The organism is Pseudonocardia sp. N23, assembly GCF_002583555.1.
GTDB lineage: Bacteria > Actinomycetota > Actinomycetes > Mycobacteriales > Pseudonocardiaceae > Pseudonocardia.
Map to the genome: position 1 here is coordinate 1 of NZ_BEGX01000005.1, position 102,706 is coordinate 102,706.

The 102,706-nt window shown below is 74.0% G+C and carries 82 protein-coding genes; 35 read left to right on the forward strand and 47 right to left on the reverse strand.

From position 1 onward, the window contains the following. From TOK_RS03245 to miaB, 6 genes are all read right to left on the reverse strand, one after another. The coding region (locus TOK_RS03245) for an AAA family ATPase (RefSeq protein WP_141566249.1) at positions 1–894 on the reverse strand (894 nt) is incomplete at its 3' end. Then, positions 891–2,063 carry an exonuclease SbcCD subunit D gene (locus TOK_RS03250; RefSeq protein WP_098956278.1) on the reverse strand — a complete coding sequence of 391 codons (1,173 nt, stop codon included), beginning with the start codon at positions 2,061–2,063 and terminating at the stop codon, positions 891–893. The genes TOK_RS03245 and TOK_RS03250, both read right to left, overlap by 4 nt. A 169-nt stretch (positions 2,064–2,232) precedes the next feature. Next, positions 2,233–2,634 (reverse strand): DUF302 domain-containing protein, encoded by a 402-nt coding sequence (locus tag TOK_RS03255; protein WP_216361834.1) that lies wholly within the window; start codon positions 2,632–2,634, stop codon positions 2,233–2,235. 82 nt (positions 2,635–2,716) lie between these two features. Further along, a complete protein-coding gene (locus tag TOK_RS03260) occupies positions 2,717–4,474 on the reverse strand; it encodes an ATP-binding protein (protein WP_098956280.1) in 1,758 nt (585 codons plus the stop codon). Between the two features lie 92 nt (positions 4,475–4,566). Beyond that, positions 4,567–5,022, reverse strand: coding sequence for a hypothetical protein (locus tag TOK_RS03265; RefSeq protein WP_141566250.1), 456 nt, complete (start codon positions 5,020–5,022; stop codon positions 4,567–4,569). Between the two features lie 61 nt (positions 5,023–5,083). Continuing rightward, a complete protein-coding gene (miaB, locus tag TOK_RS03270) occupies positions 5,084–6,550 on the reverse strand; it encodes a tRNA (N6-isopentenyl adenosine(37)-C2)-methylthiotransferase MiaB (protein WP_098956282.1) in 1,467 nt (488 codons plus the stop codon). A gap of 93 nt (positions 6,551–6,643) precedes the next feature. On the opposite strand from miaB, the gene TOK_RS03275 reads away from it, so the two are divergent. Continuing rightward, positions 6,644–7,615, forward strand: a complete 972-nt coding sequence (locus tag TOK_RS03275) for a TAXI family TRAP transporter solute-binding subunit (protein ID WP_098956283.1) — start codon at positions 6,644–6,646, stop codon at positions 7,613–7,615. A gap of 40 nt (positions 7,616–7,655) precedes the next feature. Here TOK_RS03275 and TOK_RS03280 read toward each other — a convergent pair whose 3' ends face one another. Continuing rightward, entirely contained in the window at positions 7,656–9,050 is a 1,395-nt protein-coding gene (locus TOK_RS03280; RefSeq protein WP_098956284.1) for a HAMP domain-containing sensor histidine kinase, read from the reverse strand. Positions 9,051–9,057: 7 nt separating this feature from the next. After that, a complete protein-coding gene (locus TOK_RS03285; RefSeq protein ID WP_098956285.1) occupies positions 9,058–9,741 on the reverse strand; it encodes a response regulator transcription factor in 684 nt (227 codons plus the stop codon). 148 nt (positions 9,742–9,889) lie between these two features. Here TOK_RS03285 and TOK_RS03290 point away from each other — a divergent pair, with 148 nt between their 5' ends. The 4 genes from TOK_RS03290 (at position 9,890) to TOK_RS03305 (ending at position 13,188) form a co-directional block, all read left to right on the forward strand. Then, positions 9,890–10,618: an amino acid ABC transporter ATP-binding protein gene (locus TOK_RS03290; protein WP_172457390.1), complete on the forward strand. Its 729-nt coding sequence runs from the start codon at positions 9,890–9,892 to the stop codon at positions 10,616–10,618. 44 nt (positions 10,619–10,662) lie between these two features. Next, the gene (locus TOK_RS03295) at positions 10,663–11,529 is read left to right on the forward strand and encodes a glutamate ABC transporter substrate-binding protein (RefSeq protein WP_098956287.1); all 867 of its coding nucleotides are present in this window, start codon (positions 10,663–10,665) and stop codon (positions 11,527–11,529) included. Between the two features lie 91 nt (positions 11,530–11,620). Then, positions 11,621–12,298: an amino acid ABC transporter permease gene (locus tag TOK_RS03300; protein ID WP_098956288.1), complete on the forward strand. Its 678-nt coding sequence runs from the start codon at positions 11,621–11,623 to the stop codon at positions 12,296–12,298. Then, positions 12,295–13,188 (forward strand): amino acid ABC transporter permease, encoded by an 894-nt coding sequence (locus TOK_RS03305; RefSeq protein ID WP_098956289.1) that lies wholly within the window; start codon positions 12,295–12,297, stop codon positions 13,186–13,188. Before TOK_RS03300 ends, TOK_RS03305 begins: the two co-directional genes overlap by 4 nt. A gap of 67 nt (positions 13,189–13,255) precedes the next feature. Here TOK_RS03305 and TOK_RS03310 read toward each other — a convergent pair whose 3' ends face one another. Then, entirely contained in the window at positions 13,256–13,891 is a 636-nt protein-coding gene (locus TOK_RS03310; protein WP_253258151.1) for a LysE family translocator, read from the reverse strand. Between the two features lie 97 nt (positions 13,892–13,988). On the opposite strand from TOK_RS03310, the gene TOK_RS03315 reads away from it, so the two are divergent. Next, entirely contained in the window at positions 13,989–15,125 is a 1,137-nt protein-coding gene (locus TOK_RS03315) for a DUF5685 family protein (RefSeq protein WP_098956290.1), read from the forward strand. Between the two features lie 71 nt (positions 15,126–15,196). Here TOK_RS03315 and TOK_RS03320 read toward each other — a convergent pair whose 3' ends face one another. From TOK_RS03320 to TOK_RS03335, 4 genes are all read right to left on the reverse strand, one after another. Beyond that, a complete protein-coding gene (locus TOK_RS03320) occupies positions 15,197–18,232 on the reverse strand; it encodes a bifunctional [glutamine synthetase] adenylyltransferase/[glutamine synthetase]-adenylyl-L-tyrosine phosphorylase (protein ID WP_098956291.1) in 3,036 nt (1,011 codons plus the stop codon). Positions 18,233–18,248: 16 nt separating this feature from the next. Further along, complete coding sequence (locus TOK_RS03325) at positions 18,249–19,151, reverse strand: GNAT family N-acetyltransferase (RefSeq protein ID WP_098956292.1); 903 nt, start codon at positions 19,149–19,151, stop codon at positions 18,249–18,251. A 55-nt stretch (positions 19,152–19,206) separates the two neighbouring features. Continuing rightward, the gene (gene glnA / locus TOK_RS03330) at positions 19,207–20,550 is read right to left on the reverse strand and encodes a type I glutamate--ammonia ligase (RefSeq protein WP_098956342.1); all 1,344 of its coding nucleotides are present in this window, start codon (positions 20,548–20,550) and stop codon (positions 19,207–19,209) included. A 116-nt stretch (positions 20,551–20,666) separates the two neighbouring features. Continuing rightward, positions 20,667–22,262 carry an alpha/beta hydrolase gene (locus TOK_RS03335; RefSeq protein WP_098956293.1) on the reverse strand — a complete coding sequence of 532 codons (1,596 nt, stop codon included), beginning with the start codon at positions 22,260–22,262 and terminating at the stop codon, positions 20,667–20,669. Positions 22,263–22,492: 230 nt separating this feature from the next. Between TOK_RS03335 and panB the strand changes: the two genes are divergently transcribed. Next, on the forward strand, positions 22,493–23,371 hold the full coding sequence (gene panB / locus TOK_RS03340) for a 3-methyl-2-oxobutanoate hydroxymethyltransferase (RefSeq protein WP_098956294.1): 879 nt from the start codon (positions 22,493–22,495) through the stop codon (positions 23,369–23,371). A 78-nt stretch (positions 23,372–23,449) separates the two neighbouring features. Here panB and TOK_RS03345 read toward each other — a convergent pair whose 3' ends face one another. Next, positions 23,450–24,571 (reverse strand): glutamate-cysteine ligase family protein, encoded by a 1,122-nt coding sequence (locus tag TOK_RS03345; protein WP_098956295.1) that lies wholly within the window; start codon positions 24,569–24,571, stop codon positions 23,450–23,452. Positions 24,572–24,914: 343 nt separating this feature from the next. Between TOK_RS03345 and TOK_RS03350 the strand changes: the two genes are divergently transcribed. Then, a complete protein-coding gene (locus tag TOK_RS03350) occupies positions 24,915–25,514 on the forward strand; it encodes a nitroreductase (protein ID WP_098956296.1) in 600 nt (199 codons plus the stop codon). Between the two features lie 32 nt (positions 25,515–25,546). Here TOK_RS03350 and TOK_RS03355 read toward each other — a convergent pair whose 3' ends face one another. Continuing rightward, positions 25,547–26,959 carry an RNB domain-containing ribonuclease gene (locus TOK_RS03355; protein WP_098956297.1) on the reverse strand — a complete coding sequence of 471 codons (1,413 nt, stop codon included), beginning with the start codon at positions 26,957–26,959 and terminating at the stop codon, positions 25,547–25,549. Between the two features lie 453 nt (positions 26,960–27,412). On the opposite strand from TOK_RS03355, the gene TOK_RS32310 reads away from it, so the two are divergent. Continuing rightward, on the forward strand, positions 27,413–27,580 hold the full coding sequence (locus TOK_RS32310; protein WP_172457382.1) for a hypothetical protein: 168 nt from the start codon (positions 27,413–27,415) through the stop codon (positions 27,578–27,580). Between the two features lie 80 nt (positions 27,581–27,660). Then, a complete protein-coding gene (locus TOK_RS03360) occupies positions 27,661–28,308 on the forward strand; it encodes a hypothetical protein (protein WP_253258152.1) in 648 nt (215 codons plus the stop codon). 91 nt (positions 28,309–28,399) lie between these two features. Here the strand turns inward: TOK_RS03360 and TOK_RS03365 are convergent, their stop codons facing one another. The 3 genes from TOK_RS03365 to TOK_RS03375 all read right to left on the reverse strand — a co-directional run bounded on the left by TOK_RS03365 (position 28,400) and on the right by TOK_RS03375 (position 32,626). Continuing rightward, entirely contained in the window at positions 28,400–29,122 is a 723-nt protein-coding gene (locus TOK_RS03365) for a maleylpyruvate isomerase family mycothiol-dependent enzyme (RefSeq protein ID WP_098956299.1), read from the reverse strand. Continuing rightward, the gene (locus TOK_RS03370; RefSeq protein ID WP_098956300.1) at positions 29,119–29,952 is read right to left on the reverse strand and encodes a fumarylacetoacetate hydrolase family protein; all 834 of its coding nucleotides are present in this window, start codon (positions 29,950–29,952) and stop codon (positions 29,119–29,121) included. Before TOK_RS03370 ends, TOK_RS03365 begins: the two co-directional genes overlap by 4 nt. 295 nt (positions 29,953–30,247) lie before the next feature. Continuing rightward, on the reverse strand, positions 30,248–32,626 hold the full coding sequence (locus TOK_RS03375) for a xanthine dehydrogenase family protein molybdopterin-binding subunit (protein ID WP_098956301.1): 2,379 nt from the start codon (positions 32,624–32,626) through the stop codon (positions 30,248–30,250). Positions 32,627–32,846: 220 nt separating this feature from the next. Between TOK_RS03375 and TOK_RS03380 the strand changes: the two genes are divergently transcribed. Further along, positions 32,847–34,505, forward strand: coding sequence for a fumarate hydratase (locus TOK_RS03380; RefSeq protein WP_098956302.1), 1,659 nt, complete (start codon positions 32,847–32,849; stop codon positions 34,503–34,505). A gap of 272 nt (positions 34,506–34,777) precedes the next feature. On the opposite strand, the gene TOK_RS03385 is transcribed toward TOK_RS03380, so the two are convergent. Next, on the reverse strand, positions 34,778–37,492 hold the full coding sequence (locus TOK_RS03385) for a bifunctional GNAT family N-acetyltransferase/acetate--CoA ligase family protein (RefSeq protein ID WP_098956343.1): 2,715 nt from the start codon (positions 37,490–37,492) through the stop codon (positions 34,778–34,780). 55 nt (positions 37,493–37,547) lie between these two features. Beyond that, entirely contained in the window at positions 37,548–38,717 is a 1,170-nt protein-coding gene (locus TOK_RS03390) for an acetoin utilization protein AcuC (protein ID WP_098956303.1), read from the reverse strand. 138 nt (positions 38,718–38,855) lie between these two features. Here TOK_RS03390 and TOK_RS03395 point away from each other — a divergent pair, with 138 nt between their 5' ends. Together TOK_RS03395 and galE are read left to right on the forward strand one after the other, a co-directional pair. Next, positions 38,856–39,578, forward strand: coding sequence for a metal-dependent transcriptional regulator (locus TOK_RS03395; protein WP_098956304.1), 723 nt, complete (start codon positions 38,856–38,858; stop codon positions 39,576–39,578). Positions 39,579–39,803: 225 nt separating this feature from the next. Next, the gene (galE, locus tag TOK_RS03400) at positions 39,804–40,760 is read left to right on the forward strand and encodes a UDP-glucose 4-epimerase GalE (protein WP_098956305.1); all 957 of its coding nucleotides are present in this window, start codon (positions 39,804–39,806) and stop codon (positions 40,758–40,760) included. A 55-nt stretch (positions 40,761–40,815) separates the two neighbouring features. Here galE and TOK_RS03405 read toward each other — a convergent pair whose 3' ends face one another. The 5 genes from TOK_RS03405 to TOK_RS32315 all read right to left on the reverse strand — a co-directional run bounded on the left by TOK_RS03405 (position 40,816) and on the right by TOK_RS32315 (position 49,027). Further along, entirely contained in the window at positions 40,816–41,955 is a 1,140-nt protein-coding gene (locus TOK_RS03405; protein ID WP_172457384.1) for a DUF4192 domain-containing protein, read from the reverse strand. Positions 41,956–42,347: 392 nt separating this feature from the next. After that, positions 42,348–43,265: a M23 family metallopeptidase gene (locus tag TOK_RS33185; RefSeq protein ID WP_253258153.1), complete on the reverse strand. Its 918-nt coding sequence runs from the start codon at positions 43,263–43,265 to the stop codon at positions 42,348–42,350. Positions 43,266–43,648: 383 nt separating this feature from the next. Continuing rightward, positions 43,649–47,128 carry an indolepyruvate ferredoxin oxidoreductase family protein gene (locus TOK_RS03415; RefSeq protein WP_098956307.1) on the reverse strand — a complete coding sequence of 1,160 codons (3,480 nt, stop codon included), beginning with the start codon at positions 47,126–47,128 and terminating at the stop codon, positions 43,649–43,651. Positions 47,129–47,239: 111 nt separating this feature from the next. Then, the gene (locus TOK_RS03420) at positions 47,240–48,805 is read right to left on the reverse strand and encodes an acyl--CoA ligase family protein (protein WP_098956308.1); all 1,566 of its coding nucleotides are present in this window, start codon (positions 48,803–48,805) and stop codon (positions 47,240–47,242) included. Positions 48,806–48,850: 45 nt separating this feature from the next. Further along, a complete protein-coding gene (locus TOK_RS32315; protein ID WP_172457385.1) occupies positions 48,851–49,027 on the reverse strand; it encodes a hypothetical protein in 177 nt (58 codons plus the stop codon). A 34-nt stretch (positions 49,028–49,061) separates the two neighbouring features. Here TOK_RS32315 and TOK_RS03425 point away from each other — a divergent pair, with 34 nt between their 5' ends. The 3 genes from TOK_RS03425 to TOK_RS03435 all read left to right on the forward strand — a co-directional run bounded on the left by TOK_RS03425 (position 49,062) and on the right by TOK_RS03435 (position 51,648). After that, on the forward strand, positions 49,062–49,823 hold the full coding sequence (locus TOK_RS03425; RefSeq protein WP_098956309.1) for a hypothetical protein: 762 nt from the start codon (positions 49,062–49,064) through the stop codon (positions 49,821–49,823). Positions 49,824–49,853: 30 nt separating this feature from the next. Continuing rightward, positions 49,854–50,981: an MBL fold metallo-hydrolase gene (locus TOK_RS03430; protein ID WP_253258154.1), complete on the forward strand. Its 1,128-nt coding sequence runs from the start codon at positions 49,854–49,856 to the stop codon at positions 50,979–50,981. Positions 50,982–51,318: 337 nt separating this feature from the next. Further along, on the forward strand, positions 51,319–51,648 hold the full coding sequence (locus tag TOK_RS03435) for an Lsr2 family protein (RefSeq protein WP_098956310.1): 330 nt from the start codon (positions 51,319–51,321) through the stop codon (positions 51,646–51,648). 107 nt (positions 51,649–51,755) lie between these two features. On the opposite strand, the gene TOK_RS03440 is transcribed toward TOK_RS03435, so the two are convergent. Both TOK_RS03440 and TOK_RS03445 read right to left on the reverse strand, forming a co-directional pair. Continuing rightward, positions 51,756–52,511: an SDR family NAD(P)-dependent oxidoreductase gene (locus TOK_RS03440; RefSeq protein ID WP_098956311.1), complete on the reverse strand. Its 756-nt coding sequence runs from the start codon at positions 52,509–52,511 to the stop codon at positions 51,756–51,758. Between the two features lie 56 nt (positions 52,512–52,567). Then, positions 52,568–53,755, reverse strand: a complete 1,188-nt coding sequence (locus TOK_RS03445) for an MFS transporter (protein WP_098956312.1) — start codon at positions 53,753–53,755, stop codon at positions 52,568–52,570. A 51-nt stretch (positions 53,756–53,806) separates the two neighbouring features. On the opposite strand from TOK_RS03445, the gene TOK_RS03450 reads away from it, so the two are divergent. Beyond that, on the forward strand, positions 53,807–55,309 hold the full coding sequence (locus tag TOK_RS03450; RefSeq protein WP_374754848.1) for an aspartate aminotransferase family protein: 1,503 nt from the start codon (positions 53,807–53,809) through the stop codon (positions 55,307–55,309). Positions 55,310–55,404: 95 nt separating this feature from the next. Here TOK_RS03450 and TOK_RS03455 read toward each other — a convergent pair whose 3' ends face one another. From TOK_RS03455 to TOK_RS03495, 9 genes are all read right to left on the reverse strand, one after another. Next, positions 55,405–55,596 carry a hypothetical protein gene (locus TOK_RS03455; RefSeq protein WP_098956313.1) on the reverse strand — a complete coding sequence of 64 codons (192 nt, stop codon included), beginning with the start codon at positions 55,594–55,596 and terminating at the stop codon, positions 55,405–55,407. Positions 55,597–55,739: 143 nt separating this feature from the next. Continuing rightward, positions 55,740–56,699, reverse strand: coding sequence for a methionyl-tRNA formyltransferase (locus TOK_RS03460; protein ID WP_098956314.1), 960 nt, complete (start codon positions 56,697–56,699; stop codon positions 55,740–55,742). 149 nt (positions 56,700–56,848) lie between these two features. After that, positions 56,849–58,207, reverse strand: a complete 1,359-nt coding sequence (locus tag TOK_RS03465) for a lysine N(6)-hydroxylase/L-ornithine N(5)-oxygenase family protein (RefSeq protein WP_098956347.1) — start codon at positions 58,205–58,207, stop codon at positions 56,849–56,851. Positions 58,208–58,387: 180 nt separating this feature from the next. After that, positions 58,388–59,059 (reverse strand): TetR/AcrR family transcriptional regulator, encoded by a 672-nt coding sequence (locus TOK_RS03470; protein WP_253258155.1) that lies wholly within the window; start codon positions 59,057–59,059, stop codon positions 58,388–58,390. Continuing rightward, complete coding sequence (locus tag TOK_RS03475; RefSeq protein ID WP_098956315.1) at positions 59,056–60,207, reverse strand: acyl-CoA dehydrogenase family protein; 1,152 nt, start codon at positions 60,205–60,207, stop codon at positions 59,056–59,058. Before TOK_RS03475 ends, TOK_RS03470 begins: the two co-directional genes overlap by 4 nt. Before the next feature lie 23 nt (positions 60,208–60,230). Further along, the gene (locus TOK_RS03480) at positions 60,231–60,992 is read right to left on the reverse strand and encodes a 3-hydroxyacyl-CoA dehydrogenase (RefSeq protein ID WP_098956316.1); all 762 of its coding nucleotides are present in this window, start codon (positions 60,990–60,992) and stop codon (positions 60,231–60,233) included. A gap of 49 nt (positions 60,993–61,041) precedes the next feature. Continuing rightward, complete coding sequence (locus tag TOK_RS03485; RefSeq protein WP_098956317.1) at positions 61,042–62,187, reverse strand: thiolase family protein; 1,146 nt, start codon at positions 62,185–62,187, stop codon at positions 61,042–61,044. 200 nt (positions 62,188–62,387) lie between these two features. Continuing rightward, the gene (locus TOK_RS03490; RefSeq protein ID WP_172457386.1) at positions 62,388–62,888 is read right to left on the reverse strand and encodes a MarR family winged helix-turn-helix transcriptional regulator; all 501 of its coding nucleotides are present in this window, start codon (positions 62,886–62,888) and stop codon (positions 62,388–62,390) included. A gap of 8 nt (positions 62,889–62,896) precedes the next feature. After that, complete coding sequence (locus tag TOK_RS03495) at positions 62,897–65,467, reverse strand: MFS transporter (protein WP_374754849.1); 2,571 nt, start codon at positions 65,465–65,467, stop codon at positions 62,897–62,899. A 209-nt stretch (positions 65,468–65,676) separates the two neighbouring features. Here TOK_RS03495 and TOK_RS03500 point away from each other — a divergent pair, with 209 nt between their 5' ends. The 4 genes from TOK_RS03500 to TOK_RS03515 are packed head-to-tail and all read left to right on the forward strand — an operon-like array spanning position 65,677 to position 68,266. Beyond that, complete coding sequence (locus TOK_RS03500) at positions 65,677–66,300, forward strand: AIM24 family protein (protein ID WP_098956319.1); 624 nt, start codon at positions 65,677–65,679, stop codon at positions 66,298–66,300. Positions 66,301–66,302: 2 nt separating this feature from the next. Then, the gene (locus tag TOK_RS03505; protein WP_098956320.1) at positions 66,303–66,953 is read left to right on the forward strand and encodes an AIM24 family protein; all 651 of its coding nucleotides are present in this window, start codon (positions 66,303–66,305) and stop codon (positions 66,951–66,953) included. Between the two features lie 10 nt (positions 66,954–66,963). Further along, a complete protein-coding gene (locus TOK_RS03510; RefSeq protein ID WP_098956321.1) occupies positions 66,964–67,722 on the forward strand; it encodes an AIM24 family protein in 759 nt (252 codons plus the stop codon). A gap of 40 nt (positions 67,723–67,762) precedes the next feature. Then, the gene (locus tag TOK_RS03515; protein ID WP_253258157.1) at positions 67,763–68,266 is read left to right on the forward strand and encodes a hypothetical protein; all 504 of its coding nucleotides are present in this window, start codon (positions 67,763–67,765) and stop codon (positions 68,264–68,266) included. Positions 68,267–68,279: 13 nt separating this feature from the next. On the opposite strand, the gene TOK_RS03520 is transcribed toward TOK_RS03515, so the two are convergent. Beyond that, on the reverse strand, positions 68,280–70,076 hold the full coding sequence (locus TOK_RS03520) for an acyl-CoA dehydrogenase (RefSeq protein WP_098956350.1): 1,797 nt from the start codon (positions 70,074–70,076) through the stop codon (positions 68,280–68,282). Positions 70,077–70,276: 200 nt separating this feature from the next. Here TOK_RS03520 and TOK_RS03525 point away from each other — a divergent pair, with 200 nt between their 5' ends. Further along, positions 70,277–71,413: an inorganic phosphate transporter gene (locus TOK_RS03525; RefSeq protein ID WP_098956323.1), complete on the forward strand. Its 1,137-nt coding sequence runs from the start codon at positions 70,277–70,279 to the stop codon at positions 71,411–71,413. 13 nt (positions 71,414–71,426) lie between these two features. Next, positions 71,427–71,672, forward strand: a complete 246-nt coding sequence (locus TOK_RS03530) for a hypothetical protein (RefSeq protein ID WP_098956324.1) — start codon at positions 71,427–71,429, stop codon at positions 71,670–71,672. Positions 71,673–71,791: 119 nt separating this feature from the next. Here the strand turns inward: TOK_RS03530 and TOK_RS03535 are convergent, their stop codons facing one another. From TOK_RS03535 to TOK_RS03545, 3 genes are read right to left on the reverse strand one after another with little or no spacing between them, the layout of a single operon-like run. Further along, positions 71,792–75,040, reverse strand: a complete 3,249-nt coding sequence (locus tag TOK_RS03535) for a carboxyl transferase domain-containing protein (RefSeq protein ID WP_098956325.1) — start codon at positions 75,038–75,040, stop codon at positions 71,792–71,794. Further along, positions 75,037–76,248 (reverse strand): acyl-CoA dehydrogenase family protein, encoded by a 1,212-nt coding sequence (locus TOK_RS03540; RefSeq protein ID WP_098956326.1) that lies wholly within the window; start codon positions 76,246–76,248, stop codon positions 75,037–75,039. Before TOK_RS03540 ends, TOK_RS03535 begins: the two co-directional genes overlap by 4 nt. Continuing rightward, a complete protein-coding gene (locus TOK_RS03545; protein ID WP_098956327.1) occupies positions 76,241–77,437 on the reverse strand; it encodes an acyl-CoA dehydrogenase family protein in 1,197 nt (398 codons plus the stop codon). Before TOK_RS03545 ends, TOK_RS03540 begins: the two co-directional genes overlap by 8 nt. 123 nt (positions 77,438–77,560) lie before the next feature. Between TOK_RS03545 and TOK_RS03550 the strand changes: the two genes are divergently transcribed. After that, entirely contained in the window at positions 77,561–77,917 is a 357-nt protein-coding gene (locus tag TOK_RS03550) for a DUF3040 domain-containing protein (RefSeq protein WP_172457388.1), read from the forward strand. Between the two features lie 110 nt (positions 77,918–78,027). Here the strand turns inward: TOK_RS03550 and TOK_RS03555 are convergent, their stop codons facing one another. The 3 genes from TOK_RS03555 to TOK_RS03565 are packed head-to-tail and all read right to left on the reverse strand — an operon-like array spanning position 78,028 to position 79,297. After that, positions 78,028–78,585, reverse strand: a complete 558-nt coding sequence (locus TOK_RS03555; RefSeq protein ID WP_098956329.1) for a universal stress protein — start codon at positions 78,583–78,585, stop codon at positions 78,028–78,030. Next, entirely contained in the window at positions 78,582–78,851 is a 270-nt protein-coding gene (locus TOK_RS03560; RefSeq protein ID WP_098956330.1) for a hypothetical protein, read from the reverse strand. Before TOK_RS03560 ends, TOK_RS03555 begins: the two co-directional genes overlap by 4 nt. Next, positions 78,848–79,297: a MarR family winged helix-turn-helix transcriptional regulator gene (locus tag TOK_RS03565; RefSeq protein ID WP_098956331.1), complete on the reverse strand. Its 450-nt coding sequence runs from the start codon at positions 79,295–79,297 to the stop codon at positions 78,848–78,850. The genes TOK_RS03560 and TOK_RS03565 overlap by 4 nt, the downstream gene beginning before the upstream one ends. Positions 79,298–79,445: 148 nt before the next feature. On the opposite strand from TOK_RS03565, the gene TOK_RS03570 reads away from it, so the two are divergent. From TOK_RS03570 to TOK_RS03610, 9 genes are all read left to right on the forward strand, one after another. Next, the gene (locus TOK_RS03570; protein ID WP_098956351.1) at positions 79,446–79,865 is read left to right on the forward strand and encodes a DUF6319 family protein; all 420 of its coding nucleotides are present in this window, start codon (positions 79,446–79,448) and stop codon (positions 79,863–79,865) included. A gap of 8 nt (positions 79,866–79,873) precedes the next feature. Then, complete coding sequence (locus TOK_RS03575) at positions 79,874–81,376, forward strand: SDR family NAD(P)-dependent oxidoreductase (RefSeq protein ID WP_253258158.1); 1,503 nt, start codon at positions 79,874–79,876, stop codon at positions 81,374–81,376. A gap of 72 nt (positions 81,377–81,448) precedes the next feature. Continuing rightward, positions 81,449–84,823: an exodeoxyribonuclease V subunit gamma gene (recC, locus tag TOK_RS03580; protein ID WP_098956353.1), complete on the forward strand. Its 3,375-nt coding sequence runs from the start codon at positions 81,449–81,451 to the stop codon at positions 84,821–84,823. Continuing rightward, positions 84,820–88,227: a UvrD-helicase domain-containing protein gene (locus tag TOK_RS03585; RefSeq protein ID WP_098956332.1), complete on the forward strand. Its 3,408-nt coding sequence runs from the start codon at positions 84,820–84,822 to the stop codon at positions 88,225–88,227. Before recC ends, TOK_RS03585 begins: the two co-directional genes overlap by 4 nt. Further along, complete coding sequence (gene recD / locus TOK_RS03590; protein ID WP_098956333.1) at positions 88,224–90,116, forward strand: exodeoxyribonuclease V subunit alpha; 1,893 nt, start codon at positions 88,224–88,226, stop codon at positions 90,114–90,116. Before TOK_RS03585 ends, recD begins: the two co-directional genes overlap by 4 nt. A gap of 574 nt (positions 90,117–90,690) precedes the next feature. After that, entirely contained in the window at positions 90,691–90,873 is a 183-nt protein-coding gene (locus TOK_RS03595; protein ID WP_098956334.1) for a hypothetical protein, read from the forward strand. Positions 90,874–91,028: 155 nt separating this feature from the next. Then, positions 91,029–92,705, forward strand: coding sequence for an FAD-dependent oxidoreductase (locus tag TOK_RS03600; protein ID WP_098956335.1), 1,677 nt, complete (start codon positions 91,029–91,031; stop codon positions 92,703–92,705). After that, the gene (locus TOK_RS03605; protein ID WP_098956336.1) at positions 92,702–94,156 is read left to right on the forward strand and encodes an ATP-binding protein; all 1,455 of its coding nucleotides are present in this window, start codon (positions 92,702–92,704) and stop codon (positions 94,154–94,156) included. The genes TOK_RS03600 and TOK_RS03605 overlap by 4 nt, the downstream gene beginning before the upstream one ends. Beyond that, positions 94,153–94,491: a UBP-type zinc finger domain-containing protein gene (locus tag TOK_RS03610; protein ID WP_098956337.1), complete on the forward strand. Its 339-nt coding sequence runs from the start codon at positions 94,153–94,155 to the stop codon at positions 94,489–94,491. The genes TOK_RS03605 and TOK_RS03610 overlap by 4 nt, the downstream gene beginning before the upstream one ends. Before the next feature lie 107 nt (positions 94,492–94,598). Here TOK_RS03610 and TOK_RS32320 read toward each other — a convergent pair whose 3' ends face one another. Both TOK_RS32320 and TOK_RS03615 read right to left on the reverse strand, forming a co-directional pair. Next, a complete protein-coding gene (locus TOK_RS32320; RefSeq protein WP_172457389.1) occupies positions 94,599–94,751 on the reverse strand; it encodes a hypothetical protein in 153 nt (50 codons plus the stop codon). A gap of 158 nt (positions 94,752–94,909) precedes the next feature. Next, positions 94,910–96,172: a multidrug effflux MFS transporter gene (locus tag TOK_RS03615; RefSeq protein WP_253258159.1), complete on the reverse strand. Its 1,263-nt coding sequence runs from the start codon at positions 96,170–96,172 to the stop codon at positions 94,910–94,912. A 181-nt stretch (positions 96,173–96,353) separates the two neighbouring features. Here TOK_RS03615 and TOK_RS33750 point away from each other — a divergent pair, with 181 nt between their 5' ends. Together TOK_RS33750 and TOK_RS03625 are read left to right on the forward strand one after the other, a co-directional pair. Further along, positions 96,354–97,538 carry a 5-formyltetrahydrofolate cyclo-ligase gene (locus TOK_RS33750; protein WP_253258160.1) on the forward strand — a complete coding sequence of 395 codons (1,185 nt, stop codon included), beginning with the start codon at positions 96,354–96,356 and terminating at the stop codon, positions 97,536–97,538. A gap of 35 nt (positions 97,539–97,573) precedes the next feature. Continuing rightward, positions 97,574–98,083: an O-acetyl-ADP-ribose deacetylase gene (locus TOK_RS03625; RefSeq protein WP_098956338.1), complete on the forward strand. Its 510-nt coding sequence runs from the start codon at positions 97,574–97,576 to the stop codon at positions 98,081–98,083. Here the strand turns inward: TOK_RS03625 and TOK_RS03630 are convergent. Beyond that, positions 98,080–99,138 carry a Wadjet anti-phage system protein JetD domain-containing protein gene (locus TOK_RS03630; RefSeq protein ID WP_098956339.1) on the reverse strand — a complete coding sequence of 353 codons (1,059 nt, stop codon included), beginning with the start codon at positions 99,136–99,138 and terminating at the stop codon, positions 98,080–98,082. The two genes, TOK_RS03625 and TOK_RS03630, sit on opposite strands and share 4 nt — an antisense overlap. 28 nt (positions 99,139–99,166) lie before the next feature. Next, a partial coding sequence (locus TOK_RS32330; protein WP_098956340.1) for a hypothetical protein occupies positions 99,167–102,706 on the reverse strand: 3,540 nt, incomplete at its 5' end.

The following is a 102,706-nucleotide window of genomic DNA, read 5'->3' on the forward strand; positions in this document are numbered from 1 at the left end:
GGCGGCCGCCTCGGCCACCACCCGGGCCGCGGCGGCCGAGGCCTGCGCAGCGGACCGGCGGCGGGCGTCGACGTCGGCGGCGCCCGACGGGACGGTGACCCCGGCGAGGACGGCACGCTCCCGCTCGGTGGTGGCCACCGCCGTCTCGGCCGCGACGACCGCGGCGGCAGCGGCGGCGAGCCGCTCGGTCGCATCGGTGACCCGGTCGGCCAGGGCGGAGAGCGCGTCGACGCGGGCCGTCGCGGCGGCAACGGCGTCGGCGGTGGCGTCGTCGTAGGCTCCGAGCTGCCCGGCGAGGACGTCGGCCCGCTCCCCCGATGCCGCGGCCTCCCGGTTGGCCTCCCGGGCGATCGCCTCGTAGACGTCGAGGCCGAGGAGCCGGACGAGCATCTTCTGCCGGTCGGCCGGTTTGGCGTGCAGGAACTCGGCGAACGCGCCCTGGGGCAGCACGACGCACTGGCAGAACTGGTCGAACGGCAGCCCGAGCAGCCGCTCGACCTCCGGGGTGACCCCCGAGTCGGCGGCCAGGACGCGGCTGTCGCCGTCGAGCTCCCCGGGGTCGGCGAGCAGCTCGAGGCGGGCGCTGCGGACCGTCACCTTGTCCTGCGCGGAGCGGCGCAGCTCCCGGGCCGCGACGTAACGGGCGCCGCCGACGTCGAACACCAGCCGCACCACACCCCGGGCGACGTGCGGGGCCAGGCCGAGCCGGACGGCACGCCGGTCGTCCCAGCGCGGCACCGAACCGTAGAGCGCGAAGCAGAGCGCGTCGACGACCGTCGACTTGCCGGCACCCGTCGGGCCGACCAGCGCGAAGTAGTCGGCGCCCGTGAAGTCGACGACCGCGGGCTCCCGGAACGCCGCGAACCCGTCCATCTCCAGCCGGACCGGCCTCATCCCGCATCCCCCGCGTCGGCGCTGGTCACCTTGTCATGCAGCCGGGCGAACAGCGTGTCGAGCCGCGGGTCGGCGACGGCGCGGTCGCGGCAGTACTCCCCGAACAGCTCCGACGGGTTGCGGTCGGTCCCGCCACCCTCGGGCCGCGACGCGGTGACCTGCGCGGCGAACTCCGGGTCGATCCGTACCTCCAGCGCGTTCGGCAGCAGCGCCGTCACGTCCTCGCGCAGGCCGGCCCTGGCCGGTTCGCGGACGGTGACGCGCAGGTAGTCGTCGCCGACGACGTCGCGCAGCGCGGCCAGCTCGTCGACCGTGCCGGTGACGGTGCGCAGCCCTCTCCCGGACGTGATCGGGATGTCGGTGATCCGCGCCGGCGTCGTCGCCGTGGCCTCCACCAGGCATACGACGCTCGTGTTGGCCTGCTCCCCGAAGTCGACCGCCAGCGGCGAGCCCGAGTAGTGCACCGGCGCGGGCGCGGCCAGCTTCTGCCGTCGGTGCAGGTGGCCCAGTGCGACGTAGTGGGTGTCGGCCGGGAAGATCGCCGCCGGGACGGCGTACTCGAAGATCGACTGCGCCATCCGCTCACCGCCGCCGAACTCGCCGTTGAGCACCGTGAGGTGGGCGGCGACGAGGTTGACCGAGTCGGTGGCGAAACCGTCGGTGAGTGATCCGACGATGCCGCGCAGCTGCTCGTCGTAGTCGGCGTTGTGCTCGGCCGGCAGCTTCGCGACGAGCTCCGCCGCCCGTACCGCGTAACGGTGCGACAGGAACGGCAGCGCCGCGATGCTCGCCTTCTCCCCGCCGCGCGTCACCATCTCGACGACGCCGCCCTGCTCCTTCGTCCGCACCGTCCCGACCATCGTCACGCCCGCCGCGGCCGCGAACTGCCGGTAGGCGTCGAGAGTGGCGCCGTGGTCGTGGTTGCCGCCGATGACGACGACCCTCGCCCCGGTCTCCGCCAGGGCCGTCAACGCCTGCACGACGAGCTGCTGAGCGGCCGCGTTGGGTGCCGCGGTGTCGTAGAGGTCGCCCGCCACGACGACGAGGTCGACCTCGTGCTCGCGGGCCACCCCGACGATCTCGCCCAGCACCGCCCGCTGCTCGTCGAGCCGGCTGTGCCCCTTCAACGTCTTGCCGACGTGCCAGTCGGCGGTGTGCAGGATGCGCATCACCCGGAACGGTATTCGCCACCCCCGACAAGATCACCGCCGGGCGGCGCCGGACGTGCCCGGCCGCCCGGACACCGCCGGAGAGGCCCTGGCCGACCCCGCCGACGTCGACATCGGGCTGCTTCGATCATGGTCCCGGCCGGTCCCGGGTCGAGCCGGCGGGGGCGTGTCAGGAGGCAGTCGCCGCGGCGGCGAACGCCTCGAGGGCTCCGGCCAGCGTCTCGACGGCCGCGCCCAACTGCGCGAGGCCGTGGCGCGTCGCGATCCAGGTGGGATCGTTCCAGCCCAGCCACACCTGACCGTCGGCGTCCTCCCAGGCCAGGGCCTTGAGCGGGAGGTCGATGCCCGATGTCTGACGCTCCTGCATCAGCGGTGTCCCGCCCTGGGGGCGGCCGAACAGCAGCAGCGTCGTCGGGCGCAGGTCGAGTCCCGCGCCCGCGGCCGCCGCCGCGTGGTCGATGCGGGCGAGCACCGCGAGGCCTGCCTTCCCGACCGCGGCGGCGAGCCGGTCGACCGTCTCGGCGACGGGGTGCGGGGACGGCACGGCGGTGAGGCCGTCGATGTCGGTCACGTGGTCTCCAGGGTCGCGTCGACGAGCGAACGGCATTCCCCGTGACCGGGCCGCGGGACGGTGCCGTTCGTGCAGAAGGGGGTCAGAACGGGGGCGGGTCGTCGCCGCCCGGGAGGCCGGCGAAGGGGTCGCGGGGCCTGCCGCCGTTGCTCCCCGACGCCCCGGTGGTGGACGCCGTGACCGGCGAGGCGCACTCCGACTCGCGGGTCGCCCACGCCGGGAACGGGAACTCGACCGCGATCGGCACCGGGATCTCGGGCTGGGAGACGAACATCGTGCCGGGCTTGGCGAGGACGGCGCGGGCTCGCTGGGTCGGTGGCAGGAACCCGTACTCCGGACGCCCGGCCTCCGCGGGGTCGAGCCGTCCGACGATCTTGATCGACGAGTTGGAGACGATGCGCCGCTCGACCTCGCTGGCCGTCTGCTGCGCGCCGACGAGGATGATCCCGAGCGACCGGCCGCGTTCGGCGATGTCGAGCAGGACCTCCTTGATCGGGCTCGACCCCTCACGGGGGGCGTACTTGTTGAGCTCGTCGATCATCGTGAACAGCAGCCCACCGGGCCCGGCCTGCTCCTTGCGCGCGGTCTCGGCGGCGAGCACCACGCCGACGACGAAGCGCTGTGCCCGCTCGGGCAGGTTGTGCAGGTCGATCACGGTGAGCTGGCTGTGCTCCGTGGTCACCCGGCGGGCGTTCGTGTCGGCCAGGTCGCCGCGGACGATGCCGCGCAACGGCTTGAGGCTCGACCGTAACCGGCGCAGGAAGGCGTTGACGGTGCCGACCCCGGTGACGGGGCCGGCCCAGTCGCGGCGGGAGTCCTCGTCGGTGAGCCGGTCGGAGACGAACTCGACGAGGTCGTCGTAGGTGCGCAGGACCTGGCCCTCGATCATGACCGCACCCGAGTCGCCGACGGCGGAGACCTCGCGGCGCAGCCGGGCGGCGACCTGGTGGATGACCATCGTGTACTGGTTGCGCTCGTCCTCGGCGTCGGCGAAGACGTAGGGCAGGAGCTCGCGGGCGCAGAACTCGCCGAGGGTCCACCAGAACGCGGCGATGCCGTGGGTGCGGCCGACGACGTGCGGTCGGCCGGACATGTCGTCGGGCATGGGCGGGGCGAAGAAGCCCACCGAGCCGAAGGGCGCCGCGGTGAGGCCGAGGCGGGCGTAGTCGGCGCGCAGGTCGTCGTCGAGGCGGACGTTGGGCCGGTCGAGGAACAGCAGGTCCTCGCCCTTGACGCTGAACACGAGCGCCTTGGAGTTGAGCGCGCGCCGGCCGAGCGCCCCTCCGGTGAACAGCGAGTACAGCAGGAACAGCGCGAAGCTCGTCTTGGTCGCGACGCCGGAGATGCCGGAGATGGAGACGTGCCCGCCGCGGGTGCCGTCGAGGAACTCGAGGTTGACGTAGACGGGTTCGCCGTCGCGCCCGACACCGGCTGCGACCTGGTGTTCCATGCCGTCGAAGTAGAGCGCGCGGGCACGCTCGTCGCCGGTGGCGCGGCGGACGAGCTCGCCGGGGCGCGGGGGCACGTAGTACTCGGGCTCGACCCGCGTGGTCATGACCTCGGCGATCTCCTGCACCTGCGCGGGCAGGACGCCGTCGGCGATGAGGAAGACGTCGGACCCGAAGGAGGCACCCTCGTGCCGGGCCCGGACCTCGGTGACGACCCCGCTGACGACGACACGGCCGACGCCGGGGACGTCACGTTCGGTGGCGACGACGTCGTCGAGCTGGAGGTACGCGCCGGGAGCCAGCGCGACGGCGAACTCGAGCGGGGTGGAGTCCTCGGTGCCGACGACGCGGCCGACGTTCGGCTGCGCGTCGTCGCCTGACGTCGTGGCCACGGTCCTCCTCGCATGCGGGTCCGCACGACCCTATCGACGGCCCCCGACAGTCCTACGCGCCGCCGCGGACTCCGGCGTCACCGGGCGCACGTTCAGCGACGCAGCGCGATCCGCGCCCACGTCGCGGCGAGCACGACGATGGTGACCAGGGCCAGTACCAGCCCGAACTCGGGACCGAGCCCGCCCTGGGGCACCGAGATCTGACGGGACCAGACGGCCCAGACCCCGGTGATCGTCGAGATGCCGCACCCGGCCGCGCACACCCAGGCGAGCCACCAGTGCCGCAGTGCGAGCGCCAGTCCCGAGGCGGCGACGCCGAAGATCAGCGCGGCGAAGGTGAAGATGCGCGGGAGGATGCCGAAGCCGCCCTCGCCGACGAGCAGGTCCCAGCCGCGCTCGTCGCCGATCCACGGCAGCAGGAAAGCCCCGATCAGCACCAGTACCGCGACGGCGACGACCATCGCCGTGGCGCCCGGGTCGATGCGGCGTTCCACGCGGCGCGCGACGTCGCGCAGCTCGCGGTCGAGCTCGCTGAGCCCGTCGGTCATGCCCTGCTCCTCACGTCCGTTGCCCGCGTGCTCGTCGCCCGCCATCGGAAAGACCCGGCCCTCAGCCTGTGCTGCAGCCCGCGGCCGCCGGCACCGGGGCGGGTGCGCCGAAGCCGGGCAGGCCGAGGCCGGTGGGCGCGCCGCCGGGGCGGGTCCCCGCGTCGAACGCGTCGCCGGCGCGGGTGCGCCGGTGCGAGAGCAGCCCGTCGTCGGCGACGAGGTGGTGCGGGGCGCCGTAGCCGATCCGGACGGTGACGACGTCGCCCGGGCGGACCGGGCTGTCGCCGGGGGCGAAGTGCACGAGCCTGCCGTCGCGGGCGCGGCCGGACAGCCGGCGGGTCTCGGCGTCCTTGCGGCCCTCGCCGGTGGACACCAGCACCTCGACCTCGCGGCCCTCGACGGCCCGGTTCTGCTCCCAGGAGATGCGTTCCTGCAGCTCGACGAGCCGCATGTAGCGCTCCTGGACGACCTTCTTGGGCAGCTGGTCGGGCAGGGTCGCGGCCGGGGTGCCGGGGCGCTGCGAGTACTGGAAGGTGAAGGCCTGGGCGAAGCGGGCGCGCTCGACGACGTCGAGGGTCGCCTGGAAGTCGGCCTCGGTCTCGCCGGGGAAGCCGACGATGATGTCGGTGCTGATGGCGGCGTCGGGGATCGACTCGCGCACCTCGTCGAGGATCGCGAGGAACCGCGAGGACCGGTAGGAGCGGCGCATCTCGCGAAGCACCCGGTCGGAGCCCGACTGCAGCGGCATGTGCAGCTGCGGGCACACGACGGGTGTCTGCGCCATCGCGGCGATGACGTCGGAGGAGAACTCGCGCGGGTGCGGCGAGGTGAAGCGGACGCGCTCCAGGCCCTCGACCTCGCCGCAGGCACGCAACAGCTTCGAGAACGCCTCGCGGTCGCCGAACTCGACACCGTAGGCGTTGACGTTCTGGCCGAGCAGGGTCACCTCGAGCACGCCGTCGGCGGCGAGGGCGGAGACCTCGGCCAGCACGTCGCCGGGGCGGCGGTCGCGTTCCGTGCCGCGCAACGACGGCACGATGCAGAACGTGCAGGTGTTGTTGCAGCCCACCGAGATCGACACCCAGCCTGCGTAGGCCGACTCGCGCCGCGCGGGCAGCGTCGACGGGAAGACCTCGAGCGACTCCCGGATCTCGACCTCGGCGCGCTCGTTGTGCCGCGCCCGCTCCAGCAAGGTGGGCAGGGCGCCGACGTTGTGGGTGCCGAACACGACGTCGACCCAGGGCGCCTTCGCGACGATCGTGTCGCGGTCCTTCTGCGCCAGGCAGCCGCCGACGGCGATCTGCATGCCGGGGTCGGCGGCCTTGCGGGGCGCGAGGTGGCCGAGGTTGCCGTAGAGCTTGTTGTCGGCGTTCTCGCGGACGGCGCAGGTGTTGAAGACGACGATGTCGGCGGTGTCCGCGTCGTCGGCCCGGACGTACCCCGCCGACTCCAGCAGACCCGCCATCCGCTCGGAGTCGTGCACGTTCATCTGGCACCCGTAGGTGCGGATGGTGTAGCTGCGGGTCACGTCCCGAGGGTATGCCGTGGACGGGTGGCCCGGCGCACCGGTGCCGGGACGCGGGGGTCGACCACCGGTGGCGGATCGGGAGAGGATGCGCCGATGCGGCGCAGCCCGGGCACCCTCGACCGGCGGGCGTTCCTGCGTGCGGCCGTCGTGGCCGGTGTCGTGGGCGCGGGGTCGGCGTGCACGTCGGCCTACGCCGACGTCCGGCTGACGGTCGCGGCCGGTGCGACGCAAGGGGTCTACTACGCGCTGGGCGGTGCGCTGGCCGACGTGTGGCGCGACCACCTGCGACTCGGCGCCCGGCCCGAGGTGCTGGCCACCGACGGGTCTGGGCAGAACCTGGCGCTGCTCGCCCAGGGGCGGGCCGACGTCGTGTTCAGCCAGATCGACACGGCCGCGGACGCCCTCGCCGCCGCCGCGCCCGGTGATCCTCGCGCACCGCGGGCGCTGGCCCGGATCTACGACGACGCGACGCAGGTCGTCGTCCGCGCCGACTCGGCGTACCGCCGGCTCGCCGACCTGCGTGGCGCCCGGGTGTCGGTCGGTGCCGCGAACTCCGGGGTCACCCCGGTCGCGCAGCGCCTGCTGCGGTTCGCGGGTCTGGACCCCGAGCGTGATCTGCGACCGGCGACGCTGGGCCTCAACGACTCCGTCACCGCGATGCGCGACGGCGCGATCGACGCGTTCTTCTGGTCCGGCGGCGTGCCGACGGCCGGGGTGGCGTCACTGGCGGACACGGTGCCGGTGCGGCTGCTCGACCTGCACGACGTGCTCCCCCGGGTCCGCGCCGCCTACCCCGTCTATTCGACGGGCACCGTCCCCGCCCAGACCTACGGAATCCCCGACCCGGTGACGACGTTGCTGGTGCGCAACGTGCTGGTGGTGCCCGCGGAGCTGGCCGACGACGTCGCCGCGGCCCTGGTCGACGGCCTGTTCGCCGAGCAGCCGCAGCTCGCGGCGGCGAGTGCGGCGGCGCTGACGATCGACGCCCGTGCCGCGATCGGCACGCAACCGGTCCCGCTGCACCCCGGTGCCGAACGCTTCTACCGCTCGACGAAGTCACTCTGACCGACCCGTTCCCCGCTCGAACGGGGGCGGTGGGGCCGGGTCAGGACGGGGGCTCCGGTTCCGGGGTGGGCAGTCGTGCGACGACACGCAGGCCTCCCCCGGCCGGCGCCTCCAGCCGCAACGATCCGCCCGCCAGCTCCGCGGTCCGCGCGGCGATGGCCAGCCCCAGCCCGGAGCCCTCGACGTTGCTCTGGTGCGGGGCCCGCCAGAAACGGTCGGTGGCGCGGTCGAGGTCGTCGGCGGCGATGCCCGGGCCGGTGTCGCGCACCCCGATCTCCACGGACCCGTCGATCCCCAGGACGACCACATCGATCCGCCCGCCCGCCGGGGTGAACTTCACGGCGTTGTCCAGCAGGGCGTCGAGCACCGTCTCGATCCCACCGGCCGGCGCGCGGGCGGCGAGCCCCCGGGAGCCGGTGCGGCGCAACGTCAGGCCGGTGTGCTCGGCGAGCGGGCGCCAGGCCTCCAGCCGGTCGTCGACCGCGGCGTCGACGTCGACGGTCTCGCTGACCGACACCCGCTCGGCACGCGCCAGGGCGAGCAGCCCGTCGAGCACGCCGGAGAGCCGCTCGGTCTCCTCCAGCGCCGCGACGTGGTCCTCGGCGGCGGCGCCGTCGACGTGCCCGTCGAGGTTCGACAGCCGTAGCCGCAGCGCGGTGAGCGGGTTGCGCAGCTGGTGGCTCGCGTCGGCGACGAAGGCGCGCTGCGCGGACAGGGCCTGGATGACGGTGTCGGCCATCTCGTCGAACGACGTCGTCAGCCGGCGCAGCTCGGGCGGTCCGGACCCGTCGGCGACCGGGTCGGCGGGCTTGCCCGCGAGCACCGCACCTGCCACGCGGTGGGTGCCCTCGTCGAGGCGGCGCACCGGGCGCAGGATCCAGCGGACGACGGGCAGCGCCACCAGCGTCCCGACGACCAGCGCGAGCAGGAACGCCCCCGCCACGATGCCCCACACCCGCAGCTCCTGCGCCCGCAGCGCCCCCGTCGGCGAGACGGTCACCGCGACCCCGCGGACCTCCCCGTCGACGAGGACCGGCTCGGCCAGCACGACGGGCCGTTCGTCCCAGGGCAGCAGGTACGGGTAGGGCTCGGATCGGCGGTTGGCGAGCGCGAGGCGGACGCGTTCGCGGCCGTCGTCGTCGAGTGTCGCGGCGGTCGGTGACGACGTCGCGAGCAGCCGCTGCGTGCGGTCCAGCACGGCGACCTCGACGCCGTAGACCTCCTGGTAGCGGGTCAGCTCGGCGGCCAGACCGGACGCGTCGGCCTCGGTGATCGGACGCTGGGCGATCGAGGCGAAGAAGATGGTGTCGGTGAGCCGGTCGGTGAAGAGCTCCTGCTGCGCGGACCGGGTGTCGGCCAGCGCGAGCGGCACGCCGAGGCCCGCGGCGAGCAGGCCCATCAGGACCAGCACCGTGACCAGCAGCCGGCTGCGCACCCCCGGACTACTCGGCGGTCGGTGCCGGGACGCCGAGCCGGTAGCCGACGCCGCGGACTGTCTGGACGAGGTCGGCCTGCCCGAGCTTCGTGCGCAGGGTGGCGACGTGCACGTCCAGCGTCCGGTTGGCCCCCGGCCAGCTGCGGCCCCACACCTCGGCGACGATCCGGCTGCGGGTGCACACGGTGCCGCGCGCCGCCGCGAGCAGCGCGAGGACCTGGAACTCCTTGCGGGTCAACGAGACCTCGACCTCGTCGACGGTGACGACGTGCCGGTCGAGGTCGATGCGCACCCCCTCGACGACGACCTCTCCCCCGGCCGGCCCGCCGGCGGCCGGGGTGCCCCGGCGCCGGCAGACGGCGTGCACGCGGGCGACGAGCTCGCCGATGTCGTAGGGCTTGACCAGGTAGTCGTCGGCTCCGGAGTGCAGGCCGAGGATGCGGTCGTCGACCTCGCCGCGGGCCGACACCACGATCACCGGGACGTCGGAGACCTGGCGGATCGCGCGGCACACGTCGACGCCGTCGATGTCGGGGAGCCCCAGGTCGAGCAGTACGACGTCGACCCCGGGCAGGTGGTCGACGGCGCCGCGGCCACGGTCGAGCCGGGTCGTCGTGATGCCGTGGCGGTGCAGCGCGGGGCGCAGCGCGGCCGCGACGCGGTCGTCGTCCTCGACCAGCAGGATGTGCACGCCGCGAGCCTCCCCCGGGATCGGCCCCGAACCGAGAGCGTTATGAGCCTGCAACCCTAAAGGTTGCCCAAGGTGGTGGACTCCGGTGTCCGATTCGCCCTAGCGTCCCGCCATGCCCGGAGGTCCCCTTGTGAGTGAATCCACGCCGATGGTCCGGATGGCGGGCGTCGACAAGCACTTCGGCGAGCTGCACGTCCTGCGTGACATCAACCTGGAGATCCCGTCCGGTCAGGTCGTGGTGGTGCTGGGTCCGTCGGGATCGGGCAAGTCCACGTTGTGCCGCACGATCAACCGGCTCGAGCCGATCGACAGCGGCGTCATCGAGATCGACGGGAAGGTGCTCCCGGCCGAGGGCAAGGAGCTCGCGCGGCTGCGCGCCGACGTCGGCATGGTGTTCCAGAGCTTCAACCTCTTCGCGCACAAGACGATCCTCGAGAACGTGACGCTCGCGCCGCTCAAGGTCCGGCGGACCGCCAGGGCGGAGGCGGAGAAGGACGGCCTCGCCCTGCTGGAGCGGGTCGGGATCGCCAACCAACGCGACAAGTACCCCGCGCAGCTCTCCGGCGGCCAGCAGCAGCGCGCCGCGATCGCCCGGGCGCTCGCGATGAAGCCCAAGGTCATGCTGTTCGACGAGCCCACCTCGGCGCTGGACCCGGAGATGGTCCAAGAGGTCCTCGACGTCATGACGGGGCTGGCCAAGGAGGGCATGACCATGCTCGTGGTCACCCACGAGATGGGCTTCGCCCGCCGCGCCGCGGCCCGGGTGATCTTCATGTCCGACGGCGAGATCGTCGAGGACTCGACGCCCGACACCTTCTTCACAGCGCCCAAGTCGGACCGCGCCAAGGACTTCCTCGGCAAGATCCTCACCCACTGAGCGCCGAGCACGACGAGATTCCGATCGACAGAGAGGTAGTGCCCATGCGCTTCACGAGATCCCTGAAGGCCGGGGCGGGTGTCGCGGTACTCGCTCTCGCACTCGCCGCCTGCGGTGGCGGCGGAGGCAGCACCGGCGCGAGCGAGACCGGGAACCAGTCGCTCGCCGACAAGGCCAAGAGCACCCAGAAGGTCGTCGTCGGCATCAAGTTCGACCAGCCCGGCCTCGGGCTCAAGCAGCCGGACGGCACCTACGCAGGCTTCGACGTCGACGTCGCCAAGTACGTCGCCAAGGAGCTCGGCGTTCCCGAGTCGGGCATCACGTTCAAGGAGGCCCAGTCCGCCGAGCGTGAGAACCTCATCCAGAAGGGCGAGGTCGACTTCATCGTCGCGACGTACTCGATCACCGACGCTCGCAAGCAGAAGGTCAACTTCGGTGGCCCGTACTTCGTGGCCCACCAGGACCTGCTGGTCCGCTCGGACAACACCGACATCACCGGCCCGGATTCCCTGAACGGCAACAAGAAGCTCTGCTCGGTCAAGGGCTCCACCCCGGCGCAGAAGGTCAAGGACACCTACGCCAAGGACGTCCAGCTCCAGGAGTACGGCAAGTACTCCGACTGCGTCACCGCGCTGCTCAACGGCAGCGTTGACGCCGTCACGACCGACGACGTCATCCTCGCGGGCTACGCGGCCGCACAGGCGCCGGGCAAGCTCAAGGTCGTCGGCAAGGGCTTCACCGACGAGAACTACGGCATCGGCCTGAAGAAGGACGACACCGCAGGCACTTCGGCCGTCAACGCCGCGATCAACAAGATGATCGCGGACGGCAGCTGGGCCACGTCTCTGCAGAACAACGTCGGCCCGTCGGGATACAAGATCCCGTCGCCGCCGACCGTTCCGTCGAGCTGACACACACCGCGGGGGCCGGCGAGAGCCGGCCCCCGCGGCATGTCCGGAGCGGATCCGGACGAATCGTCGACGCGCGGCCGAGGCAGGAGCGATGGACCTGTTCAGCAAGTACGACATCTTCGGCGCCTTCTGGGTGACGATCCAACTGACACTGCTGTCGGCGGTCGGGGCGTTGATCTGGGGCACCGTGCTCGTCGCCATGCGCGTCGGCCCCGTCCCGGTGATGCGGTGGTTCGCAACCGCGTACATCAACATCGTGCGGAACACGCCCTTGACGATCATCATCCTGTTCGCGTCCCTGGGGCTGTCGTCGACATTGGGCATCACGCTGGTCGACCCGGACTCGACGACGTCGATCGCCGACAGCTCCTTCCGGCTCGCGGTGCTCGGCTTCATCGCCTACACCGCGACGTTCGTCGCCGAGGCGATCCGGTCGGGCATCAACACCGTCCCGGTCGGTCAGGCCGAGGCCGCGCGTGCCCTCGGGATGGGATTCACCCGTGTCCTCGGCACCATCGTCCTGCCACAGGCGTTCCGCGCCGTCATCGCGCCGCTCGCCAGCGTCCTGATCGCACTGACCAAGAACACCACGGTCGCGGCGATCATCGGGGTCGCCGAAGCGGCACTGCTGATGTCGGAGATGGTCGAGAACGAGTCCGACCGGCTGCTGCTCGTCTTCGTCCTGTTCGCACTCGGTTTCGTCATCCTCACACTACCCACGGGCCTGCTGCTGGGACGGCTCGCCAAGAAGGTGGAGGTGCGCCGGTGAGCGCGGGGTCCGTTCTCTTCGACGCGCCGGGGCCCCGGGCCCGGCTGCGTGCCCATCTCTACACGGCGCTGTTCACGCTCGTCCTGCTCGCGGTCGCCTGGTTCGTGTTCCGCGGCTTCGCCGACAAGAACCAGTGGAACGGCGCCCTGTGGAAGCCCTTCATCGAGGGCGCGACATGGTCTGAGTTCCTGCTGCCGGGCCTTCTCAACACCATCGAGGCGGCGCTGCTGTCGGTGGTCATCGCCATCCCCATCGGCGTACTCCTCGGCATCGGCCGCATGTCGGTGCACCGCTGGGTCAGCGCGCCCTGCGGTGTGATCGTCGAGTTCTTCCGCGCGATCCCCGTCCTGCTCCTGATGGTCTTCGCCGCGGAGCTGTACTTCACCTACACCGACGTCGACTCCGAGACCCGGCCCCTGCTGGCAGTCGTCACCGGGCTTGTTCTCTACAACGGGTCGGTGCTGGCCGAGATCGTCCGGTCGGGCATCAAGTCCCTCCCCCGCGGCCAGGCCGAGGCGGCAGCGGCGCTGGGCATGCGCAGTGGTCAGATCATGCGGTCGGTCCAGCTTCCCCAGGCCGTCAGCCTGATGCTGCCGGCGATCGTCAGCCAGCTCGTCGTGATCCTCAAGGACACCGCCCTCGGCGGCCAGCTGACCGTCGGCTACACGGAGCTGGTCCGGTCCGCCGGTCCGATCACGGCGAACTTCAACAACTCGATCCCGACGCTGATCGTGCTTGCCGCGATCTTCATCGTGCTGAACTACCTGCTGACGCTGGCAGCCGCACTGCTGCAGAGGCGCCTGAGTCGTTCCCGCCGCACTCCTCCCGGGGCCAAGGTCGTCGTCAATCCTGGGGCGACCGCCGGGACCGGCGCAGGCGTGGCGCTCTGACCCGCCCCTGCGGCGGAGCCGATCCGGCGGCCTGCGGCCGTTTCACCCTCGACGGCGCCGGGCTCGTTCAGTCCTTGCGCCCGCTGATCGCGAGCCCGGCGCCCATCAGGATCATCAGGACGCCGCCGGTGCCGCCGAGGCGGCGCATCCGCTCCGGTGAGGTCGCGAGCCAGGTCCGGGCGGCACCGGCGACCAGACCCCAGATGCTGTCGCACACCGCGGCGAGCACGACGAAGGCCATGCCCAGGACCAGCATCTGGGTCGTGGGGCTGCCGGCCGCGGGGTCGGTGAACTGCGGCAGCACGGCGGCGAGCAGGACGATCGCCTTCGGGTTGGTGATGCCGACGAGGGTGCCCTGCCAGAACACGCGGCGCTGCGCGCCCTCGTCGGTGCCGGTGACGGCGGCCATGATGTCGCCGCGGCCGCGCCACGTCTTCACCCCGAGGTAGATCAGGTAGGCAGCGCCGGCCAGCTTCAGCACGGTGTAAGCGACGACGGACCGCTCCGCGATCTCACCCGCCCCGAGCGCCACGGCGACGACGAGCACCGCGACGCCGGCGCCGTTGCCCGCGACGGACAGCAGCGCGGCACGTCGGCCGTGCGCCAGCGCGCGGCCGACGATGAACAGCACGCTCGGTCCGGGGACGACCACGAGGACGAGCGCTCCGAGCATGAACGTGAGGGAGTTCCCGAGGGTCGGCACGGTCGCGACGGTAACCCGTGGCGGGCGTCCGGCGCGACGCGCTTACCGGTCGGCGACGGATCCGCTCGCCGTGATCGTCACTTCGTATGCTGCGCCGATGTTCGGGATCTTGCGGCCCTGCCGGCACAGCCTCCCCGGTGGGCTGAAGGCGGACTGGACCGGTCACCTGTGCGGCCTGTGCCTCGCACTGCGCGACGAGCACGGCCAGCTGGCGCGGACCGTCACCAACTACGACGGGCTGGTCATCTCCGTCCTGGTCGACGCGCAGACCCCGGCGGAGCCGCGGCGGCGCACCGCGGGGCCGTGCCCGTTGCGCGGGTTCCGCACCGCGGGTGTGGCCAACGGCGACGGTGCCCGGCTGGCGGCGGCGGTGTCGCTCGTACTGGCCTCGGCGAAGCTCGCCGACCACGCCGCCGACGGGGACGGCGCGATGGCGCGGCGCCCGGTCGCGAAGGCGGCGACGGCGCTGTCGCGGCGCTGGGCCGGTCAGGCCCGAAGCGGGTCGGTGGCACTGGGGTTCGACGCGGGGGTGCTGCTCGACGCGGTCGCCCGCCAGCCCGCGGCCGAGCTGGGCGCCGGGCGCGGAGCGGCGGGGCTGCTGGCCGCGACGGAGCCGACCGAGACGGCGACGGGTGCGGCTTTCGCGCACACCGCGATCCTCGCCGGTCGCCCCGGGAACGCACTGCCGCTGGGTGAGGCCGGGCGGCTGTTCGGCCGGCTCGCGCACCTGCTCGACGCGGTGTCGGACAAGGCCGAGGACGACGCCGTCGGCGCCTGGAACCCGTTGACCGCCACCGGGACCGACCTGGTGACGGCGCGGCGCCTCGCCGACGATGCGGTACTGGGCGTGCGGCTGGCCCTCGACGAGGTCGAGTGGGCCCGGCCGCGGCTGACGCACCGGCTGCTGGTCCACGAGCTCGACCGGGCGGTGGGACACGCGTTCGCGCACGCGGGCACCGACCCGGACAAAGTGGACCTCACCAAGCACCGGGAGGGCTCCGGCGGCGGGGCCGACGGTCGCTTCGGCAACCGTCGCGGCCTGCTCGCCGGGTGCGCAGCGGCGATCGGGCTGTTCTGCACCTGCCAGGTGTGCTGCGCCGACGAGTTCCCCGGTCCGTGGAGCGGTCAGCCCCGCCAGGGCCTGTGCCAGAACTGCGACTGCTGCGACTGCTGCGACGGGTGCTCGGACTGCGGCGACTGCTGTTCGTGCGACTGCTGCGACTGCAACTGCTGAGCACCGCACCGGGAAGGGACCACGACCCGGGCCTGTGGTGGGTCGCAGGGCTCCGGCCCGGCCCGGCGCGGTCACCAGCCGTAGAAGACCCGTTCGACGACGGCGCGGGCGCGGCGCGTGGTGCGGCGGTAGTCGTCGAGGAACACCCCGGGATCGCCCCCCGGCGGGTAGCCGAGCGCACTGGCGACGGCCGCGAGCTCGCGCCCGGAGCGCGGCAGCTGGTCGCCCGGCTTGCCCTTGACCAGCATCACGGCGTTGCGGGCCCGCGTCGCCGTGGTCCAGCCGGCGGTGAGCTCGGCGGCGTCGTCGGCCGTCAGCAGCCCCGCGGCGGCGGCCTCGCGCAGGCCCCCGAGCGTCGACGTCGTCCGCAGCTCGGGGACGTCACCCGCGTGCTGCAGCTGCAGCAGCTGCACGGTCCACTCGACGTCGGCCAGCCCGCCGAGGCCGAGCTTGGTGTGGGTGCCGCGGTCGGCGCCGCGGGGCAGCCGTTCGGCGTCGACACGGGCCTTGATGCGTCGGACCTCGGTCACCGCTGCGGTGGGCAGGCCGTCGGCCGGGTAGCGGATCGGGTCGATCATCTCGACGAACCGCTCCCCCAGCCCGACGTCACCCGCGATGGGCCGGGCCCGCAGCAGTGCCTGGGCCTCCCACACCTCGGCCCAACGGGCGTAGTACTCGCGGTAGGAGCGCAGCGTGCGCACCAGGGCACCCTGGCGGCCCTCGGGGCGCAGGTCGGCGTCGACGACGAGTGCCGGGTCGGGGCTGGACGAGCCGAGGCTGCGTCGCACCGTCTCGGCGACCTGGGTGGCCCACTTGACCGCGGCGGCGTCATCGGCGCCGTCAGGGCCGTCGAGGGCCTCGCACACGAAGAGGACGTCGGCGTCGCTGCTGTAGCCGAGCTCGGCGCCGCCGAGGCGGCCCATGCCGATGACGGCGATCCGCGCGGGTGCCGGCCCGGCGGCGGTGTGCTGCTTGACGGCGGCGTCGAGCGTCGCGCGCAGCACCGCCGACCACACCGACGACAGCGCCTCGCACACGTCCTCGACCGGGAGCATGCCGAGCAGGTCGGCACACGCCACCCGCAGCATCTCGTGGCGGCGCAGCGACCGCGCCGAGCCGACGGCCTGGTCCAGCGCGCTCTGCCGGCCGACGGTCGCGAGCAGCGAGGCGGCGACGTCGGCGGGGTCGCGGGTGAGCTCGTCGGGGCGCCCGGCGGCCGGGATCGCGAGCAGCCGCAGCACCTCGGGCGCCCGGACCAGCAGGTCCGGCACCAGCAGCGACGTGCCCAGCAGCCGCATCAGCCGTTGCGCGACAGCGCCTTCGTCGCGGAGCAGGCGCAGATACCAGGGTGTGAGCGCGAGCGCCTCGGACACCTTCCGGTAGGACAGCAGGCCGCGGTCGGGGTCGGGGCTGCCGGAGAGGTCCTCCAGCAGCACCGGCAGCAGGGTGTGCTGGATCGCGGCGGCCCGCGACACCCCGCCGGTCAACGCCCGCAGATGGTTGAGCGCGCCCTCCGGGGACGCCCAGCCCAGTGCCTGCAGCCGAGCCTTCGCGGCGTCCGCCGACATCGTGACGGCGTCGGCGGGCAGCCGCGACACCGAGTCGAGCAGCGGCCGGTAGAACAGCTTCTCGTGCAGCCGGCGGACCCGGCGCGCGTTGCGGTGCCACTCGTCGAGCAGGACCCCGACGACGTCGCGGCGCCCGTCGTGGCGCAGCCGGGCCGCGCGGGCCAGCCAGCGCAGCGCCTCGGTGTCGTCCTCGGCGGGGAGCAGGTGGGTGCGGCGCATGCGCTGCAGCTGGAGGCGGTGCTCGAGCAGCCGCAGGAAGCGGTAGGACGCGGCGAGGTTCGCGCCGTCGTCGCGGCCGATGTAGCCCTGGTTCGACAGCGCGTCCAGCGCCTGCAGCGTCGAGGACGAGCGGATCTCGGGGTCCGTCCGGCCGTGCACGAGCTGCAGCAGCTGCACCGCGAACTCGACGTCGCGCAGCCCGCCGCGACCCAGCTTCAGCTCGCGTTCGGCGTGGTCGGGCCGCACGTGCTCCTCGACGCGGCGGCGCATCGCCTGCACGTCGACGACGAAGTCCTCGCGCTCCGCGGCCTTCCACACCATCGGCGAGACGGTGTCGAGGTACGCCTGGCCCAGCTCGGGGTCACCCGCCGCGGGCCGCGCCTTGAGCAGCGCCTGGAACTCCCACGTCTTCGCCCAGCGCTTGTAGTAGGACGCGTGTCCCTCCAGCGTGCGCACGAGGGCACCCTGTTTGCCCTCGGGGCGCAGGTTCGCGTCGATCTCGAAGCAGGCCTCGCCTGCGACGCGCATCAGCCGGCTCGCGATACGGGTCGCGGTCGCGTCGGCGGGCTCGGCGACGAACACGACATCGACGTCGGAGACGTAGTTCAGCTCGTACCCACCGGTCTTGCCCATCGCGATGACGGCGACGCGGGCGTCCGGCTCGGGCTCGTGCTCGGCCACGGCGACGGCCAGCGAGGCCTGCAGCGCGGCGAGCGCGAGGTCGGCGAGCTGGGCGGCGACGACGTCGACCTCCATCACCGGCAGCGACGCGTCGCCGACCGCGGCGAGGTCGGCCGCGGCCAGCCCCAGCAGCTCGTCGCGGTAGGCGGTGCGCAGGGCGGTGACCGCCTCGGGGCCGGTGAGCGTCGCGACCGACCCGCCGGGAGCGCCCGCGGGCGGCGCGTCCGGGTCGGCCCCGACCGCGCGCAGCAGGTTGGCGGTGCGCCGCACCAGGTCCGGCGGCGGGTCGTCACGGTCGGGGGTGTCGGCGAGCAGCATCCACCGGTCGGGATGGGCGACGAGATGGTCCCCCAGCGCCGTCGACGATCCCGCCAGCGCGAACAGCCGCGCCCGCAGGCCGACGTCGGTGTGCAGCTCGGCGTCGACCGTCGACCAGTCCGGGGCGGCGTCCGCGAGACGCTCGACGGTGCGCAGCGCGAGGTGCGGGTCGGGGCTGCGGGCCAGCGCCCACATGATCTCCTCGGCGCCCGCGACCGGACGCTCACCGGACCACCAGCCGAGCTTCTCCAGCGTCGGTTCCGTCCAGGCCTCGACCAGCCCGAGCCGGGCGAGCGAGGTGCCGCCGCTGCGATCTGCCACGATCGCCGATCCTGCCCTATCGCGCGCCCGCCCGTGCCGGGACCAGCCTGACCTCCCGGTGCAGGCCCGCCCGTCCGAAGCCGATGCGGGCGTAGATGCGGTTGGGCACGTCGGCGGCGATGTCGGTGAACAGGACGACGTCGCGCGACCCGGCGGCCAGGGCCCGCGTGGCCGCGGCGGCGGTGACCGCCGAGGCGTAGCCGTGGCCACGGTGCCCGGGCGGGGTGTAGACGGGCCCGATCCGTGCGACGCCCGCGGCGGGCGGACGCCCGACGGCGACCGCGACAGGGCTCCCGCCCGACTCCCACACCACGACGTCGCGGCCCATGGCCGCGTAGCTCGCGACGAGCGTCGCCGGGTCCGGACCGGCCGCGCCGTCACCGTCGGGGTCCGGGCGTTCGGGGTGGTCGGCGGCGACGTCGGCCGCGAAGGCGCGCAACCACTCCACGAGCATCGGCCCGTCACCGGGGACGGCCGCCCGTGGCGCTCCCGCGACCCGCCCGGGCGGTACGAGGCCGTCGAGGACCCACAGCCGCATCTCGACGTCGGTCACGGGGGTCTCGCCCGTGCGCGCGGTGCGGGCGGCGGCGAACGCGTCGACCGGCTCGGCCGCACCGAACAGTCCGCGGCCGGCCATCGGGGCGTCGCCCAGCGCGTCGGCCACCGCGGCGGCGGCCGTGGCCGGCAGGCCCGAGACGAGCAGTGCGAAGCCGGAGAACCGCACCGCGGCCCCGACGACGTCGCCGCGCGGTCCGTGCACGGTCAGCAGCGTGTCGACGCCGTGCCCGCCGGTGGCGAGCTCGCCGAGCGCCGTGAGCGCGATCGTGTTGGTCAGCGGGTCGGCTTCGAGCAGCGGCAGCGCCTGCCTCCGCCACTGCGCGACGCCCGCGTCCCCGGTCCGGTGATTCCTGACGTCCACGACGCGGATCGTGCCCCGGCGGAACCCGCCGGGGCCATCCGGTTTCCGGCCCGCGTCAGAGGATCGGCAGGTAGGTCGCCAACTCGTAGGGCGTCACCTGGCGGCGGTAGCCGTCCCACTCCTGGCGTTTGTTGCGCAGGAAGAAGTCGAACACGTGCTCGCCCAGGATCTCCGCGACCAGCTCCGAGTGCTCCATCGCCGTCAGTGCCTCGGTGAGGTTCTGCGGCAGCATCTCGTAGCCCATCGCGCGCCGCTCGGTCTCGGTGAGCGACCAGACGTCGTCCTCCGTGGGCGGCGGCAGCTCGTAGCCCTTCTGCACGCCCTGCAGCCCCGCACCGAGGATGACCGCGAACGCCAGGTACGGGTTGCACGCGGTGTCGAGCGTGCGGATCTCCACGCGGCGCGTCGACTGCTTGCCCGGCGAGTACATCGGCACCCGCACCAGCGCCGACCGGTTCGCGTGCCCCCACGAGACGGCCGTCGGCGCCTCGCCGCCGGTGATCAGCCGCTTGTAGGAGTTCACGAACTGGTTGGTGACGGCACTCATCTCGCGGGCGTGCCGCAGCACCCCGGCGACGAACGCCTTGCCCGTGGCGGACAGCTCGTAGGGGTCGTCCGGGTCGTGGAAGGCGTTGCGGTCGCCCTCGAACAGCGAGAAGTGGGTGTGCATCGCCGACCCGGGGTGGTCGGAGAACGGCTTGGGCATGAACGACGCCCGCACCCCCTGCGTGATCGCGACCTCCTTCACGACGTAGCGGAACGTCATGATGTTGTCGGCCATCGTCAGCGCGTCGGCGTAGCGCAGGTCGATCTCCTGCTGGCCGGGCCCGCCCTCGTGGTGGCTGAACTCGACGGAGATGCCCATCGACTCCAGCGTCTCGATCGCGTTGCGCCGGAAGTGCGGTGCCACGTCGTGGCTGGCCTGGTCGAAGTAGCCGCCGTTGTCGGCGGCGACCGGCGCCGAGCCGTCGGCCGGCAGGTCACGCAGCAGGTAGAACTCGATCTCGGGGTGGACGTAGCAGGTGAACCCCATCTCGCCGGCCTTCGACAGGGCGCGGCGCAGGACGTGGCGGGGATCGGCCCACGACGGTGAGCCATCGGGCATCGCGATGTCGCAGAACATTCGCGCCGAGTAGTGCTCGCCGCTCGCGGTCTCCCACGGCAGCACCTGGAACGTCGAGGGATCAGGGCGGGCCACCATGTCGGACTCGTAGATCCGGGCGAAGCCCTCGATCGCCGAGCCGTCGAAGCCGATGCCCTCGGCGAATGCGCCCTCGAGCTCGGCCGGTGCGACGGCCACCGACTTGAGGTAGCCGAGCACGTCGGTGAACCACAACCGCACGAAGCGGATGTCGCGTTCCTCGAGCGTGCGGAGCACGAACTCCTGCTGACGATCCATGGTCACCGAGCCTAGGAACGCGCTGTTACGGGAATGTTTCGTCGCCGGTCGGTCCGCGCGACATCACGCTGCCGTGGCCGAGATTCCCTGCCGGGACCGCTGCCGTGGCCGTGTGGTCACGTCAGCCTGCACTCCAGGCCCTCCGCGGGCAACGTCAGGTCGGTCAGGTACTTGGCGACCGCGTCGTCGACGCACGCGTTGCCCTGCAGCGACGCGGTGTGCTGGTCACCGACGACCTTGATCAGCCTGCCGCCCAGCGCCTTCGCCAGGTCGACTCCCGCCTGGTAGGGGGTGGCCGGGTCGCCCGTCACCGACACGACGACCGTCGGTGGCAGCCCGTCGACCTTCGGCACGTGCGGCCGGCTCGTCGGCTTCACCGGCCAGAACGCGCACGGGTCCAGCGCGTCGACGGGGCCCTTGCCGGTGCTCCTGAACGGCGCCACCTCGTCGACCCGGCGGTTCTGCGCGTCGATCTGGGCCCGGTCGGTGGTCTGCTGCTCGTCGACACAGCTGATCGCCGTGAAGGCCTCGAGCATGTTCGAGTAGTGCCCCTTGGCGTCCCGGTCGTAGTACAGGTCGGCCAGCCGCAGCAGGATCGTGCCGTTGCCGCGGGCCAGGTCGGCGATGCCGCGGGCCAGGATCGGGTACGCCGCGGACACGTACAGCGCCTGCGAGATGCCGGTCTGCGCGTCGTTCCAGCCGAGCGTGCGACCCGCGCCGGCAGGCAGCGGGTCGTCGATGAGTGGGCGCACCAGCGCCAGCCACACCGTCGTCGCCTTCGCCGGGTCCTGGCCGAGCGGGCACGGCGTCGGCTGCGCGGCGCACCACGTCGCGAAGGCGTCGAACGCGCCCTGGAAGCCCTGGTTCTGGTCGACGGTGCGGTCGATCGTCGTCTGCTGCGGGTCGAGCGCACCGTCGAGGACGAGGGCGCGCACGTTCTGCGGGAACGCCTCGGCGTAGGTCGAGCCGATCCGGGTGCCGTAGGAGAAGCCCGCGTAGGTGAGCTTCTGGTCGCCCAGGACGGCACGCAGCACGTCCATGTCCTTGACGACGTCACGGGTGCCGACGTTGGCCAGCACGTCGACGCCGGTCCTGCTGATGCAGCCCTGGACGAACTGCTTGTTCTCCGCCTCGGTCTCCGCGACCCCCGCGGGAGAGGGGTCGGTGTCGTCGTCGGCGCGCTCGGCGTCGTTCTGCTTGTCGTCGAGACAGTCGATCGCCGGGGTGCTCGCCCCGACCCCGCGCGGGTCGAAGCCGACGAGGTCGAACCGGGCCAGCACCGACACCGGTGTCTTCGCGCTGGTGCCCAGCGACGCGGCGAAGCTGATGCCCGACCCGCCGGGCCCGCCCGGGTTGACCAGCAGCGAGCCGATGCGCTGCGACGGGTCGGTCGCCTTGTGCCGCAGCACGGCGATGTCGGCGGTGCGCCCGCCCGGGTCCGCGTAGTCCAGCGGCACCCGCAGGGCGGCACAGTCGAGACCCGGTGCGGTGAACGACTTCTCCTCGTCCGCCGACGAGGCGAACTGGGCGCACGAGCCCCACGACAGTGTCTGGCCGTAGAACGCCTTCAGCGCCGGGTCGCTCCCCGCCGCGGCGTCGGCGGCGGCACCGCCGGTCGAGGTCGTGCAGGCCGCGGCCAGGACCGCCGCGAGCAGGACCGAGAGGATTCCGAGGGGCGTGCGGAGTGTGCGGCGGGGCACCGGGAACGACACCGTGCCAGCATGCCAGCGACCGGCTGCGGCCTGTGACCGCACGGTCCGACTCCGCCGGAACGTCCCCCGAGCCGGTGACGGGCCCCGCTGTGGCGGCGAGGGGCGCAGGTCACCTTGTGACCTGGGTCGCCCGCCGCAGCGCCCGGGACGTCCGCGGTGTCACGCTTCGCCTACCAGCCCCTGAGAACCCGGGGACCCGCGACGCGGGCCTCGAGGGAGGACGGACGACGATGTCAGCTGTCGAGCACACCCCTGCGACCGGTCCGGCGGGGTCTCCCGCCGAGGAGTCGCCCTACCGCACCACGGCCCGCCAGAAGCGCACCCGCATCCACCATCTCGCGGAGATGAAGCAGCGGGGCGAGCGGTGGCCGATGCTCACCGCCTACGACCGCTACGCCGCGGAGATCTTCGACGAGGCCGGGATCCCCGTGCTCCTCGTCGGAGACTCCGCCGGCAACAACGTCTTCGGCTACGACAACACCATCCCGGTCACCGTCGACGAGCTGATGCCGCTGGTGAAGGCGGTGGTCGGCGGGGCGCCCCACGCCCTCGTCGTCGCCGACCTCCCCTTCGGCAGCTACCAGGTCTCCGCCGCGCAGGCGCTGGAGACCGGCATCCGGTTCATGAAGGAGGCCGGCGCGCACGCCGTCAAGCTCGAGGGCGGGGCCCGGTTCGCACCGCAGGTCGACGCGCTCGCCGGCTCCGGCATCCCGGTCATGGCCCACCTCGGCTTCACCCCGCAGAGCGAGCACGCCCTGGGCGGCTTCCGGATCCAGGGCCGCGGCGACGCGGGCGAGCGGCTGATCGAGGACGCGCTCGCGCTGCAGGCGGCCGGGGCGTTCGCCGTCGTGCTGGAGATGGTGCCCGCCGACGTCGCCAAGCGGGTCACCGCCGAGCTCGCGATCCCGACGATCGGCATCGGTGCCGGTCCGGACTGCGACGCGCAGGTCCTGGTCTGGTCGGACATGGCGGGCATGAACCGCGGCCACAAGCCGCGCTTCGTCAAGCCCTACGCCGACCTCGGCTCGATCCTGCTCGGCGCGGCGAAGGCCTATGCGGCGGACGTGCGCGGCGGCGAGTACCCGGACGCGGACCACTCCTACAGCTGAGGCCCTCCCCTTTCCCGAACGAACGGCACAGTCGCGCCACCGGGCGCGACTGTGCCGTTCGTTGTCGTGGGCCGCCGCTCAGGGGCGCAGGCCCGCGACCGGGTGGCCGTCGGCGAAGCGCGCCAGCATGTCGACGGCCGGGCAGTGCCGCGCCGCCACCCGCTCGGCGAGCCGGGCGAGGCGGGCGAGGTCGTCGTCGCGGCCGGCCAGGGCGGCCCGGGCGGCCGCGAGCAGTGCGAGGGTGCCCTCGACGACCCACGGGTCGGCGAGCCCCGCGACGGCGGCGCGCTGGTGGGCCGCCGCGTCGGGGACGAGGGCGCGCCCGTCGAGCGTGGTGTCGAGGACCAGCCCGGTGAGCAGGCTCAGCAGCTCCCCGTAGAGGTCCGGGTCCGGGCAGGCGTCGAACGCCTTGAACTCGATGCGCCCGACCTCGGCGGGCAGCCGTGCGGGCTGGGTCAGCGACGGGTCGGTGTCGATGAGCCGGTCCCGGTCGGCCTCGCCGTCGAGGAACACCATCGCCGCGGGCCGGGCGCCCGTCCGCACCGCGGTGCGGGCCGAGAGGCCACCCCAGACGACGCCGTCGCGGAACGGCGAGGAGAACGACAGCGGGACCAGCCACGGGCTGTAGTGGGTGAGCTTGGCGCCGACGTCGATCAGCTCGTCGACGGGCAGGCCCGCGCACGACAGGTTGAGGTCGGGGCCGTAGGTGACCATGTGCAGGTGCGCCGTGCGCTCCTCCGGTGAGCCGGTGCGGTGCCGGACCTCCCAGTCGTTGTAGGGCGGGACCACGGGGTAGCTCGAGCGCAGCGGGTTGAACCCGACTGCGACCGTCGTGAAGCCGGCCGCGGCGGCGACGGTGTCGAGGGCGTGCTGGTCGGCGCGCAGGGCATCGACGGCACCGCCGACCGAGTCGTGGATGCGCGTGCGGATCTCGATGCCCTTGGGATCACAGCGGACGAACCCGCCGTCGCCGTCGAAACGCTCGAAACCCTCGACGTACCAGCGCTTGCGTTTGATGCCCTGGTCACCGACGCGCAGGTCGGCGAGATCCGCCGGGTCCTCCGGCAGTGCGTCGACCAGGGACTGTGCCTCGGCGAAACCCAGTCGGGTGAAATCGGCGAAGGTGCCGTCCGCGCGCAGCAGCGCGCATTCGTGTTCGATTCCGTAACGGAAGGAACGCTCGGACGGGTGTCGGACCACCCGGAACTCCTCGTGCGACAGCCACCGGTCAACGACCGGTGGGACCAATGGGACTGATGTGACGGAAGGGGTCACCGAGCGCGCCCGGACGGTGACCGAGCGCAGGAGTGACGCACTCTGCGAGAAATAAGGGTAGCCTCACGTCAATCCGGCGGGACCCAGCCGGACACGCGTGCCGGTCCGGGCCACGACTCCGGACGGCGCGACGTCGGGCCCACCGGCCGGATGCAGCACCGGGGCGCGGCACCACCAGCCGCGACACCGCACGCGATGCCCTGCCGCACCCCCTGCGGCGCACGACGTTTTCCGACCGACCGGAGCACTTCACGTGACGAGAGCCGACATGAGACCGGACCCGGGGGCCCTCGCCGACCCGGGCGGCGGGCCAGCCGCCGAGGTGCTGACCGGGCTGCGCGAACGTCGCTCGTGCGCGGGGCTCGCCGCACCGGCGCCCGCCCCCGACGAGCTGCGCGCGATGCTCTCGGCCGCGATGTCGGCGCCCGACCACGGCCGGCTCAAGCCCTACCGCTTCATCGTCGTCGACGGCCCGGCCCGCGCCGCGCTGGGCGACGCGCTCGCCGAGGCCCATGCCGAGCGCGAGCCCTCCTCGACCGCCGCCGATCTCGACCGGGTGCGAGCCAAGGCCCACCGTGCCCCGGCGATCGTCGTCGTCGTGGCCGCGCCGCAGCCGCACCCGACGGTCCCCGCCTGGGAGCAGCGCGCGACCGCGGTGTGCGTCGCGCACGGTGTCGTCCTCGCCGCCGACGAGCTCGGCTACGGCGCGATCTGGCGCACCGGCTGGTTCGGCGAGGCGCCCAAGGTACGTGCGCACCTCGGCCTGGCCGACCACGAGGACGTCACGGCCTGGATCTACCTCGGCACGCCGTCGACGCGCCCGGCGCCGCGGCCCGCGGTCGAGCCCGCGATCACCTGGCTGACCTGACCCCCGCCGTCCCCGCCCGGTGACCCGCCGGGTCACGGCTCCGCGGTGAACTCGACGCGGCCCGTCGCCGGGTCGGCCACTGCCACCCTCACGACGGCCCGCTCCCCCAGCCTCAACGTCCCGTGGCAGCGGGCCAGCACCGGCGGGTCGGCCAGGTAGACCTCGCCCGGCTCCTCCCGCAGCACGATCACCTCGACCCCGTCCCCGACGCAGCCGGCCAGCAGCGCGGCCTCGGTCCGATCCACGCAGGCACGGTCCACCTTGTTCGCGACGGTGTCGGACGCGGCCATCACCGCGGGCAGGCCGGGCAGCGCGTCGCGCACCCACCCCGGCACCGGATCCCCCGCCGCCACCGCGAGGCAGACCTCGGTCCCGTAACGGTCGACCAGGCGTCGCAACGGGGCCGTGACGTGCGCATACGGGGCGCCGATGCCACCGTGGCCGGGGTCGGCCGGCGGCGGCGATCCGGGGCCGTCGAACGCCACATAGCCGGCGCCGCGCAGCAACGTCGTCGCGGCCCGGCGCAGCGCGAGCGCGCGCGGGGTGTCGAGCGGGAGACCGGCCAGGAAGCGCGCGGCCGACGTCCCGGCGGGCCAGTCCGCACCGAGGGCGGCCGCGGTCGCACGGAACGCCGCGACGGAGTCCGGGTCGGGTCCCGGCAGGGTCCGCAGCACGCCGACGCCCGCGCCGAGCATCAGCGAGGCCGCCGCGGCGCCGGTGAGCAGCGAGATCTCGGCGTTCCAGGTGTCGACGTCGACACGGGCGCGGGCGCGGGCGGTCCAGCCGCCCGACCCGTCGGGAACGACCTCCTGCTCCGGCAGCTCCAGTTCGATCGCGCCGCGGGCGACGGCCAGCTCGCGGCGCAGCCGCCCGACGGTGGGCAGCAACGTGATCGCCGCCGGGAGCGGCCTGCCGGCGTCGAGGTCGGCCTGGACGCCGTCGTAGTCGAGCTGCGCCCGCGAGCGCACGACGGCCCGCTCGACAGCGACCGCGGTCCGCTCGCCGGTGGCGTCGAGGTCGATGCTCCAGAGGACCGCCGGGCGCGGGCCGTCGGGAAGCAGGCTGGCCGCGCCCTCCGAGAGCACCGGCGGATGCAGCGGCACCGAGCCGTCGGGCAGGTAAACGGTCTGCCCGCGGCGGTGCACCTCCAGGTCGAGCACGCCGCCCGGGACGACGACAGCCGCGAGGTCGGCAATCGCGTAGTACACCCGGTACCCGTCGTCGTGGGCGACGATGCCCATGGCCTGGTCGAGGTCCTTCGACCCCGGCGGGTCGATCGTCACGAGCTCGACGTCGGTCGCGTCGCGGCGGCCGGGCCCGGCCGCGGGCACGTCGTCGGCGGCGGCACGGGCGGCCTCGGCGAGGACGTCGGTGGGGAACTCCGTGGGGAGCGCGAACTCCGTCCGGACGGCGTCGAAGTCGGGCTGCGTGATCGCGGCGGGCACCGCGCGAGGGTGTCACGATCCGCGGTGCCGGGCACCGTCCGGGCCGGGCTCGACGCGGCGTGTCGTCGCGTGGTCCTCCCCGGTCCGTGACACGCCCGGGATCGGAGCGTCCGCTTCGGCGTGTCGCACCAGCGTGTCGCGGATCACCGGGCACTCCGTGCGCGGTATCGGGCGGGCCCGCGCGACGCGGCCCCGGGGCGCAGCAGGGTCCGTCCGACGGCCCGGGGGTCTCGCGGGGTCCGCTGCGGCGCAACGGTCACGAGATCATCACGGCACCGGCGCCGGGCGGGGATGTCCGTGACGGGCCCGGGTGATCGCCCGCCGGAGGGAAGGTCCGCAGGTGGGCGCCCTGTCCGGCCGGGCGGTGGGCGGCCCGCGCCCGACTGGACAAGAGCCTGGGACGGGTCCACATTGAGGTCACGAAGCAATATCGTTCTGGTCTCAGGAGGAAACATGAAGCTGGGTCGCAAGATCGCGGAAGGCGTCGCCGTCGACGTCGACGCCGAGCCCAAGGTTGCGTCCGCCGAGGCCCGCACCGAGCCCGAGAACACCCGCACCGAGGCCCCCGTCGCCGCGGAGAAGCGGGCCGAGGTTCGCGTCGAGCGGCACGCCGGAGTCTGATCCGGATGGTGTGGCCGGCCGCTCGCGTCCCGCGCGAACAGTCGGACAGGCCTCTCCCGGGGTTCAAGCTGGCCTACCCGATGCTGTCGGCAGACGGCACGGCGACCGGCTTCAGTGGGGTGACGCTCGGCCGCGCGCACGTCTACCGCGCGATCGACGACGCCATCTGCGTCCACGGATCCCGGCACAGTTGCCCGTCCCGCTGGTGTGACTGCGGGTTCTACTGTTTCAACGACGCCGGGGCAGCCCGTGACCTGGCGTGTGAACCGGACTACCGCGGAGCGGTCCTCCTCGAGGTCGCCGTCTCCGGCCGGTACCGCCGGTACGAGCGCGGCCTGCGCTACTCGCGTCAGCGGGTACGGACGGTCGAGCTCGGCAGGTGCGAGTGCGGGCGCTCCGCCGCGGTCCTCGGCGACTCGGGGACGGGCAGCCTCGGGTGGCGCAAGCTGCTCCCGATCTGCTCGAACTGCGTCGGGGACCGGCCCGCCATGACGGCGGACGGTTTCGGCAGGCTGAGCGGCGGCACGGTCACCGTCACGGCCGAGCCCACCACGGCGGGACCGGTCGCCCCGCTCGGAGGTCTCGCCCACACGGAGTCGTCGGGTGCGGTCGCCGTCCTCGGCGCGGAGCTCGCGCTCATGCAGGCCAGGCTCGACGAGGTGCAGCAGCGGCTCGACGACCTGACCCGCTCCCGTGACGCCGAGAGGCAGGAGCCCGAGGGCGACTGAGCCCGCTCGCAGCACGGACGACGCGGCCCGTCACCGCAACCCGGTCGGTCGCCGGGCCGGTGACGGGCCGCGCCGCACGTCCGGCGGGCGGTCAGAGCCAGCCGGGCAGCTCCGGTGGCGCGGTGCCGTCGTCACGGCGCACCGCGCGGCTGCGACCGCGTCCCGACACCCACGCCGCGAGGTCGGCCATCGGGCCGAGCACCCGCGTCACGGGCCCTGAACCGTCACCGACGGCCCACTCGCGGCCGCCGTCGTCGGCGACGAGCCGCATCGCCGGCACCCCGGGCCGCTGCGACAGGTTCGCGGCGACGTCGGTGAGCAGCTCCACCGCCATCGGGATCGGCATGTCGGCGAACGACGCGCCCACGTCGAGGTCGACCGCGTGGATCCACATCTCGCGGGCCCGCATCCACGGGATCGCCGCGGCCGGGATCTCCACGCCCGTCCGGTGGCGCACCGTCGCCGACCAGGCCTGCTCCGGCATCTTCTTCACCACCTGCGACAGCCGGTCCGACGTCTCCTCGACATCCGCCCGGATCACCGCCGCCGAGCGTCTGGCACCGGCCTCGATGTCGGCGTCGCGCTGCTCGTCGCTCGCGTACGCGGGCGTCTCCACCCCGGTCCGCGCCCACGTCAGGAGGTTCATCATGGCGTCGGCGTTGCGTGCCACGTGGGTCAGCACGTGCGCCCGGGTCCAGCCCGGCAGCGCCGACGGCTTGGCGTACGCGTCCTCGCCGAGCCGGACCATCAACCCGCGCAGGTGTGCCGCTCCGTCGCCCGCCCACGCCAGTGACACCTCGACCCGCGGGGTCACGACGAGATCGTCTCCTTGCGGCAGACGTTGCGCAGCTGCCCGATCCCCTCGACGGTCGTGACCATGACCGTGCCGTCGACGAGCCAGCGCTGTGGGGTGCGGGCCGCGCCGACACCGCCGGGGGTGCCCGTCGCGATGACGTCGCCCGGGTTGAGCGTGATGATCGCCGAGAGGTACTTCACGAGGTCGACCGCGGAGAAGACGAGCTGGTCGGTGCTCGAGGACTGCACGACCTCGCCGTCGAGCTCGGTACTGATCGCCCAGCCACCGTCGGGCAGCTCGTCGGGGGTGACCAGGACCGGGCCGAGCGGGGTGCTCTTCTCGAAGATCTTGCCCTGCAGGAACTGGGAGGTCCGGCGCTGGTAGTCGCGGATGCTGACGTCGTTCATCACGGTGTAGCCCGCGATCGCGGCGGCGGCCTGCTCGTCGTCGGCGTGGCGGACCGACGACCCGATCACGACGACGAGCTCGCACTCCCAGTCGACGTTGTCGGACACCACGGGCAGCACGACGTCGTCGTGGGCGCCGACCAGCGACGGCGCGTACTTGGCGAACAACGTCGGGAACTCGGGCAGCTCGTTGCCCATCTCCAGGACGTGGTCGCGGTAGTTGAGACCGGCGCAGACGATCTTCTCCGGGCTCGGGACGAGCGGCGCGTAGTCGAGATCGGCGACGGGGTGCGCGGGGCCGGCCGCGGTGGCGGCGCGGTGGACCCAGTCGGGGTGCTCGAGCAGGGCGCGCACGTCGGCGTCCCCGGTCTCCACCGCACTGCTCTCGTCGACGCGGACCGCGCGGGTCCCCGTCGCGGTGCGGATGGTGGCCAGTCTCATCGTTCCTCCTCGGTGCGGGACGCCCGGCAGTCTCCCCCTCCGAGGGCGGTCGCGCCGAGGAGGGGTCGGCGAGGACGATCATCGATGCGGCGCCCGCGGCGCCCAGGACGGCAGCTCCGGGCGCGGCGACGACCCGCGACGTCCTGGTAGGACGCGCGTACGGCTCCGCGGGCGACAGCGCCGGACACGCGCGGCCCGCCGGTGTGATTCGCGCCGCTGGATCGACGCAGAAGGCCGTCCGAGGCCGGGGCCGGGGCGAATGCGGGCGGGGCCGGTGCAGCCCCGCCCACGCCCGTCAGATCGCGCCCGTCTCCTCCGCGTCGCCGCCACCACGGACCGGCAGGTCGGCGAACACGGCGGGCGGCTCGCGCCACGGGTCCGCGGGCGAACCGGCCTTCGCCTCCTGCACGGCCCGCCACACCCGCTCCGGGGTGCAGGGCAGGTCGATGTGGCGCACGCCGAGGTGGCTCACCGCGTCGACGACGGCGTTCTGCACCGCCGGTGTCGACCCCACCGTGGCCGACTCGCCGATCCCTTTGGCGCCCAACACGTTCATCGGGGTCGGGGTCTCGGTCGTGGCCGTGTCGAAGCTGATCAGGTCGGCGGCCGTCGGCATCCGGTAGTCGGCCAGCGTCGCCGTGGTCGGCTGCCCCTCGAGGTCGTAGAGGACCTCCTCGTACAGCGCCTGCGCGATGCCCTGAGCGAGTCCTCCGTGCTGCTGGCCCTCGACGAGCATCGGGTTCAGGATGCGCCCGCAGTCGTCGACGGCGATGTGGCGGCGCATCGTCACCCGCCCGGTGTCGGTGTCGACCTCGACGACCGACACGTGCGCCCCGAACGGGAACGTCGCCCCCGCCTGCCGGGCGTCCAGGCCCGCGAAGAGCTCCTCGCCGGCGTCCGTGGCCGCGCTCGCGACCTGGTCCCACGACACCGTCACCGTCGGGACACCCGCGACGCCGAACACCCGGCCGCTGCCGTTGCCGTCGACGAGCGTGACGTCGTCCGGCGCGGCCTCGAGCAGGTCCGCCGCGCGGCGCCGGGCCTGCACGAGGACGTCGTCGGCCGCCGCCGAGACCGCCGAGCCGCCCATCTGCAGCGACCGTGACCCGCCCGTGCCCCCGCCGCGCGGCACCAGCGCGGTGTCGGACTGCACGAACCCGATGCGCTCCATCGGGATGCCGAGCGTGTCCGAGGCGATCATCGCGAACGCCGTCGCATGTCCCTGGCCGTGCCCCGACGTGCCCGCCGACACCGTCGCGCTGCCGTCGGCGTGCACCCGCACCGAGCCGAACTCGGTGCCGCCACCACCCGCGGTGATCTCGACATAGACGCTGATCCCGATGCCCAGCTGCACCGGGTCCCCCGACTCCCGGCGGCGCGCCTGCTCGGCACGCAGCTCGTCGTAGTCGGCCAGCCGCAGCGCCTCCCGCAGCGGTAGGTCGTAGTCGCCGACGTCGTAGGCCGCGCCGACGACCGTCGTCAGCGGGAAGGCCCCCGGGTCGAGGAAGTTGCGCCGCCGCAGCTCGGCCGGGTCCATGTCCAGCTCCGCGGCCGCGATGTCGACGATGCGCTCCAGGTGCGCCGCCGCCTCCGGGCGGCCGGCACCACGGAACGCGCCCATCGGCGTCGTGTTCGTCATGGCGACGACCGAGTCGTAGCCCACCGCGGGGATGTCGTAGACGCCCGGCGCCATCACGTAGGTCATGTTCATCGGCAGCGCCCCGCCGAACCACGCGTACGCCCCGCCGTTGCCGACGACCCGCGCCCGCATCCCGGTGAACCTGCCCTCGCGGGTCATGCCCAACTCGTAGTAGCCGATCTGGTCACGCCCGTGCGGCATCGAGACGAGGTTCTCCGAGCGCGTCTCCACCCAGGAGACCGGCCGCTCCAGCGCGAGCGCAGCCCCGACCGCCGCGGTGTGCTCGGCGAGCATGCCCGCCTTGCCGCCGAACCCACCGCCGACGTGCGGCGCGATCACCCGGGTCCGTTCCTTGTCGAGGCCGAACAGCCCACACAGCTGGGCGTGGAAGCCGTGCGGCATCTGCGTCGACACGTGCACCACCAGGTCGTGGCCGTCGTCACCACGCGGGTCGACGACGATCGCGTTGCCCTCCATGGGCACCACGGCCAGGCGCTGGTTGACCATCCGCGCCCGCACCACGACCTCGGCACCCTCCAGCGGGTCGCCGCCACCGGCGCGCAGGCCCGTCGTCAGGTTCGAGCCACGGTCCGGAAATGCAAGGGGCGCATCGGGGCCGAGCGCGGTTTCCGGGTCGACGACGGCGTCGATCGGGTCGTAGTCGACCTCCACGAGCTCGACGGCGTCGACCGCCGCCGCCTTCGACTCGGCGACGACCATCGCGACCACCTCGCCGACGAACCGCACCCGGTCCGTCGCCAGTGGTGGGCGGGGGATCTCGGGGTTGACCGGCATCAGCCCGTGATGGGCCGGCAGGTCGAGATCGGCCGCCGTGTAGACGGCGACGACGCCGGGGGCCGCTGCGGCCTGCGTGGTGTCGACGCCTGTGACGGCAGCGTGTGCGAGAGGGGAACGGACGAAAGCGACGTGCAGCAGGCCCTCGATCGGGAGGTTGCCGACGTACGTGCCACGCCCGGTGAGCAGTTCCGGGTCCTCGACCCGTCGGACCGCGGTGCCCAGCAGGGATCCAACCATGTGTCGCACATTACGACCGGATCCCCGTCACGGCTGTGGCTGATCCGCCACATCTCCCGGGTTGACGGCTCGCAGCAGGTCAGGGAGGGTGGGGCGCAGGGCGTTCCGCCCGCCGACACCGCGACTCCGGCCCACCCCGGCGGTCGCTGCCCCCGGGAGGTCGGACCGGTCGGGGGCCGGTCCGACCTCCCGACCACGTCCGGCTGAGTACGGTCCTCCCATGCCCGAGTTCCACCACATCGATGTGCTCCCACTCGGCCCGGACGACACCGAGTACCGACGGCTCGACCTCGAGCCCGGCGCCCTCGTCGAGGCGCCCCAGCTGGGCGGCCGCACCTTCCTGCAGGTCGATCCCACGACGATCACCGCGCTGGTCAAGCAGGCCGTCACCGACATCCAGCACCTGCTGCGACCCTCGCACCTGGCCCAGCTGCGCGCGATCGTCGACGACCCGGAGGCCTCGGCCAACGACCGCTTCGTCGCGACGGACCTGCTGCGCAACGCCTGCGTCTCCGCCGGCGGGGTGCTGCCGATGTGCCAGGACACCGGCACGGCGATCGTCGTCGGGAAACGCACCGAGACCGTCCTCACCGGCGGCAACGACGAGAGCGCCATCTCCCGCGGCATCCACGAGGCCTACGCCGAGCTCAACCTGCGCTACTCGCAGATGGCGCCCACGTCGTTCTGGGACGAGAAGAACACGGGGACCAACCTCCCCGCGCAGGTCGAGCTGTACTCCGCACCCGGTGAGAAGCCCACGTACGAGTTCCTGGTGATGGCCAAGGGTGGCGGCTCGGCCAACAAGACCTTCCTCTACCAGGAGACGAAGGCGCTGCTGAACCCGTCGAAGCTCGCCCGGTTCCTCGACGAGAAGCTCCGCTCCCTCGGCACCGCAGCCTGCCCGCCCTACCACCTCGCCGTCGTCGTCGGCGGGATGTCGGCGGAGTTCACGCTCAAGGTCGCGAAGCTCGCCTCGGCCCGCTACCTCGACGCCCTCCCGTCCGAGGCGCCGGGCGACGGCGCGGCCTTCCGTGACCGCGACCTCGAACAGCAGGTCCTGGAGCTCACCCGCAACTTCGGGATCGGCGCCCAGTTCGGCGGCAAGTACTTCTGCCACGACGTGCGCGTCATCCGGCTGCCGCGCCACGGCGCGTCGCTGCCCGTCGGCATCGCGGTGTCCTGCTCCGCCGACCGCCAGGCCAAGGCGAAGATCACCGCCGACGGCGTCTTCCTGGAGCAGCTCGAACGCGACCCCGCGAAGTTCCTGCCCGACACCGAGGCCGACGACCTCTCCGACGAGGTCGTGCGCGTCGACCTCAACCGGCCGATGTCGGAGATCCGTGCCCAGCTCTCGACGCTACCGGTGAAGACGCGGGTGTCGCTCACCGGACCGCTCGTCGTCGCCCGCGACATCGCGCACGCCAAGATCGCCGAGCGACTCGACGCCGGTGAGCCCATGCCGCAGTACATGCGCGACCACCCCGTCTACTACGCCGGACCGGCCAAGACGCCCGAGGGCTACGCCTCCGGCTCCTTCGGCCCCACCACCGCGGGCCGCATGGACTCCTACGTCGCGCAGTTCCAAGCGGCAGGCGGGTCGCTGGTCATGCTGGCCAAGGGCAACCGGTCCCAGCAGGTCACCGATGCGTGCGCCACCCACGGCGGGTTCTACCTGGGCTCGATCGGCGGGCCCGCCGCGAGGCTCGCGCAGGACTGCATCCGCAAGGTGGACGTCCTCGAGTACCCGGAGCTGGGTATGGAGGCCGTCTGGAAGATCGAGGTGGAGGACTTCCCCGCCTTCGTCGTGGTCGACGACAAGGGCAGCGACTTCTTCGCCTCGACGAGCCAGCCGACGTTGCAGGTGGGCTTCCGCCGCTGACAACCGCGAGCGGCGTGCAGGCGCCTGCGGCCGGCCGGGGGGGACCGGCCACAGGCGGCTCACGTCCGCCGGGTTCGGCCGGAAGCCGGCTCCCTGGCCGGTCTCCTGCCGGGTGCGGCGCGGTGGTGCCCGGAGACGTGCACGTCCCGCGATTTATTGCCCTGTGCGAACGATTCGGAGAACACGGACAGGTTCGGCGGGAACGGACGAGGCAATCCGGCATCACGAGCGCGAAGCGTCCCCACGCGGTCACGCGGGGTGCGTCCGTCGGCTCACCCCAGGCGGCGGGGTCCCCCTCCGTCGTCACGCGTCGGGGGCGGGCCGACGACCATCCGTGCCCCGGTCACCACCACCCCGTCCTGGCTCGCGATCGTCGGGTCGAGCACCACCGACCGGACCTCGGGCAGCTGCTCGGCGAGCGTGCCCAGCCGCAGCACCAGGTCCTCCAGGGCGTCGAGGCGGACCGCCGGATCGCCGCGGTACCCCGCCAGCAACGGTGCCGCCCGCGGGGCGCGCACGAGCGCGGCGGCGTCGGCCGTCGAGACCGGCAGCACCCGGAACGCGCGGTCGCCGAGCAGCTCCGTCGCGAGCCCGGACAGCCCGAACGAGAGCAGCGACCCGAACGACGGGTCGTCGACGACCTCCAGCACGCACGACATCCCCCGGGGGGCCATCACCTGGACATAGATCCGGCTCTCCCCCGTCTCCGCGACCAGCGCCGCATACGCTGCGGCGACGGCGTCCGCCCCGGCGAGGTCGAGCCGCACCCCACCCATGTCGGACCGGTGCCGCCAGCGTGGCGCCGCGACCTTGAGCGCCACCGGGTGCCCCAGCTCCGCCGCCGCGGCCACCGCCTCCTGCGTCGACGACACCAGACGGAAGGGCGCGACGCCGATCCCGTAGCAGTCGAGGACGGCGATGACGTCATGGTCGTCGAGCTCGATACCGGTTGCCGCGCCCTTCGGGCCGCTCGGGCTGCTCGGGCCGCTGCGCGGGCCGGCCGGGTCCGAGCCGGTCGCGGCGCACAGGCGGGCCACGAGCTGTCGCGCCTCCTCGGTCCGGGTGCCCTCGGGGGTCACGAACTCCCCCAGCGGCGTGGCCCGCCAGCGGGCGTAGCGCACCACCCTGCTCAGCGCCGCGACCGCCCGTTCCGGGCTCGCATAGCTGGGCACCGATCCCGGGCCGGGGGCGCCGTCGATGCCCCGCTCGGCGAGCTCGTCGGGAATCTCGTCGCCTGCGAGGAACGTCGTCACCACCGGCTTGCCCGAGCCCGCGACCGCCTCCCGCAACGCCCGCGCGTACGGGGCACCGTCGGTCGCGACCGGCGGGACGAACACCGCGACCAACGCGTCGACGTCGTCGTCCCCGACCGCCGACGACACCGCCGCCGCGAACACGTCCGGGCCGGCCGCGGCGCCGACGTCCACGGGATCGCCCGCGAGCTCCAGGCCTTCGTCGGCGATCCCGTCGGCGACCAGCACGCCCAGTGCCGTCGAGTTCCCGACGACCGCGACCCGCGGTCCCACAGGCAGCGGCTGGTGCGCGAGCAGCAGCCCGGTGTCGAACAGCTCGGCGACGGTCTCGACGCGGATGACGCCGGACTGCTCGAACAACGCCTGGACACTGGAGTCGTCGATCGGGACCGCACGCGAGGACCGCAACGGCAGCGGCACCCGCCGCCCGCTCTTGACCGCCACGACCGGCGTCGTGCGGGCCAGCCGGCGGGCCAGCCGGCCGAACTTGCGCGGATTGCCGAACGTCTCCAGGTAGAGCAGGACGACGTCGGTGTCCGGGTCGCTCTGCCAGTACTGCAGCAGGTCGTTGCCCGAGACGTCGGCGCGGTTCCCGGCCGAGACGAACGTCGAGAACCCGAGGCCACGACGGGTGGCCGCCTGCAGCAGCGCGATGCCCAGCGCACCGGACTGGGAGAAGAACCCGACCCGGCCCGCGCCGGGCAGCGCCGGGGCGAGGGTGGCGTTGAGCCGCACCGCTGCCGCCGTGTTCGCGACGCCCAGCGCGTTGGGCCCCACGACCCGCATCCCGTGCGCCCGTGCCGCCTGCACCATCCGCCGCTCGGCGACGAGGCCGTCGGTGCCGGCGTCGGCGAACCCGGAGCTGACGACGATCAGTGCCTTGACGCCCTTGGCCAGACAGGAGTCCATGACCTCGTCGATGCCGGCCGCCGGGACGGCGACGACCGCGAGGTCGACGTCGTCGGGGATGTCGGTGACCGACGGGTACGCGCGCACCCCCCGCACCGACCGGGCGTCGGGGTTCACCGGGTAGACGGCGCCGCCGAAGTTGCCGCGCAACAGGTTCAGGAAGACGGCGTGGCCGATCTTGGACGGGTCGGTGGACGCCCCGATGACCGCGACCGAGCGGGGGTGCAGCAGGTTGTGCACGCTGCGCGCCTCGGCGGCCTGCTCCCGCGCGTCGCGGACGGCGAGGGAGCGCTCGGTGAGGTCGATGTCGAACTCCAGGTGCAGCACACCGCCGTCGTAGGCGCGGCTGACCTGGTAACCGGCGTCGCGGAACACCCGGACCATCGTGTGGTTCTCGACGAGGACCTCCGCCTCGAACCGGGTCAGCCCGTTCTCCCGGGCCGCCGCGGCCAGATGCTCCAGCAGGATCGAGCCCAGCCCGCGGCCCTGGTGGTCGTCGCGGACGACGAACGCCACCTCCGCCGACGCGACCGGCGCGTCGCCCAGCCCCTCGTAGCGCCCCACCGCGACGATCTCGTCGCCGAGCAGGCACACGAACGCGACGCGGCGGTGGTGGTCGACCGTGGTGAAGCGTTCGAGATCGCGCGCCGGGATGCGCGGGTAGGGGCCGAAGTAGCGCAGGTAGCGGGTGCGCTCGGACAGCCGGGAGTGGAAGTCGAGCAGCGCCTCGGCGTCGGCGGGCACGATCGGGCGCAGGTGCAGGATGCCGCCGTCGGAGGCGACGACGTCGGCCTCCCAGTACCGCGGGTAGCCGGGGTCGGTCACGGGTGTTCCGAACGGCGGCGTCTCGACCGGCTCAGCTGCACCGTCCGTCGTCCGCTCAGTCACGGGGGTCGTCCGGGTCGAGGCCGTGCAGGGGGAACAGCGCGCGGCGGACCTCGACGATCGTCGGGTCGACCGCGGCGAAGTCGCCACCCCACGGCTCGAACGACGGATCGGCCCCGTCGGTCATCTCACTGGGCAACGGCCTGCCGGTGAGGGTCGTGGCGTGGGCGACCCAGTCGGCGGGCAGTGGCCGGTGCGGGTCGACGTCACGGTCGAGGACGACCCCCAGCAGGTGCGTCCAGGACCGCGGGACGACCCGGAACAGGGAGTACCCGCCACCGCCGAGGACCAGCCACTTGCCGCCCGCTGTGGTGTCGGCCAGCTCGCGCATCCGGCGGTAGATCGCCCGCTGACCGTCGACGGAGAGCTCGAGGTTGGCCAGCGGGTCGTCGGCGTGGGTGTCGGCGCCGCACTCGCTCACGAGCACCTGCGGCCGGAACGACCCCAGCAGCGACGGCACGATCGCCTCGAACGCCCGCAGCCAGCCCGCGTCGCCCGTGCCGGGGGCGAGCGGCACGTTGACCGCGTACCCCACCCCGTCGCCGGTGCCGTACTCGCTCGCCCAGCCCGTGCCCGGCCACAACGTGAGCGGGTGCTGGTGCATGGAGACGGTGAGCACGCGCGGATCGTCGTAGAAGGCCGCCTGCACGCCGTCGCCGTGGTGGACGTCGACGTCGACGTAGGCGATGCGCTCGTAGCCCTGGTCGAGCAGCCACTGGATCGCGACGGCGCAGTCGTTGTACACGCAGAACCCGGCCGCCCGGTCGCGCATGGCGTGGTGCAGCCCGCCCGCGATGTTGACGGCCCGGTCGGCGCCCTCGGCGATGCGGCGCGCCGCGAGCAGCGAGCCGCCCGCGATCAGCGCGCTCGACTCGTGCATGCCGAAGAACACCGGGTTGTCGCTGGTACCGAGGCCGTGGCCGACCCCGAACGGTGCTTCGGGCGCCGACCGCACAGCGGTCAGGTAGGACGACGAGTGCACCCGTTCCAGCTCGTCGTCGGTGGCCGGTCCGGGTTCGAGGAGCTCGACGCCGTCGAGCACACCGAGGCCCTGGGCCAGGCGCATCGTGAGGTCGAGGCGGACGGGATTGAGCGGATGGTCCTCGGAGAGTTGGTAGTCGAGGAACCCCGGGGTCCACACGACGGCCGCGCTGCTGGCGCTCATGGGTCCCGACCGTAGGGCAGCGCGGCGCGACCGGCTCGGCCCGTGCGCCGGAAGTCGCGGCTGACCGGCCGGGATGCGCCGACGCTGCGGATGACGCTGCACCGATAGTATGGCCATCGGACACGAAGGGGCCGGCCCGTGAACGATCTGATCGATACCACCGAGATGTACCTGCGGACGATCTACGAGCTCGAGGAGGAGGGGGTCGTCCCGCTGCGCGCGCGGATCGCCGAACGCCTCGGGCAGAGCGGTCCCACCGTCAGCCAGACCGTGGCGCGGATGGAACGCGACGGTCTCGTCGTCGTCGCGGGCGACCGCCATCTCGAGCTGACCGAGTCCGGGCGCTCTCGGGCGATCTCCGTGATGCGCAAGCACCGCCTCGCGGAGCGTCTGCTCACCGACGTCATCGGCCTGGAGTGGGAGCTCGTCCACGCCGAGGCGTGCCGCTGGGAACACGTCATGAGCGACGCCGTGGAGCGCAAGCTCGTGGCGCTGCTCGACAACCCGACCATCTCGCCGTACGGCAACCCCATCCCGGGGCTGGGCGAGCTGTCGGAGCCGCCGGACCTCACCGGTCCGTCCAATGCGGCGGCACCGCCTCCCCTGGAGGTGGGGCTGCAGCGGCTCGACGAGTTCGCCCGGCGTGGGGGCGGCAAGGTCGAGGTGCGCCGGATCGCCGAGCACGTCCAGGTCGACGCCGACCTGATGGGCGAGCTGAAGCTGGCCGGGATCGTGCCCGGCCGCGAGGTCGAGGTCCGCGCGATCTCGCGTTTCGGCGACTCCGTCCCGGTGGTCGCCGACGACGAGGAGTCGACGGTCGCACCGCTCATCGCACACGCAGTTCTCGTCCGCGCACGCTGACAGGCACGACCGCTCCCACCGCTCTCCACCCACAGCCCGCCGTGGTCCGCCGCTGAGCCGTGACGCTCCGTCCGCACCACGTGCGATCCCACAGTCCGGCGGTCCCCCGGCCGGTGGTCCCCCGAGCGCGCCCCGTCCTGCCGTCGTGAGAGCGTCTGCGTGCGCCGTCGGGGTCCTGTGTGAACGGGTGACGGCGTCCGGGTGTCGCCGTGCGAGGAGGATCGAGTGAAGCTGCTGGTCACGGGTGGGGCGGGCTATGTGGGCAGCGTGTGCGCCGCCCATCTGCTGGAGGCCGGCCACGACGTCGTCGTCCTCGACGACCTGTCGACCGGCCATCGCGACGCCGTTCCCGACGGGGCCCGGTTCGTCGAGGCCGACCTGGCCGACGCCGCGGGCGAGGTGCTCGGCGAGGGTTTCGACGGGGTCCTCCATTTCGCGGCGCGGTCGCTGGTCGGCGAGTCGGTGCAGAAGCCGGAGATCTACTGGCAGGGCAACGTCGTGACCACGCTGCGGCTGCTGGAGGCTATCCGCACGCACGCGACGCCACGCCTGGTGTTCTCCTCCACCGCCGCGACCTACGGCGAGCCCGATTCCGTACCGATCCGGGAGGACTCCCCCACCCGGCCGACCAACCCGTACGGCGCGAGCAAGCTCGCGATCGACCACATGATCAGCTCCTACGCCGCTGCCCACGGCCTCGCCGCGACGAGCCTGCGGTACTTCAACGTCGCCGGCGCCCACGACCGGTTCGGCGAGCGGCACACCGTCGAGACCCACCTGATCCCGATCGTGCTGCAGGTCGCCGCCGGGTCCCGCGAGTCCGTGCAGATGTTCGGCGACGACTGGGACACCCCGGACGGCACCTGCGTGCGTGACTACATCCATGTCGACGACCTGGCCGACGCGCACCTGCGCGCCCTCGACCACGCGACGCCGGGCGTCCACGCGATCTACAACCTCGGCAACGGTCACGGTTTCTCCGTGCGCGAGGTCGTCGAGGCCTGCCGCGAGGTCACGGGCCACCCGATCCCGGCCGTGGTCGCACCGCGCCGGGCCGGGGACCCCGCCGTGCTGGTCGCGTCGAGTGAGCGGGCCCGGACCGAACTCGGCTGGTCGCCCACCCGGACCACCCTGGCCGACATGGTCGGCGACGCGTGGCGGTTCGCCCAGCAGCGGGCCTGACGGCGCCGAGGCCGCTGCGCGGTCCGCGTCCACCCGTCGCAGGTACGGACGCCGGTCACGACAGGCCGTCGGCGAGCCAGGCGCGGACCTGAGCGGGCCCGAACCCGCGTCCGAGGGCGTCGGCCAGCGCCTCTCCGAGCCGGTGGCCCGGCCAGGCCTGGCGGGCGCGGTCCACCGCGATGTTGGCCAGGGCGCCGTCGCCGCGGGCCAGTGCGGCGACCGCGAGGAGCGCGGCCGCCTCGGCGGCCTCCGGTTCCGGCGTCTCGCGGACGAGCGCGGCCCACAGCTGCTCGGCCGCCGCGGCGCGGGGCCCGACGCACTCGCGGAGCGCCACGTCGCGCACCCCCGGCGTCTGCAGCGCGATGCCCAGGTCGAGGACGGTGGCGTCGTCGAGGACCAGGGTGCCGGCGGCGGTGGCCCCGAGGGCGGCCTCCAGCGCGGCCGCCGACGCCGTCGCGTCGAGGCCTGCCGCGCGGGCCTCGAGCTCGCGGTCGAACAGCGCGTGGCGCCGGCGCAGGCGCCCGGCGTCGGGGGTCCGCAGGGAGGCCACGATCTCCGCTCGTGACGATCGCACGACCGCTCCCGCGACGACGGCCGCCGCGGTGAGGGGCAGCTCGTCGGCGTCGGCGACCACACCGTCGCAGCCACACGGTGCTGTGCACCTCCACCGCGATCCGGCCGTTGTCGACGCTGCCCAGACCTGCGTCCCGACGACGCCCACCCCGGCGGCGAGCAGTGCGCCCGCCGCCGCGTCGGCGAGCACCGTCACCGCGGGCCCCGGTGCGTCGGCGTCCGGGCCGGGCCCGTACGGGTCGGCACAGGTCGGACCGGCACACGACCGATCGGCTCTGGACGGATCAGCACCGGACAGAGCGGCACCGGACGGATCAGCGTTGGCCAGGCCGCTACCGGACACGCCGGTGACCGGCGACGAGACCGCGCCGCCCAAAACGACGACCGCCGCGCCGAGCGGGCCGGGTCCCGCGGCGCCGACGAGGCTCGACGCCACGGTGCCGCACAGCTCCGCGATGCCGCCCGGGAAGTCCGGGCCCGCAGGGTCCGGCAGGTCGGCGCGCAGCGTCACCCCGACCGTGCGCAGACCCGGTCCGTGCGTGGACACCACGATCAGCGAGCGTTCGGGATGGAACCCGAGCAGCACGGGGAGGGCGGCGACGAGCTCACCGGGCCCGCGCACCGAGGTCGGCTCCCGACGGCGGCCAGACGGGTGGGACGAGCGGCGGGACGGGCGGGAGGGTCCTGCGGAGGTCATGGCGCCATCGTGGCGACCCGCGCCGACACCCGGGCCCGACCGGACGACTCCCTGTGGACACCCCCGTCACCGACCGCCGCGGACACCTGATTGTGGATCATCCGCCGCGTCGCACGACGGCACCACGAGATGTGTCGGTGCACGGTGCTTCACTGGGCGGGGGCCGCGGCGCCCCAGGGCGGGGGCGCCGCGCTCCAGGTGGGCGAGGGCCGCCGCGCTCCACCGAGCGGGCGCCGCCGCACTCCGGTCCGCGGGGCCGCCGCGCTTCGGTGGGCGCACGTCAGCGGGCGAGGCCGCCGCGCTTCAGGACGTGGACGTCACTGGTAGCGGAAGCCGTGCGCGTTCAGCCAGGGGCGGGGGTCGATCTTCTTCCCGCCCGCGGTCTGGACCTCGATGTGCAGGTGCGGTCCGGTGGACTGCCCGCGGTTGCCGACCTCGGCGATCTGCTGCCCGGCACTCACCTGCTGCCCGACCTTCACCAGCGACCGGTTGATGTGGCCGTAGACGGTGATCGTGCCGTCGGCGTGCTGGACGCGGACCCACATCCCGAAGCCGCTGGCCGGCCCGGAGCTGATGACGACGCCGTCGAGCGGGACCCGGATCGGGGTGCCGATGGGGGCGGCGATGTCGAGGCCCGCGTGCATGGCACCGCCACGCATGCCGAACCCGGAGCTGACCCGGCCGGTGACGATCTGCACCGCGCGCTTGGCCTCGTCCGCCTTCGCCTTCGCCTCCTCGGCGGCCTTCGCGGCGGCCTGCTGTGCGGCGGCCTGCTGCGTCGCGGCCTGCCGGGCGACGGCGGCGTCGACCTGCTGGTGTGCGGAGGCGACGAGGTCGGCACCACGCTCGGAGACGACGCGCAGGACGTCGGGCGAGATGGCGGGGGCCACCTCACCCGAGGCGAGGGCCGCGACGTCGGCGCCGGTGACGGCCTCGGGGGCGTCGGTGGGCTGCGAACCGGACGCGGTGCCGGTGTCGTCGTCGACAGCCGTGTCGGCCGTGCCGGAGCTGAGCAGGGCGGTGACGTCGGGCGACGACAGGGCACCGCTGTGCACGGCCTGGGCCGTGACGGCGACGGCGCCGCCTGCGACGACGGTCGCGATGATGCGCGCGGTGAGCGCGCCGGACAGGGGGGTGGCTCGGTGCGCACCGCCGGCCCCCGGGCCCGTCGCGAGGACGGGCCACGTGGACCTTTGGTGCGCGCTACGGCCACTGGGGGAGCGATGCCGTGACACGACTTTCCTTCCGGATCCTGCGCCGCGGCCGGACGTCCCGTGGGGGCGGGTGGATCGATCGGGGGTTCGATCCGTGTCCGTTCCGTGACCGCGCCGTGATGCGATCCGAGATGGACGCTAGCCCGGCCGGACCGGACAGGTTGGCCATCCGGGACGCTGCTGAGGCAACCGGAACGGGTGACGCGGTGAGCGGCCGCCTCGGCGCGCCGAGCCGACACGCCGTCGGATTAACCAGCCGTTCACCGTTTCGAGGTGGCCCCGACGCCGATTCACAGATACGGAAAGTGACGACTTGTTGCCCTCCGCAGCACGGACGGGACGCCCGCCACACCGTCCGACCGGTCGTCGTCCGGGGACCGGTCGTGCGCCTGACCTGGGGATGATCAGGAACTGGCCGGGGCGTCCCCGTCAAGTCCGGAGACGGGGTGACCGAGCTCGGCCCGTCGCGCCCGGTAGCGCTCGACGGAGGCGACCTTGACGTCCTCGTACCCACGTACGAGATCGGCGGCGCGTGCCACCTCGACGGCGACGGGCAGCGAGGTCGCGGTGAGTGACCGGGCGAGGCCGCGGACGGTCCCGCGGTACTCGTCGCGCAGTGCCCGTTCGAGCCGCCGGACGGCGGTCCGGCCGAACGGGTCGAGCGGGGTGGCCCGCAGGACCTTGCCGGCGGCGAGCGTCCGCAGCACGGGCCGCATCCACGGGCCGAACGCGATCTTCGTCGCGCGCCCGGCGGCCCGCAGGACGGGTGGGTGCAGCCGGTAGCGCATCCGCGTGCCGCCGGGGACCTCCTCCGCGAGCCTGGCCTCGAAGGCCGGGTCGGTGAGCAGCCGGGCGACCTCGTACTCGTCCTTGTAGGCGGTGAGCTTGTAGAGGCCGCGGGCGACGGCCTCGGTGAACTCCCCTGCTCCCCCGGCACCGCGTTCGGCCTCCCAGGCCTCGCGCACGATGTCGGCGTAGCCGTGGGCGGTCCGCGGGGACTGGAACCCGACGAGCCGTGCGGCCCGGTCCTCGGCGACCTCGCGGACGGACGTCGGGAGCCGGTCGAGCCCGAGCCCGGGAGGAGGCGTGCGCACCGACACGGGCGCGGGGCCGCCGACCGCGGCCGCGAACGCGGCGGGATCGGCGACCGCCACCCGCCCCCACCGGAACGCGTCGGTGTTCGCGGAGACGGCGACGCCGTTGAGCGCGATGGCCCATTCGACGGCCTCGGCGGACACGGGCAGCGCCCCGGCCTGACAGGCCGCGCCGAGCAGCAGCAGGTTGGCGGGCATGGCGTCGCCGAACAGGGCCACGGCGGCGCCGGCGGCGTCGACGCGCACGACCTCGCGGCAGCGCCCGGCGATCCGGTCGACGAGCGCCTTCACGTCGGGGGCGGCGACGCCGACGTCGCGGACCATGGCGCCCGTCGGCACGGGTGACACCGAGACGACTGCGGTGGTCTCCGAGGCGGAGGCGTAGCCGAGGTTGCGGGCGTCGGCGCCGACGAGGGCGTCGCACGCGAGGTAGCAGCGGGCCTGCGCCGGTCCGACGCGGTTGGCCGGGCCGAGGTCGGCCTCCGACGCGGCGACGCGCAGGTGCGACACGACCGGTCCGGCCTTCTGCGAGAGCCCGGTCTGGTCGACGCCGTGCACCGCGAGACCCTGGCGGACCGCGGCGGAGGCGAGGACCTGGTTGACGGTCACGATCCCCGTCCCGCCGATCCCGGCGAGGAAGACGTCTCCCGCGGGGGCGACAACGGCCTCGGGCACCGACGGGGGTTCAGGTCGTGCGGAGGACGAGGGCCGCCCGGGAGGAGCGACGACCGTCACGAACGACGGGCAGTCCCCGTCGAGACACGAGTAGTCGGTGTTGCAGGAGGACTGGTCGATCCGGGTCTTGCGACCGAGCGAGGTGTCGACGGGCTGCACGGACAGGCAGTTGCTCTTGACCCCGCAGTCGCCGCAGCCCTCGCACACCTCTTCGTTGATGACGACGCGGGTGGGCCGCACGGCGAGCGTCCCGCGCTTGCGCAGTCGCCGGGACTCGGCGGCGCAGCGCTGGTCGTAGATGAGGACGGTGACGCCGGTGGTCTCGCCCAGCACGCGCTGGGCCTCGTCGAACCGGTCGCGGTGCCAGAGGTCGACCCCGCGCGGCAGCGGCGGCAGGGCCTTGTAGCGGGAGGGCTCGTCGGCGCACACGAGGACGCGGGACACCCCTTCGGCCAGCAGCTTCGCGGCGAGCGACGGGACCTCCAGCCCGCCTTCGGCGTCCTGCCCGCCCGTCATGGCGACGGCCCGGTTGTAGAGGAGCTTGTAGGTGATCGACACCCCGGCGGCGACGCAGGCCTGCACGGCGAGCTGGCCGGAGTGGGCGAAGGTGCCGTCGCCCATGTTCTGGTACATGTGCCCGGCCTCGGTGAACGGCGACTGCCCGATCCACTGGGCGCCCTCGCCGCCCATCTGCGTGATCGACGAGACCTCGCTGACCGGCCGGTGTGTCAGCGCGACCATGGCGTGGCAGCCGATGCCGCCACCGGCGACCGCACCCTCGGGGACGACGGTCGAGCGGTTGTGCGGGCAGCCCGAGCAGAAGTAGGGCGTCCGGGCGACGGGCAGCAGCTCCAGGACCGGCAGCGGCCGCGCCTCGGACGGCAGCGGGACGCGTGGGGACAGCACCCGGCGCAGCGGCCCCGCCAGCGCACCCGCGGTCAGCTCCCCCGCGACGGGCACGAGCGGGCGGCCGGACGCGTCGGCGGAACCCACGACGACGGGCGCGGACGCCAGGCCGTAGAGCGCGTCGCGTACCCCGGTCTCGAGGAACGGCGACTTCTCCTCGACGACGAGCACCGTGTCGAGGCCGTCGGCGAACTCGCGCAGGACGCTGCGCTGCACCGGCGAGACCATCCCCATGCGCAGCACCCGGATCCCGGCGCGGCGGCAGCCGTCGTCGTCGAGACCGAGGTCGCGCAGGGCCTGGCGGGCGTCGGTGAACGCCTTCCCGGCGGCGACGATCCCCAGCCATGCGCCGGGGGTGTCGAGCTCGACGGTGTTGATCGGGTTGGCCTCCAGGAACGCCTCGACCATCGCCCGGCGCGGCCCGTACATCTGGGCCTCGGCCTCCAGCGACGCCGGCGGGGCGAGCATCGGGATCTGGCGGTACTCCCATGCCCGGCCCTCCCATTCCAGGTCGGGCACGGTGATGTCGACGTCGCCGCAGTCGGCGTCGAGGGTCCAGACGCCGTCGGCGACGTCGGCGGTGATCTTCATGCCGACCCACATGCCCGACGCCCGCGACAGCGCGACCCCGTAGCGGCCGAGCCGGACGATGTCGGCGGCGCTCTCGGGGTAGAGGACGGGCAGGCCGTAGCCGTAGAGGGTCCGCTCGGAGATGCAGGGGATCGTCGACGACTTGCAGCTCGGGTCGTCGCCCGCCAGCACGAGCACACCACCGGCCGGGTGGGCGCCGCACATGTTGCCGTGGCGCATGGGGTCGCCCGCACGGTCGACGCCGGGGGCCTTGCCGTACCAGACGCCGACGGCTCCGTCGACGGTCCGGCCGTGACCGGGGACCTCGACCTGGCTGCCCCAGATCGCGGTGGCGGCGAGCTCCTCGTTGACGCCGGGGACGAACGTCAGCCCCGCGGTCTCGACGAGCTCGGGCGCGGCGGCGAGGGTCTTGTCCAGGCCGCCGAGCGGGGAGCCCTGGTAGCCGGAGACGAACGACGCGGTGTTCAGCCCGGCGCGGGCGTCGGCGGCGTGCTGCTCGACGAGCAGGCGTGCGATGGCCTGCACGCCGGTGAGCAGCACCGGGCCGGTCCCGGGGCGGTAGCGGTCGGTCAGGGAGAAGTCCACGGCCTCCCGCGGCCCGCTGTCCTGCAGGGTCATGCGTCCACCTCGCCGGTCGCGACGCCGTCCACGTCGTCGTGACGGCGACCCCACCTTCTCACCGCGGGCGCGGATCCGTGGAACGACCGTTCCGATCAGCGCAACGTCGCGTCACCGGATGCGGCGGTCCTGACCGGCCCACGCCTTGTCGCGGAGCACGAACTTCTGGATCTTGCCGGTGGAGGTCTTGGGCAGCTCCCCGAACACGACGGACTTCGGCGCCTTGAACCGCGCCAGGCGCCCCTTCACGTGCTCGACGATCTCCTCCTCGGTCGCCGACGCTCCCACGTGCAGGGTGACGTAGGCGGCCGGGACCTCGCCCCAGCGCTCGTCGGGCACCGCGATCACGGCGACCTCCAGCACCGCGGGATGCTCGGCGATGGCCTGCTCGACCTCGACCGACGCGATGTTCTCCCCACCGGAGATGATCACGTCCTTGGAGCGGTCCCGCAGCTCCACGTAGCCGTCGGGGTGCATGACACCCAGGTCACCGGTGCGGAACCAGCCGTCGGGCGCCGCCGCCGCGGTGGCCTCGGGATCGTCGAGGTAACCGAGCATGACGTTGTTGCCGCGCAACGCGATCTGCCCCACCGACGCGCCATCGGCGGGGAGGTCGGCCCCGTTCTCGTCGACGACGCGCACCGCGCAGGAGATCATGTTGCCGACGCCCTGGCGCGCCTTGAGCCGCGCCTGCTCGCCGCCGTCGAGGCCGTTCCACTCCGGCCGCCAGTCGCAGATCATCGCGGGTCCGAACGTCTCGGTGAGCCCGTAGAGGTGGGTGACGTCGAAGCCCAGCTCGGCCATCCGGCGCAGGATCGCGGGCGAGGGCGGCGCGCCGCCGGTCGCCACCCTCACGACGCGGTCGCCGGACACGCCGTCGCCCGCCTCGTCGGCGTAGGCGAGCATCGACAGGACGGTCGGGGCGCCGTTGAGGTGGGTGACGCCCTCGTCGCGGATCAGCTGCCACACCCGCGCGGGGTCGACCCTGTCGAGGCACACGTGGGTGCCCGCGGCGGCGGTGACCGCCCAGGGGAAGCACCAGCCGTTGCAGTGGAACATCGGCAACGTCCACAGATGGACCGTCGACGGCGACAGCCCGGTGTGCCCGACCATCGCCAAGGCCTGAAGGTAGGCGCCGCGGTGGTGGTACATGACGCCCTTGGGGCGCCCGGTCGTGCCGGAGGTGTAGTTGATCGAGAGCAGCGACCGCTCGTCGTCGGGGGTGCGCGCGAGAGGCTCCGCCCCGGCCAACAGCGCCTCGTACTCCTCCCCCGCCCGGATGCGCCGCGGTGGGGCGGACAGCCGGGAGAACGCGTCGTCGACGAGCGCGTCGAAGACGGGGTCGTGCACCAGCACCGCGGCGCGGGAGTGCTCCAGGATGTAGGCGATCTCCCCGGCCGAGAGCCGGGTGTTGATCGCGACGAGGGGCGAACCCGCCCACGGCACCCCGAAGTTCGACTCCAGCAGCACGTGGGTGTTGGGCGCGAGGAAGGCCACCGGCGCACCGTCGGCCAGCGGGGCGAGCCCGCCCGCGAGGCGCCGGCAGCGCTCGTGCAGCTCCCGGTAGGTCAGCCGCAGGTCGCCGTCGACGACGGCGACGCGGTCACCGTGCGCGGCGGCCGCCCGGTCGAGGTAGGACACCGGCGTCAACGGCTCGAACGAGAGGTCGGGCTGCATGCTCGCGACAGTGCCAGATCCACGGGCTCGTACCCGCTGTGAACCTCACCGCTCCGGTGCCGCCGACGACGCACGTTCGGCCTCCGCCGCGCGGGCGTGCAGCCGCTCCCGGATCTCGTCGGGCGTGTAGGCGCGCCGGCGCCGCTCCGCCCGTGCCGTGACGACGCCCGTCGCCGCCACTCCGGCGAGCCCGGCGAGTCCTGCCCACTTCCACCAGCGCATGGCCCATCACCTCCGGGCCCTAGGGTAGGCGCCCGTGACCGGCACCACGATCTCCCTCGACCGCGCGGTCGAGCTGACCCGCACGGGCGACGTCTGGCTGTTCCGCGGCCGCAGCGGCGCCGACCGCGCGATCCAGAACCTCACGAACTCGCCGGTCAACCACGTCGGGATGGCGATCGTCGTCGAGGACCTGCCGCCGCTGATGTGGCACGCCGAGCTGGGCCGGTCGCTGCCCGACATGTGGACGGGACGTCACCAGCGCGGGGTGCAGCTGCACGACCTGCGCGACGCCGTCGTCACCTGGCACGAGCGCTACGGCCAGCGGGCGTGGCTGCGCCAGCTCGACCCGCCGGTCGGCCGCGACCACGAGGACGCGGTCCTGCGGACGGTCGCCCGGCTCGACGGCACCCCGTTCCCGTCGACGGCGCGGCTCGCCTCGCGGTGGGCGCGCGGCCGGGTGCCGGGGGCCGTCCAAGCCGCGGCCCGAGCCCGTGACGAGGCGGTGGCGACGGTACGCGACCTCCTGCGCGGACAGCTGACGGGCCTGCTGCGCCGCTCGGACCCTGACGCCGCCGGACCGGACGGCGGCCAGGAGGTCACGCTCGCCGAGCCCGGGCTGGAGACGGCCTACTGCGCCGAGGTCGTCGCGGTGACCTACGAGGAGATGGGGCTGCTCGACACCGAGCGCCGCCCGAACTGGTACGACCCGGGCCGCTTCTGGTCCGGCGACCGGCTGCCGCTGACAGGCGGGTTCCGGCTCGGCGGCGAGATCGCGGTGACCGTCGGCGGACGCTGAGCGCCGGCAGTCCGTCCGTACGCTCGGTTCGTGACCCACGCACGTCGCCGGCTGGTGCCGACCGCAGTCCGTTCGCTGCTCCTCGGTGGCCTGCTGGTGGGGGCCGCCCGCACGGCGCGTGCCGCGCGGGGCGTCCCACTGGCGATCGGCGCGCCCGACGCCGAGCTTCGCGCCCGGGCCGCGACGTCGCCCCACGCCCGCGACGGCCGGTTCGCCAACGCCGAGGCGGGTGTGCAGATCGCGCCGGGCAGCGTGGGGCCGTTGCTGGTGCGGATGCTGACCCGCGGCTCGCGCGGCACCCCGTCGGGACCGGTGCCGATGCACGCCGATCGTGCTCCGGCGCAGGCGGGTGAGCTCGCGCTGACCTGGTTCGGGCACTCGTCGGTACTGCTGGAGATCGACGGCCGCCGTGTCCTGACCGACCCGGTGTGGAGCGAGCGGGTGTCCCCGTCGGGCCGGGTGGGCCCGCGGCGGCTGCACCCGGTGCCCGCGCCGCTGGAGTCGCTGCCGCCGGTCGACGCCGTCCTGGTCTCGCACGACCACTACGACCATCTCGACATGCCGACGGTGGCGCGGCTGGCCCGGGAGTCCGCGGCGGTGTTCGTGGTGCCGCTGGGGATCGGTGCCCACCTGCGGCGCTGGGGGGTGCCGGGCGACCGGATCCGCGAGCTCGACTGGGACGATGCCACCGAGGTCGCGGGCCTCACCATCACGTGCGCGCGGGCGCGGCACTTCTCGGGCCGGCTGTTCGCGCGCAACACCACGCAATGGGCGTCGTGGGCGGTGGCGGGGCCGCGCCGGCGGGTGTACTTCGGTGGCGACACCGGATACACCACGGCATTCGCCGACGCGGGCGTCCGCTTCGGACCGTTCGACGCCACGTTGTTGCCCGTCGGCGCATACGACGCGGCCTGGCCCGACATCCACATGAACCCCGAGGAATCTGTCCGCGCGCATCAGGACCTGCGCGGCGGATTACTCGTCCCCGTCCACTGGGCGACGTTCAACCTCGCATTTCACGGGTGGTCCGAGCCGGTGCGGCGACTGTCCGAGGCCGCGGAATCAGCGGGAATCCCGCTGGTCGTGCCGCGTCCCGGGCAACGTGTGGACCTGGTGGCCCCACCCCGGATCGACGACTGGTGGTCGGCGGTGGGCTGACCCTTTCCACGGGTTCCGCTCCGCCATTCATCCGGATTAGCCGGATGCGCTCGGTGCGCGTGACGCCGCACACCTCCGGGACGCCGGGTGCTCTGTGCAGCGAACCGGGTGAACTTCCGCAGGAACACGACGCAGAACAGTCGCGCTCCGCACCGATGACTCGCCACACACGCACACGTGACTCGGCGAGTCCGGGCCGACCCCATTCGACATTCGACGGCGGGCTCCATTACGATTGCTCTCGGAAGAATTCATGCGCATGCACGGCGCTCCGATGGAAACCCCCCGTTCCGTTCGGAGTTCTCGGCGTGCCCGGTTTCATGGTGAAGGGTTACCAGTGGCGAAGCAGACGACGGTGACGCTGGTGGACGACCTCGACGGCTCGGAGGCCGACGAGCAGGTCGAGTTCGCGCTCGACGGGAAGTCCTACGAGATCGACCTGTCCTCCGCGAATGGGAAGCGTTTGCGCGCCGCCCTCGACCCGTTCATTAATGCGGCCCGGCGCGCGCCGTCGCGTCGCTCGAGCGGCGGGAGCCCCGCCCGGGCGTCGTCCGACCGCGAGCAGAACCAGGCGGTTCGGGAATGGGCCCTCGAGCAGGGGATGAAGATCTCCGAGCGGGGTCGCATCCCCACCAATGTTCTCGAGGCCTACCGCAAGAGCCACTGAGCGTTCGCCGCACCCTTCCGCGTGAACCGGTGAGTCTTCGTATTCACGGAGCAATGCCGGTACCGCTGCGGCGGTCCCATCACTCCTGAGTTGCCGCAGGTAGGTTCTCAGGCTCGCCAGAGCTGCGAGCCGGCCCTACTGATCACGATGCTCGGCACCACCGCGCGGGCCGAGAGCCGGGTCAGTCCGAGCACCATTTCGCTGACGTCGGAGACGCCGAGCATCGACTTCCGTTCGAGGCGCCCGTCGAGATGTGCGGTCATGTCGGTGTCGACGTATCCGGGCGCCACGGCGGTCGCGTTCACGCCGTTCCCGGATTCCTCGAGCGACAGCGTCTCGCAGAACGACAGCAGAGCGGCCTTCGTCGCGCCGTAGACCGACAGCCCCGCCTCGGCCGCGACCCCGGTGATCGACGACAGGGCCACCACGCGGCTGCCCCGCTCGGGGTGCGCGGCCGCGGTCTCACGCAGCAGCGGCAGCAGCTCCCGCACGAGCAGGACGGGCGCGCGCAGGTTGATGCCCATCTGGAGGTCGTAGGCCTTCGTGCGGATGGCGCCGACGGTCTCCTCGGCGCCGAGTCCGGCGGCAAGCACCAGCACGTCGAGACGCCCGAACCGCTCGGTGTGCTGCGCGGCGAGCCGGCCGAGGGCCTGCTCGTCGGCCATGTCGGCGGCGACACCGAGCACCGGTACCCCGGCCTCGGCCTCGATCCGCCCGGCGGCCGCGGCGACGCCGGCCTCCTTGCGGGCGGCGACGGTGACGGCGAAGCCCTCCCCTGCGAGCCGGCGGGCGATGTCGAGGCCGATCCCGCGGGAGCCACCGGTGACGAGCGCGACCCTGCGCCCGTTGTCTGTTGCGATCATGGGGCCACTCTGCCGGACCCCGGGGCGGGCCGGCCGTGACACGGCCCACGTGACGGTCAGGCGATCCGGGTGTACCGGACCCGGGCCGCGACGGCGACCACCGCGAGCGGCACCGACACCGCCAGCGCGATCGTGAACACCGTCCCGAAGGCGCCGGCGTCCGCGAGCGGGGCGGCCAGCGCGGTGCCGACGGAGCTGCCGAGGAACAGCACGGCCGCGAACAGGGCGACAGCGGCGGCGCGCGCCTGCGGCACGACCTCGGTCGCCCACGTCTGCAGGGTGGTGTGCAGGAACGCCCAGGCGACGCCGAGCAGCAGGCCGGAGGCGAGGACGGTCGGCAACGACACCGTGATCGTCGTCGGGACCCAGGTCACGGCCAGGACCGCACCGCCGACGGCTGCGAGCCCGGCCGAGGGAACCCGCCCGACGAGGCGGCGAACCACCCGCGAGGTCAGCAGCGCCCCCACCCCGTAGCCCGCGGCGACGAGCCCCGCGACGCCGGGTGACCAGCCCTGGGCCTGCAACGACGGGGCGAGGTAGGTGAGGGCGCCGAGCGCGACCGCGCCCTCCACGAGCGCGAGCGCGAGCACCACCCAGGCCCAGCCACGACGCACGACCAGCCCCAGCGGGCGCAGCGGCGGACCGGGTTCGGGCCGGTCGGGTTCGGGCAGCCTGCGCAGTGCCCACCACAGCACGACGGCCGCGGCGCCGGTCAGCCCGAACACCGCCCGCCAGCCGACGAACTCGGCGACGACACCGGCGCCGATCGTCGCGACCGCGGTGCCCAGCGCCGACGCGGCCAGCAGGTCCGACAGCGGTCGCTGGCGCACCGCGACGGGCCAGGTGTCGCCGACGTAGACGAGCGTCGTCGGGATGAGGGCCGCGGCGGTGCCGCCCGCGACGACCCGGGACACGGCGAGCACGGCGAGGTTCGGCGCGAGGACCGACACGAGCCCGGCCAGGGCGAGCCCGCCCAGGGCGATGCGCATGACGCGGACGCGTCCCAGCCGGTCGCTGAGCAGGCCCCAGACGAGCTGCATCAGCCCGTAGGCGAGGAAGTACCCGCTGGCGACGGCTGCGACGGCGACGAGCGAGGCGTCGAGGTCCCGGGCGATCTCGACGAGCAGCGGCGCGATCGCGAAGCGGTCGCAGGTGCTGGTCAGCGCCGAGAGCTGGAGCAGCCGCAGCTTCGCCGCACCGTCGGGGACGTCCGGTTCCGCGGACCCTCCGGACGTGTCGGACACTTGGCAACCCTAAACACCGACGCCGATCATGACACCGTGAGGTGATCACCCGTGCCCGCCGACCTGTCCCCCGAGGAGTTCCGCCGCCTCGGTCACGCGTTCGTCGACTGGGTCGCCGACCATCGCGCCGGCCTGCCCGGGCTGCCCGTCGTCCCACCGGTCGAGCCGGGCGAGGTCGCCGCCGCGCTGACCGGGCCCGGGGCCGCGTTCGCCGGCGGGCGGCTACCGGAGTCCCCACGACCGCTGGAGGAGCTGCTCGGCGAGGTCGACCGTGTCGTCGTGCCGGCCAGCACGCTCTGGCAGCATCCCGCGTTCTTCGGCTACTTCCCCGCCAACGCGTCCACCTCCTCGCTGCTCGGCGACCTGCTCTCCGGCGCCCTCGGCGCCCAGGGGATGCTCTGGTCGACCTCGCCCGCGGCCACGGAGGTCGAGCAGGTCCTGCTCGACGGGCTGGCCCGCGCGCTCGGCCTCGGCGAGGCGTTCACCTTCACCGGGGACGGTGCCTGCGGGGGTGGCGGCTCGATCCAGGACTCGGCGTCGTCGGCCGCGCTCGTCGCCCTGCTGGCGGCGCTGCACCGCGCCGGCGGTGGTGCCTGGCGCGAGACCGGCGTCGACGGGACCGAGCGCGTCTACGTCACGGCGGAGACGCACTCGTCGCTGGCCAAGGCCGTGCGCGTCGCCGGACTCGGTGCGCGGGCGCTCCGGGTCGTCGGCACGGTCGCGGGGACGCAGTCGATGTCGGCGGCCGCGCTCGCCGGCGCCATGGCGGCCGACGTCGCGGCGGGGCGGCGCCCCGTGCTGGTCTGCGCCACGGTGGGCACCACCGGCACGGGCGCGGTCGACCCGGTGCGCGACATCGCCCCGGTCGCGGCGGCGCACGGGGCCTGGCTGCACGTCGACGCCGCGTGGGCCGGCGTGGCCGGTCTGTGCCCGGAGCTGCGCCACGTCGTCGACGGGGCCGAGCTCGCCGACTCGTTCTGCACGGACGCGCACAAGTGGCTGCTCACCGCGTTCGACGCCTCCCTGCTGTGGGTGCGCGACGCGACGGCGCTGCCGGCGGCGCTGTCGGTGACCCCGGAGTACCTGCGCAACGCCGCGTCGGAGTCGGGCGCGGTCGTCGACTACCGGGACTGGCAGGTGCCGCTGGGCCGCCGGTTCCGGGCACTCAAGCTGTGGGCCGTCGTCCACGATCTGGGCCTGGACGGGCTGCGCACCCACCTGCGCGGGCACGTCGCCGCCGCCGTCGCACTGGCCGGGTGGGTGCGCGCCGAGCCGGGGGTCGTACTGGCCGCGCCGCCGACACTCGGGCTGGTGTGCCTGCGGTTCGTCACCGCCGACGGGGGCCCCGACGACGCGACCACCCGGGCCGTCCTGGAGCGGGTCAACGTCTCCGGCGCGGCGTTCGTCACCCACACCGTCGTCGACGGGCGGTACGTGATCAGGGTCGCGATCGGCGGTGTGGCGACGGAACGCGTGCACGTCGAGCAGCTGTGGGAGCTGCTGCGGACCGGAGCGGCCGCCGTCCGGGCGACCTCCGCGCTGCCGCGTTCGTAAGGCTGAGCCGGCGGGCCCGCCGGAACGGACACGACCGGCACCGTCGACGGGAGACCCCATGACCCGATTCCCCGTTGGCCTGCTCGCGGCAGCGCTCACCGCCGTTCGCCGGAAAGCCCCTCGGGGTGGGCTTCGTCGTCGAAGCCCGGATCGACAAGCTGGGCAAGGACGACCTGCGCACCCAGGTGTCCACCGGTCTCGGTCTCGACGAGGGCGCCGAGACCGAGACGCTGAGCGCCGAGAAGGCTCGCGGGCGACCAGCTGTTCCAGAACCTGAGCGCCGTCAAGGCGGGGCACGTCGTCCGTCTCGGCGGGTTCGAGACCGAGGTGGCCGCCGCGCTCGGGTCCGGCAGCCCGCTGGGCCTGCCGACGGCGCTCGACGCCGTCGTCCCGCAGCTCGCGCAGGCCTACCCGCGGACCTGAGCCGGGGTCAGTCCGCGTCCCGCGGGTGGGCGGTCAGGTACTCGCCCATCCGCGGGAAGTAGTCGGCGGCGTCGATCTCGCGGCCGTCGTCGAGGCGCACCCGGTGGATCAGGACACCGCGGTTGTGGCCTCGGCGCGCGTCGGCGCCGGCGACGATGACGACGCTCGACCCGCGCCGGATCACCACCCGGCCCGGGGTGCCCCCGATCGCGTCGTCGGTGACCGACGCCGACAGGATGCGGATCCGCTCTGTGCCCCGGTAGCAGTACGCGTTGGGGTACGGGTCGACCTGCGCCCGGACGAGGTTGAAGACGTCACGCGCCGGCCAGGTCCAGTCGATGCGGTTCTCCTCCGCGGTGCGCCGGTGGAAGTACGACGCCGCACGGCGGTCCTGAGCCGGCCAGTCGGTGCGCCCCGACTCGAGCAGCGCCAGGCCGTCGACGGTGATCGGGCCGAACATCGCGAGCGTGCGGTCGAACAGCTCGACGATCGTGTCGTCGTCGGTGATCTGCGTGGCCCGCTGGAGCACGACGTCGCCCGCGTCGAACTCGGGGTTCATCATGTGGGCGGTGACGCCGACCTCGGGCTCGTCGTTGATCAGCGCCCAGTTCAGCGGCGCGAACCCGGCATAGGCGGGCAGCAGCGCGTCGTGCACGTTGAGGGTGCCGAGGCGCGGGATCGAGTACACCTCCGGCGGCAGCCAGGTGCGCCAGTTCGACACCACCATGACATCGGCGTCCGCCGCGGTGATCGCCGCCTTGACCTCGTCGTCCTCGGCCCGGTTGCGCACGAGCAGCGGGATGCCGCGGTCGGCGGCGAGCTCGGCCACGGACTCGTTGAAGATCTTTTCGTAGGCCGAGTCGCCGTCGGGGTGGGTCACGATCAGCGGGACCTCGTGGCCGGCGTCCAGCACCGCCTCGATGGTGCGCCGCCCCCATGTCATGTAGCCGAAGGCCACCACGCGCATCCGGGAATCTCCTCGTTCGTCCGCCCCGGTGCGGTGCCGGGGACGTGTGTCGGCGACCCGGGGTTCCGGGCCGTCGGATCGGGACGGGCGCGCCGTGACGGCTGCCGGTCGGGCACGCGGGTCAGGGCACGCGGGTCAGGGCGCGCGGGTCAGGGCGCGGTGCGCAGCTCGGCGAGATCGGTGCGGGCGTCGCCGCTGGGCGCGGGTGCCGCGATCGAGGACACGATCTCGCCCGCCCGGACGGCGACGTTGGACAGCAGCGTCGACGAGATGCCGTGGGTGTGCTCGGTCGCACCCTGGACGTAGACGCCGGCACGCAGGTCCGGCCGGGTCTCCAGGCGGTAGTCGCGGCCGATGCGCAGCCGCCCCGACGGGTCGCGCCGGCACGAGCCGGCCAGCTCGGGCAGCAGCCGCAGCGGGTCACCCGACCGGTAGCCCGTCGCGAAGACGACGAGATCGACGGCGACGACGTCGCGGCTGCCGTCGACGACCGACTCCAGCGCGAGCTCCACGTGGTCGTCGGTCTCCACGACGTCGCCGACGCGGGTGAGGTTGAGGATGCGCAGCCGTTCGGTCCCGGCGACGCGCTCGTGGTAGTGCCGCCGGTAGAGGTCGGTGATCAGCTCCGGGTCGACGACGGAGTAGTTCGTGTTGGCGTGGTAGCCGAGGATCCGCTGCTTGGCGTCATCGCTCGCGTCGAAGAAGTCGTCGACGGCACCCGGGTCGAAGATGCGGTTGGCGAACGGGCTGTCGTCGGCCGGGCTGTAGCCGTAGCGCGAGAAGATCGCGCAGACCTCGGCGCCGGGGAACGTGCGGTGCAGGAAGTCGGCGACCTCCGCGGCGCTCTGCCCGGCGCCGACGACCGCGACGCGCTCCGGCGACGTGCCGACGGCGTCGGGGGCGCGGTGCAGCAGGTCGCGGCTGTGCCAGATGCGCTCGCCCGCCACGACGCCCGGGGGCAGCTGCGGCGTGAGCCCCGTCGCGACGACGACGTTGCGGGCGCGGTGGCGGACCTCGCCCGCGACCGAGCGGACGACGACGGTGAGCACGTCGACGGTGCCGTCGGCCCCGATCTCGGGTTCGACGGAGACGACCTCGCAGCCGTAGTCGACCTGCTCGGCGAACGCCGCGGCGGCCCACTCCAGGTAGTCGTGGAACTCCAGTCGCGACGGCATCGAGCTGCCGTAGTTGATGAAGTCGACGAGCCGGCCCCGGTCGTGCAGGTACGACAGGAAGCTGAAGGGGCTCGTGGGGTTGCGCAGCGTCACGAGATCCTTGAGGTACGAGATCCGCATCGTCGCGTCGTCGATGAGCATGCCGCGGTGCCAGCCGAAGCGGGGTTGCCGCTCGAGGAACCGTGCGGTGAGCCGTCGGCCGCCCGCTCCCGCCACGTCGTTGTGCTCGGCCAACGCGATGGCCAGGCCGAGGTTCGACGGGCCGAAGCCCACACCGAGGACGTCGAGGACGGCCTCGGCGCCGGCGGGACCTGAGGGAGCACAGGTCGACATCGCCATCCTTCCGGGACCCGATCTGGACGAAGGGGTCATGGTCGCCATTCCTTATCTAAGGGCAGGCTAACTAAAGCAGGTGATCGCTCAGAGAGCCATCCGGGTGAGCTGTTCCACGGAACGACACGAGCCGTCACCGAGTGTGCATGCGACCCCGGTCTCCGATCGGTACCGAACGCATCAGTCGGCGAGCAGCGTCCTGACCAGGTCCTGCCACTGCGCGACCATCGGGTCGGAGGCTGCGTCACGGCTGTCGAAGGCGTAGGTCATGGCCGCGCCACGCATGCTCGTGAGCAGAAGATCACGCACTTGGCGGAACCGCGGATGCGACGACCAGGGTTCCCCCAGCATCCGCGCGAGGGAGGCGCGGATCACCCGGCCGAGACGGCGCTCCTCGGGCAGCAGGGCGCCCGCGATCTCCGGGTTGGTGCGCGCGGCGGTCCACAGCTCCAGTGCCGCCCAGAAATGGGACTCGTGGAACGACGCCCACAACGCGACCACGACCTGGTCGATCCGCTCCGGGCCCTCGACGTCCGCGCCCACGAGGGCGAGCACGCGCTCCTCGGTGTCACGCACCCGCTGCGCGGCGACGTGCTGTGCCGCCGCGACGAGCAGCAGGTCCCGCGACGGGAAATGGTGCAGCAACCGCCCCCGCGACACGCCGGCGCCCGCCTGGATCGCAAGCGTCGACGCCCCCGCGTAGCCCTCCGCGACGAGGCACTCGACCGCCGCGTCGAGGATGCGGGCGCGCCCGTCCTCGGCGCGCTGGGCCCGGGTGCGCAGGCCGCTCTCCGCGAGCACCGTCGTCTCCGGAGGCACCGTGAGCGACGGGTCCGGGGCGGGAAGGGTCACAGGCCCAACGACCGCCCGATGACTTCCTTCATGATCTCGGTCGTGCCGCCGTAGATGCGGGTGATGCGGGCGTCGGCGAACGCCTTCGCGATCGGGTACTCCGTCATGTAGCCGTAGCCGCCGAACAGCTGGAGGCAACGGTCGACGGTGCGGCCCTGCAGCTCGGTGCACCAGTACTTCGCCTTGCTGGCGTCCGCCGCGGTCAGGTCGCCCGCGTCGAGCGCCCGGACGCAGGCGTCGACGTAGTGCTGGGCGATGTCGATCTCGGTGTCGAGCTCGGCGAGGACGAACCGCGAGTTCTGGAAGGAGCCGATGGGCTTCCCGAAGGCCTTGCGCTCCTTGACGTACTCCAGCGTCAGGTCGAGGGCGTAGCGGGCCGCGGCGACCGCGGCGTAGCCGATCGAGAGCCGTTCCTGCGGCAGGTTGCCGACGAGCTGGGCGAAACCCTGACCCTCCTCGTCACCGAGCAGGTTCGAGACGGGGACGTGGACGTCGGTGAACGACAGCTCCGCGGTGTCCTGGGCGTGCTGGCCGAGCTTGTCGAGGTTGCGGCCCCGCTCGAAGCCCGCCATGCCCCGCTCGAGCACGACGAGCGACATGCCCTTGTGCTTCTGCGACGGGTCGGTCTTCACCGCGGTGATCACCAGGTCGGCGTTGATGCCGTTGGTGATGAACGTCTTGGCGCCGTTGACGACGTAGTGGTCGCCGTCGCGGATCGCCGTCGTCGTCATCGACGCGAGGTCCGACCCGATGCCCGGCTCGGTCATCGCGATGGCCGTGATCAGCTCGCCGGAGGCGATGCCCGGCAGCCACCGGGCGCGCTGCTCGTCGTTGCAGTACGCCATGAAGTAGGGCAGGCAGATGTCGTTGTGCAACGACAGGCCCAGGCCCGCGGCGGCCGCCCCGCAGGCCATGAGCTCCTCGTCCATCACCGCGTTGAAGCGGAAGTCGCGCACCCCGCCGCCGCCGAGCTCCTCGGGGATCTCGATCCCCAGGAAGCCCGAGCGCCCGGCCGTGGCGAACAGCTCGCGGGGCACGATGCCCGCCCGGTCCCAGTCGTCGTGGTGCGGCACGATCTCGGCCTGCACGAACTTGCGGAACGACTCGCGGAAGGCCTCGTGGTCGTCGTCGAACAGGGTGCGCTTCACCGATCCGTCCTTCCTGCGAGGTCCTAGCGGGGTGCCATGCGGATGGCGCCGTCGAGGCGGATGACCTCGCCGTTGAGCATCGGGTTGGCGACGATGTGCGCGGCCAGCGCACCGTACTCGGCGGGGTCGCCCAGGCGTGACGGATGCGGGACCTGCGCACCCAGCGACGCGCGGGCCTCCTCGGGCAGCGTCGCCAGCAGCGGGGTGTCGAACAGCCCCGGCGCGATCGTGACGACGCGGATCATCGCGCTCGCCAGGTCGCGGGCGATCGGCAGCGTCATGCCGACGACACCGCCCTTGGACGCCGAGTAGGCGGCCTGGCCGATCTGGCCGTCGAACGCCGCGACCGACGCCGTGTTGACGATGACGCCACGCTCCCCGTCGACCGGGTCCGCCTGGGTCATCCGCTCGGCCGCGAGCCGGATGACGTTGAACGTGCCGATGAGGTTGATCTCGACGACCCGGGTGAACAGGTCGAGCGGGAACGGGCCCTTCTTGCCGACGGTCTTGGCCGCCGGGCCGATGCCCGCGCAGTTGACCGCGACCCGCAGGGTGCCGAGCCCGGCGGCGACGTCGAGCGCCGCGCCGACCGCGGTCTCGTCGCGGACGTCGGCGGCAGCGAAGCGGACGGCGTCGCCCAGCTTCTCCGCGACCTGCTCCCCCGGCGAGCCGGGCAGGTCGAGGATGACGACCTTCGCGCCGGCGTCGAGCAGCTTCTCGGTCGTCGCCAGGCCCAGGCCCGACGCTCCGCCCGTGACCAGAGCGACGGAACCGTTGATGTCCATGTGGTGCGCTACCTCCAGGTGCGGCGGAGCAGAGTCGTCGGCGGAACGGTCAGAGCAGCTCGATGATGGTCGCGTTGGCCTGGCCGCCACCCTCGCACATGGTCTGCAGGCCGTAGCGGATCCCGTTGTCGCGCATGTGGTGGATCATCGTCGTCATGATCCGGGCCCCCGAGGCGCCGAGCGGGTGGCCCAGGGCGATCGCGCCGCCGTTGGGGTTGAGTGTCTTGGGGTCGGCGCCGAGGTCGGCCAGCCACGCCAGCGGGACGGGCGCGAACGCCTCGTTGACCTCGAAGACGCCGATCTGGTCGAGCGTCAGCCCGGAGCGGGCGAGCGCCTTCTCGGTGGCGGGCATCGGCGCCGTCAGCATGATCATCGGGTCGGCCCCGGCGAGGACGGCGGTGTGGACGCGGGCGATCGGGGCCAGGCCCAGCTCGGCGGCCTTCTCCGAGGTGGTCATCAGCAGCGCGGCGGAGCCGTCGGAGATCTGCGAGGCGTTGCCCGCGGTGATCACGCCGTCGGGCCGGAAGACGGTTTTGAGCTGGCCGAGGCTCTCCAGCGTGCCGCCGCGGCGGATGCCCTCGTCGGCGGCCACGACGGTGCCGTCGGGCAGCGTGACCGGCGCGATCTGGCCGACGAAGCGGCCGTCGTCCTGCGCGGTGGCGGCCTTCTCGTGGCTGGCGAGGGAGAACTCGTCGAGCTGGGCGCGGGAGAAGCCCCACTGCTCGGCGATCATCTCCGCGCCGACGCCCTGGTTCGGCATGTCCGGGCCGTAGCGCTCGGCGAAGCCCGGGCCGTAGGGGTTCGAGTCGCCCATCGACGACAGCATCGGCACCCGTGTCATCGACTCGACGCCACCGGCGACGACGACGTCGTACTGCCCGGCGACGAGGCCCGCGGCGGCGAAGTGCACCGACTGCTGGCTCGACCCGCACTGCCGGTCGATCGTGACGCCGGTGACCGTCTCGGGCCAGCCCGCGGCCAGGACCGCGGTGCGGCCGATGTCGCCGGTCTGCTCGGCGGACTGCGTGACGCAGCCCCAGATGACGTCGTCGACCGCGGCGGGGTCGACGCCGCTGCGCTCGGCGAGGCTGCGCAGCACGTGTGCGGACAGGTCCGCCGGGTGCACTCCCGCGAGGCCGCCCTTGCGTCGGCCGACCGGGGTCCGTACCGCTTCGACGATCACCGCATCGCGCACGCGCGCCTCCTGTTTCGACCGGGTGGCGACGACGAGGGGCGACGTCGCCTCCTCCGACGCTAGCAGCCGAACAGTCAGCGCTGACTGTGACGGCGGCGACTGTGACGGCGGCGACCGTGGGCGCGTCCCGGTGGGCGCGTCCCGGTGGGCGCGTCCCGGTGGGCTCAGTGGGCTCAGTGGGCTCAGTGGGCTCAGTGGGCTCAGTGGGCGACGACCGCCTCCGCGAGGTCCTCCAGCAGGGGGACGGCGGCGGCCAGGGTCACGAGCCCCGCCGTGTCGAGGCCCGCGATCCGCCGGGCGAGCAGCCCGGTCCCCCGGTGCCGGAGCCGTTCCAGGAGCGCGCCGCCGCCGTCGGACAGGCTGACCCGGGTGGCCCGCTGGTCGTCGGGATCGGGATCACGACGTACGAGGTCGAGCTCGGCGAGGCAGTCGACGAGCCGGGTCATCGTCGGCGGGCTGATCCCGATGCGCTCCGCGAGCGCCCCGACACGCAGCGGCCCGGCCGTCTCCAGGATCGACAGCGTCGCGATCCGGGTCGGGGTCAGGCCCACCTCGTCGTCGGGGGCACGCAGGGCGTGCGTGAGCCGGGACAGCGCGATGCGCAGCCGGCCCGCGAGCTCGGCGACGTCCTCGGACACCGGGTTCCCGGGGACGTCGACCGAGCCTGCTTCGACCGGCGTCATTGCCGGTGCGGCGGCCACGACCCGGCCTAGCCCGCCGCGGCCGGCGTCGCGCCGAGCCGCAGGTCGAGATGGGCGGGGCCGTCGCCCGCGAGGTCGACACGCTGTGCCGTCGGCCCGCCGTAGGACGCGGCCACGGTATAGGTGCCCGCGTGCAGCCCCTCCACGCAGTACTCGCCGTCGGACCCGCTGACGGCCGCGGCCACCACGTTGCCGTGCGCGTCGGTCAGCGTCACCGTGGCCCCGGCGAGCCGGCTGCCGCCCGGTCCGGTGACGACGCCGCCGAGGCGGGTGAGGGCGTCGGCCAGCTCGAGGTCGACGGTCGCGGGGGCGCCGGTGGCGACGCGGACCGTCGACGCCCGGGGGCGCCTGCCGGGCAGGCTCGCCGTCAGCGTCGTGTCCCCGGAGGGCAGCCCGGCGAGGACGAAGGCACCGTCGGGCCCGGTCGTGGCCCGCCCGACGACGCGCCCGGCCGAGTCGGTGGCGAGCACCGTCGCAGGGACGTCGGCGGCCACCGGGCGGACGACGCCGCGGACCGAGCCGCCGCCCTCCAGGCTGAAGTCGCGTTCGACGCCGCTGCCGTTGAGCGTGACCGCAACGGCGTCGGCCTGGAAGCCGGGTGCGGTCGCGACGACGGTGTAGGTGCCGGGCGCCAGCCCGCTGAGCGCGTAGCTGCCGTCGGGCTCGACGACCGCCCTGCCGACCTGGCTGCCGTCGCCCGCGGTCACCACGACGACGCCGTCGCCGATCTCGCTGCCGTAGGCGGCGAGGACCCGGCCGACGAGCTCACCCGCCGGGACGGGGCCACGCGGGCGCGGGCGGGACTCGTCGACGATCTCGCTGGGGCCGCCGCCCGCCTCGCCCGCCACGGCGGCGAGCTCGGCACCGACGCTCTCGCGGGGCGTGGCCTGCAGGTGCCGGGCGGCGGCCGCGCGCCGGCTGCCGGTGAAGAACGACGCCACCGCGGCGACGAGGCAGGCGATCACGGCGAACAGGAACGCGGCCGCGAGGCCGTCGGAGAACGGCTGCGAGATCAGGTTCGGGAAGAAGCTGCGCCCGGTGAGGAACGCGGCCTGGTCCGGCGGGATGGTGCCGAGGACCCCGCCGAGCAGCTGCTGGATCGGGTTGTAGCCGAGGAAGGCGGCGAAGAGCACGCCCACCGGCGGCAGGTCGGCGATGTTCGACGCGTCGGCCGCCGGGACGCCGTGGGCCAGCAGGCCCGACTCCATGACGCCGGGCAGGTTCGTCGCCAGGCCCGCGATCATGAGGCTGAAGAACAGGCCGATGGAGAGCACCATCGCGGAGTTCTGGAACGTCGCGGTCATGCCGGCGCCGGCGCCGCGCGAGCCCGCGGGCAGGCTGTTCATGATCTCGGCCCGGTTGGGCGAGGAGAACAGGCCCATGCCGATGCCGTTGAACAGCAGCAGGGCCGCGAACGCCCAGTAGTCGAAGTCGACGGGAAGCAGCTCCAGCAGCAGGAACGTCACCGCCGAGATGATCATGCCGCCGCTGGTGAACCACCGGGCGCCGAGCCGGTCGGACAGGACGCCCGACAGCGGCGCGGACAGCAGGAACCCGATCGTGAGCGGGAGCATGTAGATGCCTGCCCACAGCGGTGTCTGTTCGAAGCTGTAGCCGTGCTGGGGCAGCCAGATGCCCTGCAGCCAGATGATCAGCATGAACTGCAGGCCACCGCGGCCGAGCGAGGCGAGCAGGTTGGAGATGTTGCCGAGGGTGAAGGCCCGGTTCTTGAACAGCGACAGCTCGAACAGCGGCACCGCGACCCGGGTCTCGATGATGCCGAAGGCGATCAGGACGACGACGCCGCCGATGATGCAGGTCAGCACGAGCGGGCTGGTCCAGCCCATGGTGTGCCCGCCGTAGGGCTGGATGCCGTAGGTGATGCCGACGAGGACCGCGATGAGGCCGACCGCGAAGGTCGCGTTGCCCCACCAGTCCATCTTGGCGCGCGTGCGGGTGCCGGTGTCGCGCAGCTTGAGGTAGGCCCAGATCGTGCCGAACACACCGAAGGGCACGGACACGAGGAAGACGAGGTGCCAGTTCACCGGGCCGAGCAGGCCGCCGATGACCAGGCCGAGGAACGAGCCGGCGATCGCGGCGACGCCACTGATCCCCAGCGCCATGCCGCGCTGCCGCTGCGGGAACGCGTCGGTGAGGATCGCGCTCGAGTTGGCCATCAGGAAGGCGCCACCGACGCCCTGGATGATGCGCCAGATGATCAGCCACCACGCGGCGGCGTCACCGTGCTGCCACGTGACCGCCAGGAAGATCGACGAGATCGTGAAGACCGCGAAGCCGAGGTTGTACATCTTGGCCCGGCCGTACATGTCGCCGAGCCGCCCGAAGCCCACGACCAGCACCGCGGTGACGACCAGGAAGCCCATGATCATCCACAGCAGGTAGCTGGTGTTGCCGGGGCCGAGGGGGTCGATGCCGATCCCCCGGAAGATGTCCGGCAGCGCGATGAGGACGATCGAGGAGTTGATCGTCGCCATCAGCAGACCGAGCGTCGTGTTCGACAGCGCGATCCACTTGTAGTGCGGGTCCGGTTCGGCCGGTCCTCCCCGGTTCGTGTCCAGCTCGGTTTCCCGCACCGTCGACCGTGCAGGCGCCACGCTCACCAACTCCTACGTCACGTTCATTTAGTTGCTTTACACTAAGAAAAAATGCATCAGTGAGCGATGCGATTGGTCCGTTTCCGGCGGTGTCGGGCCTCACAAACGCCCGTTCGGCCGCGGACGACCGGGACGGTGGCGGACGAACCGGACGGGCGTGCCAGGATCGCGGCATGCAGCCCTTCCGGCTCCACGGCACCCGCATCCTGGAGGTCAACCTCGGCGGCGGCTCCGTACGCGCGGCGACCGGCTCGATGATCGCCTACGACGGCGACGTGACCTTCAAGAACGCCGGCATGGGCGGTGGCGACGGACTGCGCGCCGCCCTCAAGCGCCGTGCCACCGGCGAGTCGATCTCCCTCATGCAGTGCAGCGGCAAGGGCACCGTCCGGTTCGCCAAGGACGCCATGGAGATTCTCGTCGTCGACCTGGCGGGCGGCACGCTGCGCGCCGAGTCCGAACGTCTGCTCGCGCTGTCCGACGGGCTGTCCACCGACGTCGCGTTCTCGGGCCTGCGCGGCGCCTCCTCGGGCCAGGGCCTGTTCACGACGACCGTCTCCGGCCACGGCGTCGTCGCCCTGCTCTCGGCGGGCGGGCCACCGATCGCGCTCGAGGTCTCCCCGCAGTACCCGCTGGTCGTCGACCCCGACGCATTCATCGCGAGCCAGGGACAGCTCGACCAGACCTTCGTCACCGACGTCTCGTGGCGCAACCTGATCGGCGAGAGCTCGGGTGAGGCGTTCTCCCTGCGCTTCGACGGCCAGGGCGTCGTCTACATCCAGCCCGAGGAGCGCTGAGCGTGGGCTTCACCGAGATCAACCACAAGGTCGTCGCCGCCCAGGTCGAACCGGGCCGCGAGATCCTCGCCCGCCGCGGCGCGATGCTCGCCTACACCGGCTCCGTCGGGTTCAGCCCCGTGCACGCCGGACCGGGCGGCGTCGGCGGTATGGCCGGGCGGATGTTGCAGGGCGAGCAGGTGCCGATGATGGTCGCCCAGGGCAGCGGCACCGTCTACTACGGACACCGCGGCCTGCACGTCACCGTCGTCGAGCTCGACGGGTCCGGGCCTCTCACCGTGGAGGCCGACCGGCTCGTGGCCCACGACGCGCACCTGCAGTCCGCCGTCGTCTTCCTCGGTTCGCAGGGCGGGCTGCGCGGGGCGGTGCGCGGCGCCGTCAGCGGGCAGGGCCTGTTCACCACCCAGCTCCACGGCGTCGGCGCCGCGGCGCTGCTGTCCCACGGCGGCACCATCGCCCTCGACGTCCGCCCCGGCGTCGTGACGACCGTCGACCCGCAGGCATTCGTCGCGCACGTCGGCCAGGTGAGCGCCGACGTCTCGCTCAACGCGAGCTGGCGCGACGCCGTCGGCCGCGGGTCCGGTGAGGCCGTGCAGCTCAAGCTCACCGGCCACGGCACCGTGTTCGTCCAGGCGTCCGAGCAGAAGATCTGAGGCCCGCGAAGTGACCACTCCCCTGTCGCCGCAGACCCTGCCCGACAACGACAACATCCCCGGCAACCACTACGCCTACTGCGTGCGCCTGCAGGGGCGGCTGTTCATGCAGACCGGCCGGATGATCGCCTACTACCCCGGTCCCGGCGGGCAGCCGATCCGGTTCGAGCCGCTGACATCGGCGAGCATCGGCGGCATGGTGGCGGCGCGCTTCTCCGCGCCGCTCTACACCCGCGACTGGGTCGTCGCGTCGGGCGCGGGGCACCTGATCCTCGGCGACCGCGGCTACGACATCAACAGCTACGACCTCGACGAGGGCAACCTGACCCTGCGTGCGTCGAACCTGCTCGCCTTCGACGAGACCCTCGAGCTCAAGCAGTCGATCGTGCCGGGCTTCCTCACCCTGATCGGCACCGGGAAGTTCCTCGCCTCCAGCTCCGGGCCGGTGATCTTCGCCGAGCCGCCGATCAGGGTCGACCCACAGGCGCTCGTCGGCTGGGCCGACTGCCCGTCGCCGTCGCACCACTACGACGCGGGCTGGATGGCCGGGTTCCTGCAGTCCGCCATGGGGTTCTTCGGCGCCGAGTCCGGCGAGGAGCGCCAGTTCGACTTCACCGGCGCCGGGACGGTGCTGCTGCAGTCGAGCGAGAGCGGCGTGGCGGACCCGCACCTGCTGCGGCAGCTCGAGTCGCAGCTCGGCGGGCTGGGCACGCCGGGACTCACCCACCTCCAGGGCGTGATCTCCCAGCAGCTCGCGCGGGAGCGCTGAGGGCCCGGTTCTGTCGGTGGGCGCCGCTAGCGTCCGCGGCATGGACGAGACAGCCTCGCGCGACTCATCGAGAGCCGCCGCGCCGATCATGGACCGCATCACCGCGGCGGTCGAGCGGTCGCGCCGGGGGGACATCGAGGCCGCGGCCGCGGAGTTCGACTCGTTGTGGGACGAGCTCGCCGGGCCCGACGGCGACCCGTTCCACCGCTGCGTGCTCGCCCACTACGCGGCCGACGTCCAGCCCGACCCGCACGCCGAGCTGATGTGGGACGAGCGGGCGCTCGCGGCGGCGGCCGGGGCGAGCGACGACAGCGCCCAGGCGCACCATCCCTCGCTCCACATCGCCGGGTTCTACCCGTCGCTGCACCTCAACCTGGCCGACGTGCTGCGCCGCCTGGGCGATCACGGGCGTGCCCGCGAGCACGTCGAGGCCGCGCGGGCCCGGATGGACGACCTCCCCGACGACGAGGCCACCGCCGGCTACTGCGAGACGATCCGCACGGCGCTCGACCGCGTGGAGCGCGACCTCGACGCCGCACGGTAGGCCGGCGACCTCCTCAGAACCACGCGTCCTTCATGTCGACGGTGGTGCGGTCCACGCTCGCGAGCAGGTCCAGCCACGGGCCCGTCCGCGGGAGCTCGTGGCGCAGGTAGAAGCGAGCCGCGGCGCGCTTGCCGTCGAACAGGTCCCCGGGCCGTTCCCCCGCGGCGAGGAGCTGTTCGAGCCACATCCAGCCGACGACGACGTGACCGACCGCCTCCAGGTACACCGACGCGTTGGCCAGTGACACCTCCGGATCAGCCGCTGCCCACAACGTCGAGGTGACCCCGACGATCCGGCCGACCGCCGCATCGAGTGCGCCGGCGAGCTCCGCCGCCGTCCCGCCCGCACCTGCGGCCCGTGCTGTCGTCGCCCGGATCGTCTCGGCCAGCAACGTCAGCCCGGCACCGCCCTGCATGACGACCTTGCGCCCCAGCAGGTCGATCGCCTGGATGCCGTGGGTGCCCTCGTGGATGGCGTTCAGCCGGTTGTCGCGGTACAGCTGCTCGACGTCGTACTCGCGGGTGTAGCCGTAGCCACCGTGGATCTGGATCGCGAGGTCGTTGGCGGCGAGGCACCACTGCGAGGGCCAGCTCTTCGCGACCGGGGTGAGGACCTCCAGCAGCAGGTGCGCGCGGGCGCGGTCGCCCGCGTCGTCGGCGGTGCGCTCCTCGTCGAGCAGCCGCGCGCAGTACAGGACCAGCGCCAGCGCCCCCTCCACGTAGCACTTCGACGCCAGCAGCATCCGCTTCACGTCGGCGTGTGCGACGAGCGGGACCTGCGGCGCGGCCGGGTCCTTGGCACCGGGCGGGCGGCCCTGCGGGCGGGTCCGGGCGTAGTCCAGCGCGTGCAGGTAGCCCGCGTAGCCCAGCGCGGTCGCGCCCCCGCCGACGCCGACCCTGGCCTCGTTCATCATGTGGAACATCTGCTGGAGGCCGTGGTTCGGCTCCCCCACCAGGTGGCCGACGGCCCCCGGCTCGCCACCCGGGGTGTGCCGGCCCTCGCCGAAGTTCAGCAGCGTGTTCACGGTGCCGCGGTAGCCCATCTTGTGGTTGAGCCCGGCGAGGACGACGTCGTTGCGATCGCCGATCGCGCCGTCCACACCGACGAGGAACCGCGGCACGACGAACAGCGACAGCCCCTTCACCCCGGGCGGTGAGCCCGGAATGCGGGCGAGCACGAGGTGGACGATGTTCTCCGACAGCTCGTGGTCGCCGCCGGAGATCCACATCTTCGTGCCGAACAGCCGGTGGGTGCCGTCGGGGCGGGGCTCGGCGCGGGTCGTCACGTCGGACAGCGACGACCCGGCCTGCGGCTCCGACAGGCACATCGTCCCGGTGAACCGGCCCTCGAGCATCGGGCGCACCCAGGTGTCGACCTGCTCGGGCGAGCCGTGCGCGAGCAGCAGGTTCGCATTGGCGACGGTGAGGAACGGGTACGCGGCCGTGCCGACGTTGGCGGCATGCAGCCACAGGAAGCAGGCCTGGGCGACGGCCTGCGGCAGCTGCATCCCGCCGACGGACTCGTCCATCGCGGCGCCGATCATCCCGGTGCCGGCGAGAACCCGCAGAGCGTCCCCGACCTCGGGGGGCAGGTGCACGCGCTCGCCGTCGAACTCCGGCTCCCGGCTGTCGGAGACCTTGCGGTGCGGAGCGAAGTGCTCGGTCGCGACCTCCTCGGCCAGGTCGAGCACCGCGGCGAAGGTGTCGCGGTCGTGCACGGCGAAACGGGGCCGTGAGGTCAGCTTCTCGACCTGCAGCCAGTCGTTCAGCAGGAAGTCGAGATCCCGTCTCGAGAGCAGCAGCGATCGCATCCGCCCACCGTGCCACCGCCCGGGGGCGCCGACCACCACCGGCATATCGGTCAATCCTCATGGAACGGTCAGAACCCTTGGCGCGCAAGGGTTTCGTTCTCCCGATCCCGGTCCGTCCGGCATCTGGACGACGGCGTGCGTTCGTCTCTCGTTCGCCGACCGTCCGTAGCGTCCCGCCGTACCCGAAAGAGGGAGATTCCGTGGATCTGTCCGTGATCGTGGTCGTGGTCGTCGGGACCGCGCTGATCTTCGACTTCACCAACGGCTTCCACGACACGGCGAACGCGATGGCCACCTCCATCGCGACCGGGGCCATGCGCCCCAAGGTCGCCGTCGCCGTGGCCGGTGTGCTCAACCTGGTCGGCGCCTTCCTCTCCGTCGAGGTCGCCAAGACGATCTCCAGTGGCCTGGTCGACGAAGCGAGGATCACCCCGGTGGTGATCTTCGCGGGGCTCGTCGGCGCCATCCTGTGGAACCTGCTGACCTGGCTGCTCGGCATGCCGTCGAGCTCCTCGCACGCCCTGTTCGGCGGCCTGATCGGCGCGACGCTCGTCGCCGCCGGCACCGACGCCGTGCGCTTCGGCACCGTGCTCACCAAGGTCGTGCTGCCCGCCGTGCTGTCGCCGCTGCTGGCCGGCGTCGTCGCGCTCATCGCGACCTACCTCGCGTACCGCATCACCAGGCGCGGCGAGGAAGGGACCGTCAGCAAGGGCTTCAAGGTCGGTCAGATCGTGTCCGCGTCGATGGTCGCGCTCGCACACGGCACGAACGACGCCCAGAAGACGATGGGCATCATCACCCTGACCCTGATCACCGCAGGCGTGCTGGCGCCGAACTCCGGCCCGCCGTTCTGGGTCATCCTCTCCGCCGGTCTCGCCATCGCGCTCGGCACCTACCTCGGCGGCTGGCGCATCATCCAGACCCTCGGCAAGCGGGTCAGCGACATCCAGACCCCGCAGGGCTTCGCCGCCGAGTCGGCCAGCGCCGCGGTCATCCTGACCTCCTCGCACCTGGGCTTCGCCCTGTCGACGACGCAGGTCGCCACCGGTTCGATCTTCGGAGCGGGCGCGGGACGCCGGCTCGCCTCGGTCCGGTGGGGCGTCGCCGGCCAGATGGCACTCGCCTGGCTGCTGACGCTGCCCGCCGCGGCCGCCGTCGGCGCCGTCGCCGCCTGGGCCGCCTCGACCGGAACCGTCGGCACGGTGGTCGTCGCGATCGTCGCGGTCGCCGTCGGCGCGGGCATCTACGCGCTCTCGCGCCGCAAGCCCGTCACCGCCCACAACGTCAACGAGGTCCCGGCGCCGGCGGAGAAGACCCCCGCCACGACGGCGTCCTGAACCGGAGGAACCGATGGGAATCGCCTGGGGATCGCTCGGCATCGTGGCGCTGGTGTCACTGGCCGCCGGAGTCGCCGTCGTCGTGCTGCTGGCCTTCGCCCTCGTCGGGCTCTCGGCGCGGGTGCGTCAGCCCGTCGGTGGGCCCACCGACGGTGCGGAGCCGGTGATGAGCGCCGCGACGGGCACCGCCGTCGCGGGACTGTGCCTGGCCGCCGTCGTCGCCATCGTCGGCTACGGGCTGTACCTGATCGTCGCCTGACCACGCTTGATCACGTCCTGACCGGGCCCTGATCAGCCACTGGTCGGGCAATGATCAGCCACCGACACCCGGCCGGTCCCGATCGGGGCCGGGCCCGGCCGGGAACCCGCCACTCCCCCTCACCAGGTGTCGACGTTGCGGCGGCGCGAGCCCATGTCGGCGGGCACGTAGCCGCGGAAGCCCTCGACGATCCAGCGCCGGGTCTCCACCGGGTCGATCACGTCGTCGATCTCGAAGACGCTGGCGGTGTTGGTGGCCTTGCCCTGCTCGTACATCTCGGCGACGAGCTTGCGGTACAGCGCGTCGCGCTCGGCCGGGTCCTCGACGGCCTCGAGCTCCTTGCGGTAGCCCAGCCGGACCGCACCCTCCAGGCCCATCCCGCCGAACTCTCCGGTCGGCCAGGCCACACAGAACTGTGGTGCCTTCGTCGAGCCGCCACCCATCGACTGCCCGCCCAGGCCGTAGCACTTGCGCACCACGACCATCCCGATCGGCACGTCGACATTGGCTCCGACGACGAACATCCGCCCGAAGTGACGCACCGTCGCGGTGCGCTCGGACTCTGGCCCGACCATGAACCCGGGGGTGTCGACGAGCGAGACGATCGGCAGCCCGAACGCGTCGCAGAGCTGCATGAATCGGGCGGCCTTGTCGGCGCCGTCACGGTCGATCGCGCCACCGAGGTGGGTCGGGTCGTTGGCGAGCAGCCCCATCGGACGGCCCTCGATCCGGACCAGCGCGGTGACCATCCCGGCGGCGAACCCGCGGCGCAGCTCCAGCACCGAGCCGACGTCGGCGAGGCCGTCGACCACGGCGCGCACGTCGTAGACCCGGACCCGGTTCTCCGGGACCACGTGGCGCAGGACGCGCTGGTCGGGAGCCACCCAGCGGTCCTGCGGGCCCTGGAAGTACGACAGGTAGCGGCGGGCCACGTCGACCGCCTCGGCCTCGTCGGCGACCAGGATGTCGACGACGCCGTTGGGCACCTGGTCGCGCATCGGGCCGATCTCACCGGGCTCGACGACCCCCAGGCCGCCGCCCTCGATCATCGCCGGGCCGCCCATGCCGAGGTTGGCGTCCTCGGTGGCGATGACGACGTCGCAGCAGCCGGCGAGCGCCGCGTTGCCCGCGAAGCAGTAGCCGGAGACGATCCCGACGAGCGGCACCCGCCCCGACAGCCGGCCGAACAGGTGGAAGGCGGGCACGTCGAGCATCGAGACCCAGCTGCCGTCGGTGTCGCCGGGCCGCCCACCGCCGCCCTCGCAGAACACGACGAGCGGCAGCATCCGGTGGTCGGCCAGCTCGAAGAGCCGGTCCTTCTTCTTGTGGTTGTGCGCGCCCTGGGTGCCGGCGAGCACGGTGTAGTCGTAGGACATCACGACGACCTGGTGTCCGCCGACATCGCCCGTGCCGGCGACGAGCCCGTCCGCCGGAGTGCGTTCGACCAGGTCGTCGACGGTGCGGCGGCGACGTTGCGCGGCGATCGCGAGCGCCCCGTACTCGACGAACGTGCCGGGGTCGACGAGATCGGCGACGTTCTCCCGGGCGGTGCGGCGGCCACGGCGGCGGCGGCGGGCGACCGCGCCGGGGCGGGCCGCGTCGAGGCCGACGGCGCGGCGTCGCAGGACCTGGTCGAGGTCGTCGCGGACGTGGTCGGGATCGAGGTCGGCGACGTCGGCGGCGGCGTCCCCCACGGAGTCGCGTTCCTCCAGGTACACGGCGGCGGCCCCGGCCAGCGGGGTGTCGCCGACGGCGGCGTCCACGCGCCGCACGACACCGGCCGCGGGGGCGAGGAGGGGGTGCTCCATCTTCATCGCCTCGAGCACCAGCAGCGTCGCGCCGGCGGCGACCTCGTCACCCTCGCCGACGTCGACCGTGACGACGGTGCCGGTCGTCGGCACGGTGACGGCGAGGGTGCCCTCGGGCGGGGTGGCCGAGATCGGCGCCGGTGTCCCGGTGACGGGGGCCGCGTCGGGCTCCGTCGCGGGGACCAGGTCGACGGCCGCGGCGGCCAGCCGCGGCAGGTGCGTGTCGAGGAAGTCCGTGCCCGACTCCCCCGGCACCCACGCCGGGTCGGCCAGCAGCGCGCGCAGCAGCCCGACCGTCGTGTCGACGCCACCGACGACCGTCTCCGCCAGTGCCCGGCGCGCGACGGCGAGCGCGGCGCCCAGGTCGGGGCCGTGCGCGATCACCTTGGCGAGCAACGGGTCGAAACGGGGGCTGGGTGCGTAGCCGGGGTGGGCGGCGGCATCGACGCGCACCCCGCGTCCCGACGGCAGCGCCAGCGCACCGATGGTGCCCGTGGCGGGCCGCAGCCCATCGGGGGTGACTGTCTCGGTGGTGACCCGCAGCTGGACCGCGCTACCGCGCGGCGCGGGCGGGCGGCCGTCGAGCCCGAGGTCGGCCAGGGTTGCGCCCGCGGCGAGCCGCAGCCCGGTGGCGACGAGGTCGAGACCCGTGACCTCCTCGGTGACCGGGTGCTCGACCTGCAGCCGCGGGTTGACCTCCAGGAACCAGGAGCCGGTGCCGGTCACCAGGAACTCGACCGTGCCCAGGCCGCGGTAGCCGCTCCCGACGATCGCCTCCGCGGCCGAGCCGAGCCGCTCCCGGACCGCGTCGGACAGCCCGGGCGCGGGGGCGATCTCCACCAGCTTCTGGTGACGACGCTGCACGCTGCAGTCCCGGTCACCGAGCGCGACCACCCGTTCGCCGTCGCCCGCGACCTGCACCTCGACGTGCCGGGCGTCGACGACGAGGCGTTCGACGTAGACCCCGCCCCCACCGGTCGCGGCGGCCGCCTCCCGGGCGGCCGATGCGAAGGCCGTCGCGAGGTCGGCGCGGTCACACACCGGGCGGATGCCACGCCCGCCCCCGCCGGACACGGCCTTGAGGACGACGGCCGCGCCCGCGCCGAGGCCGTCGAGGAACGTGGCGGCGCCGTCGAGATCGACGGGGGTGTCCGTGCCCTCCGGGACCGGCACGCCCGCGGCGGCGGCGACCCGGCGGGCGCGGGTCTTGTCGCCGAAGCGCTCCAGCGCGGCGGCGTCCGGACCGACGAACGTCAGCCCGGCCGCGGCGCACGCGCGGGCCAGCACCGGGTTCTCCGACAGGAAGCCGTATCCGGGATGCACGGTGTCGCAGCCCGCCTCCTGGGCCGCGGCGACGACGGCGTCGACGTCGAGGTAGGCGCCCGGACCCGCCCCCGGCAGCGCCACGGCGTGGTCGGCGGCGCGGACGTGCGGGGCGTCGGCGTCGTCGCCCGAGAACACGGCGACCGCCTCGACTCCCAGCTCGGCGCAGGTGCGCAGGATGCGGATCGCGATCTCGCCGCGGTTGGCGACGAGCACGCGCACCGGGAGGGCGGTCACGCGCGCCCGTCCGCCACCGGCGGTACCCCGGGCGTGGCCCGGACGTGGTCGAGCACCGCGGCCGCGATCCGGTCCCGGTGGATCTCCGCGCCGCCCAGCAGTGCCGCGTCGGTGACCGCTCGCTTGAAGTACAGGTGCGCCTCGTGCTCCCAGGTGAACCCGATGCCGCCGTGCAGCTGCACCGCGTCGGCCGCCACCCGGTAGTACGCCTCCGAGCACGTGGCCTGCGCGATGCTGGTGGCCAGGAACGGGTCGTCGGAGCCGGTCTGCAGTGCCCACGCCGCGTGCTGCGCCGTCGACCGGGCGTGCTCCACCAGCACCAGCATGTCGGCGAGGCGGTGCTTCACCGCCTGGAACGAGCCGATCGGACGGCCGAACTGCAGCCGCTCCTTCGCGTACGCCACCGTCACGTCCAGCATGTGCTGTGCGCCGCCGACCTGCTCCGCGGCGAGCAGCGCCGACGCTGTGTAGAAGGCGTGGCCGAGGACGGCGTCGATCTCGTCGGCGCCCGCCAGCAGCCGGGCCGGCGCCTCCCGCATCCGGACGGTCGCCTGCCGGCGCGTGAGGTCCAGCGTCGTCAACGGCTCGGTCTGCACCTGCTCGGCGGCGCCCGGCACCGCGAACAGCGCGATGCCCTCGGGTCCGCTCGCGGCGACGAGCAGCAGGTCGGCGCCCGCCGCATCGACGACCTGCGGCACCACGCCCGTCAGCTCCCAGCCGTCGCCCGCGTGCACGGCGCCGACCGTGATGGCGTGCGGGTCGAACAGCCCGGCCCGTTCCGGGGCGGCCAGTGCCGCCGTGCGTGACCCGTCGACCAGCGACGGCACCAGCTCGTCGCGCAGCGGACCCGCCGACGACGCGACCAGCGCCGGCAGCGCAAGCCCGATCGTCCCCAGCACCGGCCCGCACAGCAGTGCCGCGCCCAGCTCCTCGACGACGATCGACTGCTCGACCAGACCGGCCCCGGCGCCGCCCAGCTCCTCGGGCACCGCGAGGCCCAGCACGCCCAGCTCGCGGCCCAGCCGCGCCCACACCGCCGGGTCGTGGCCGTGCTCGGACTCCATGTGCCGGCGGACTGCCGGGCCGTCGGACTGCTCTGCGCAGAACCGGCGGACCGCGGCCCGCAGCTCCTGCTGCTCCTCGGTGACGTCGAACTCGACGGGCCCGGTGTGCGGCTCGGTCGCCACCTCGGTCGCGGTGTCAGCCACGGGGCACCTCCTTCCACGCCTTGCCGGCGTCGGCGCGCAGGTCGCCCGGGAGCCCCAGCACCCGCTCGCCCAGGATGTTGCGCAGCACCTCCGACGTGCCGCCCTCGATCGTGTTCGCCCGCGACCGCAGGAACCGTTGCTGCACCGCACCCCGCCAGTCGGCCTCCCGGCCGTCGCGGCGCACCTCGTAGGAGGAGTACAGCGTCGACTCCGGGCCCAGCAGGTCCATGCAGAACTCGTACACGTCCTGGTTCAGCTCCGCCGACACCAGCTTGGCGACCGAACCCTCCGGTCCCGGCGACCCCGCGGACGCCACCCCGCGCCGCGCCCGCGCCGACGTCAGGCGCTGCGCCTCCGACCGCGTCCACAGCGCGGCCAGCCGGTCGCGCAGCACCGGTGTGCGGCGGTGCGGGCGGTCCGCCCACAGGGCCAGTGCGTCGGCGATCGTGCCCGACCCCCGCTCGGCGCCGCCCGCGCCGATCGCCGACCGTTCGTTCATCAACGTCGTCATCGCGACGCGCCAGCCGTCGCCCACGGCGCCGAGGCGGTGCTCGTCGGGGATGCGGGCGTCCTCCAGGAACACCTCGTTGAACTCCGCCTGGCCCGTCATCTGGCGCAGCGGCCGCGTCCGCACCCCGGCGGCCTCCATGTCGAGGACGAAGTAGGTGAGCCCCTTGTGCTTGGGCTGGTCGGGGTCGGTGCGCGCGAGCAGCAGAGCCCACCGGGCGCGGTGGGCCAGGCTCGTCCACACCTTCTGCCCGTTGACGACCCAGGTGTCGCCGTCACGCACCGCGCTGGTCGCCAGGCCCGCGAGGTCGGACCCGGCACCCGGCTCCGAGAACAGCTGGCACCAGAGTTCCTCGGTCGTCGCCAGCGGCCGCAGCCAGCTCCGGGCCAGCTCCGGCGAGCGGGCGTGCTCGCTGATCGTCGGCGCCGCCATCCCGTAGCCGATGGGGTTGAGCCGGAACGGGACCGGCCCGCCCGCGGACTGCAGCACGGCGTCGGCCGAGGCCTGCAGGCCCCGCGACACCCCGAGCCCGCCCAGGCCGTCGGGGAAGTGCACCCAGGACAGCCCGGCGTCGAAACACGCACCGAGGAACTCCTGCACCGGCAGACGGCGCGGATCGTGGTCGGCGACGACCCGGCCCGCCACCTCCTCCACCCGAGCGGCGTCGGTGGCTGTGCTCATGGTCCCCCCGGGCGGTGTGCGTCTGGTGCGACGATGCGCCGACCGTACGACGACGACCCGCGCACTGCCGAGGATGGTCGGCGAACCACGTGTGGACAGCCTCCGAAAGGGGTAGAAGAAGGTGTGACCCCTCCGGATCCGGAGACGCCACTGAGCTCCGCGGAGCGGCAGCGTCTCGAGCAGCTGGAACGCCAACTGGTCGTGCAGTTCCCCGACCTCGACGATGCGTTGCGCGGCGGCCGCCGACGACGACGCCTCGTCCCGAGAGCCGAGTTCGTCGTCGCTGCGGTCCTGGGTCTCGGACTGCTCGCGGCGGCGGTGCTGCTGGGCGGGTTCGGGCTCGGCGCGGCCGAGCTGCTGGCGATGTGCGTGACGGCGATCCTGGTGTTCGGCGTCCCGGCGCTGATGCGCCGCCGCGCGCAGTCCGCCGCGCCGGGCACGTCGCCCAGCACGGGTTCGCCGGCGAGCCCGCCGGTCTGACCCGGCGTCCTGCGCAGGCAGGTCCTCTCACCGAACGTGTCACCAGAGCCACCTCGCCGCGCTGACGACACGTCGGGGTCGGGCGCCTCGTGGGTCCGGCCGCACGAAGGTCAGGGGACGACGGTGACCGGGCGCTGGCCCGTCCTGACCGTCCGCAGCGCGATCGAGCCGAAGAGCCGGTGTCCCGTCTGCTCGCTGGCGCCGACGACGATCGCGTCCGCCCGCACCGACTCGGCCACCTGCAGCAGCGCGACGACGGGGTCGGCGGCCAGCACCACCAGCTCCGTCCCGACCCCGAACTCCGCGCCCAGCTCCGCCACCGTGGTGGCCAGCGAGTCCCGGAACTCCGCGTCGGCCTCGCCGTCGATGATCGGGACCATCATCGGCGTCGCCACCAGAGGTGTCTGCCGCTCGGCGTACACGGCGACGACCCTGCTGCCCTGTCGCCGGGCCTGGCCGACCGCGTAGTACAGGGCGCGCCAGCCGGTGTCGGAGCCGTCGATGCCGACGACGAGCGTCGACGGGCCGTCGCAGCCCAGCTCGAAGCCGCGGGCGCCGGCGGGCGCCGGGCGCGGCCGGTCGGGATTGCGGGGCGTCCGTGGTTCCTGCTCGGGGTCCCGCTCCGGGTCGTGCCCGGAGTCGGCCGGCCCGGACGGCGCGGCGGTCATCGGGCGCGCCGCGCGGGCGCGACCCGCGCCTGTGCGTCACCGTGTCGTTGCGGCGGGACGTGGTGCGGGCTCCGGGGCGAGCGGTGCAGGGCGTCCTCGGCGAGCACGGCGTCCTCCTCGACGGCGGGCACCTCGACGGCGGGCACCTCGGTGGCGGCCTCCTCCGCGGCGGCGTCCCCGGCATCGAACGAGATGGCGCACGCGAACGCGACCGCCCAGACCGCCCTGGGCTGCGGGGAGGGGCCGGCGTCGGCGTGGGAGCTCATCGCAGGTCCTCCGTCCCGGGCTGGTCGGCGAGCCGGCCGAGGGCGGGCAGCGCCGCGAGCAGGGCGCGGCGGTCGGCCGCAGGCAGCGACCGCAGGCGCATCACGACCGTCTCCGCGCGCAGCCGGTGTCGTTCTCGCAGGTAGGCCTGTCCGGCAGTGGTGAGGGAGACGAGGGTGGCGCGGCCATCGGTGGGATCGGGGGCGCGCGCGACGAGCCCGGCCGACTCCAGGCGGGCGACGAGCCCGGTCATCCCGGGCTGCGAGATCGACTCGCGGGCCACCAGGTCGGAGACGCGCTGGGGCCCGGTGCGGTCGAGACGGTCGAGTGTGGACAGGGCGACGAGGTTCCACTCGGCGGGCGGGCTGGTCCGTCGCACCCAGCCGGCCACCCGCTCCAGGGTGACCGCGAGGTCGGCGAGCTCCGGGGCGTCGACAGGTGCGGACATACCCGAAATTTACATCGGTGCTTGATGTAAATGCACCGCCGGACACCAGGAAACGGATGCGATCCGCACCACCTACCCGCATCCGGACGATTCGAACGCCCGTTCTACGATCACCCTGTTCGGTGGAGCGACCACGAGAGGCGTGCACGTGACGACCCCTGACGACCCGCAGGCCGGCGACCCGACGGCTGCCCCGACCGACCCCGGCGCCGCCGCGGGCAACGACCCCGGTGACGGCACCGGCGCCGAGGCGCCGCGCCGTCGTGGCCGGCCGAAGGGGTCGACGTCGACGGCCCGCCGCACCCGCGTCATCGAGCTGACCCTCACGGTCAGCGGCAGCGCCGACGGCGAGTGGCAGGCCGACCTCAAGCGCGGCGCCGACTGGGTCGCCCGCGCGCTGCCCGTCACCGCCACCGCCGTGATCCGCGCGGCCGCCGAGCTGCACGCCGACCTCGCCGCCCCGATCGAGGAGGTCGTCTCCGCCGCGCGCGTCGAGCGCGAGGCCCGCGTCGCGGCGCTGGAGGCCGAGCTGGAGCAGGCCCGCAAGGCGCTGGCCGAGTTCGCCTGAGGACCGCCGTGACCGTCACCGAACCCTCCCCCACGCCCGTGGCCGGCCCCCCTGCGCCGGGGGTCGACCCCGCTGATCTCGCCGTCTGCCTGAGGGTGCTCGCGCAGGTCGACGAGCTGCCCACCGAACATCCCGACGCCGTCGCGATCCGCCGCGCCACCGCGGGCATCTGGAAGTCGGTGCGCCAGCGGCGGCGCAAGGCCAAGCGCGACGCGGTCACCGAGGCCGACAGAGCGGTCACCGAGGCCACCGCCACCGGCGCGCCCGGGCGGATCGACGACGAGACCCGGGGCGTCCCGCTGGTGTCGGCCACGCCCGGCGCCGTCGCGGGCACATTGCACCGCGCCCGGTCCTGCTACACGTGCAAACAGCGCTACACCGTCGTCGACGCGTTCTACCACCAGCTCTGCCCGCCGTGCGCCGAGCTCAACCGCTCCCGCCGCGACGCCCGCACCGACCTCACCGGCCGGCGCGCACTGCTCACCGGCGGGCGCGCCAAGATCGGCATGTACATCGCGCTGCGGCTGCTGCGCGACGGCGCGCAGACCACGATCACCACCCGCTTCCCGAACGACGCGGCGCGCCGCTTCGCCGCGATGCCCGACAGCGCCGACTGGCTCGACCGGCTGCGGATCGTCGGCATCGACCTGCGCGACCCGGCGCAGGTCGTGCGCCTCGCCGACGACGTCGCCGCCCACGGCCACCTCGACATCCTGGTCAACAACGCGGCGCAGACCGTGCGCCGCTCCCCCGGCTCGTACTCCGCGCTGGTGGCCGCCGAGCAGGAGGACCTGGACGCGGTCCTGCCCGCCGGGACGGTCCCCGAGGTGCTGCGCTTCGGCGACGTGTCCGCGGCGCACCCGGCCGCCCTGACCGGGGCGCTGCGCCCGGCCGCGCTGGAGTCGGCCGCGCTGTCGCCGCACGCGCTCACCGAGCTGGCCCTCACCGCGGGCAGCGCCGATCCCGAGCGGGTCGAGGCCGGCATCGTGTCGATCGACGCGGGCGGCCTGCTGCCCGACACCGCGCACGTCAACAGCTGGACGCAGCCGGTCGAGGACGTCGACCCGCTGGAGCTGCTCGAGGTCCAGCTGTGCAACCAGACCGCGCCGTTCATCCTGATCTCGCGGCTGCGGCCCGCGCTGGCGGCCTCGCCCGCGCGGCGCACCTACGTCGTCAACGTGAGCGCGATGGAGGGGCAGTTCCACCGCGCCTACAAGGGCCCCGGGCACCCGCACACCAACATGTCGAAGGCCGCGTTGAACATGCTGACGCGCACGTCGTCGACGGAGATGCTGGAGACCGACGGGATCCTCATGACGGCCGTCGACACCGGGTGGATCACCGACGAGCGGCCGCACCCGATGCGGCTGCGACTGGCGCAGGAGGGCTTCCACGCCCCGCTCGACCTCGTCGACGGCGCGGCCCGGGTGTACGACCCGATCGTCCGCGGCGAGGCGGGCGAGGACCTGCACGGGTGTTTCCTCAAGGACTACGCGCCGTCCAACTGGTGACACACAGCCGGTCACGGACAACTCGGGGACGGGTCCGCAAGATCGTCGGTGGTGGTCGATAACGTGCCGGGCGTGCTGCACGTCCACCGCGCCGAACGCGCCGACACCCTCGCCGACGCGCTCGCCGGGATCCTCGCCGAGGTCCCGGCCGACCCGTTCGCCGTCGAGGTCGTCGCGGTGCCCGAGCGCGGCGTCGAGCGCTGGCTCGCCCAGCGCCTGGCGCACCGTCTCGGCACCCGCGACGGCCGGGGCGACGGGGTGTGCGCCAACGTGCGGTTCCCCTCACCCACCGAGGTGGTCGACGCCGCGGTGTGCGCCGCGACGGGGACCGACCCGGGCGACGACCCGTGGCGGCCCGCGCGGGCGGTCTGGCCGCTGCTGGAGCTGGTCGACGAGGCTGCGGGCGAGGCCGGGTTCGCGCTGCTGGGGGCCCACCTGGGCACCGCCGCGGCCGACGGGCACCGCCGTGGCCGGCGCTACGCGCTGGCCCGGCGCCTCGCCGACCTCTACGCCTCGTACGCCGCGCACCGGCCCGGGATGCTCGCGGCGTGGCTCGCGGGGGTCGACGTCGACGCCCCGGGCGGCACGCCGCTCGCGCCCGACCTGCGCTGGCAGGCCGAGCTGTGGCGCCGGCTGCGGGCGCACATCGGGGTCCCCGGCCCCGCCGAGCGCGTCGAGGCGGCGTGCGCGGTGCTGCGCGCGGAGCCCGGCCGGACCACGCTGCCGCCGCGGCTGTCGGTGTTCGGCCCGACGCGGCTCGCCGCGAGCCGGCTCGCGGTGCTCGACGCGCTTGCCGTGCACCGCGACGTCCACCTGTGGATCGCGCACCCCTCACCGGTGCTGTGGGGAGCGCTCTCGGCCCAGGGCGGCACCGCGCCGCGGCGCGCCGCCGACGACAGCGCCGCCGCCGTCGCCAACCCGCTGCTCGCCTCGCTGGGCCGCGACGTGCGGGAGCTGCAGCTGCGGCTGCCCGTCGGGGCCGACATCCACCACGACGGTGAGACGCCGCCGCCGACGCTGCTCGGGGCACTGCAGCGCAGCCTGCGCGACGACACCGCCCCCGGCGCCGCGCCCGTGGTCCTCGCCCCGGCCGACCGCAGCGTCACCGTGCACGCCTGCCACGGCCCCGACCGGCAGGTCGAGGTGCTGCGCGAGGTCGTGCTCGGGCTGCTGGCGGCCGACCCGACGCTGGAGCCGCGCGACGTCGTCGTCATGTGCCCCGACATCGAGACGTTCGCGCCGCTGATCTCGGCGACGTTCGGCCTGGCCACCGGCGAGGGCGGCGCCGGAGCGGACGCGGGCCACCCGGGTCACCGGCTGCCGGTCCGGCTGGCCGACCGGGCGCTGCGCCAGGTCAACCCGCTGCTCGACACGGTCGCGACGCTGCTGGAGCTGGCCGATGCCCGGCTCACCGCCACCCAGGTGCTCGACCTCGCGGGTACCGAGCCGGTGCGCCGCCGCTTCCGGTTCGACGACGACGCGCTCGACCGGCTCCGTGAGCTCGTCGTCGGCGCGGGGGTGCGCTGGGGGCTCGACGCGGAGCACCGCGGCCCGTTCGCGTTGGGCGGTTTCCCGCAGAACACGTGGTCGGCGGGGCTCGACCGGTTGCTGCTGGGCGTCGCGATGGACGAGGCCGACCGGCAGTTCCTCGACACGGCCCTCCCGCTCGACGACGTCGGCAGCTCCGACGTCGACACCGTCGGCCGGTTCGCCGAGCTGGTCGAACGCCTCGCCACGGTACTGGCCGGGCTCCGCGGCGAGCGGACGCTGGCCCAGTGGGGCGCCGCCCTCGCCGCCGGCCTCGACGCGCTGACCACGACCACCCCGACCGACGCGTGGCAGGCCGCGCAGGCGCGGGCCGAGCTGGCCGAGGTCACGGCCTCGGCGGGCCCGCACGCGGGCACGGTCGCGCTGGGCCTGCCCGACGTGCGCGGCCTGCTCACCGACCGGCTACGCGGGCGCCCGACGCGCGCGAACTTCCGCACCGGCACGCTCACCGTAGCGACGCTGGTGCCGATGCGGTCGGTGCCGCACCGCGTGGTGTGCCTGCTCGGCCTCGACGACGGCGCCTTCCCCCGGGCGGGCGAGCCCGACGGCGACGACGTGCTGGCCCGCGACCCGCGCGTCGGCGAGCGCGACCCGCGCAGCGAGGACCGCCAGCTGTTGCTCGACGCGATCGGCGCGGCGACGGAACACCTCGTCGTCGTGCACTCCGGAGCCGACGAGCGCACGAACGTCCGCAGGCCGCCGTCGGTGCCCGTCGGTGAGCTGCTCGACGCGCTCGACACGATCGCGGTCGCCCCCGACGGCGGGCGGGCGCGCGACCACGTCGTGGTCCGTCATCCGTTGCAGCCCTTCGACTCCCTGAACTTCACCGGCGACGCGCTCGGCGGGCCGCGGCCGTTCAGCTTCGACCGGGCGGCGCTCGCCGGTGCCGTGGCCGCCACGGGCGTCCGCACCCCGCCGCCCCCACTGCTGCCGGGGCCGCTGCCGGCGCCGTCACCGGCCACCGAGGTGGAGCTCGACGACCTGGTCCGGTTCCTGGAGGGCCCGGCGAAGGCGTTCCTGCGCCAGCGGGTCGGGGTGTCGGTCTTCGCCGCCGACGACGACCCGGACGACGCGCTGCCCGTCGAGCTCGACCAGCTGCAGCGCTGGCACATCGGGGCGCGGCTGCTGGCCGACCGGCTCGCCGGCCACGACCTCGACGCCTGCCGGGCCGCCGAGTGGCGCCGCGGGGCGCTCCCGCCCGGCGCACTGGGGCAGCGGATCCTCGGCGACGTGGTGGCCGACGTCGAGCCGCTCGTGGCCGCGACGCTGCCGCTGTGGAGCTCACCGCCCGAGTCGCTCGACGTCACCGCGACGGTCGCCGGGGTGCGCCTGGTCGGGACGGTCGGCGGGGTGGTGCGCACCGGGTCGGGGCCGGGCGCGACGGGCGACGTCGTGACCGCCGGGTTCTCCCGGCTCGGCGCCAAGCACCGGGTCGGGGCGTGGGTGCGGCTGCTCGCACTCACCGCGGCGCGTCCCGACACGACGTGGCGGGCGGTCACGATCGGCCGCGGCTCCGACGGCCCGGAACGCTCGGTGCTCGGCCCCGTGGAGCAGGGCCGGGCCGCGGTGCTGCTGGCCGACCTGCTCGCCCTGCACCGCGACGGGCTGTGCACGGCGCTGCCGCTGGCGCTGAAGTCGTCCTACGCCTACGCGAACCGCCGCCGGATGCGCAACCGCACGCCCGACGACGCCGTCGACGCCGCCCGCAGCCAGTGGGCCGGCCGCTACGGGCCCGAACGCGACGACGCCGCGCACACCCTGGTGTGGGGCCCCGGCACCGCGCTCGACGTCCTGCTCGCCGACCCGGCGCGCAGTGGTGAGGAGCCGACCCGGTTCGGGGAGCTCGCGATGCGGATCTGGACGCCGCTGCTCGCGGCCGAGGAGATGAGCCTGCCGTGACCGCCATCGCGACCACCCCGGTCCTGCCGGCGCGGCCGTTCGAGGTGTGCGGGCCGCTGCCCGCCGCCGGCGCGACGACCGTGCTGGAGGCCAGCGCCGGGACCGGCAAGACGTACACGATCGCCGCCCTCGCGGCCCGCTACGTCGCCGAGGGCGTGGCCACGCTCTCGGAGCTGATGCTGGTCACGTTCGGCCGTGAGGCCACCCACGAGCTGCGCGAACGCGTCCGGGAGCGGCTCACCGCCACCGAGCGTGCCCTCGCCGACCCGGCCGCGGCCCGCGCCGCCGCCGACGTCGTGCTCCGCCACCTCGCCACGGGCGACGACGCCGCCGTCGCGGCGCGCCGGGAACGGCTGCGCCTCGCCGTCGCCGAGTTCGACGCGGCCACGATCGCCACGACGCACCAGTTCTGCCAGCGGATGCTCGCCGGCCTGGGCGTCCTCGGCGACGCCGACCCCGACGCGCTGTTCGTCGAGTCGGTCGACGACCTCGTCGAGGAGGTCGTCGACGACTTCTACGTCCGCAAGTACGCCACCACGGGCGCCGACCGGCCCGCGTTCGGCCGCGACGAGGCCCTCGACCTGGCCCGGGCCGTCGTCGGGGACCCGCAGGCCCGCATCGAACCGGTCGACGCCGACGCCGGATCCGTCGCGGCGACCCGCCGCAGCTTCGCCGAGGCGGTCCGCCGCGAGGTCGACCGGCGCAGGCGGGCGGCGAAGCTCTTCAGCTACGACGACATGCTCACCCGCCTCGACGCCGCCCTGTCCGACCCGGTCCGCGGCGAGGCCGCCGCGGCGCGGCTGCGCAGCCGCTACCGCGTGGTGCTCGTCGACGAGTTCCAGGACACCGACCCGGTGCAGTGGCGCATCCTGTCCGCGGCGTTCCACGGGCACACCACGCTCGTCCTGATCGGCGACCCCAAGCAGGCGATCTACGCGTTCCGCGGCGCCGATGTCGTCAGCTACCTGCAGGCGGCGGCGGGCGCGGGCGAACGGTTCACCCTCGACACGAACTACCGCAGCGACCGGGCGGTCGTGCGGGCCGTGGAGGCCGTCTTCGACGAGGCCGCACTCGGCGACCGCGACATCGTCGTCCACCCGGTCACCGCCGCCGAGCAGGGCCGCACACTGCGCGGGTCGGCCTGCGACGCGCCGCTGCGGGTGCGGATCGTCGGGACCGAGCGGCTGGGCAGGCTGTTCCACGGCGTGGGCCGGGTCGACGCGGCCCGCCCGCAGGTCGCCGCGGACGTCGCCGCCCAGATCGCCGGGCTGCTGGCCGGCGCCGCACGGATCGTCCCCGCCGACGGCCGCGAACGCCCCGTCCTGCCCGGCGACGTCGCGGTGCTCGTCCGCACCAACGACCAGGCCGAGCTGGTCAACCGGGCGCTGCGCGACGCCGGGGTGCCCGCCGTCGTCACGGGGACCCGCAGCGTGTTCGGCACCCCCGTCGCCGCCGACTGGCTGACGCTGCTCGAGGCGCTCGAGCAGCCCCACAGCGGGCTGCGGCTCCGCGCCGCCGCCCTGACCTGCTTCGCCGGGGTCACGGTCGCCGACCTGTGCGGCGCCGACGCCGACGCCGTCGTCGAGAGTCTCGGCGACGACCTGCGCGACTGGGCGGGCGCGCTGCGCGGCCGCGGTGTCGCGGCGCTCCTGGAGGCGGTGTCCGAGCGCCGCCGCCTCGCCCAGCGGTTGCTCGCCCGCACCGACGGCGACCGCACCCTCACCGACCTGCGCCACATCGGCCAGGCCCTGCACCATGCCGCCACCCGGGAGCACCTCGGGCCGTCCGCGCTGGTGGAATGGCTGCGCCGGCGGATCGGCGAGGCCGGCTCCGACACCGGCGCCGAGCGCAGCCGGCGGCTGGAGTCCGACGCCGACGCCGTCCAGATCGTCACCGTGCACCGCAGCAAGGGCCAGGAGTACCCGATCGTCGCGGTGCCGTTCGCGTGGGACCGCAACGTGCAGGAACCCAAGCTGGCCCGCCTGCACGAGGGCGCCGACCAGCAGCGGGTGCTCGACGTCGGCGGCCCGTCGGGGCCACGGTTCCTCGAACGGCAGGGTGTCCACCTCGCCGAGGAGGCCGGGGAGGACCTGCGGCTGCTCTACGTCGCGCTCACCCGGGCGCGGTCCCAGATCCTCGCCTGGTGGGTCCCTGCGACGACGACGGCGAAGTCGTCGCTGCACCGGATGCTCGCCGGCGGCGCCGGGCCGGGTGAGACCCCGCGCGAGACGTGCGCGGTACCACGCGACCCGGGCCCGATGTTCACCGCGCTGGTCGAGCGCGCAGGTCGCGGCCCCGACGGGGCACCACACGTCGTGGTCGAGCGGGTCGGCGACGACGTGCCCGCCCCGTGGGTCCCGCCCGCGGCGGCGGTCCCGATCCTCGGCGCGGCGCACTTCGACCGCGAGGTCGACCTCGACTGGCGGCGCACCTCCTACAGCGCGCTCACCGCGGCGGCTCACGACGCCGGGCCGCAGTCCCCCGCTGTCGTGAGCGAGCCGGAGGAGCCGGGGCTGGCCGACGAGCCGGCGCCCGATCCGCTGTCGTCCGTCGTCGATCCCGTTGCGGCGCGGGCGGTTCCGTCGCCGATGGCCGACCTGCCGATGGGCACGGCGTTCGGCACGCTCGTGCACTCGGTGTTCGAGGCCGCCGACACCTCCGTCCCCGACCTGCGTGCCGAGCTGGCCGCCCGCGCCCGCGTCGAGCTGGCGCGCCGGCCCGCCGCGGTCGACCCCGACGAGCTGGCCGCCGCCCTCGTCCCGGTGGCCCGCACCCCGCTCGGGCCGCTCGTCGGCGGTGCCACGCTGGCCGACGTCGCCCCTGCCGACCGGCTCAGCGAGCTCGACTTCGAGCTCCCCCTCGCCGGCGGCGACCGGCCGGGCCCCTCCCCCGTCCTCGCCGACGTCGCCCGGCTGCTGCGCGCGCACCTGCCCGCCGACGACCCGCTTGCCGGCTACCCCGACCACCTCGACGCGCCGCTGCTGGCCGACCAGCCGCTGCGCGGCTACCTCACCGGCAGCATCGACGCGGTGCTGCGCGTCGGGGGCCGCTACGTGATCGTCGACTACAAGACGAACTGGCTCGGCCCGGTCGGGCCCGAGGGGCACGTGCCGCTGACCTCGGCGCACTACGGCCCCGCGGCGCTCACGAACGCCATGACGGCGGCGCACTACCCGCTGCAGGCCCTGCTCTACGCGGTGGCGCTGCATCGCTACCTGCGCTGGCGGCTGCCCGGCTACGACCCGGCCACCCACCTCGGTGGTGCGCTCTACCTGTTCCTGCGCGGGATGTGCGGGCCCGGCACCCCGGCGGTCGACGGCGTCCCGGCCGGGGTGTTCTCGTGGGCGCCGCCGCCCGCGCTGGTCACCGACCTGTCCCGGCTGCTCGACGAGGGAACCGCATGACCGCTCCGACCCGCGTCCCGGACACCGACCCCCACGACCCCCGGTTCGCCCGTGGCGCCGGCGGGCTGCTCGCCGCGTTCAACTCCGCAGGTGTGCTCGCGGCGGCCGACGTACACGTCGCCACCCGGCTCGGCCGCCTCGGCCGGGAGACCGACGAGACGGTGCTGCTCGCCGCCGCCCTGGCCGTGCGGGCGGTGCGGCACGGGTCGGTGTGCGTCGACCTCGACGAGGTCGGCACCACGGTGCTCGGCGAGGGTGACGAGCTCGTCGACGTCTCGACCCTGCCGTGGCCCGATCCGCCCGCGTGGCGTGCCGCGTGCCTCGCGAGCCCGCTGGTGTCGGCCGATCCGGCCGAGGGCGTCGCACCCCTGCGGATGCCGGCCGGGCTGCTCTACCTCGACCGGTACTGGCGCCAGGAGGAGGAGGTCCGCACCGAGCTGCGCGACCGCGCCACCGCGGCGCCGCCGCGGGTCGACGTCGACCGTCTCCGGGCCGGGCTCGGCCGGCTGTTCGACACCGCCGCCGACGCCGCCGGGTCCGACCGGCAGCTGCTCGCCGCCGCCGTCGCCTCGTTGCGCCGGGTCACCGTCCTCGCGGGTGGGCCCGGCACGGGCAAGACAACGACCGTCGCCCGGCTCCTCGCCCTGCTGCGCGACCAGCCCGGCCCCCCGCCGCGCATCGCGCTCGCCGCTCCCACCGGCAAGGCCGCCGCCCGGCTCGCCGAGGCCGTCCGCGAACAGGTCCGCCACCTTCCCGACGCCGACCGCGAACGGCTCGGTGACCTCCCCGCCTCGACGCTGCACCGCCTGCTCGGCTTCCGGCCCGGCCACTCCAACCGGTTCCACCACGACCGCACCAACCGGCTGCCGCACGACGTCGTCGTCGTCGACGAGACGTCGATGGTGTCGCTGACGATGATGGCCAGGCTCCTGGAGGCCGTCAGGCCCGACGCCAGGCTCGTGCTGGTCGGCGACCCGGACCAGCTGGCGTCGGTCGAGGCCGGCGCGGTGCTGGGCGACCTCGCCCGGGCCCCCGGCGCCGGTGAGCCCGCCCTCGACGCGACGCTGCGGTCGCTCGGCGCGCTCGCACCGGACGACGCCCCGATCGTCCACGGTGTCGTCACACTCGACCGGACGTGGCGGTTCGGCACGGAGATCGCCGCGCTCGCCCGCGCCATCCGCGACGGCGACGCCGACGCCGCCGTCGCCGCGCTGCGTTCCGGCGAGGGGGGCGCCGTCGAGTTCGTCGAGGCACCGACGCTGGAGCTGCGCGACCCGCCGGGCCTCGACGCCGTGCGCGCCGAGGTCGTCGCGGCCAACGCCACGCTCGTCGAGCACGCCCGCGCAGGCGACGTCGAGAAGGCGCTGGAGGCACTCGACCGCCACCGGCTGCTGTGCGCGCACCGCCGCGGCCCCTACGGCGTGACCCGGTGGGGATGGGAGGTCGAACGCTGGCTCGCCGACGCCGGGGTCGGCCCGGGCGCGGACGACGGCGAGTGGTTCCCGGGCCGCGCGGTGCTGGTCACCACCAACGACTACGACCTGAACCTCTACAACGGCGACACCGGCGTCCTGGTCCGCGAGGACGGCCGGACGCGGGCGGTGTTCGGTCGCGGCGGGGCGCCGCTGCGGGTGGCCACGGCCCGGCTCTCGCAGCCGCAGAGCGTCCACGCGATGACGGTCCACCGCGCCCAGGGAAGCCAGTTCTCCCAGGTCACCGTGGTGCTGCCGCCGCCGGAGTCGCCGCTGCTCACCCGCGAGCTGCTCTACACGGCGGTCACCCGTGCCATCGAGCGGGTGCGCGTCGTCGGGTCGGAGGCGGCCGTGCGTGCCGCGGTCGCCCGTCCCGTCGGCCGGGCCTCGGGCCTGCGCGACCGCCTCGGTACCTGACCCTCGCGACCGGACCGACCCACCCCGGCGCCGAACTCGACACCACCCCGACACTGCCACCAGACTGGTTCGATCATGGTCGGAACCATTCTGAGGCCGAACTCGGCGGTGGGACGGGGCCGACCGCTCGCGCGGCCCCGATCGGCCGGGTCGCCCGGGCGGGTGACCATGATCGAAATCCCCTCGCGCCGAGAGGCCGGTCCCTGGCGTCCGCCCCCACGAGAGGGGCTGTGGGTGAACGATCTGTTGGCGGCGCCGTACGCAGGTGGCACAGGGGTGGCGCTGCTGGTGGTGTTGTGGCCGTGGCGCTGGCACGGCGTGCGCGTTCTGCGGCAGGGACACGCGCGGGACGTCACGCCGAGGAGGCAGCGCCGGCCGTCGCGCACCTGCGGCGGCGACGCTTCTGGTACCCGCCGCCGCTCCCGGCTCCCCGTCGGGGGCAGCGAGCGGGCCCATACCGTCCCGCAGCGTCGCACCGCGCGGACCGGATGGGCCGGCGGCGTTCGCGGCGGTCCTGTTCGCCGGGCGCAGCTCGTTCTGCGCCGGGCTCTTCTGCGCCGCGCTGGTCGCGTGGATGAGCTACGCGCAGGTCCCCGGGCACCGGTCCACGATGTACCGCGCCACCTTCCTGGCCCGGCCGTTCGAGCGGTTCGCCGACCGGCCGAACGCCGCCACCGCGGCGATGATCACCCGCAGTGACGCGAGCATGTGTGAGGACGACGCACAGGGCGCGCGTCAGGGACGACGCGCCCCGTGAGCATCCTGATCGGCGACGCGGTCCCGCCGGGTTCGGCCCGAGACGGCTCCCGACCATGATCGAACCAGTCTCCTGCCGAGCACGGCGGGGGGTGTGAGCGGCCCGGCCGGGCTGCGTCCGTCCGGGGGCTGGACGAACCAGGCAGACTCGATGTCATGACGGCGAGTTTGATCCCGGCCAGGCCCGCGATCGTCACGGTCGACGACGATCCCTCGGTGTCGCGCGCCGTGGCCCGCGACCTGCGACGCAGATACGGCGAGCACCACCGGATCGTGCGCGCCGAGTCCGGCGAACAGGCGCTGGAAGCGTTGCGCGAGATGACGCTGCGCGGTGACGAGGTCGCCGTGCTGCTGGCCGACTTCCGGATGCCCGGCATGGACGGGCTGCAGTTCCTGGAGGCGGCGATGGACCTGTACCCGGTGGCGCGCCGGGTGCTGCTGACGGCCTACGCCGACACGGACGCGGCGATCACGGCGATCAACGTCGTCGATCTCGACCACTATCTGCTCAAGCCGTGGGACCCGCCCGAGGAGAAGCTCTACCCGGTCCTCGACGCGCTGCTGGAGGCGTGGCGTTCCTCGGACCGGCGACCGGTGTGCGAGACGCGCGTCGTGGGTCACCGCTGGTCGGCGCGGTCGAACGAGGTGCGTGACTTCCTGGCCCGCAACCAGGTGCCCTACCGCTGGTACCCCAGCGACGACCCGGAGGCCGGCCGGCTGCTGGCCGCGGCGGGCCTCGACGGCCAGACACTGCCGGTCGTGGTGACGCCTGCGGGCGAGACCCTCGTCGCCCCGGGCGACGCGGAGCTGGCCGAACGCGTCGGGCTGTCGACGACGCCTGCCGCGGAGTTCTACGACCTCGTCGTGATCGGCGGCGGCCCGGCCGGGCTGGGCGCGGCGGTCTACGGGGCGTCGGAGGGTCTGCGCACGGTGCTCGTCGAGCGCACGGCGACGGGTGGGCAGGCCGGGCAGAGCTCCCGGATCGAGAACTACCTCGGCTTCCCCGACGGCGTCTCGGGCGCCCAGCTCACCGACCGGGCACGCCGGCAGGCGGTCCGGATGGGCGCCGAGGTGCTGACGGCGCGCGACGTCGTCGGCCTGGACGTCGACGGCTCGGGGCGCACGGTCCACTTCTCGGACGGTTCGGCGATCACGTCGCACGCCGTCGTCCTCGCGACGGGCGTGTCGTACCGGGAGCTGGCGGCGCCGGGCCTCGCGGACCTCGCCGGGCGCGGCGTCTACTACGGGTCGGCGCTGAGCCAGGCGGCGAGCTGCACGGGTGACGACGTCTACATCGTCGGCGGCGCGAACTCGGCGGGGCAGGCGGCGGTGTACTTCGCACGGCACGCGAAGTCGGTGACGCTGCTGGTACGCGGGGCGTCACTGGAGTCGTCGATGTCGCACTACCTCGTCGAGCAGATCGCCGGCATCCCCGAGATCATCGTCCGGACCTGTACCGAGGTCGTCGAGGCCGCGGGCGACGGGCACCTGGAGCGGCTGCGGCTGCGCGACCGGAACACCGGAGCAGAGGAGGTCGTCGACACGCCCTGGCTGTTCGTGTTCATCGGCGCCGCACCGCGCACGGACTGGCTCGACGGGCTCGTGGCCCGCGACCGGGCCGGGTTCGTGCTGGCCGGGCCCGACCTGATGACGGGCGGGGCCCGGCCACCGGGCTGGCCGCTCGACCGCGACCCCTACCTGCTGGAGACGAGCCAGCCGGGTGTGTTCGTCGCCGGTGACGCCCGTGCGGAGTCGGTGAAGCGGGTGGCATCGGCGGTCGGGGACGGCGCGATGGCCGTCTCCCTGGTGCACCGGTACCTGGAGCGGTCATGACCACCGCCGGTCAGGGAACGGAGTGCACTCCCACCCTGCTGCGCAGCCTGTTCCTGTTCGAGAAGCTGTCCGACGAGCAGCTCGACTGGCTGTGCCGGGAGGGCTCGGTCGAACGCTTCCCGGCCGGGCCCGTCTACACCGAGGGCGACGTCGCGACGTGCTTCTACGTCCTCGTCGAGGGCGCGGTGGTACTGCAGCGCCGGTCCGGCGACGAGGACGTCGAGGTCGAGCGCACCGAGCAGCCGGGCGTCTACGCCGGCGCCTGGCACGCCTACCTGGGCGACCGGGTGCCGCAGACCTACAACAACACGCTGCGCGTGACCCGCCCGTCGACGTTCTTCGTCCTCGACGCCAGCAAGTTGCAGGAGATGATGCGCCAGTGGTTCCCGATGGCGCTGCACCTGCTGGAGGGCCTGTTCTTCGGCATCCAGAACACCCAGCAGGCCGTCAGCCAGCGTGAACGGCTGCTGGCGCTGGGGTCGCTGTCCGCGGGCCTGACGCACGAGCTCAACAACCCCGCCGCCGCGGCGGTGCGGGCGACGGCGCTGCTGCGCGAGCGGGTCGCGGGCATGCGCCACAAGCTCGGGATGATCGCGGGCGGCTCGCTGGACAGGGTGGCACTGCAGTCGTTGACCGCCATCCAGGAGGAGGCGGCGGAGCGTGTCGCGAAGGCACCGACGCTGACGCCGATCGAGGCGGGCGACCGTGAGGACGCGCTCAGCGACTGGCTCGACGAGCACGGCATCGCCGACGGCTGGGACCTGGCGCCGACGTTCGTGCAGGCCGGGCTCGACGTCGACTGGTTCGAGCAGGTCGTGGCCAGGGCCGAGGCCGCAGGCCTGACGGGCGCCCTGGAGGGGGCGATCCGCTGGCTGAACTACACCGTCGAGACCGAGCTGCTGATGAACGAGATCGCCGACTCGACGACGCGGGTGTCGACGCTCGTCGGCGCGGCCAAGCAGTACTCGCAGATGGACCGCGCGCCCTACCGGACGACGGACCTGCACGAGCTGCTCGACTCCACGCTGATCATGCTGGGGCGCAAGATCGGCGACATCCGCGTCGTGAAGGACTACGACCGCTCGTTGCCGCCGGTGCCCGTCTACGCCGCGGAGCTCAACCAGGTGTGGACGAACGTGATCGACAACGCCGTCGCCGCGATGGAGGGCACCGGCACGCTCACGGTGCGGACGGCGCGTGAGGGCGACCGGGCGCTCGTCGAGATCGGTGACACCGGCCCCGGCATTCCCGCCGACATCCGGAACCGGATCTTCGAGCCGTTCTTCACGACGAAACCGTTCGGCGAGGGCACCGGGCTCGGGCTGGACATCTCGTGGCGGATCGTGGTGAACCGCCATCGCGGCGACCTGCGGGTGGAGTCGGTGCCGGGTGACACCCGGTTCCAGGTCCGGCTGCCGCTGGAGCCCAGTGCGGATGAGGAGAACGAATGACCGGGATCGATCCGTCGGTGGCGCCGTCGGGCGCGGGCTGCGTCGAGTGCGACGAGACCGGCGGCTGGTGGTTCCATCTGCGGCGCTGCGCATCGTGCGGGCACGTGGGCTGCTGCGACTCGTCGCCGTCGCAGCACGCGAGCAGGCACGCGGCCGGGACCGGGCACCGCGTCGTGCAGAGCTACGAGCCGGGCGAGGACTGGTTCTGGGACTTCGGCACGAACCGGGTGGTCGCCGGGCCGGTGCTGGCCGATCCGCAGCACCGCCCGCTGGAGCAGCCGGTCCCGGGTCCGGCAGGCCGCGTGCCCCCGGACTGGCAGGAGAAACTGAACTGACCACGACCCGCCGAGTTCGTCACGGGACCGGTTCCGATCATGATCGGACCGGGCCGGGGTCGAACCCGGCGGAGGTCGTGGAGCGTGTCAGCGCCCGGAGTGCCTCGTCATCGCACCGACCGGCGGCGGACGGCGCCGACGATCCCGGTGATCACGAACAGCACGATGCCGACGATCGCGAGCCACAACAGCGCCTTGACGGCGAACCCCACGACGACGAGCACCAGCCAGACGACCAGCAGCGCGATGATGATGCCCATTGGGGACTCCTCTCGTCGCGACGCCGGGAGGGCGTCGCATGAACGGCTCGGGCTACCCCGACGCCCGTCGGGCCAACCCGCCGCGATGCCCTGTCCGACTGTGATTCCCGTCGCCGGACTCCCCGTGCGAACCGGACCGGACGTGACGGTCGGGAGTCTCAGGGCGAACCCGGCGGGGTCCCGGGAGGCGTCTCGTCGCGGGGCGGTCCGTCGCGGGGCGGCCCGGGGTCGGGATCGCGGGAGCGGAGCACCGGGACCGCCAGCAGGACGGCGGCCGCAGCGGTGCCCGCCATCGTCACCGCCATGACGAGCGGGGTCACCCCGCCGGCCGACGCGGCCGGCGGGATCAGGGCGCCGGTCAGGAACTGGCCCAGCCCCAGCAGCGCCGACGCCGCCCCCGCCGACGTCGCCTGGCCCGACATGGCGAGGGCGGTGGCGTTGGGCATGATCATCCCGACGGCGCCGACGATCACGAACAGCGGCGGCAGCACGGCCCACACCGAGCGGGTCAGGAGCACCCCGGCGACGAGCACGAGCGCGGCGGCCAGAGCGGCCACCACGGCGGCGCCGAGGAGGCGTCGCGGCCCGACCCGGTCGACCAGCCACGCCGAGACCCGCCCGGCGAGCACGATCCCGGTGGCGTTGACGGCGAACACGATGCCGTAGAGCTGCGGCGAGAGCCCGTACCCGTCGGCCTGCAGGACGAAGCTGCCCATCGCGATGTAGACGAACATCGAGCAGCACCCCAGCGCCAGCACCGCGGCCGGGGCGAGGAAGGAACGGTCGCGCGCGACCGTGCCGAGCGCCCGCAGCGTGTTCCGTGCCCCACCGGTGCACCGCCGCGCCGGCGGGAGCGTCTCGGGCAGGGTGAACGCGGCGACGAGCAGCACCAGCCCGATCCCGGCGAGGACGACGAACACGCCCCGCCAGTCGGTGACCCGCAGCAGCTGGCTCCCGATCACCGGAGCGAGCACGGGTGCGGCGCCGCTGACGACCATGAGCAGCGCGAACACCCGCGCCGCGGCCCGCCCCTCCCACTGGTCGCGCACCATCGCCCTGGCCACGACGATCCCGACCGCGCCCGCGAGCCCACCCAGCAGCCGCAGCACGAGCAGCACCTCGATCGACGGCGCGAACGCGCAGGCCAGCGACGTCACCGCGAACAGGGCCACGCCGACGAGCAGCGGCAGCCGCCGGCCGCGGCGGTCGGACAGCGGGCCCGCGACGAGCTGGCCCACGGCGAGTCCGACCATGCACAGCGACATCGTGAGCTGGCCGGTGGCCTCGGTGGTGTGCAGGTCGTCGGTGAGCGCGGGCAGGCCGGGCAGGTAGAGGTCCATCGACAGCGGCCCGAACATCGACAGCCCGCCGAGGGCGAGGACCTGGCGCAGGGGGGGCCGGGTCCGGGTCTCGGTCGTCACCCCCCTGATCCTTCGTGCCGGCGGCCGGGAACGCCAGCGACCCTTCCGTTTCCCGGGAGCCGCCGCCCGCGACGCCCTCGCCGACTCCCAGCTGCGCCCCGACCTCGGGCACGCGACGTCGACGATCCGCGCGAAGCGGGCCGCCGTCGTCGCCGAGCGCGGCGACTGGGAACAGCTGCGGGTGGCGGGCGAGGCGATCAAGGCCGCGACAATGGCCCGGCTCGACGAGCACCTCGAACGTCTCGAGTCCGAGGCCACCGCCCGCGGCGGCGTCGTCCACCGGGCCCGGGACGCCAACGAGGCCAACGAGATCGTCACGCGGCTGGTCGCGGCGACGGGTGCGCGGGAGGTCGTCAAGGCCAGGTCGATGGCGACGCAGGAGATGCGCCGACCAGGTCGTGGCTCGGTGCCGGAGCTGGTCGCCGCGCTCACCCCGGCCCGGCCGATCACGTTCGTCAGCGGGCCGTCGGCGACCTCGGACATCGAGCTGCAGCGCGTAGAGGGCGTCCACGGCCCCCGCACCCAACTGAGCTGCGCCACGGTGCCGTTCTCGTTCACCGAGGTGGGTGCGAGCCGGTGGCCCGGCTACGGTCTGCGCATGGCACGACGGCACGACCACGACGCGGGCGGCGACCCCGAGGTGCTGGCGGCCAAGGCCGCGCTGCGCGACGAGGTGTGGACCTCGCTCACCGAGGGCGGCGTCGCGCGCTTTCCCGGGGCCCGCAACCGGATCTCCAACTTCACCGGCGCCGAGGCCGCGGCGCAGCGGCTGCGCGAGCTGCCCGAGTGGGCGGCGGCGCGCCGTGTGAAGTCCAACCCCGACTCCGCGCAGCTCCCCGTGCGGCAGCGGGCCCTGGAGGACGGCAAGACCGTCTACATGGCCGTTCCACGCCTCGCCGAGGACGAGCCCTTCTTCCTGCTCGACCCCGACCACCTCGCCGACCCGCCACGCAGGGCCGTCTCGATCAAGAACGCGATGCGCTCGGCCCGCCGCGTCGCCGTCGACGAGCTGGAGCCGGTCGACCTCGTCGTCACCGGGTGCGTCGCCGTCGGCGAGGACGGTGCGCGGCTGGGCAAGGGCGGCGGGTTCGCCGACCTGGAGTTCGCCCTCGCCAGTGCGGCCGGGCTGATCGGGCCGGATACGGTCGTCGTGACCACGGTCCACGAGCTGCAGGTCCGCCCTGCCGGCGTCATCCCGACGTCGTCGCACGACGCGCCCGTCGACCTGATCGTCACCCCGGACCGGGTGATCGACTGCCGCGCCACCCGCCGCGACCGCCCGACCGGCCACATCGAGTGGGCCTCGCTGACCGAGGAGAAGATTGCCGCGATCCCGCTGCTGACCGCGCTGCGGAAGAGGTCGTGAGCGCTGGCGACCGTCGCCACTCACAGGAGGTACGCGTGACCGAGATCGTGCTCGTGCGGGGCGACATCACCGCGGCCGAGGTCGACGCCGTCGTCAACGCGGCGAACTCGTCGTTGCTGGGGGGCGGCGGTGTCGACGGCGCGATCCACCGCCGCGGCGGGCCCGCGATCCTCGCCGAGTGCCGGGAGCTGCGGGCCACGCGGTACCCCGACGGGCTGCCCACCGGTCAGGCCGTCGCCACCACCGCCGGGGACCTGCCGGCACGCTGGGTGATCCACACCGTCGGGCCGGTGTACGCGAAGCGGGACGACCGTCGGCACCTGCTGGAGTCGTGCTACCGGGAGTCGCTGCGGGTGGCCGACGAGCTGGGCGCGGCCACCGTCGCGTTCCCCGCCGTGTCGGCCGGCATCTACGGCTGGCCGCTCGGCGACGCCGCCCGCGCCGCCGTGGAGACGGTGCGCGCCACCGGCTCCGCCGTGCGTGAGGCCAGGTTCGTGCTGTTCTCCGACGACGTGCTCGACGCGTTCCGGGCCGCCGTCGGCTAGCGGAGGTCGCGCAGGTCCGTCTCCGAGAGCTGCTCGCGCCCGATCCACTCCTGGGCCAGCCGGGTATCGCTGCGCAGCAGGTCGGCGGCGGCCCCGCGCAGGCCGTCGGGCAGCCACGCGGTCAGCTCCGCGACGTCGCCGAGGAACGGCCGGGCGGGCTGCGGCTCGCCCTCGTCGAGAAGCCAGGCGTAGAGGGTCGACGGGTTCAGGGCCGGCAGGCCGAGCGCCTCGGCGGTCATCTCGCCGCGGCGGGCGATCTCCAGGCCGCCGGCATCGAGGTCGCCGAAGTACGACAGCTGCTCCGGCGGTTCCTCGGCCAGCGCCTCCAGGACGACGCCGAGCTGGTTGCCCATCCCCCACACCACCTGGCCGACGGTGCCGTCGTCGGGCAGGGCGTCGGCGAGCGACTCCCACGTCGCGACGTTCTCGACGACGAGGGTGATCGGCCCGTCGCCGACGTGGCGGGTGGTGGGATGCCAGCGGGCCCGGCGGATGCCGAGAAGGTCCGGTGTGAGCCGCCCGTCGCGGAAGAGCCGGCCGCGCAGCATCCGGCCGAGGGCCTTCTCGTCGCCGGTCAGGCGCAGCGACCGTTCCTGGACGGGAACGACGTCGTCGGCGCCGCCCGCGGCGAGCAGCTCCTGGACACCGTCGAGCAGGGTCCGTTCGGTGGGGGTGGGGTACTCGTCGCGCAGGAACGCGGGCACCCAGCGCAGCTCGGCGTGCCAGGCGGTCGCGGTGGCGGGCTGCACGTCCGGGGGGTCGGGCACGAGGCCGGGCCGGCCCACGCGGGTGACGAACCGCGGCAGCGCGGGCCGGGGCAACGTCTCCCACCCGGTGCCGCCGACCCGCGGCAGCCGCACCACACCGGCCTCCGCCAGCTCCTCGCAGACGGCGCGCAGCCGGGTGCGGGCGTCGTCGGCACCCGCGAGGCTCGTGTCGGCCTTGTGCGCGGCGGCGTGCAGCACGTCGAGGGTGATGCGGCCGGTGCGGGCGGCGCCGACGACGTCGGCCAGCCGGGCGGCCAGCGGCGAGAGCTGCGGCTCGGTCGTGGTCACGGGCACCTCACATCAGGGTCAAGGCGGGTCACATCAGGGTGAGAACGGGGTCCTCGCGCCAGACCCGGGTCGTGTCGATCGCGTCGGACGGGTCGGCGTCGGCGAGGATGCGTTCCTCCTGGCGGACGTACTGGCGCCCCCGTGTCGACGCCGACGGCCCGCCCGCCACGTTGCGCATCCGGATGATGTTGGGGAACCGCCCGACGGCCTTGAGGTCCCCGACGCCGGTGAGGAAGATCAGCTGCACGCCGTTGGCGGCGGCGACCTTGCGCTGCAGGTCGAGGAACACGACGTAGTTGGCCTTGCCCAGCGGGTTGTCCAGCGGTAGCGCGCCCAGGCCGGGCACGTCGCGGCCGCGGCTGGTGGCGCGCAGCTTGGCGACCATGCAGAACAGCAGCAGCGAGATCGTCACCTTCTCCCCACCCGACCATTTGCGCATCCGCTCGACCGACACCCGTTCGACGGCGAACGTCGTCGACGGTTTGAGGACGCGCGCCTTCCAGTTGCCGTCGCCGACGACGGCGTCGGTGGCCTGCCACAGCAGTTCGAGGCCGCGCGGCACCTCGGCGCCGCGGGAGGTGAGGGAGTCGACGAGGCGGGAGCACCGGTCGCGGACGACGGCGTCGGCGGTCTCGACGCTCGCCCGCGGCCCGACCTCCAGGAACCGCTGCCCGGCCCACTCCCCCAGCGTCCCGGGCAGCTCCGACAGCGACTGGGCCCGTGACAGCGAGCGCAGTGCCTGGCGGACCATGCCGGTCATCGCGGTGACGACGACGCCCTTGTCCTCCTCCAGGTCGGTGAGCCGCTCGCGCAGGTTCACCGCGTAGACGGCGAGGTCGGCGGCGAGGGTGTCGGCGACGGGCGCGAGCTCCCCGGCGACGTCGGCGACGCGGAACCGGTCGCGCACATCGGGTTTGACCGCGGCGAACCGGTCGGCGGCCGCCCAGACGACGATCCGGCGGGCCACGTCCTCGACCGTCGTCGAGGCCTCTCGGGCCTGGGCGAGGGCGGCGTCGACGGCGGCACGGGCCGCGGTGACGGCCGCGTGCGCATCGTCGAGCGAGCCCACCTCGGCGGGGTCGTCGCAGGTGCCCGGGTCGACGCGCAGCAGTTCGAGCAGGTGGGTCAGCCCGGTCGACCGTTCACGGGCGTTGCTGCGCAACGCTTCCGCGTCGCGGGCGCTGTCCTCGGCGGCGGACCTGGCGGCGAGCAGCTCGGAGGCGCGGGCGGCGGCCTCGGTGGCGGCGTCGAGCGCCCGGGTGCGGACGGCGTCGAGCTCCGCGGGATCCGCTGCGACATCCGGCTCCTCGGACCCGGCCGGTGCCGGGTGCGCGGCCAGCTCGGCGTCGGCGTCGCGTTGCTCCGCGCGCAGCTCCCCCGTCGCCGACGTCAGCTGCTCGGCCACACCCTGGGCCCGCGCGGCGGCGGCGTCGCGCGTCGCGGGGTCGGCACCGTCGGGCCCGTCGAGCAGCGCCTCGGCGCGCGCCCGGACGTCGGCGCGCAGGCCGGCGACCCGGGCGGCCGGTGCGGCGAGTGCCCGGCGGGCCTCCTCCAGCGCGACGGCCAGGGACGACTCCGACACCTCCCGCCGGTAGGCCTGGTCGGCGCTCTCGAAGGCGCGCCGGGCGTCGTCGATCGACATCGCGGCCGTGCCGGGTCCGGGATCGGGCAGCGACGCGCGGAGATCGCGCTGTTCGGTGAGTGCCCGGCGCACCGCGACGACCTGGTCGGCGGCCGCCCCGGCGGCGGTGCGGGCCTGCGACTCGGCGGCCGTGGCGCGCTCCACCTCGGCACCGCGGGCGGCGATCCGGGCGGGCAGCTCCGCGGCACGCGCACGCCGGTCTGCGGCGTCACGGACGCGCGGGAGCAGCGCCGACAGCGTCGCGATCGCCGCGGCCGCGCTCCGGCGGGCCCGTTCCAGCTCGCCGCGGCGGGTCTCGGCGTCGGCCTCCCGCGCGCCCAGCGCGGCGACGTCGGCCGCGATCCGGGCCAGGTCGGTGTCAGCCGTGGCGACGGCCTCTGCGGCCTCCGCGGCGGCGGCGTCGAGGGCGGCGAGGGTGCCGGGCGGGCAGTCGGCGCGCAGCTGGTCGAGGCGGCGCCGCCGGTCGGCGTCGGCGTCGCGCTGGGCGACGAGCTCGGCGTCGGCACGGGCGCGGTGCGCGCGGGCGGCCTCGCGCCGGTCGATCTCCGCCCCCGCGGCGGCCCGGTCGGTCAGCGCGGCGGCGGGCGGCAACAGCCAGGCCCCGACGTCCGTACCGGCGGCACGGTCGAGATCGCGGGTCGTGGCCAGCACCACCGGCGACGTGGGGCGCAGCCCCGACGCGGTCAGCGCCGCGCGGGCGGCGGGCAGGTCGCGTTCCTCGTGGACGAGCAACCCACCCGCCAGCGCCGGTGCGACCGTCATCAGCTCGGCACGCCGCTCCGGCGGCACCGAGTCGGCGAGGTAGCGCCAGCCCGTCGTCACCGGGATCCCGGCGCGGTCGAGGACGTCGACGGCCCGGACGACGTCGAGCGCGGCCGGGAGCAGCCGGTCGGCGCCCAGCGTCGCGAGGGCGCGTTCGTCGTCGGCGTCGGCGACCGCCAGCTCCACCCGGCCACGCTCGGCGCGGGAGACCGCGGCGGTGAGCAGGGCCGCGAGGTCGACGGCCTCGGCGACGGGATCGACGTCGGCCCCACCCGCGAGCGCGCGCAGCCGCTCGTCGACGGCCAGCTCGTCGACCCGGGCCCGCAGCTCCTCGGCGCGCGCGCCGGTGGACTCCGCGGTGCGTTCGGCGGCGCGGCGCGCGGCACCGACGCTGTCGGCCGAGGCGGCGAGCTCGGCGCGGCGCTCGCGCAGCATGGCCCGTTCGGCGGTGAGCCGCTCGATCTCGTCGGCGGCGTCGGCGTCGAGGCCCTCGTTGCGGGCGATCGCGTCCTCGACCGCCGGCGCGTCGATCGCGGCGGCAGGGGCGTGGTCGAGGTGTCCGGCGACCGCGGTGAGGTCGGCCTCGAGGCCGGCGAGGGCCTGGGTGACCGCGGTGAGCTCCCCGGCGAGGGCACCCCGTTGCTCGGACGCCTCCTGCGCCGCTGTCCGCGCCGCGCGCTCGGCCTCCCGGGCCTGGGCGACCTCGGCGTCGAGCGCGGCGACCCGGGCGTCGAGGGCGGCGATGCTCGCGTCGAGTGCGTGGGCATAACCGGCGGCGGTCTCGTCGAGGCGGGCGCGCAGCGGGGCGGCCTCGGCGGTCGCCGCGGTGAGCTGCTCCTCCAGCGACACGACGCGACGCCGGGCGTGGCGGGCCGCGTCGACGGTCGCGACGGCGTTCCAGCCCGCGACGACGGCCGTTGCGGCGGAGTGTTCCTCGGCGAGCCGGGTGGCACGCAGCCGGGCGGCGGCGACCCGGGCGGCGGCGCCGTGGTGCCGGGCCCCGGCCTCGGCGACGCGTTCGGCGGCAGCCGCGGCGGCGTGTCCGGCGGCCACCTCGGCGAGCTCCGCGACGCGCGCCGTGTGGGTCTCGGCGTCGGCCTCGGCGCGGCGGGTCGCGGCGGCGAGCGCGCCCGCCAGGTCCCGGGCGGCGGCCTCGGCAGCCGT

Excerpts from the sequence above, each read along its gene's own strand:
- TOK_RS03420 (WP_098956308.1), bottom strand. The coding sequence starts at position 48,805 with ATGCAGCCCGACCTCTCGTTCGAGCCGTTGACGCCGGTGTCCTACCTC.
- panB (WP_098956294.1), top strand. The coding sequence starts at position 22,493 with ATGTCAGCTGTCGAGCACACCCCTGCGACCGGTCCGGCGGGGTCTCCC.
- TOK_RS03440 (WP_098956311.1), bottom strand. The coding sequence starts at position 52,511 with ATGATCGCAACAGACAACGGGCGCAGGGTCGCGCTCGTCACCGGTGGC.
- recD (WP_098956333.1), top strand. The coding sequence starts at position 88,224 with ATGACCGCTCCGACCCGCGTCCCGGACACCGACCCCCACGACCCCCGG.
- TOK_RS03565 (WP_098956331.1), bottom strand. The coding sequence starts at position 79,297 with ATGTCCGCACCTGTCGACGCCCCGGAGCTCGCCGACCTCGCGGTCACC.
- TOK_RS32315 (WP_172457385.1), bottom strand. The coding sequence starts at position 49,027 with ATGCGCTGGTGGAAGTGGGCAGGACTCGCCGGGCTCGCCGGAGTGGCG.
- TOK_RS03465 (WP_098956347.1), bottom strand. The coding sequence starts at position 58,207 with ATGTCGACCTGTGCTCCCTCAGGTCCCGCCGGCGCCGAGGCCGTCCTC.
- TOK_RS03515 (WP_253258157.1), top strand. The coding sequence starts at position 67,763 with ATGGACGAGACAGCCTCGCGCGACTCATCGAGAGCCGCCGCGCCGATC.
- TOK_RS03295 (WP_098956287.1), top strand. The coding sequence starts at position 10,663 with ATGCGCTTCACGAGATCCCTGAAGGCCGGGGCGGGTGTCGCGGTACTC.
- TOK_RS03350 (WP_098956296.1), top strand. The coding sequence starts at position 24,915 with ATGAGACCGGACCCGGGGGCCCTCGCCGACCCGGGCGGCGGGCCAGCC.
- TOK_RS03370 (WP_098956300.1), bottom strand. The coding sequence starts at position 29,952 with ATGAGACTGGCCACCATCCGCACCGCGACGGGGACCCGCGCGGTCCGC.
- TOK_RS03520 (WP_098956350.1), bottom strand. The coding sequence starts at position 70,076 with ATGCGATCGCTGCTGCTCTCGAGACGGGATCTCGACTTCCTGCTGAAC.
- TOK_RS03460 (WP_098956314.1), bottom strand. The coding sequence starts at position 56,699 with ATGCGCGTGGTGGCCTTCGGCTACATGACATGGGGGCGGCGCACCATC.
- TOK_RS03360 (WP_253258152.1), top strand. The coding sequence starts at position 27,661 with ATGCTGTCGGCAGACGGCACGGCGACCGGCTTCAGTGGGGTGACGCTC.
- TOK_RS03530 (WP_098956324.1), top strand. The coding sequence starts at position 71,427 with ATGGGAATCGCCTGGGGATCGCTCGGCATCGTGGCGCTGGTGTCACTG.
- TOK_RS03380 (WP_098956302.1), top strand. The coding sequence starts at position 32,847 with ATGCCCGAGTTCCACCACATCGATGTGCTCCCACTCGGCCCGGACGAC.
- TOK_RS32320 (WP_172457389.1), bottom strand. The coding sequence starts at position 94,751 with ATGGGCATCATCATCGCGCTGCTGGTCGTCTGGCTGGTGCTCGTCGTC.
- TOK_RS03610 (WP_098956337.1), top strand. The coding sequence starts at position 94,153 with ATGACCGGGATCGATCCGTCGGTGGCGCCGTCGGGCGCGGGCTGCGTC.
- TOK_RS03560 (WP_098956330.1), bottom strand. The coding sequence starts at position 78,851 with ATGAGCTCCCACGCCGACGCCGGCCCCTCCCCGCAGCCCAGGGCGGTC.
- glnA (WP_098956342.1), bottom strand. The coding sequence starts at position 20,550 with ATGGATCGTCAGCAGGAGTTCGTGCTCCGCACGCTCGAGGAACGCGAC.
- TOK_RS03555 (WP_098956329.1), bottom strand. The coding sequence starts at position 78,585 with ATGACCGCCGCGCCGTCCGGGCCGGCCGACTCCGGGCACGACCCGGAG.
- TOK_RS03290 (WP_172457390.1), top strand. The coding sequence starts at position 9,890 with ATGGTCCGGATGGCGGGCGTCGACAAGCACTTCGGCGAGCTGCACGTC.
- TOK_RS32310 (WP_172457382.1), top strand. The coding sequence starts at position 27,413 with ATGAAGCTGGGTCGCAAGATCGCGGAAGGCGTCGCCGTCGACGTCGAC.
- TOK_RS03415 (WP_098956307.1), bottom strand. The coding sequence starts at position 47,128 with ATGACCCTGCAGGACAGCGGGCCGCGGGAGGCCGTGGACTTCTCCCTG.
- TOK_RS03480 (WP_098956316.1), bottom strand. The coding sequence starts at position 60,992 with ATGGACATCAACGGTTCCGTCGCTCTGGTCACGGGCGGAGCGTCGGGC.
- TOK_RS03250 (WP_098956278.1), bottom strand. The coding sequence starts at position 2,063 with ATGCGCATCCTGCACACCGCCGACTGGCACGTCGGCAAGACGTTGAAG.
- TOK_RS03375 (WP_098956301.1), bottom strand. The coding sequence starts at position 32,626 with ATGGTTGGATCCCTGCTGGGCACCGCGGTCCGACGGGTCGAGGACCCG.
- TOK_RS03315 (WP_098956290.1), top strand. The coding sequence starts at position 13,989 with ATGTTCGGGATCTTGCGGCCCTGCCGGCACAGCCTCCCCGGTGGGCTG.
- TOK_RS03600 (WP_098956335.1), top strand. The coding sequence starts at position 91,029 with ATGACGGCGAGTTTGATCCCGGCCAGGCCCGCGATCGTCACGGTCGAC.
- TOK_RS03275 (WP_098956283.1), top strand. The coding sequence starts at position 6,644 with ATGCGGCGCAGCCCGGGCACCCTCGACCGGCGGGCGTTCCTGCGTGCG.
- TOK_RS03390 (WP_098956303.1), bottom strand. The coding sequence starts at position 38,717 with ATGAGCGCCAGCAGCGCGGCCGTCGTGTGGACCCCGGGGTTCCTCGAC.
- TOK_RS03595 (WP_098956334.1), top strand. The coding sequence starts at position 90,691 with ATGAGCTACGCGCAGGTCCCCGGGCACCGGTCCACGATGTACCGCGCC.
- TOK_RS03300 (WP_098956288.1), top strand. The coding sequence starts at position 11,621 with ATGGACCTGTTCAGCAAGTACGACATCTTCGGCGCCTTCTGGGTGACG.
- TOK_RS03500 (WP_098956319.1), top strand. The coding sequence starts at position 65,677 with ATGCAGCCCTTCCGGCTCCACGGCACCCGCATCCTGGAGGTCAACCTC.
- TOK_RS03605 (WP_098956336.1), top strand. The coding sequence starts at position 92,702 with ATGACCACCGCCGGTCAGGGAACGGAGTGCACTCCCACCCTGCTGCGC.
- TOK_RS03545 (WP_098956327.1), bottom strand. The coding sequence starts at position 77,437 with ATGAGCACAGCCACCGACGCCGCTCGGGTGGAGGAGGTGGCGGGCCGG.
- TOK_RS03265 (WP_141566250.1), bottom strand. The coding sequence starts at position 5,022 with ATGACCGACGGGCTCAGCGAGCTCGACCGCGAGCTGCGCGACGTCGCG.